At 70.2% G+C, this 108598-nt stretch carries 115 protein-coding genes, 3 tRNA genes and 2 pseudogenes (2 of these 120 cut by a window edge); 62 read left to right on the forward strand and 58 right to left on the reverse strand.

The annotated features are described in order from the left end of the window. The 3 genes from IEX84_RS00275 to IEX84_RS00285 all read right to left on the reverse strand — a co-directional run. Positions 1–539 carry the 5' portion of an inositol monophosphatase family protein gene (locus IEX84_RS00275; protein WP_188868980.1) on the reverse strand. 247 nt of this gene lie to the left of the window's left edge, so 539 of the gene's 786 nt are visible here — the first part of the coding sequence; its start codon is at positions 537–539; the stop codon falls past the left edge of the window. A gap of 244 nt (positions 540–783) precedes the next feature. Then, a tRNA-Leu gene (locus IEX84_RS00280) sits at positions 784–868 on the reverse strand. A 49-nt stretch (positions 869–917) separates the two neighbouring features. Next, positions 918–1412, reverse strand: a complete 495-nt coding sequence (locus tag IEX84_RS00285; protein ID WP_188868981.1) for a DUF309 domain-containing protein — start codon at positions 1410–1412, stop codon at positions 918–920. A 97-nt stretch (positions 1413–1509) separates the two neighbouring features. Here IEX84_RS00285 and IEX84_RS00290 point away from each other — a divergent pair, with 97 nt between their 5' ends. Next, positions 1510–2349 (forward strand): M14 family metallopeptidase, encoded by an 840-nt coding sequence (locus tag IEX84_RS00290; protein WP_188868982.1) that lies wholly within the window; start codon positions 1510–1512, stop codon positions 2347–2349. On the opposite strand, the gene IEX84_RS00295 is transcribed toward IEX84_RS00290, so the two are convergent. From IEX84_RS00295 to IEX84_RS00315, 5 genes are all read right to left on the reverse strand, one after another. Further along, positions 2289–2735, reverse strand: a complete 447-nt coding sequence (locus IEX84_RS00295; RefSeq protein ID WP_188868983.1) for a UPF0179 family protein — start codon at positions 2733–2735, stop codon at positions 2289–2291. The two genes, IEX84_RS00290 and IEX84_RS00295, sit on opposite strands and share 61 nt — an antisense overlap. A 152-nt stretch (positions 2736–2887) precedes the next feature. Beyond that, complete coding sequence (locus IEX84_RS00300; RefSeq protein ID WP_188868984.1) at positions 2888–3271, reverse strand: DUF5820 family protein; 384 nt, start codon at positions 3269–3271, stop codon at positions 2888–2890. A 38-nt stretch (positions 3272–3309) separates the two neighbouring features. After that, positions 3310–3687 (reverse strand): hypothetical protein, encoded by a 378-nt coding sequence (locus IEX84_RS00305; RefSeq protein ID WP_188868985.1) that lies wholly within the window; start codon positions 3685–3687, stop codon positions 3310–3312. A 74-nt stretch (positions 3688–3761) separates the two neighbouring features. Next, positions 3762–3881, reverse strand: a tRNA-Glu gene (locus tag IEX84_RS00310). A 63-nt stretch (positions 3882–3944) separates the two neighbouring features. After that, entirely contained in the window at positions 3945–4616 is a 672-nt protein-coding gene (locus IEX84_RS00315; protein WP_188868986.1) for an HNH endonuclease, read from the reverse strand. Between the two features lie 295 nt (positions 4617–4911). Between IEX84_RS00315 and IEX84_RS00320 the strand changes: the two genes are divergently transcribed. Continuing rightward, positions 4912–6096: an MFS transporter gene (locus IEX84_RS00320; protein WP_188868987.1), complete on the forward strand. Its 1185-nt coding sequence runs from the start codon at positions 4912–4914 to the stop codon at positions 6094–6096. 32 nt (positions 6097–6128) lie between these two features. Here IEX84_RS00320 and IEX84_RS00325 read toward each other — a convergent pair whose 3' ends face one another. Beyond that, a complete protein-coding gene (locus IEX84_RS00325; protein WP_188868988.1) occupies positions 6129–8099 on the reverse strand; it encodes a 3-hydroxyacyl-CoA dehydrogenase/enoyl-CoA hydratase family protein in 1971 nt (656 codons plus the stop codon). 84 nt (positions 8100–8183) lie between these two features. Here IEX84_RS00325 and IEX84_RS00330 point away from each other — a divergent pair, with 84 nt between their 5' ends. Continuing rightward, positions 8184–8765 (forward strand): DNA-3-methyladenine glycosylase family protein, encoded by a 582-nt coding sequence (locus IEX84_RS00330; RefSeq protein ID WP_188868989.1) that lies wholly within the window; start codon positions 8184–8186, stop codon positions 8763–8765. 101 nt (positions 8766–8866) lie between these two features. Next, positions 8867–9025, forward strand: a pseudogene (locus tag IEX84_RS14540) (IS200/IS605 family transposon protein TnpB); the annotation flags it as partial. A gap of 49 nt (positions 9026–9074) precedes the next feature. Here the strand turns inward: IEX84_RS14540 and IEX84_RS00335 are convergent. Beyond that, positions 9075–10427 (reverse strand): ATP-grasp domain-containing protein, encoded by a 1353-nt coding sequence (locus IEX84_RS00335; protein ID WP_188868990.1) that lies wholly within the window; start codon positions 10425–10427, stop codon positions 9075–9077. A gap of 218 nt (positions 10428–10645) precedes the next feature. Between IEX84_RS00335 and IEX84_RS00340 the strand changes: the two genes are divergently transcribed. The 5 genes from IEX84_RS00340 to IEX84_RS00360 all read left to right on the forward strand — a co-directional run bounded on the left by IEX84_RS00340 (position 10646) and on the right by IEX84_RS00360 (position 15209). After that, entirely contained in the window at positions 10646–11683 is a 1038-nt protein-coding gene (locus tag IEX84_RS00340; protein ID WP_188868991.1) for a succinylglutamate desuccinylase/aspartoacylase family protein, read from the forward strand. An 87-nt stretch (positions 11684–11770) separates the two neighbouring features. Next, on the forward strand, positions 11771–12166 hold the full coding sequence (gene sdhC, locus IEX84_RS00345; RefSeq protein WP_188868992.1) for a succinate dehydrogenase, cytochrome b556 subunit: 396 nt from the start codon (positions 11771–11773) through the stop codon (positions 12164–12166). A 2-nt stretch (positions 12167–12168) separates the two neighbouring features. After that, entirely contained in the window at positions 12169–12537 is a 369-nt protein-coding gene (locus IEX84_RS00350; protein ID WP_188868993.1) for a succinate dehydrogenase hydrophobic membrane anchor subunit, read from the forward strand. Positions 12538–12539: 2 nt separating this feature from the next. Continuing rightward, a complete protein-coding gene (locus IEX84_RS00355) occupies positions 12540–13379 on the forward strand; it encodes a succinate dehydrogenase/fumarate reductase iron-sulfur subunit (RefSeq protein WP_188868994.1) in 840 nt (279 codons plus the stop codon). Positions 13380–13382: 3 nt separating this feature from the next. Continuing rightward, positions 13383–15209, forward strand: a complete 1827-nt coding sequence (locus tag IEX84_RS00360) for an FAD-binding protein (RefSeq protein ID WP_188868995.1) — start codon at positions 13383–13385, stop codon at positions 15207–15209. A 275-nt stretch (positions 15210–15484) separates the two neighbouring features. On the opposite strand, the gene IEX84_RS00365 is transcribed toward IEX84_RS00360, so the two are convergent. Then, positions 15485–16516, reverse strand: coding sequence for an MsnO8 family LLM class oxidoreductase (locus IEX84_RS00365; RefSeq protein WP_188868996.1), 1032 nt, complete (start codon positions 16514–16516; stop codon positions 15485–15487). A 124-nt stretch (positions 16517–16640) separates the two neighbouring features. Here IEX84_RS00365 and IEX84_RS00370 point away from each other — a divergent pair, with 124 nt between their 5' ends. Beyond that, complete coding sequence (locus tag IEX84_RS00370; RefSeq protein ID WP_188868997.1) at positions 16641–17954, forward strand: 5'-deoxyadenosine deaminase; 1314 nt, start codon at positions 16641–16643, stop codon at positions 17952–17954. Between the two features lie 95 nt (positions 17955–18049). Here IEX84_RS00370 and IEX84_RS00375 read toward each other — a convergent pair whose 3' ends face one another. Together IEX84_RS00375 and purD are read right to left on the reverse strand one after the other, a co-directional pair. After that, positions 18050–18502, reverse strand: a complete 453-nt coding sequence (locus tag IEX84_RS00375) for a ferritin-like domain-containing protein (protein ID WP_188868998.1) — start codon at positions 18500–18502, stop codon at positions 18050–18052. Positions 18503–18592: 90 nt separating this feature from the next. Further along, positions 18593–19882, reverse strand: coding sequence for a phosphoribosylamine--glycine ligase (gene purD, locus IEX84_RS00380; protein WP_188868999.1), 1290 nt, complete (start codon positions 19880–19882; stop codon positions 18593–18595). 124 nt (positions 19883–20006) lie between these two features. Here purD and IEX84_RS00385 point away from each other — a divergent pair, with 124 nt between their 5' ends. Continuing rightward, the gene (locus IEX84_RS00385) at positions 20007–22097 is read left to right on the forward strand and encodes a thioredoxin domain-containing protein (RefSeq protein WP_188869000.1); all 2091 of its coding nucleotides are present in this window, start codon (positions 20007–20009) and stop codon (positions 22095–22097) included. 1 nt (position 22098) lies between these two features. Here IEX84_RS00385 and IEX84_RS00390 read toward each other — a convergent pair whose 3' ends face one another. After that, on the reverse strand, positions 22099–22494 hold the full coding sequence (locus IEX84_RS00390; RefSeq protein ID WP_188869861.1) for a TlpA family protein disulfide reductase: 396 nt from the start codon (positions 22492–22494) through the stop codon (positions 22099–22101). 109 nt (positions 22495–22603) lie between these two features. Between IEX84_RS00390 and IEX84_RS00395 the strand changes: the two genes are divergently transcribed. Beyond that, entirely contained in the window at positions 22604–23515 is a 912-nt protein-coding gene (locus tag IEX84_RS00395; protein ID WP_188869001.1) for a PLP-dependent cysteine synthase family protein, read from the forward strand. A gap of 33 nt (positions 23516–23548) precedes the next feature. On the opposite strand, the gene IEX84_RS00400 is transcribed toward IEX84_RS00395, so the two are convergent. The 5 genes from IEX84_RS00400 to cyaB all read right to left on the reverse strand — a co-directional run bounded on the left by IEX84_RS00400 (position 23549) and on the right by cyaB (position 27891). Then, positions 23549–24196 (reverse strand): hypothetical protein, encoded by a 648-nt coding sequence (locus IEX84_RS00400; RefSeq protein ID WP_188869002.1) that lies wholly within the window; start codon positions 24194–24196, stop codon positions 23549–23551. A 47-nt stretch (positions 24197–24243) separates the two neighbouring features. After that, entirely contained in the window at positions 24244–24693 is a 450-nt protein-coding gene (locus tag IEX84_RS00405; RefSeq protein WP_188869003.1) for a DUF5804 family protein, read from the reverse strand. After that, positions 24690–25898, reverse strand: a complete 1209-nt coding sequence (locus IEX84_RS00410) for a tRNA sulfurtransferase (RefSeq protein ID WP_188869004.1) — start codon at positions 25896–25898, stop codon at positions 24690–24692. The genes IEX84_RS00405 and IEX84_RS00410 overlap by 4 nt, the downstream gene beginning before the upstream one ends. 154 nt (positions 25899–26052) lie before the next feature. Further along, complete coding sequence (locus tag IEX84_RS00415) at positions 26053–27273, reverse strand: methionine adenosyltransferase (RefSeq protein WP_188869005.1); 1221 nt, start codon at positions 27271–27273, stop codon at positions 26053–26055. Positions 27274–27363: 90 nt separating this feature from the next. After that, on the reverse strand, positions 27364–27891 hold the full coding sequence (gene cyaB, locus IEX84_RS00420; RefSeq protein ID WP_188869006.1) for a class IV adenylate cyclase: 528 nt from the start codon (positions 27889–27891) through the stop codon (positions 27364–27366). A gap of 202 nt (positions 27892–28093) precedes the next feature. Here cyaB and IEX84_RS00425 point away from each other — a divergent pair, with 202 nt between their 5' ends. After that, positions 28094–28297, forward strand: a complete 204-nt coding sequence (locus tag IEX84_RS00425) for a DUF7511 domain-containing protein (RefSeq protein WP_188869007.1) — start codon at positions 28094–28096, stop codon at positions 28295–28297. A 70-nt stretch (positions 28298–28367) separates the two neighbouring features. Further along, positions 28368–29309, forward strand: coding sequence for an FKBP-type peptidyl-prolyl cis-trans isomerase (locus tag IEX84_RS00430; RefSeq protein WP_188869008.1), 942 nt, complete (start codon positions 28368–28370; stop codon positions 29307–29309). Positions 29310–29576: 267 nt separating this feature from the next. Here the strand turns inward: IEX84_RS00430 and IEX84_RS00435 are convergent, their stop codons facing one another. After that, a complete protein-coding gene (locus tag IEX84_RS00435) occupies positions 29577–30203 on the reverse strand; it encodes an RAD55 family ATPase (RefSeq protein ID WP_188869009.1) in 627 nt (208 codons plus the stop codon). 27 nt (positions 30204–30230) lie between these two features. Continuing rightward, a complete protein-coding gene (locus IEX84_RS00440; protein WP_188869010.1) occupies positions 30231–30842 on the reverse strand; it encodes a nucleotide-binding protein in 612 nt (203 codons plus the stop codon). A 73-nt stretch (positions 30843–30915) separates the two neighbouring features. Here IEX84_RS00440 and pyrB point away from each other — a divergent pair, with 73 nt between their 5' ends. The 6 genes from pyrB (at position 30916) to IEX84_RS00470 (ending at position 35183) form a co-directional block, all read left to right on the forward strand. After that, a complete protein-coding gene (gene pyrB / locus IEX84_RS00445; protein ID WP_188869011.1) occupies positions 30916–31839 on the forward strand; it encodes an aspartate carbamoyltransferase in 924 nt (307 codons plus the stop codon). Continuing rightward, positions 31836–32300, forward strand: coding sequence for an aspartate carbamoyltransferase regulatory subunit (gene pyrI, locus IEX84_RS00450; protein ID WP_188869012.1), 465 nt, complete (start codon positions 31836–31838; stop codon positions 32298–32300). The genes pyrB and pyrI overlap by 4 nt, the downstream gene beginning before the upstream one ends. A gap of 231 nt (positions 32301–32531) precedes the next feature. Continuing rightward, positions 32532–33362, forward strand: a complete 831-nt coding sequence (locus IEX84_RS00455; protein WP_188869013.1) for a hypothetical protein — start codon at positions 32532–32534, stop codon at positions 33360–33362. A 253-nt stretch (positions 33363–33615) separates the two neighbouring features. Continuing rightward, complete coding sequence (locus tag IEX84_RS00460) at positions 33616–34476, forward strand: TSUP family transporter (RefSeq protein ID WP_209590302.1); 861 nt, start codon at positions 33616–33618, stop codon at positions 34474–34476. A 45-nt stretch (positions 34477–34521) separates the two neighbouring features. After that, positions 34522–34707: a DUF1918 domain-containing protein gene (locus IEX84_RS00465; RefSeq protein ID WP_188869015.1), complete on the forward strand. Its 186-nt coding sequence runs from the start codon at positions 34522–34524 to the stop codon at positions 34705–34707. 59 nt (positions 34708–34766) lie between these two features. Then, positions 34767–35183: an RNA-binding protein gene (locus IEX84_RS00470; protein WP_188869016.1), complete on the forward strand. Its 417-nt coding sequence runs from the start codon at positions 34767–34769 to the stop codon at positions 35181–35183. An 18-nt stretch (positions 35184–35201) separates the two neighbouring features. On the opposite strand, the gene IEX84_RS00475 is transcribed toward IEX84_RS00470, so the two are convergent. Beyond that, positions 35202–35390 carry a DUF7501 family protein gene (locus tag IEX84_RS00475; protein ID WP_188869017.1) on the reverse strand — a complete coding sequence of 63 codons (189 nt, stop codon included), beginning with the start codon at positions 35388–35390 and terminating at the stop codon, positions 35202–35204. A gap of 93 nt (positions 35391–35483) precedes the next feature. Here IEX84_RS00475 and IEX84_RS00480 point away from each other — a divergent pair, with 93 nt between their 5' ends. The 4 genes from IEX84_RS00480 to IEX84_RS00495 all read left to right on the forward strand — a co-directional run bounded on the left by IEX84_RS00480 (position 35484) and on the right by IEX84_RS00495 (position 38372). Continuing rightward, positions 35484–36188 (forward strand): RNase P subunit p30 family protein, encoded by a 705-nt coding sequence (locus tag IEX84_RS00480; RefSeq protein WP_188869018.1) that lies wholly within the window; start codon positions 35484–35486, stop codon positions 36186–36188. Between the two features lie 18 nt (positions 36189–36206). Then, positions 36207–36686, forward strand: coding sequence for an Rpp14/Pop5 family protein (locus tag IEX84_RS00485; RefSeq protein WP_188869019.1), 480 nt, complete (start codon positions 36207–36209; stop codon positions 36684–36686). A gap of 6 nt (positions 36687–36692) precedes the next feature. Next, positions 36693–37469: an archaeal proteasome endopeptidase complex subunit alpha gene (gene psmA / locus IEX84_RS00490; RefSeq protein WP_188869020.1), complete on the forward strand. Its 777-nt coding sequence runs from the start codon at positions 36693–36695 to the stop codon at positions 37467–37469. Between the two features lie 177 nt (positions 37470–37646). Continuing rightward, entirely contained in the window at positions 37647–38372 is a 726-nt protein-coding gene (locus IEX84_RS00495; protein ID WP_188869021.1) for a ribosome assembly factor SBDS, read from the forward strand. A gap of 30 nt (positions 38373–38402) precedes the next feature. Here IEX84_RS00495 and IEX84_RS00500 read toward each other — a convergent pair whose 3' ends face one another. Continuing rightward, the gene (locus IEX84_RS00500; protein ID WP_188869022.1) at positions 38403–39041 is read right to left on the reverse strand and encodes a helix-turn-helix domain-containing protein; all 639 of its coding nucleotides are present in this window, start codon (positions 39039–39041) and stop codon (positions 38403–38405) included. 48 nt (positions 39042–39089) lie between these two features. After that, positions 39090–39410 carry an FUN14 domain-containing protein gene (locus IEX84_RS00505; RefSeq protein WP_188869023.1) on the reverse strand — a complete coding sequence of 107 codons (321 nt, stop codon included), beginning with the start codon at positions 39408–39410 and terminating at the stop codon, positions 39090–39092. Between the two features lie 96 nt (positions 39411–39506). On the opposite strand from IEX84_RS00505, the gene IEX84_RS00510 reads away from it, so the two are divergent. The 6 genes from IEX84_RS00510 (at position 39507) to IEX84_RS00535 (ending at position 43096) form a co-directional block, all read left to right on the forward strand. After that, positions 39507–39818, forward strand: a complete 312-nt coding sequence (locus tag IEX84_RS00510; RefSeq protein ID WP_188869024.1) for a DUF7116 family protein — start codon at positions 39507–39509, stop codon at positions 39816–39818. Positions 39819–39878: 60 nt separating this feature from the next. After that, complete coding sequence (locus tag IEX84_RS00515; RefSeq protein ID WP_188869025.1) at positions 39879–40433, forward strand: mechanosensitive ion channel domain-containing protein; 555 nt, start codon at positions 39879–39881, stop codon at positions 40431–40433. Positions 40434–40592: 159 nt separating this feature from the next. Next, the gene (locus tag IEX84_RS00520; protein ID WP_188869026.1) at positions 40593–41516 is read left to right on the forward strand and encodes a metal-dependent hydrolase; all 924 of its coding nucleotides are present in this window, start codon (positions 40593–40595) and stop codon (positions 41514–41516) included. 52 nt (positions 41517–41568) lie between these two features. Beyond that, complete coding sequence (locus IEX84_RS00525) at positions 41569–42201, forward strand: hypothetical protein (protein ID WP_188869027.1); 633 nt, start codon at positions 41569–41571, stop codon at positions 42199–42201. Continuing rightward, positions 42198–42854 (forward strand): hypothetical protein, encoded by a 657-nt coding sequence (locus IEX84_RS00530; protein WP_188869028.1) that lies wholly within the window; start codon positions 42198–42200, stop codon positions 42852–42854. Before IEX84_RS00525 ends, IEX84_RS00530 begins: the two co-directional genes overlap by 4 nt. Before the next feature lie 41 nt (positions 42855–42895). After that, positions 42896–43096, forward strand: a complete 201-nt coding sequence (locus tag IEX84_RS00535; protein ID WP_188869029.1) for a dodecin — start codon at positions 42896–42898, stop codon at positions 43094–43096. A gap of 311 nt (positions 43097–43407) precedes the next feature. On the opposite strand, the gene IEX84_RS00540 is transcribed toward IEX84_RS00535, so the two are convergent. From IEX84_RS00540 to hisD, 4 genes are all read right to left on the reverse strand, one after another. Continuing rightward, complete coding sequence (locus IEX84_RS00540) at positions 43408–44046, reverse strand: hypothetical protein (protein WP_188869030.1); 639 nt, start codon at positions 44044–44046, stop codon at positions 43408–43410. A 27-nt stretch (positions 44047–44073) separates the two neighbouring features. Next, positions 44074–44439, reverse strand: coding sequence for a HesB/IscA family protein (locus IEX84_RS00545; RefSeq protein WP_188869031.1), 366 nt, complete (start codon positions 44437–44439; stop codon positions 44074–44076). A gap of 129 nt (positions 44440–44568) precedes the next feature. After that, a complete protein-coding gene (locus tag IEX84_RS00550) occupies positions 44569–46296 on the reverse strand; it encodes a sensor histidine kinase (RefSeq protein ID WP_188869032.1) in 1728 nt (575 codons plus the stop codon). A gap of 178 nt (positions 46297–46474) precedes the next feature. Continuing rightward, on the reverse strand, positions 46475–47752 hold the full coding sequence (gene hisD, locus IEX84_RS00555) for a histidinol dehydrogenase (protein ID WP_407647581.1): 1278 nt from the start codon (positions 47750–47752) through the stop codon (positions 46475–46477). 128 nt (positions 47753–47880) lie between these two features. Between hisD and IEX84_RS00560 the strand changes: the two genes are divergently transcribed. Then, positions 47881–49323, forward strand: coding sequence for an APC family permease (locus IEX84_RS00560; RefSeq protein ID WP_188869034.1), 1443 nt, complete (start codon positions 47881–47883; stop codon positions 49321–49323). Further along, a complete protein-coding gene (locus tag IEX84_RS00565) occupies positions 49324–50070 on the forward strand; it encodes a universal stress protein (protein ID WP_188869035.1) in 747 nt (248 codons plus the stop codon). It begins immediately after the preceding gene. Positions 50071–50465: 395 nt separating this feature from the next. On the opposite strand, the gene IEX84_RS00570 is transcribed toward IEX84_RS00565, so the two are convergent. Continuing rightward, complete coding sequence (locus tag IEX84_RS00570) at positions 50466–50708, reverse strand: hypothetical protein (RefSeq protein ID WP_188869036.1); 243 nt, start codon at positions 50706–50708, stop codon at positions 50466–50468. Positions 50709–50885: 177 nt separating this feature from the next. Here IEX84_RS00570 and IEX84_RS00575 point away from each other — a divergent pair, with 177 nt between their 5' ends. Continuing rightward, a complete protein-coding gene (locus IEX84_RS00575) occupies positions 50886–51128 on the forward strand; it encodes a hypothetical protein (RefSeq protein ID WP_188869037.1) in 243 nt (80 codons plus the stop codon). Here IEX84_RS00575 and asd read toward each other — a convergent pair whose 3' ends face one another. The 5 genes from asd to IEX84_RS00600 all read right to left on the reverse strand — a co-directional run bounded on the left by asd (position 51129) and on the right by IEX84_RS00600 (position 55189). Continuing rightward, positions 51129–52160, reverse strand: coding sequence for an aspartate-semialdehyde dehydrogenase (gene asd / locus IEX84_RS00580; protein WP_188869038.1), 1032 nt, complete (start codon positions 52158–52160; stop codon positions 51129–51131). Positions 52161–52208: 48 nt separating this feature from the next. Further along, complete coding sequence (locus IEX84_RS00585; RefSeq protein ID WP_188869039.1) at positions 52209–52388, reverse strand: 30S ribosomal protein S17e; 180 nt, start codon at positions 52386–52388, stop codon at positions 52209–52211. Positions 52389–52412: 24 nt separating this feature from the next. Beyond that, a complete protein-coding gene (locus IEX84_RS00590; RefSeq protein ID WP_229732276.1) occupies positions 52413–53270 on the reverse strand; it encodes a beta/alpha barrel domain-containing protein in 858 nt (285 codons plus the stop codon). Further along, positions 53263–54288, reverse strand: coding sequence for a 2-phospho-L-lactate transferase (cofD, locus tag IEX84_RS00595; RefSeq protein WP_188869040.1), 1026 nt, complete (start codon positions 54286–54288; stop codon positions 53263–53265). Before cofD ends, IEX84_RS00590 begins: the two co-directional genes overlap by 8 nt. Before the next feature lie 61 nt (positions 54289–54349). Continuing rightward, positions 54350–55189 (reverse strand): DUF7537 family lipoprotein, encoded by an 840-nt coding sequence (locus tag IEX84_RS00600; RefSeq protein ID WP_188869041.1) that lies wholly within the window; start codon positions 55187–55189, stop codon positions 54350–54352. 90 nt (positions 55190–55279) lie between these two features. On the opposite strand from IEX84_RS00600, the gene IEX84_RS00605 reads away from it, so the two are divergent. Beyond that, positions 55280–56524, forward strand: a complete 1245-nt coding sequence (locus IEX84_RS00605) for an HD domain-containing protein (protein WP_188869042.1) — start codon at positions 55280–55282, stop codon at positions 56522–56524. 24 nt (positions 56525–56548) lie between these two features. Then, positions 56549–57565: an amidohydrolase family protein gene (locus tag IEX84_RS00610; RefSeq protein WP_188869043.1), complete on the forward strand. Its 1017-nt coding sequence runs from the start codon at positions 56549–56551 to the stop codon at positions 57563–57565. Between the two features lie 18 nt (positions 57566–57583). Here IEX84_RS00610 and IEX84_RS00615 read toward each other — a convergent pair whose 3' ends face one another. Together IEX84_RS00615 and IEX84_RS00620 are read right to left on the reverse strand one after the other, a co-directional pair. Then, positions 57584–58540, reverse strand: coding sequence for a biotin--[acetyl-CoA-carboxylase] ligase (locus tag IEX84_RS00615; protein ID WP_188869044.1), 957 nt, complete (start codon positions 58538–58540; stop codon positions 57584–57586). A 169-nt stretch (positions 58541–58709) separates the two neighbouring features. Further along, the gene (locus IEX84_RS00620) at positions 58710–60506 is read right to left on the reverse strand and encodes an acetyl-CoA carboxylase biotin carboxylase subunit (RefSeq protein ID WP_188869045.1); all 1797 of its coding nucleotides are present in this window, start codon (positions 60504–60506) and stop codon (positions 58710–58712) included. A gap of 110 nt (positions 60507–60616) precedes the next feature. On the opposite strand from IEX84_RS00620, the gene IEX84_RS00625 reads away from it, so the two are divergent. Then, positions 60617–62005: an NCS2 family permease gene (locus IEX84_RS00625; RefSeq protein ID WP_188869046.1), complete on the forward strand. Its 1389-nt coding sequence runs from the start codon at positions 60617–60619 to the stop codon at positions 62003–62005. Positions 62006–62014: 9 nt separating this feature from the next. Here the strand turns inward: IEX84_RS00625 and IEX84_RS00630 are convergent, their stop codons facing one another. The 5 genes from IEX84_RS00630 to IEX84_RS00650 all read right to left on the reverse strand — a co-directional run bounded on the left by IEX84_RS00630 (position 62015) and on the right by IEX84_RS00650 (position 67781). Then, complete coding sequence (locus IEX84_RS00630) at positions 62015–62284, reverse strand: acc operon protein (RefSeq protein WP_188869047.1); 270 nt, start codon at positions 62282–62284, stop codon at positions 62015–62017. Next, on the reverse strand, positions 62281–63825 hold the full coding sequence (locus IEX84_RS00635; protein WP_188869865.1) for an acyl-CoA carboxylase subunit beta: 1545 nt from the start codon (positions 63823–63825) through the stop codon (positions 62281–62283). The genes IEX84_RS00630 and IEX84_RS00635 overlap by 4 nt, the downstream gene beginning before the upstream one ends. A gap of 64 nt (positions 63826–63889) precedes the next feature. Continuing rightward, on the reverse strand, positions 63890–65329 hold the full coding sequence (locus IEX84_RS00640) for a sodium-dependent transporter (protein WP_188869048.1): 1440 nt from the start codon (positions 65327–65329) through the stop codon (positions 63890–63892). A 101-nt stretch (positions 65330–65430) separates the two neighbouring features. After that, complete coding sequence (locus tag IEX84_RS00645) at positions 65431–66756, reverse strand: sodium-dependent transporter (RefSeq protein ID WP_188869049.1); 1326 nt, start codon at positions 66754–66756, stop codon at positions 65431–65433. 65 nt (positions 66757–66821) lie between these two features. Next, entirely contained in the window at positions 66822–67781 is a 960-nt protein-coding gene (locus IEX84_RS00650; RefSeq protein ID WP_188869050.1) for an NADPH:quinone reductase, read from the reverse strand. A 54-nt stretch (positions 67782–67835) separates the two neighbouring features. Here IEX84_RS00650 and IEX84_RS00655 point away from each other — a divergent pair, with 54 nt between their 5' ends. Next, positions 67836–68021 carry a hypothetical protein gene (locus tag IEX84_RS00655; RefSeq protein WP_188869051.1) on the forward strand — a complete coding sequence of 62 codons (186 nt, stop codon included), beginning with the start codon at positions 67836–67838 and terminating at the stop codon, positions 68019–68021. Here IEX84_RS00655 and IEX84_RS00660 read toward each other — a convergent pair. Further along, entirely contained in the window at positions 68009–68401 is a 393-nt protein-coding gene (locus IEX84_RS00660) for a hypothetical protein (RefSeq protein ID WP_188869052.1), read from the reverse strand. The two genes, IEX84_RS00655 and IEX84_RS00660, sit on opposite strands and share 13 nt — an antisense overlap. Positions 68402–68489: 88 nt before the next feature. Further along, positions 68490–69748, reverse strand: a pseudogene (locus IEX84_RS00665) (RNA-guided endonuclease InsQ/TnpB family protein). 690 nt (positions 69749–70438) lie between these two features. Between IEX84_RS00665 and sucC the strand changes: the two are divergent. The 3 genes from sucC (at position 70439) to IEX84_RS00680 (ending at position 72887) form a co-directional block, all read left to right on the forward strand. After that, positions 70439–71581, forward strand: coding sequence for an ADP-forming succinate--CoA ligase subunit beta (sucC, locus tag IEX84_RS00670; RefSeq protein ID WP_188869054.1), 1143 nt, complete (start codon positions 70439–70441; stop codon positions 71579–71581). Continuing rightward, a complete protein-coding gene (gene sucD / locus IEX84_RS00675) occupies positions 71578–72447 on the forward strand; it encodes a succinate--CoA ligase subunit alpha (protein ID WP_188869055.1) in 870 nt (289 codons plus the stop codon). The genes sucC and sucD overlap by 4 nt, the downstream gene beginning before the upstream one ends. Positions 72448–72524: 77 nt before the next feature. After that, positions 72525–72887, forward strand: coding sequence for a hypothetical protein (locus tag IEX84_RS00680; protein ID WP_188869056.1), 363 nt, complete (start codon positions 72525–72527; stop codon positions 72885–72887). Positions 72888–72933: 46 nt separating this feature from the next. Here IEX84_RS00680 and IEX84_RS00685 read toward each other — a convergent pair whose 3' ends face one another. After that, on the reverse strand, positions 72934–74559 hold the full coding sequence (locus IEX84_RS00685) for a bacterio-opsin activator domain-containing protein (RefSeq protein ID WP_188869057.1): 1626 nt from the start codon (positions 74557–74559) through the stop codon (positions 72934–72936). Between the two features lie 162 nt (positions 74560–74721). Here IEX84_RS00685 and IEX84_RS00690 point away from each other — a divergent pair, with 162 nt between their 5' ends. Then, complete coding sequence (locus IEX84_RS00690; protein WP_188869058.1) at positions 74722–75033, forward strand: hypothetical protein; 312 nt, start codon at positions 74722–74724, stop codon at positions 75031–75033. Between the two features lie 45 nt (positions 75034–75078). Next, on the forward strand, positions 75079–76113 hold the full coding sequence (locus tag IEX84_RS00695; RefSeq protein ID WP_188869059.1) for a DNA-methyltransferase: 1035 nt from the start codon (positions 75079–75081) through the stop codon (positions 76111–76113). A 19-nt stretch (positions 76114–76132) separates the two neighbouring features. On the opposite strand, the gene IEX84_RS00700 is transcribed toward IEX84_RS00695, so the two are convergent. The 3 genes from IEX84_RS00700 to IEX84_RS00710 form a co-directional block, all read right to left on the reverse strand. Then, positions 76133–76207 (reverse strand) — tRNA-Val (locus IEX84_RS00700). A 94-nt stretch (positions 76208–76301) separates the two neighbouring features. Continuing rightward, positions 76302–76835 (reverse strand): cob(I)yrinic acid a,c-diamide adenosyltransferase, encoded by a 534-nt coding sequence (locus IEX84_RS00705; RefSeq protein ID WP_188869060.1) that lies wholly within the window; start codon positions 76833–76835, stop codon positions 76302–76304. Next, positions 76832–77101 carry a glutaredoxin family protein gene (locus IEX84_RS00710; RefSeq protein ID WP_188869061.1) on the reverse strand — a complete coding sequence of 90 codons (270 nt, stop codon included), beginning with the start codon at positions 77099–77101 and terminating at the stop codon, positions 76832–76834. The genes IEX84_RS00705 and IEX84_RS00710 overlap by 4 nt, the downstream gene beginning before the upstream one ends. 123 nt (positions 77102–77224) lie before the next feature. On the opposite strand from IEX84_RS00710, the gene IEX84_RS00715 reads away from it, so the two are divergent. Both IEX84_RS00715 and IEX84_RS00720 read left to right on the forward strand, forming a co-directional pair. Continuing rightward, a complete protein-coding gene (locus tag IEX84_RS00715; protein ID WP_188869062.1) occupies positions 77225–77647 on the forward strand; it encodes a methylated-DNA--[protein]-cysteine S-methyltransferase in 423 nt (140 codons plus the stop codon). A gap of 49 nt (positions 77648–77696) precedes the next feature. Further along, the gene (locus IEX84_RS00720) at positions 77697–77864 is read left to right on the forward strand and encodes a DUF7838 family putative zinc beta-ribbon protein (protein ID WP_188869063.1); all 168 of its coding nucleotides are present in this window, start codon (positions 77697–77699) and stop codon (positions 77862–77864) included. Between the two features lie 42 nt (positions 77865–77906). Here the strand turns inward: IEX84_RS00720 and IEX84_RS00725 are convergent, their stop codons facing one another. Next, positions 77907–78296 (reverse strand): DoxX family protein, encoded by a 390-nt coding sequence (locus IEX84_RS00725; protein WP_188869064.1) that lies wholly within the window; start codon positions 78294–78296, stop codon positions 77907–77909. A 131-nt stretch (positions 78297–78427) separates the two neighbouring features. Then, entirely contained in the window at positions 78428–80092 is a 1665-nt protein-coding gene (locus IEX84_RS00730) for a hypothetical protein (RefSeq protein WP_188869065.1), read from the reverse strand. Between the two features lie 119 nt (positions 80093–80211). Here IEX84_RS00730 and IEX84_RS00735 point away from each other — a divergent pair, with 119 nt between their 5' ends. From IEX84_RS00735 to hmgB, 7 genes are all read left to right on the forward strand, one after another. Continuing rightward, on the forward strand, positions 80212–80952 hold the full coding sequence (locus IEX84_RS00735) for an SDR family oxidoreductase (protein ID WP_188869066.1): 741 nt from the start codon (positions 80212–80214) through the stop codon (positions 80950–80952). Positions 80953–81012: 60 nt separating this feature from the next. Beyond that, a complete protein-coding gene (locus IEX84_RS00740; protein WP_188869067.1) occupies positions 81013–81459 on the forward strand; it encodes an NYN domain-containing protein in 447 nt (148 codons plus the stop codon). Between the two features lie 33 nt (positions 81460–81492). Next, complete coding sequence (locus IEX84_RS00745; protein ID WP_188869068.1) at positions 81493–82338, forward strand: TatD family hydrolase; 846 nt, start codon at positions 81493–81495, stop codon at positions 82336–82338. 120 nt (positions 82339–82458) lie between these two features. Next, positions 82459–83046: a DUF2150 family protein gene (locus IEX84_RS00750; protein ID WP_188869069.1), complete on the forward strand. Its 588-nt coding sequence runs from the start codon at positions 82459–82461 to the stop codon at positions 83044–83046. A 39-nt stretch (positions 83047–83085) separates the two neighbouring features. Beyond that, positions 83086–84909 (forward strand): hypothetical protein, encoded by a 1824-nt coding sequence (locus tag IEX84_RS00755; protein ID WP_188869070.1) that lies wholly within the window; start codon positions 83086–83088, stop codon positions 84907–84909. Positions 84910–84999: 90 nt separating this feature from the next. Beyond that, on the forward strand, positions 85000–86634 hold the full coding sequence (locus IEX84_RS00760) for a hypothetical protein (RefSeq protein ID WP_188869071.1): 1635 nt from the start codon (positions 85000–85002) through the stop codon (positions 86632–86634). A 65-nt stretch (positions 86635–86699) separates the two neighbouring features. Continuing rightward, positions 86700–88037 carry a hydroxymethylglutaryl-CoA synthase gene (gene hmgB / locus IEX84_RS00765; RefSeq protein ID WP_188869072.1) on the forward strand — a complete coding sequence of 446 codons (1338 nt, stop codon included), beginning with the start codon at positions 86700–86702 and terminating at the stop codon, positions 88035–88037. 236 nt (positions 88038–88273) lie between these two features. Here the strand turns inward: hmgB and IEX84_RS00770 are convergent, their stop codons facing one another. The 3 genes from IEX84_RS00770 to IEX84_RS00780 all read right to left on the reverse strand — a co-directional run bounded on the left by IEX84_RS00770 (position 88274) and on the right by IEX84_RS00780 (position 90869). Next, on the reverse strand, positions 88274–89353 hold the full coding sequence (locus IEX84_RS00770; RefSeq protein WP_188869073.1) for a sensor histidine kinase: 1080 nt from the start codon (positions 89351–89353) through the stop codon (positions 88274–88276). Between the two features lie 169 nt (positions 89354–89522). Next, complete coding sequence (locus IEX84_RS00775; RefSeq protein WP_188869074.1) at positions 89523–90233, reverse strand: helix-turn-helix domain-containing protein; 711 nt, start codon at positions 90231–90233, stop codon at positions 89523–89525. A gap of 69 nt (positions 90234–90302) precedes the next feature. After that, positions 90303–90869, reverse strand: coding sequence for a transporter (locus tag IEX84_RS00780; protein ID WP_188869075.1), 567 nt, complete (start codon positions 90867–90869; stop codon positions 90303–90305). Between the two features lie 136 nt (positions 90870–91005). Here IEX84_RS00780 and IEX84_RS00785 point away from each other — a divergent pair, with 136 nt between their 5' ends. The 4 genes from IEX84_RS00785 (at position 91006) to IEX84_RS00800 (ending at position 95831) form a co-directional block, all read left to right on the forward strand. Next, positions 91006–92007: a beta propeller repeat protein gene (locus IEX84_RS00785; RefSeq protein ID WP_188869076.1), complete on the forward strand. Its 1002-nt coding sequence runs from the start codon at positions 91006–91008 to the stop codon at positions 92005–92007. Between the two features lie 57 nt (positions 92008–92064). Continuing rightward, positions 92065–92529: a universal stress protein gene (locus IEX84_RS00790; RefSeq protein WP_188869077.1), complete on the forward strand. Its 465-nt coding sequence runs from the start codon at positions 92065–92067 to the stop codon at positions 92527–92529. A 49-nt stretch (positions 92530–92578) separates the two neighbouring features. Further along, positions 92579–94051, forward strand: a complete 1473-nt coding sequence (locus tag IEX84_RS00795) for a replication factor C large subunit (RefSeq protein ID WP_188869078.1) — start codon at positions 92579–92581, stop codon at positions 94049–94051. A 463-nt stretch (positions 94052–94514) separates the two neighbouring features. Further along, the gene (locus IEX84_RS00800) at positions 94515–95831 is read left to right on the forward strand and encodes an NAD(P)/FAD-dependent oxidoreductase (RefSeq protein ID WP_188869079.1); all 1317 of its coding nucleotides are present in this window, start codon (positions 94515–94517) and stop codon (positions 95829–95831) included. Positions 95832–95844: 13 nt separating this feature from the next. Here the strand turns inward: IEX84_RS00800 and IEX84_RS00805 are convergent, their stop codons facing one another. Continuing rightward, complete coding sequence (locus IEX84_RS00805) at positions 95845–96426, reverse strand: DUF6149 family protein (RefSeq protein ID WP_188869080.1); 582 nt, start codon at positions 96424–96426, stop codon at positions 95845–95847. Between the two features lie 130 nt (positions 96427–96556). Here IEX84_RS00805 and IEX84_RS00810 point away from each other — a divergent pair, with 130 nt between their 5' ends. Then, on the forward strand, positions 96557–97801 hold the full coding sequence (locus tag IEX84_RS00810; protein WP_188869081.1) for an NAD(P)/FAD-dependent oxidoreductase: 1245 nt from the start codon (positions 96557–96559) through the stop codon (positions 97799–97801). 68 nt (positions 97802–97869) lie between these two features. Here IEX84_RS00810 and IEX84_RS00815 read toward each other — a convergent pair whose 3' ends face one another. Continuing rightward, entirely contained in the window at positions 97870–98181 is a 312-nt protein-coding gene (locus IEX84_RS00815; protein ID WP_188869082.1) for a hypothetical protein, read from the reverse strand. A gap of 95 nt (positions 98182–98276) precedes the next feature. Between IEX84_RS00815 and IEX84_RS00820 the strand changes: the two genes are divergently transcribed. The 3 genes from IEX84_RS00820 (at position 98277) to carB (ending at position 102695) form a co-directional block, all read left to right on the forward strand. Continuing rightward, complete coding sequence (locus IEX84_RS00820; RefSeq protein WP_188869867.1) at positions 98277–98690, forward strand: DUF7124 domain-containing protein; 414 nt, start codon at positions 98277–98279, stop codon at positions 98688–98690. Continuing rightward, the gene (locus IEX84_RS00825) at positions 98691–99299 is read left to right on the forward strand and encodes a DUF5815 family protein (RefSeq protein WP_229732277.1); all 609 of its coding nucleotides are present in this window, start codon (positions 98691–98693) and stop codon (positions 99297–99299) included. A gap of 153 nt (positions 99300–99452) precedes the next feature. After that, the gene (carB, locus tag IEX84_RS00830) at positions 99453–102695 is read left to right on the forward strand and encodes a carbamoyl-phosphate synthase large subunit (RefSeq protein WP_188869083.1); all 3243 of its coding nucleotides are present in this window, start codon (positions 99453–99455) and stop codon (positions 102693–102695) included. A 214-nt stretch (positions 102696–102909) separates the two neighbouring features. On the opposite strand, the gene carA is transcribed toward carB, so the two are convergent. Beyond that, entirely contained in the window at positions 102910–103962 is a 1053-nt protein-coding gene (gene carA, locus IEX84_RS00835) for a glutamine-hydrolyzing carbamoyl-phosphate synthase small subunit (protein WP_188869084.1), read from the reverse strand. 97 nt (positions 103963–104059) lie between these two features. Here carA and IEX84_RS00840 point away from each other — a divergent pair, with 97 nt between their 5' ends. From IEX84_RS00840 to IEX84_RS00850, 3 genes are all read left to right on the forward strand, one after another. Continuing rightward, complete coding sequence (locus IEX84_RS00840; RefSeq protein WP_188869085.1) at positions 104060–104470, forward strand: Lrp/AsnC family transcriptional regulator; 411 nt, start codon at positions 104060–104062, stop codon at positions 104468–104470. Between the two features lie 364 nt (positions 104471–104834). Then, positions 104835–105137, forward strand: coding sequence for a hypothetical protein (locus IEX84_RS00845; RefSeq protein WP_188869086.1), 303 nt, complete (start codon positions 104835–104837; stop codon positions 105135–105137). 404 nt (positions 105138–105541) lie between these two features. Beyond that, positions 105542–106423 carry a homoserine kinase gene (locus tag IEX84_RS00850; protein WP_188869087.1) on the forward strand — a complete coding sequence of 294 codons (882 nt, stop codon included), beginning with the start codon at positions 105542–105544 and terminating at the stop codon, positions 106421–106423. 57 nt (positions 106424–106480) lie between these two features. Here the strand turns inward: IEX84_RS00850 and IEX84_RS00855 are convergent, their stop codons facing one another. The 3 genes in view from IEX84_RS00855 to leuC are tightly spaced (each overlapping or abutting the next) and all read right to left on the reverse strand, a layout consistent with a single transcriptional unit that may run on beyond the window. After that, entirely contained in the window at positions 106481–107449 is a 969-nt protein-coding gene (locus IEX84_RS00855; RefSeq protein ID WP_188869088.1) for an isocitrate/isopropylmalate dehydrogenase family protein, read from the reverse strand. Further along, the gene (leuD, locus tag IEX84_RS00860; RefSeq protein ID WP_188869089.1) at positions 107442–108092 is read right to left on the reverse strand and encodes a 3-isopropylmalate dehydratase small subunit; all 651 of its coding nucleotides are present in this window, start codon (positions 108090–108092) and stop codon (positions 107442–107444) included. The genes IEX84_RS00855 and leuD overlap by 8 nt, the downstream gene beginning before the upstream one ends. After that, positions 108089–108598 carry the end of a 3-isopropylmalate dehydratase large subunit gene (leuC, locus tag IEX84_RS00865; RefSeq protein ID WP_188869090.1) on the reverse strand. 912 nt of this gene lie beyond the right edge of the window, so only the last 510 of its 1422 coding nucleotides appear in the window; its start codon lies off the right edge, out of view; the stop codon is at positions 108089–108091. Before leuC ends, leuD begins: the two co-directional genes overlap by 4 nt.

Consider the following 108598-nt stretch of genomic DNA (forward strand, 5'->3'; position numbering starts at 1 on the left):
AGGTCGCCGAAGTCCGCGACGATCTCCGCGCAGACCGCACCGAGGCGCTCCGCCGCCGCGCGCGACCAGCGCAGCGTCGGCGCGACCGTGAAGGCCTCCGGGTCCGTCGTCCCGCTCACCGACACCGGCTCGCCGTTCAGCGTCGTCTCCTCGCCGTCCGTCACGTAGACGTCGTCGAGCGCCGGTAGGACGTTCGCCGCCGCGACCGCCTCGCCGTCCACCGCCGACGCGACGCTCGTCGCCCATATCGGCACCCCGCGCACGAAGTTGTTCGTCCCGTCGATGGGGTCGATGACCCAGCACGGCCCCGACGCCGGAATCTCCTTCAGCTCGTCCTCCTCCTCGCCGACGATCGCCACCGCGGCGTCCGACTCGCGGATCACGTCGATCACCGCGCGCTGGGCGTCCCGGTCGAACGCCGTCACCACGTCCGTCTTCCCGTCCTTCGTCTCGACGTCCATCTGCGTCCGAAAGCCGCCGATGGCCACCTCCGCGCCAGCCGTCGCCGCCGCCTCCGCGACGGCCGTCTGATCGTCCATACCGACGACACCCGCGCGGCCGGCAAAGGGGTTCGGGTCGACTCCGACGAACGGCCGGCGTCGTCACTCTGTGTGGTGCGTTTCGTGAGGAAGGTTGTGCGAGGGAAGTCCGTCCTGGACTTCCGCACGATGGGTGCGTCGCCGCACCGTGACGTGCGAGGGAAGGGATTCGAACCACGGTCGGAGGGGACCTCCTCCCTGATTCGAACCCTCCGCGCACCGTCACAGGGCGACGCCCTGAACGTGCGAGGGAAGGGATTCGAACCCTCGAACCTCTACAGGAACGGATCTTGAGTCCGTCGCCGTTGGCCGAGCTTGGCTACCCTCGCGCGCAGTTCGTGGATGGATTCGGGAGGGTATTAACGCCCCGATTCGCGCTCACTCGACGCGCTCCGCGTACGCGCGGTCCCGGTCGTCCGCGACGGGCTGTTCGCCGTCGAGTGTGACTCGCCACCCGTCGATTTCGGTGGGGTCGTCGAGCGCGGCGTCGAGCGTCTCGCGGACGTCCCGGACGTCCACGCCGTAGTAGTCGACCGGCACGCCCGCGAGGTATTGGCGGGCCGTCCCGAACAGCGAGCGCATCCCCTCGTCGTCCTCGAAGTCGACGCGCTTGTACGCGCCCGCGGCGACCTGCACCAGCCCGTGCAGGTAGGCGCTCTCCATCGTCCCGCGCCCGTAGTTGTACCACTCCGCCTCGAAGCAGTCGTGGGCGGCGTGGTAGTCGCCCGCGTTGTAGAGCCGGACGCCGTGGACGACCGCGCGGCGCAGCGTCCCGTGCGCCCAGCCGTTCGACGCGCGACGCTCGCGCGACCAGCCGGCGGGCGAGGAGCCGATGGGCGGCGCGACGGCGTCGTCGCGTGTGTGGTCGTCCACGGCGGGTTCGCGCGACGCTACCGGCTCGCGCGCCCTAACCGTGTCGGTGGGGCGGCCGCCGAAGGCGACTTGAGCGCGGGCCCCCTATCGCCCCCAAATGCGAGTAGCACAACTGGGCGAGGGCACGCCCGAAGTGGCCGTCGTCGCCGGCATCCACGGCGACGAGCCCTGCGGCGTCCGCGCCGTCGAGCGCCTCGAAGCCGACGACCCGGCGGTCGAACGACCCGTGAAGCTCGTCGTCGCCAACGAGCGCGCGCTCGACCGCGGCGTCCGCTACGTCGACGCCGACCTGAACCGCTCGTTCGGCGAGGACGTCCCCGAAGACGCCCACGAGCGCCGGCTCGCAGAAGCCCTCGCCGACGAGATCGAGGGGACGACCGCGCTCTCGATCCACTCGACGCAGAGCCACGCCGACCCGTTCGCCGTCTCCGACGGCCGACAGGAGCACGTCCAGCGGATCGTCCCGCGCCTCTCCGTCGCCGCCCTCGTCGACGTCGAGGAGTTCGGCGGCGGCCGCCTCTTCGCCGCGGACGCCGACATCGTCGAGGTCGAAGCCGGCCTCCAGGGGTCCGAGACCGCAGCCGAGAACGCCTACACGCTCGCACGCGAATTTCTCACCGTCACGGGCGTCCTCCCCGGCGACACCGTCCCGCGCGAGATTCCGACGTTCCACATGGGCGAGCCGATCCCGAAACCCCCCGCCGACGAGTACGAGGTGTTCGTCGAGAACTTCCAGCGCGTCGAGGAAGGCGAGACCTTCGCGGCCGCGGACGGCGACCCGCTCGTCGCCGACGACCCCTTCTGGCCCGTCCTCCTCTCCCCCTACGGCTACGAGAACCAGTTCGGCTACGAGGGCGAACCCGCCCCCAACATCGGTCAGTCGCCCTCCGAGGGCGCGAACTCCACGAGCGTCAGCTCCCGGTCGAGCGCGCAGTAATCCTGCGGCGGGTCGCCGCGAATCTCGTCGATCTTGTACTCCGCGTCCATCTCGGCACCCTTCGGCACGCAGTACTCGTGGCCCGGACAGTCGACGTGCGGACACGACCCCGCGAGCTTCCCCTTCGACCCCGCGTACGCGCCCTTCGAGGGCACCTGTGCGGTTATCGACGCTGGTTCGACCTCGACGGCGCGCACGCCCCCGTCGTGGACCGCACAGTCGAGCGTCTGCCCGCCGTCTCGGACGTCCGTCACCTCGTAGCGGACGCCCTCCGAGAGCGTGAGACACTGCTTGCGGTACGGGCAGCCCTCGCAGGCGTCCGACTCGCCCCGATAGACGAACTCGGTGCCCTCGTCGGCGAGCGCCGTCCCGAGGAGCGTGATCATACGCGTACGACGTCCCGGGGGCGGTTAAGCCTCCCGTCGCGCCCCTCGCCGACTCCGCACCGCACCCGTCGGCCAGCCGTCCGCCGCGCTCGCCGTCCACCACACTCGTCGTCCACCGCGCTCAGTACGCTCGCCACACTCCACACCCTCACCTATCCGGTCAGCTCCGCGAGCCGCGCCAGATACGCCTCCGGGGGTTGCGTCGCGTACACGTCGTCGAACGCGACCTCGCCCCGCGCGAACCGCTCGGCGGCCGCGACCGCCGCCTCCACCGCCGCCGCGCGCGTCTCGTGACTCGACTCCAGCGCGCGGACGTGCACCTCCGGCTCCAGCGTGCACGCGACGTGCCACCCGTCGCTCGCCGCGCCACCGCGACGCATCGGCACGTCCGGCGACCGCGTCGAGACGTAGAGCGTCGGCAGATGCGCCGCGTCGTACGCCTCCCCCTCGAAGACGTCCGGCCGGAAGACGAGCACCGCCCGCCCACCGTCGTCGTGCCACACCGCCCACCCCTCGGGCAGGTCCTCGAACGACATACCCGAGCGTGCGCCGCGACGCCGGGTAGCCCTGTCGGTCACGTGTCGACGTCCGCGTCCGTCCACGCGATTCCGCGAGACGCCAACACCGCCACGGCGAGGCCGAACGCGACGACCCAGGCGAGGACCGACACCCCGACGGACTCCGGCGCCAAACCGACCCGACCCGCGACCCACCGCCCGACGCCGAACCCGAGGAGCGTCAACAGACCGAGCGTCCACACCGCCTCCGGCCGCACTTCCGGCACCGACACGAGCGCCACCGCCGCGACACCCGCCGACACGACACCGTTCGCTATCGGCGCGTTCAACACCCCGACGACCGGCGACGCCACCGGCATCACCAGACCCGCGAGCACGAGCGACAGCGCGAACCAGAGGCTGACGAACCGACCGAGCGCTCGCAGGGGAGGCATTGACGTCGACCACGCACTGCCACGACAAAAACGCTCAGCCGTCGCTCACCGAATAGCGTCGTGAGGAAGTGGAGTGCTCGGTCAGGGATTTGAACCCTGGTCGTCGGCTGTCTTCGAAACCAAGCCGGTTTATTTCAGGCCGGCTTGGATTTCACGAAAGGCCAACATGATTGGCCGGACTACACCAACCGAGCGCATTCGATTTTTCCCGCGGGGAAATAATAAACCCGTCGAACCGCGGTGTCCCTGCGTGATCTTCACAAGGGTCTCTCGACCCGCTCGACGTCGATGAGGCCGTGCTCGGCCTTGACGTGACAGCGCTGACAGAGGAGCACGAGGTTCCGATGGGCATGGGCGTCCGAGACGTCGGGTCGATCCCACACCCGAAAGAGCCGAACTGGAACGAGATGATGGACTTCGAGGTCGTACTCCGAGCCATCACCACCACAGTGCTGGCACACCTCGTCGCGGTTCCGGACGTACTCACGGGCATCCGCCCATCCCGCACCGTAGAGTGGTGACCCGTCGTTCTCCCACTCCGGATTCGGATGCCCCAAGTGCCCCTCGCTCATCCGGCGCCGCGTCTCCGCGCTCTTCGAACGGCCCGCCAACGAGTCACCGATACGCTCGCGGACATCGTCCGGGACGGTCGTCCCGCGCTTCGCGTCGGCGAGTCTCTCGCGCGTCTCCGCGTCGAACTCGCGGCCCCGCATCGACTCGGAGATGCGCGCTCGCACCTCGTCGTCGCGTTCGCGCCCGTACAGCCCGTGGTTCTCGCCCGCGACGTCGCGGGTCTCGATACCGTGACGGTTCATCCACCGCCGTATCGTGCGCGGCGTGACGTCGCACGCCTCGGCGAGTCCGCGTTGCGTCCGGCCGCGCTCGACGTACTGCTCGCGGAGCCAGTCGGCGTCCCGATAGTCGTTCACGAACTCGACAGGAACGCGATTGTATTGGCCGTATTCGTTGTTTTCTAACGCGTTCGCGGCCGAACTCCCTGACGAATCGTCGACCCGCTTCCGGGTATTTCGTTCACGTCGGCGAGCGAGAGAAGAAGAGCCGCGCGGCACGCGGGTCCGGAGCCAGACGACCCCGGGCGGGCTGAACCGACCAGCTGCGCGGCGATATGGCGAGCGATACCGTGGCGCTCGCTACCACCCCGTTCTCGGCAACGCCGAGCGGTTCCGGGGTTCCTTTACCCCCCGCGTTCGTCCCTTCGACGTAATGTCTCCTCTCTCGACACTACGGCGCTTCCGTCCGGGCGTGTTGGCGGCGGCGTTCGCGACGTACGTCGTCTTCCTCGGAATCGGGGTCGTCGACCCCGTGCTGCCGACGATTGCGGCGGCGATGGGCGCCTCACACACGATGGTCGAACTGCTGTTCACGAGCTACATTCTCGTCATGGCGATTGCCATGCTCTTCTCCGGCCCGATTGCCACGCGACTCGGCGACAAGCGGACGATGACCGTCGGCGTCGGCCTCGTCGTCGTCTTCGCCGGACTCTGCGGGCTCGCGCCGTCCATCGACGCGCTCGCGCTCCTCCGGGGCGGCTGGGGGCTCGGGAACGCGCTCTTCACGACGACCGTCCTCGCCATCATCGTCGGCCTCTCGCGGGGCGACACCGCCTCCTCCATCACGCTCTTCGAGGGCGCGCTCGGGATGGGTATCGCCTCCGGCCCGCTCATCGGCGGCTTCCTCGGGTCGCTCTCGTGGCGCTACCCCTTCTTCGCCGCGTCCGCGCTCGCGGCCGTCGGCCTCCTCATCACTATCTTCACGGTCGAGTCGCCGGAGGGCGAAGAACACGACCAGAGCGTCCGTGACGTCCTCGGCGCGCTTCGTCACCCCGCCGTGCTCGGGAACGCGCTCGTCGGGCTCCTCTACACGTTCGGCTTCTTCGTCGTCCTCGCGTACACCCCGCTGACGCTCGACATCGGGGCCATCGGCCTCGGCCTCGTCTTCTTCGGCTGGGGAGCGATGCTCGCCCTCGGCTCGGTCGCCGTCTCCAGCCGCCTCGTCTCGCGCTACGGTGCCGTGACGACCATCGGGGGGACGCTCGCCGGGTTCATCGTCGTCCTCGCCGCGATGGGCGTCGCCGGTCCGACCGCCCGCCTCGCGCTCGTCGTCGTCTCCGGGCTCTTCTGTGGCATCTCGAACGCCGTGCTCACGACGCTCGCCATCGAGGTCTCGCCCTTCTCGCGCTCGATCTCCTCCGCGTCGTACAACTGTCTGCGCTGGTCGGGCGCCGCGTTCGCCCCGATCATCTCCGGCTACCTCGGCGGCCACTACGGGACGACGGTCCCCTTCTTCCTCGGCGCGCTCGTCGTCGCCCTCGCCGTCGGCGGCCTCCTCGTCAGCGGCGGGACGCTCCGCACCGCCGTCTCCGCACCCGAGAGCGCCGGCACGGACTGACACCGACCGCGGCGCGACCTCCGCTACTTCCGCTACTTCCCCTCGAACGTCGGTTCGTGGTCGCCGAGGTACGCCGCGACGCCCTCGACGAGGTCCTCCGTGTTCAACAGCTGACCGAAGGCGTGCGCCTCGACTTCGAGTCCGGCGGTGCGGCTCTCGCGGCCGGCGCGAATCGCGCGCTTCGTGTAGCGCTGTGCGACCGGCGGGCCGGCGGCGAGGTCGCGCGCGAGTTCGAGCGCCTCGTCCTCGACGGCGTCCGTCTCGACGACCTCGTTCACGAACCCGTAGCGCGCCATCGTCTCCGCGTCGTAGCGGTTCGCGGTGAGGATGACCTCCGTCGCCCGACTCTCGCCTATCAGGTCGGGGAGACGCTGCGTCCCGCCCCAACCCGGGAGGAGCCCGAAGTCGTGCTCGGTCTGCCCGAGCGACGCGTCGTGACCGGCGACGCGGAGGTCCGCCGCCGCCGCGAGCTCCATCCCGCCGCCGAAGCAGTCGCCGTCGATTCCGGCGACCACCGGCATGTCGCACTCCTCCAGGGCCGCGAACGCCTGCTGGCCCTGGCGCGCGAGCTCGACGCCGTCGATGGCGTCCGCGTCGCCCGCGATACGCTGGATGTCCGCACCCACGCAGAACGTCCCCTCGCCCGCACCCGTGAGGAGTATCGCGCGCACCTCCGGGTCGGCCTCCAGGGTCTCGACGGCCTCGACGAGCTCGTCGAGGAGGTCGCGCGTGACGGTGTTCCCCCGATGCGGCCGGTCGAGCGTGACGTGCCCCACCCGGTCCGTGATGTCGAGGGTGAGGTCGCCGAACGAGTCCCCGTCCGTGTCCGATATCTCGTGGTGGAAGTTCTCGCCCGCACCCGCACGCTCGACGAGTTCCTCAGCCGGCTCGTAGCGCGGCGCGTCCGAGCGCGCCTCCGCGAGCGTCTCGTAGAGCGAGGCGAGCCCCGCCCGGTCGGCGAGCTTCCCCGGGCCCTCCGGGAACCCCGCGCCGAGCATCAGCGCCTCGTCGACCTCCGTGGGGTCGGCCGCGTCCGCGCCGACGAGCTTCGCCGTCTCGTTCGCCATCACGGCGAGCAACCGCTCTTCGACGTCGTCACGGACGGCGTCCGACGGTATCTCCGAGACCGGCTGACCGTCCTCGTCGTACTCGTAGAACCCCGCGCCCGTCTTCTCGCCGAGGTCGCCCGCCTCGACGTGTTCGAGGAGGAGCGGACAGGGCTCGTAGGCCGCGCCGAGCTCCTCGTGGAGGTAACCGAGGACGTCCGAGAGCACGTCGAGGCCGATGTCGTCCGCGAGCCGGAGGACGCCGTTCGGCAGGCCGATGCCGTAGCGCGCCGTCGCGTCCACCTCCTCGGCGCTCGCGACGCCCTCGTGGACGAGCCACGCCGCCTCGTTCAACAGCGGTGCGACGACGCGGTTGACCACGAAGCCGGGTTCGTCGCGCGCCACCCGCATCGGCGTCTTCCCCATCGCCCGCGCGAGCCCCATCACCGTCTCCACCGTCTCGTCGTGCGTGTGCGCGCCCGGCGTCACCTCGACGAGCTGCATCCGAACGGGCGGATTGAAGAAGTGCATCCCGCAGAACGACTCCGGGCGGTCGATGACCTCGGAGAGCTCCGTTATCGAGAGCGCGGACGTGTTCGTCGTCAGAATCGCGTCCTCGCCGAGGTACTGGTCGACCTCGCGGTAGACGTTGCGCTTCACGTCGCGTTTCTCCGGGACGGTCTCGATGACGACGTCCGCGTCCGTCACCGCCGCCTCCAACTCGACGACTGGCTCGATGCGCTCCAGCGCCGCGTCCGCCTCCGCCGACGTGAGCTCGTCGCGCTCCGCGAGCCGCGAGAGACTCGTCTCGGCGCGCTCGTAGCCCGCCTGCACGAACTCCTCGCGGATGTCCCGCAACGCGACGTCGAAGCCGGCCAGCGCCGCGACCTCCGCGATGCCGTGGCCCATCGTCCCGGCACCCAACACCGCGACGCGCTCGACCTCCTCTAAGTCCATGTCCGACCCACCGCGGCCGCCACCCTGAACGTTGTGCCTCGCCCCGACCGACACGCATAGCCGGCCGCCGCACGAAACCCGGGTATGGCCGACACAGACGACGACACCGACCCGTACGCCGTCGTCCGCGCCGACGACGCGCTCCGTCCGCTCTACGAGGAACACGGCGAGCTCGGTCCCGAGCGCGCCGACGACCCCTTCGAGCGCCTCGTCGTCGCGGTCACGAACCAATCGGTCTCGCTCGAATCCGCCGCCGCCGTCCGCGAGCGCCTCCGCGAGCGCGTCGACTTCGACCCCGACAGCCTGCGCGCCGCCGACGACGCGACGCTCCGCGACGTCGGCCTCAGCGACACGAAGGTCCGCGCCCTCCGCGAACTCGCCGAGCGCTACCCCGAGGGCATCGCCCACGCCGACTTCGAGGGGCTGACGAACGACGAGGTGCGCGCCGAACTCGGCGACGTCTACGGCGTCGGCGACTGGACCGCGAACATGTTCCTACTCTTCGCCCTCGGCCGCGAGGACGTCTTCCCCGTCGGCGACCTCGGCGTCCGCAAGGGAATGGCGACCCTCTACGGCCACGAGACGCGCGCCGAGATGCGCGCGTACGCCGAGGCGTGGGCGCCGTATCGGAGCTACGCGACGCGCTACGTCTGGAAGGCACAGTAGCGAGGCGTCGCGGGGCGGGACGTCGCGGCCACCCGGAGACGGCTGAGAAAGGACGGCGCGCTACCTGAATCAAGGAGAGAGTCCCGCCGTTCACGGCGTTAACGAGACGCTTCGCGTCTCGTCAACGGCAGACGACGGTATCACGGCCGATGGCACGGCCTGTGCGCCTCAAGTGGAACGACCACGACTGGTCAGAGTCACCACGCTCTTGTTCCAACGAGGAGCGCACGAACCCGCAAGTTGCCTCCGTGGGCCGGTAGTCGATACCCCCAGCGTGAGGAAACCCCGGCGTTCACGCCGGGGAGGATGTCATTCCAGCGACTCCTCCTCTTCCTCGTCCTGGTCGGCGGTCGCGTCGTCCTCGAAGCGCCGCGTGACGTCCACCTGGTAGTGCTTGAGGATGTCCCGACCGAGGAGAAGCGGGTAGTCCATGTGCGAGCGGTCCTCCAAGGAGGCCGCGACGGTGTGGCGGTCGCCGCCGACGCCGACGACGATGTCGACGACGGGACGGGACTTCCCGGACTTCACGCTCCCGGACTTCACCTTCGTCATCGACTTGATCGGGCCCGCGCCGATCTTCGCCGCGAGCTTCGTGTCGATGGACGTCCGCGACGCGCCCGTGTCGGACTTCGAGACGGTGCGCTCGGTCCCGCTCGTCCCCGAGACGAGCACCTCCTCCGTGTAGCCGACGACGCGGCCCGGCTCCGAGGTCTCGATGGCCGTCCGGGGCATCCCGGTCGGCGTCGACGTGTCGAAGTTCGAACGAAGAGCCGCGACGTCCTCGTCGTCCACCGCGCCGCCGGCCTCCTCGATGGCGAGGCGCGCGATGTCCGGGGCGGGGCTGACGCCCGTCGCCTCGAAGAGCCCCTTGAAGCCCGCGGTGGGGTTGACTTCGAGGACGAACCAGCCGTCGTCGCCCTCGACGACGTCGACGCCCGCGTAGTCGAGGCCGACGACCGCCGCGGATTCGGCGGCGATGTCGCGGACCTCGTCGGGGAGGTCGTCGATGCCCTCGACGGCCCCGCCGAGCGCGACGTTCGTCCGCCAGTCGTTCTCGGGGGCGTAGCGCCGCATCGCGGCGACGACCTCGCCGTTCACGACGTAGATACGCAGGTCCGCGTGCGCCTCGGCGTCGCGCTCGATGAGGTCCTGGAGGAACGCGTAGCGCTCGCCGACGACGGGGTTGACCTCCTCGTCGCGGCCGACCTTCCACGTGCCGCCGCCGTGCGTCCCGATGGCGGTCTTGTAGACGGCCTCCTCGCCGAAGCGCCCGCGCGCGTCGTTCATCCGGTCGGCCCCGAGCGCGAGGTAGGCGTCCGGGACGGGGACGCCCGCGTTCGAGAGCGCCGCGGCCGTTGAGAACTTGTGGAACGCCGTCAGGACGTGTTCGGGTTCGTTCAGCGTCGGGCGGAGGCGCGCGAGCGTCCCCGCGATGCCGAGGAGCTCCGCGGGGTGTTCGGTGTTCGAGAGGAGGAGGCGGTTCGCCACGACGTCGACGTCGGGTTCGAGGGTCGCCTCGCCGTCCTCGATGGAGACGCCGAGGTTCTCCTCGCGGAGCCAGACGCCGCGGTGGCCGAGGGCCTCGACGGCGTTGAGGATCGCCTTCGTCTCCTTGCTCGTGTGGAGGCTGAGCACCCCGACGGTCACGGGCTCGTCGGTCATTACCCCGTAGTTCGCCACGCGCCCGGCAAAACGATGCCGGTGCGGTCGGCAGTGCGTCAGGCGGAGGCACGCGTGAGCGAGAAGACACGCGAGCGTGCACGGGCGGGCGTGCCGCGAGACGGGCGTCGACGGCGGACGCGAAATACGGCGACGCGACGGGCGCCGTCGTCTGCCGACGCAGCCACCCACTTTATGCCCGCGCCGACCCGAGGGCGAGTATGCCAGACGGCGACGGCGCGTTCACGTACGCGGACGGGCGGGTCGAACCCGGGGAGACGAAGAACCTCCGGTACGCCATCAGCGAGACGTACCTCGGCGACCCCGTCCGGCTCCCCGTGACGATCCGCAACGGGGCGGAGCCGGGTCCCACCGTCTTCCTCTCCGCCGCCATCCACGGCGACGAGCTCAACGGCATCGAGGTCGTCCGGACCGTCGCGCAGGACTGGCCGGACGCGAACCTCCACGGGACGCTCGTCTGCCTTCCGGTACTCAACGTCCCGGGCTTCATCGCCCAACAGCGCTACCTCCCCGTCTACGACCGCGACCTCAACCGCTCGTTCCCGGGGAGCGAGACGGGGACGAGCGCCGACCGGATGGCCGCCCGCCTCTACGAGGAGTTCGTCGAACCCTGCGACTACGGCCTCGACTTCCACACGTCGACGCGCGGGCGCACCAACATGCTCCACGTTCGGGCGGACATGGACGACCCCGAGGTCGCCCGCCTCGCGCGCGCCTTCGGCTCGAACGTCATCATCGACGGCGCGGGCCCCACGGGGTCGCTCCGCGGCGCGGCCTGCGACGGCGGGACGCCGACGATAACGGTCGAGATGGGCCAAGCGCACCGCTTCGAGCGGGAGTTCATCGACCGCGCGCTCGACGGCGTCGCGTCCGTCCTCGCCGAGTACGACTGCCACCCCGCCGAGCCGGTCCGCTGGCCCGGCTGGCGCACCGTCGTCTCGCGCGACCAGAAGACGTGGCTGCGCGCGGACGCCGGCGGCATCGTCGAGATGCTCCACGACCGGGGCGAGCTCGTCCGCGAGGGCGACGTCGTCTGCACCATCACGAACCCGTTCAAGACGGAGACGGTGCGCGTCACCGCGCCCTTCGACGGCCTGCTCGTCGGCGTCCTGGAGAACCCCGTCGTCTACCCGGGCAATCCGCTCTGCCACCTCGTCGAACTCGACGAGCCGACGATCCGGGCCTACGAGCGCGCACGGAACGGCACGCTCCCGGAACGGCCCCGAGACGACGTCTGAAGGCAGTATCGGCGCGCGTTCGACACACCGTACCATCGTACCGGGTTAGAAACTTCTATGTGCGCCCGGTAAGGAGTTCTCGATGGTATGAGTCAGTCGCACAATCGGGGCCTCGTCGAGGACTTCGGCCGCTGGCGGGAGTTCTCGGCCGGCATGTGGGCCTGGGTGTTCCACAAGTTCACCGGGTGGGTTCTCATCGGGTACCTCTTCACCCACATCGCCGTTCTCAGCTCCGCGCTGAGCGGCGACGCGGCCTACACGAACACGCTCCAAGGCCTCGAACAGCTAGCCGTCGTCCGGGTGCTGGAGGTCGGCCTCCTCGCGGTCGCCGTCTTCCACATCTTCAACGGGATCCGCCTCCTCTTCATCGACCTCGGGGTGGGGTTGGACCTCGACACGCAAGAAAAGAGCTTCTACGCGTCGCTGATCCTCACCGGGATCATCGTCGTGGCGAGCGTCCCCGTCTTCCTGGAGGGTCTCTAGCGATGGCGGAACGCTACTCCTCGTTCAGCGGCGGGAGCACGCGCTGGTTCCTCCAGCGGATCAGCGCCGCGTTCCTCGTCGTCACGCTCGCTTTCCACTTCCTCCTCCTCCACTTCTACCACCACGCCCCGGAGATCACCTTCGGCGGCAGCGCCGCGCGCTACAGCGTCCCCGCCTACTTCATCACGATGGTGCTGTTCCTCGCGGCCGCGACGTTCCACGGCACCAACGGCGTCTACAACGCGCTCGTCAATCAGGGCATCACCGGCACGCCCAAGCGCGTCGCCAAGTGGGTGCTCGTCGTCGCGGGCGTCCTCGTCTTCGTGCAGGGGATTCGCGTCGCTCTCGCCCTCATGGGGGCCAGTGCATAACAATGAGTACTCAGACACCCGACACCGACGAGACGGACCCGCAGGCAGAACGGATGGCTCGCAAGGAAGAACGCGCCGCCGAGCGTGAGGAGGCGTCCTCGACACCGGACGTCGGTGAGGACGCGATCACCCTCAAGGTCTTCCGATACGACCCCGAGGTCGCGGAGAAACAGGAACCGCGCTTCGACACGTTCCACGTCCCGCGCGAACCCGGTATCACCGTCCTCGACGCGCTCATCTACGCCCGCGACACGTACGACTCCAGTCTCACCTTCCGGCACTCCTGCCGGCAGGCCGTCTGCGGGAGCGACGCGCTGTTCATCAACGGCTCGCAGCGCCTCGGCTGTCAGACGCAGGTCGCGGACCTCTCGAACTCCGACACCGTCCGCGTCGAACCGCTCCCCCACCGCGAGGTCGTAAAGGACCTCGTCGTGGACATGGACCACTTCTACGACCAGATGGACGCCGTCGAACCCTACTTCAGCCCCACCGAGGAGCCCGACGGCGAGCAGCTCCAGAGTCGTGAGAACCGCGAGAAGATCAAGATGAGCACGCGCTGTATCTGGTGTGGCGCGTGCATGTCCTCCTGTAACGTCGCCGCCGGGGACAACCAGTACCTCGGCCCCGCAGCGATAAACAAGGCCTACCGCTTCTACTTCGACGAGCGCGAGGACGACGAGCGCCAGGAGGAGCGCCTGAAGATAATCGAGCAGGAGCACGGCGTCTGGCGCTGTCAGACCCAGTTCTCCTGCACGACGGTCTGTCCGAAGGACATCCCGCTCACCGAGCACATTCAGGAACTCAAACGCGAAGCCGTGAAGTCGAACCTCAAATTCTGGTAAGATATGTACGAACACGACGTCATCGTCGTCGGTGGCGGCGGCGCGGGTCTCCGCGCGGCCATCGGCGCACACGAAGCCGGCGCGGACGTGGCAATCGTCACGAAACTCCACCCGGTCCGCTCGCACACGGGCGCGGCCGAGGGCGGCATCAACGCGGCGCTCCGCGAGGGCGACGACTGGGAGCTGCACGCCTACGACACCGTCAAGGGCGGCGACTACATCACGGACGCCCCCGCGGCGGAGACGCTCGCGCAGGACGCCCCGGACAACGTCGTCCAGCTGGAGAACTGGGGGATGCCCTTCTCTCGCGAGGAGGACGGTCGGATGAGCCAGCGCCCCTTCGGCGGGCTCTCCTTCCCACGCACCACCTACGCGGGCGCGGAGACGGGTCACCACCTCCTCCACACGCTCTACGAGCAGGTCGTCAAGCGCGGAATCACGGTCTACGACGAGTGGTACGTCACCCGCGTCGCCGTCACCGACGAGGACGACCCGAACGACCGCGAGTGTTACGGCTGCGTCGCCTGGGACATCCAGACCGGCGAAATCGCGGGCTTCCGCGGGCGCGAGGGCACCATCCTCGCCACCGGCGGCGACGGGCAGGTCTTCGACCACACGACGAACGCCGTCGCCAACACCGCCGACGGCGTCGCCATGGCCTATCGTGCCGGCGTCCCCATCGAGGACATGGAGTTCGTCCAGTTCCACCCCACCACGCTCCCCTCCACGGGCGTCCTCATCTCCGAGGGGACCCGCGGTGAGGGCGGCATCCTCTACAACTCCGAGGGCGAACGCCTCATGTTCGAGTACGGCTACGCGACCAACGACGGCGAACTCGCCTCCCGCGACGTCGTCTCCCGCGGCGAACTCACCGAGATAAACGCGGGCCGCGGCGTCGACGACGAGTACGTCCACCTCGACATGCGCCACCTCGGCGAGGAGCGCATCATGGACCGCCTCGAAAACATCCTCCACCTCGCCGAGGACTTCGAGGGCGTCGACGGCCTCGAAAATCCGATGCCGGTCAAGCCCGGCCACCACTACGAGATGGGCGGCGTCGAGACGAACGAGCACGGCGAGACCTGCATCGACGGCCTCTACGCCGTCGGCGAGGTCGCCTGCGTCTCCGTCCACGGCTCCAACCGCCTCGGGGGGAACGCCCTCCCCGAACTCCTCGTCTTCGGCGCGCGCGCGGGCAAGCACGCCGCCGGCGAGGACCTCGGCGAACCCGAGATTCCCGTCGGCAAGACCGACGACGCCGAGGGCATCGAGGAGAGCGACGTCGACTTCCCCGTCGAACCCGGCGCGCTCGCCGCCTCCTCCGCCGTCGTCTCCGGCGACACCCCCGAGGAGGTCGTCGAGACCGCCCGCGAGGCCGAAACCGAGCGCATCGAGGGGCTCCTCGAAAAGGAGGAGGGCGTCAACCACGCGGAGGTCCGCTCGAAGATTCAGAAGAGCATGACCGCCAACGTCAACGTCTTCCGGGAGGAGAGCGCCATCGAGGACTCCCTCGAAACCATCCGCGAGGCCCGCGAGGAGTATCAGGACGTCTACGTCGCCGACAAGTCCCGGACGTTCAACACCGACCTCCAGCACACCATCGAAACGCGGAACGTCATCGACGCCGCCGAGACCATCGCCATGGGCGCGCTCGCCCGCGAGGAGTTCCGCGGCGCGCACTGGCGCAAGGAGTACCAGGAGCGCCGCGACGACGAGTGGCTCAAGCACACGATGATCTCGTGGAACGACGGCACCCCCGAACTCTGGTACCGCCCCGCGCTCCTCGAAGGCGAGAACCAGACCTACGAGCCGAAAGAGCGCCACTACTAACGGACCTTTTGCCGCGAGCGCCCCGGGGGCGCTCTGGCAAAAGCTCCACCAAAACCGTCCTCACCCCCCTACGGGGGGTTCGTCGGTCCACGCTCGCTTCGCTCGCGTGCTGAACCGCGACCCTCCCGGGTTCTATCGAACCGCTCGGGTCGCGGACGTTCGCAGCTGCGTCGTCTCTCCGCACAGCCCTCGCCCAGTACCGCCTACCGCTGTCCGCTCAGCGTCGCCTTTTCACACCCGCCCAGCGTCGCCTCCCACCGTCCGCCCGGTACCGCCTACGCCCGCTCGTCGAGGCCGACGCCCGCGGCGATGCGCGCGTGGGAGTCGAGCGCCGTCTCGTGGTCGGGGACGACGTGTTGGATCATCAGTTCGTCGACGCCGACGCGCTCCGCGAGCTGGTCGAGGAGGCCCGCGAGGGTGTCGGGGCTCCCGGAGATGGCGCGCGGCCACTCGTCGGCGTCGAGCGTCTCGGGCGTGGGGTCGGGGACGCCGCCGAGTTCGGCGATGGCGTCCTCGACGTCCGGCGTCGTTCCGGCCTCGCCGCGCGCGAGGCGCTGGAACGAGGCTTCGGCGACCGCACGGCGGCGTGCGGCCGCCTCGTCCGTCTCCGCGGCGACGGCGTTCACGGCGACCATCCCCGTCGGTTCGTCGGGGCCGCCGGGGAGCGCGTCGGGCTCGAAGTGCTCGCGGTAGGCGTCGAGCGAGGCGACGGCGTTCGCGGGGCGGATGAACGCCGCGAAGCAGTAGCGGAGGCCGAGTTCGCCCGCGATGGCGGCGCTCGACGGGTCGGAGCCGAGCACCCACGGGGCGGGCGCGGCGGCATCACCACGCGGAATCTCGATGTCCGCGTAGGGGTGGCCGGTCGGGTAGTCGTCGTAGAGGTGGTTGACGACGGCCTCGATCTTCTCGCGGTGGTCCTCGTCGGGGTTCTGCACGCGGCGTTTCGTCCCGAGCGCGCGGTCGACGGCGGGGGAGTTGCTCGCGCGGCCGAGGCCGGCGTCGATCCGCCCGGGCGCGAGGGCGTCGAGCGCGCCGAAGGTCTCGGCGGCCTTGAACGGGTTGTAGTGGTTGAGGAGCATCGCGCCGGTGCCCAGCCGGACCTCGTCGGTCGCGCCGGCGAGGCGGCCGAGCAGGACCTCGGGCGTCGTCCCGGCGAGGCGGTCGGCCATCCCGTGGTGTTCGGCCGCCCAGACGCGTCGATAGCCGAGGCGTTCGGCCTGTCGCGCCGTCTCGACGGTGTTCGCGTAGGCGTCCGCCGCCGTGCCGCCGTCGGGGACGGGCGAGAGGTCGACGATGGAGAGGTCCATGCCGGCGTTCGGGGACCGCGTCCGATAACGGTTCGCCTCGCCGCCGGCGTCGCCGGTGTCGGTGGCGACGAGCGCGGGCGACGAGGGAAAGACAGGTGGTGCTGGGGGTCGGACGGGAACGGGGATGCTACTCACAGGAACCGTCGTGGTCGACGCCGAGACGGTCGTCGAGGACGGCGGCGTCGTCGTCGAGGGCGAGCGAATCGCGGCGGTCGGGGAGCGCGCCGACCTCGTCGAGACCTATCCGGACCACGAGCACCGCGCGTTCGGGGTCGTCGCGCCCGGCCTCGTCGGCGGCCACGTCCACTCCGTCCAGAGCCTCGGGCGCGGAATCGCGGACGACACCGAGTTGCTCGACTGGCTCTTCGAGTCCGTGTTGCCGATGGAGGCAGACCTCGACGCCGACGGGATGGGCGTCGCCGCCCGGTTGGGCTACCTCGAATGCCTGGAGAGCGGGACGACGACCGTGATCGACCACCTCTCCGTGAACCACGCCGGGGCGGCCATCGCGGCCGCGGGCGAGACGGGTATCCGCGCGCGCCTCGGGAAAGTACTGATGGATCAGCGCTCGCCCGAGGCCCTGGAGGAGGAGACGGAGGCCGCGCTCGCGGAGTCCGAGCGCCTCATCGAGCGCTATCACGGCTCGTACGACGACCGGATACGGTACGCGGTGACGCCGCGCTTCGCCGTCTCCTGCACGGAGGCGTGTCTGCGCGGGGCGCGCGACCTCGCGGACCGTCACGACGGCGTCCGCATCCACACGCACGCGAGCGAGAACCGCGGCGAGATCGAGACCGTCGAGGAGGACACGGGGATGCGCAACGTCCACTGGCTCGACGAGGTGGGGGTGACGGGCGAGGACGTCGTGCTCGCCCACTGCGTCTGGACCGACGAGTCCGAGCGCGAACTCCTCGCGGAGACGGGGACGCACGTCACGCACTGCCCCTCCTCGAACATGAAACTCGCCTCCGGGGTCGCGCCGATCCGGGACTACCTGAACCGGGGAATCAACGTCGCGCTCGGGAACGACGGGCCGCCCTGCAACAACACGCTCGACGCGTTCACGGAGATGCGCCAGGCGAGCCTCCTCGGGAAGGTCGAGGACCTCGACCCGACGGCGCTCCCCGCGTCGGCGGTGTTCGAGATGGCGACGCGCAACGGCGCGCGGGCCGCGGGCTTCGAGCGCGTGGGGGCACTCCGCGAGGGGTGGAAGGCCGACGTCGTCGGCATCGACACGGACCTGACGCGCGCGACGCCGATTCACGACGTGCTCTCGCACCTCGTCTACGCGGCCCACGGCGACGACGTCGCCTTCACGATGGTCGACGGCCGCGTCCGCTACGACGACGGCGAGTTCCCGGGCGTGGACGCCGACGCGGTCCGCGAACGGGCCCGCGAGTACGCAGCGACGCTCGACGGCGCGCCGAGTCGGGCGTAGAAAGAGGAGGCGGGTCGAACGCCGCGGTCGAACGGGCGTAGAAAGAGGAGGCGGGTCGAACGCCGCGGTCGAACGGGCGAGTCGAGGCCGGACTCTCAGTCCTTGTACTCCTTGCGGTAGCCGCGGAATTCGGTGCGGTGGGCCTCCTCGTCCCCGAGGAGTTCCGTGGCGAGGTCCTCGGTGACGGGGTCGTCGGCCGCCTCGGCGGCGTCGATGAGCGCGCGATACGTCTCGATGGCGTCGTTCTCGGCGTCGAGGACGCCCTCGATGACGGAGACGACGTCCGTCGTGTCCGCGGGCGGCTGGAGGGTGTCCTGCGTGGCCTCGAACGCACCGGAGCCGGGCGGCGACTCGTCGAGTTGCTTCAGGCGGTTGCCGAGCTGTTCCGCGTGTCCGAGTTCCTCCTGGATGTCCGCCTGGAGGGACTCCTTGATCTCCTCGGCGCGGACGCCGTCGAGGACGATGGAGTTCGTCATGTAGTTCATGACCGTCTCGATCTCGTCCTGATACGCCTTCTTCAGCAGTCGGGTGACTTCGTCGTCTGCCATACGCGTCGCTTCGCCCGGCACCTACGTATAAGTACGGGGCGCTGGCGAGCGTCGCCGCGGGCCCGAGCACTCGGTGCGTCGTGGGGCCGCTCAGCGCAGTTCGTCGATGTGGTCGATGCGCCGCTGGACGAGGGCGGGTTTGCCGACGTCGTGACGGACGCGGAAGCCCGCGCCGAGCCCGTCGAGGGCGGACTCCGCCTGCGACTCGGCGGCCTCGATGGTGTCGCCGCGGCCGACGACGGCGAAGGAGCGCGACGTCGTCGTGTAGACGCCGTCCTCGCGGGCGTCGACGCTCGCGTAGTAGAGGAGGGCGTCGCCGACGCTCGACTCGTCGAGCGTCACCTCCGCACCCGCCTCGGGGTCCGTCGGGTAGCCCTCGGGGACGGCGTACTTGCAGACGGTGGCCTCGCCCGTGAAGTCGAGCGACGGGAGCGTCTCGCCGTCGCGCGCCGCCGTGAGAACGTCGAGAAACGGCGTGTCGAGCACGGGGAGGGTGTTCATCGCCTCGGGGTCGCCGAAGCGCGCGTTGAACTCGACGACCCGTGGGCCCTCGGCGGTGAGCATGAACTGGCCGTAGAGGACGCCCCGATAGCCGTCGAGCGCCGCGACGACGGCCTCGATTATCTCGACGGCGTCCGCGTAGTCCGCCCGGTCCATGAAGGGCAGCGTCGCGTCGACGTCGCTGTAACTCCCCATGCCGCCCGTGTTGGGTCCCTCGTCGCCCTCGTAGGCGCGCTTGTGGTCCTGCACGGCGAGCGTCGGGCGCACCTCGCCGTTGGCGACGAACGCCTGCACGGTGAACTCCTCGCCGACGAGGCGCTCCTCGATCACCCACTCGTCGTGGCCGCTCTCGCGGACGTAGTCGGCGGCCTCGGCGTGCATCACCTGATCACCCGTGACGCGCACGCCCTTCCCGCCCGTGAGCCCCGCGGGCTTGACGGCGGCGTCCTCGCCATCCTCGGCCAGTTCCTCGACGAACGCGGCGGCCGCGTCGGCGTCGTCGAACGTCTCGAACCACGGCGTCCCCGGGACGTCGTGCTCGGCCATGAACTCCCGCTGGAACTGTTTGTCCGTCTCGATGCGGGCCTCGGCGGCCTCCGGACCGAAGGCGTAGACGCCGGCCTCGTCGAGCGCGTCCACGACGCCGGCCGCGAGCGGCCCCTCCGGACCGACGACGGCGAGATCGGCGTCGATTTCCTCGGCGTAGGCGACGACGGCCTCGGGGTCGCTCTCGTCCAGCGTCTCCACCGCGTCGGCGAGCGAGACGATGCCGGGGTTCCGGTTCGACGCGCAGGCGTAGAGGTCGCAGTCGTCGGCGAGCGCGCGCGCGATGGCGTGTTCGCGGCCGCCGCCACCGATCAGCAGGACGGTCTCGGACATGGCCGAACCGAGAGCGCACGGAGGTGTAAACGTTGCTCTTGTAGACGGTGAAAGTGTACACGTACATGGGTACGTCCCGCCGCGACGCACGGCCCTTTACCCGCCTTGGGGTCCACTCACGGGTATGAGCGACCCGACGGCACGCAACCGCCTCGCCGACGAGGCGAGCCCGTACCTCCGACAGCACGCGGACAACCCCGTGAACTGGCAGCCGTGGGACGACGCGGCGTTCGAAGCCGCCGAAGAGCGCGACGTGCCGGTCTTCCTCTCCATCGGCTACTCGGCGTGCCACTGGTGTCACGTGATGGCCGAGGAGTCCTTCGAGGACGAGGACGTCGCCGCGTCCCTCAACGAGCACTTCGTCCCCGTGAAAGTGGACCGGGAGGAACGCCCGGACGTCGACGACCTCTACATGACCGTCGCGCAGTTGGCGACGGGTGGGGGCGGCTGGCCGCTCTCCGTCTGGCTCACCCCGGACAAGCGGCCGTTCTACGTCGGGACGTACTTCCCGCGGGAGGCGAGCGGGAACCAACCGGGCTTCCTCGACGTCCTCCGCTCGCTCCACGAGCGCTGGACGGAGGAGCGCGAGGCCGTCGAATCGCGCGCCGACCAATGGGCGAGCGCCCTGCGGGGCGAAGTCGAGAGCGTCCCGGACGCCCGCGGGGAGCCGCCGGGGAGCGACGCCGTCGAGGCCGCCGCGAGCGCCGCCGTCGAGCGCGCCGACCGCGAACACGGCGGGTGGGGCGGCGGGCAGAAGTTCCCCCAACCCGGTCGGCTCCACGTCCTCCTGCGCGCCGCCGCGCGGGGCGACGACGAGGCCGAGTCGGTCGCCACGGGGACGCTGGACGCGATGGCCGCGGGCGGCCTCTACGACCAGCTCGGCGGGGGGTTCCACCGCTACTGCGTCGACCGCGACTGGACGGTGCCCCACTTCGAGAAGATGCTCTACGACAACGCCGAACTCCCCCGGGCGTACCTCGCCGCGTACCAACACACCGGTACGGAGCGCTACCGGGAGGTCGCGGCGGGCGCGCTCGACTTCGTCGCGGACGAGCTCTCCCACCCCGAGGGTGGCTTTTACAGCACGCTCGACGCCCGCAGCGAGGGCGAGGAAGGGGCGTTCTACGTCTGGACGCTCGACGAGGTCAGCGCCGCGGTCGACGACCCGACGGACGCCACCGTCTTCGGCGCGTACTACGGCGTGACGCAGTCCGGGAGCTTCGAGGGGTCGAGCGTCCTCACCCGCCGGCGCGACCTCGCCGACGTCGCCGAGGAGCTCGGGATGGACGAAGCGGACGCCCGCGAGCGCCTCGACCGCGCGCACGCGGAGGTCTACGAGGCGCGCACCGAGCGCGCGCGGCCGGCCCGCGACGAGAAGGTCATCGGCGCGTGGAACGGGCTGGCGATTCGCGCGTTCGCGGAGGCCGGCCTCGTCCTCGACGCCGACTACGCGGCGCGCGCCGTCGAGGCGCTCGATTTCGTCCGCGAGCACCTCTGGGACGAGGCGGAACGACGGCTCGCGCGGCGCTACGCGGACGGCGACGCGAAAGGGGACGGCTACCTCGAGGACTACGCGTTCCTCGCCGCGGGCGCGCTGGCGACCTACGAGGCGACGGGCGACGTCGAGCACCTCGCGTTCGCGTGCGACCTCGCGGACGCGCTCGTGGCCGAGCACTGGGACGCGGAGGACGGAACGCTCTACTTCACGCCCGCGAGCGGCGAGGACCTCCTCGCGCGCCCGCAGGAGCTCGCCGACAGGTCGACGCCGTCGCCGACCGGCGTCGCCGCGAGCGTCCTCGACGCCCTCGCGGCGTTCCGCCCGGAGAGCGACTATCGGGAGGTCGTCGAGGGCGTGCTCGCCACGCACGCCGAGACCGTCGAGACGCAGGCGCTCACGCACCCGTCGCTCGCGCTCGCGGCCGACACGCGCGAGCGCGGCCACCTCGAAGTGACCGTCGCGGCCGACGCGCTCCCCGGCGAGTGGCGCGACGCGCTCGCCGAACGCTACCTCCCGGACCGGCTCCTCTCGCGGCGGCCGCCGACGGACGCGGGGCTCGCGGCGTGGCTGGACGACCTCGGGCGCGAGGAGGCGCCGCCGATCTGGGCGGGCCGGGCGGCGCGCGACGGCCCGACCGCCTACGTCTGTCGGCGCGCGTGCTCCCCGCCCGTTACTGACACCGACGGACTGGTCGGGTGGCTCGAGGAGTACCGCTGACTCAGGCGGACGCCTCGATCTCGTCGAGGCGCTCGGCGAGCCACACCGCGATGGGGCGGTCCTCCTCCTCGACGAAGCGCGCGAGCTCGTTCCCCTCTTTGTCCTCGACGACGACCGTCGGGATGAGCTCGATGCCGTACTCGTCGACGCCGGGCCCGTACTTCTCGCCGTCCTCGCGCTCGACGGGGTAGTGTTCGACGTCGTCGACCCCGGCGGCCGCCAGGGCGGCCGCGAAGTCCGGAAGCTGGCCGCGGCAGTCGCCACACCAGTCGCCGCCCCACACCTTCACCGTCACGTCGTCGGCCACGCGCTGCCACGTCTCGACGGTCCCCTCGTGGGCGTCGGCGTCCCACGCCGGGTTCGGCTGCATCGTTTCGAGTTGCTCGGACATAGCTATCCGTAGGGTCTCGATTGGCTTAACCGCCGTGCCATCGGCAGGGGTTCGGCCGCGCGTCGCGCCCCGGGGAGCGCCACCGGTTTAACCCCCTCACGCGTACCACGGCGTGATGATCGACAGCATCCTCGACGCCATCGGGACGCCGCTCCTCCGCGTCCCGTCGCCCGAGGGCGCGACAATCGCCGCGAAGGTCGAGTCGTTCAACCCCGGCGGCTCCGCGAAGGACCGCCCCGCCCGCGAGATGGTGCTCGCCGCCGAGGAGGCCGGCGACCTCTCGCCGGGCGACCGCATCGTCGAGGCGACGAGCGGCAACACCGGCATCGGCCTCGCCGTCGTCTCCGCCGCGCGCGGCTACGACCTCACCATCGTCATGCCCGCGGACATGTCCCAGGAGCGCCGCAACCTCCTGCGCGCCTACGGCGCCGACCTCGAACTCGTCGAGGGGTCGATGACGGACGCGAACGACCGCGCCGCCGAGATCGCCGCCGAGACCGACGCCTACCCCATCCGGCAGTTCGAGAACGACGCGAACCCGCGCGCGCACTACCGCACGACTGCGGAGGAGATACTGGCGCAGGTCGACGGCCGCGACATCGACGCCTTCGTCGCCGCCGTCGGGACCGGCGGGACCATCACCGGCACCAGCCACCGCCTCCTGGAGGAGTTCCCCGACATGGAGGTCGTCGCCGTCGAACCCGAGGGGAACGCCGTCCTCTCCGGCGAGGAACCCGGCGAGGACGCCTTCCAGGGGATGGGGCCCGGCTTCGTCTCCGACATCCTCGACATCGAGGTCATCGACACCGTCGAGACCGTCGACATCGACGACGCCGAGGCCGAGTGCCGCAGTCTCGCCCGCGAGCAGGGCGTCCTCGTCGGCCAGTCCTCCGGGGCCGTCTCCATCGTCGCGCGCCGCGTCGCCGAGCGCTACGCCTACGAGGCCGACGACGACGAGGACCCGCTCGTCGTCACGATGTTCTGGGACAGCGGCGAGCGCTACCTCACCGCCGGCGTCTTCGAGTAGCGATAGGTCCCGTGCGACGGTTTCGCCGTCGCGTCAGAGCCCGAAGTGCGCGTCGCGCGCGACGACCTCGTACCCCTGCACCGCGAGCGCCTCGTCGCGGTAGCGTTCGGCCACGAGCTGCTGTGGGACGCGCCGGAGGCCGAAGCGCCGCTCCGCGTCGTACTCGACGTCGACGACCGTCCCCTCGCCGTCGTCGCGGATTGTCGCCGTGTACGTCGCCCACGCGGACCCATTCGCGGTGACGTCGAGTTCGACGCGGCGCGCGCCGTCGTCCGTCTCCGAGACGTGCGTCTCGACGGCCATCTCGATGGAGCGGAGACCGAAGAGGTACGAGACGGGATACGTCGCCCCGTCGTCGGCGGGGACGACGCCGTCGGCGACGCCCCACTGGAGCGCGAGCACGGGCGGCGTCGGCCCGGCGAAGCTCGCGGCGACCGTCTTGGGATCGGCGTCGGTTCGGAGGCGGATCGTGCCGTTCGACGTGAGGATCGGGGCGCGGGCGACGACGAGGAGGACGGCCGCGACGCCGACCGCGGGGAGGAGCGACGTCGCGGCGTACGCGGCGAGGAAGAGCGCGACCGCGAGAACGACGACGAGGGCGCTGAGCGGGCGTTCGCGGCGGAGATAGCGTTCGGCGACGGCGCGCGCTTCCGGGGGCCGGTCGGCGTCGGGGGAGGGCATCGTCCGAGGTGAGCGCGCCCGGACGGGTAGCTCTTCGGGGTCGGCCGCTAGTGGAACTCCTCGCGGGTCACGCGCACGACGACGGTGTCGTCGTACTCGCTGCGCTCGTACGCGCCCTCCTGTGCGTCGCCCCGGAGGACCATCGTGGGGTCGACGAGGCGGCCGTCGTCGACGCCGTAGACGCGGAGGCGGTTCACGGCCTCCTCGGGATCGGCGTCGCCGTCGCGGAGTTCGCGCGCGAGCGGCCGGGAGAGCCACTCGCGTTCGCTGACGCTCGGGTCGCGGACGAAGGCGTCGCGCGAGACGCGCGAGAGGTACCAGTCGAGGTCGTTCAGGAGCGACACCGCGGTCCCCAGGCTCATCGTCTCGACGACGAGCGCGTTCGTCCAGGGGTACGTCGGGTCGTAGGTGGCGAGGGCGCGATAGGCCGTCTCGTAGGCGTAGAGGTCGTCGGGGAGCGCCGCGTCGTCCTCGGCGACGATGCAGACCTCAGTCACGGCGACGCCTCCGGTTCCGGTTCGACGGCCACGGGTTCGACGGAGACGATGTCGCGGTCGGCGGCGGCCGCCGCGGCGAGGTCGAGGAGGTCGTCGGGTTCGGCGGCGACGACGCGCTCGGCGGACGCGGCGGTCGCGGGCTGTGCGGGCGCGAGGCGGTCGCAGCCGACGTTCATCGTCGCGTCGCGGTACGTGCCGAGGTCGCGGGCCCGCGCGATGACGTCCTGTTTGTCCCACGAGAGCAGCGGGCGATGCACCGGGAGGTCGCTCGCGCCCGCGACGGCCGCCATGTTCGCGGTGGTCTGACTCGACTTCTGGCCGATGGCTTCGCCGGTGACGATGCCGACCGCGCCGACGTCGCGGGCGACGTGCTCGGCGACGCGGTACATGAAGCGCCGGAAGGAGAGCATCCGGGTGTTGCCGACCTCGGCGTCGAGGCGCTCGACGGCCTCGCCGGCGGGGACGCGCCGGACATCGAGGTCCTGATCGGGGGCCCAGGTGGCGAGGTGTCGCACCGTCTCGACGGCGCGGGCCTCGTGGTCGGCCCCCCCGTACGGCCCGAGGTCGAGGTAGACGGGCACGACGGGCGCGCCGCGCTTCATCGCCAACCACGCCGCGACGGGCGAGTCGATACCCCCCGAAACGAGCGCGACGAGCGGCTCCTGGGTGCCGAGCGGCATCCCGCCGGGACCGTCCCGCTCTTCGAGGTAGACGAACGCGCGGGCGTCCCGACACTCCACGCCGAAGGTCAGGTCGGGGTCGTCGAGGTCCACCTCGGGGTCGAACTCGTCCTCGACGGCCTCCCAGACGGCCTGCCCGCCCTCGCGGCCGATGTCGTGGCTCCCGAAGTCGTGTTCGCCCGCGCGGCGCGCGTCGACGCCGAACGTCCCGCCGCGGTAGTGCTCGCGGGCGATGCGCGCGAGCGCGTCCGTGATGGCGTCGAGCGAGGCGTCGACGACGCGCGCGGGGCTCGCGGAGACGACGCCGAAGGTGTCCGTCGCGGCGGCGGTCGCGGCCTCGACGTCGGCGGCGTGGACCACGAGGCGGCCGTACTCGCGTTCGACGCGCCCCTCGATGCCGCGCGCGTCGAGGTGCGATTCGAGATTCGCCGCGAGGCGCTCCTCCATGCGCGTCTGGACGGAGCGGCTCTTGATGCCGATGTCGCCGTGGCGAACGAGTACGGCGTCGGCGTCCGGCGGATGCATGGCGCGAGAGACGAGCGGGCGGACCAAAGGCGCGTCGCCTCCGGACGAAGCGGTTCACTCGCGCGGGAGGCGCGAGACGTGAGTGACCCCGCAGTGCGCTTCTGGTGGAGCGTTCGTCGAGCGTACCCGCGGGGCGCGCCCGGCAAGCGGCCCGTTAGAAGGTGCCGAGTTCGCCGTCGATGACGCGCTGGGTGATGGAGGTGACGTCGGCGAGTTCGGCGTCGACGATCTCGCGGACGTCGGCCTCGATGTCGTCGACGGTGACGTCGTCGTCGGTGACGACGTGGACGTCGGCGACGTGGGGTTGGTCGATGGGGCGGCCGATCTGGCTGAGGAGCCGAACGCGCAGGTCGCGGATGCCCTCGACGTCGGCGACGACGCTCTCGGCGATCTGCGTGGAGAGGAGGTTGTATATCTTCCCGATGTGGTTGACGGGATTCTTGCCCGACGTGGCCTCCATGCTCATCGAGCGGTTCGGGGTGATGAGCCCGTTGGCGCGGTTGCCCCTACCCACAGAACCGTCGTCGCCCTGTTCGGCGCTCGTGCCGGTGACGGTGAGGTAGACGGAGCCCTCCTCGTAGTCGTCGGCGGTGTTGACGTGGACGGTGACGTCGCGGTCGGTGTAGTCGGCGGCGAGGGACGCGACGGTCTCGCGGACGCCCTCGACTTCGGCCTCGTAGGCGTCGAGGTCGGGGACGTGGCGGTCGACGAGCGCGACGGCGACGGTGAGGTCGATGTGGTCGCCCTCGCGTTTGCCCATGACCTTGACGTCCTGCCCGATGGCGGGGTTGTCGTCGTGATAGGGGCCGTTGAGGTGGCGTTCGGTTTCGAGGACGAGCTCCTCGGTCTCGGTGAGGGGCGCGTGACCGACGCCGAAGGAGGTGTCGTTGGCCTCGGGGACGTGCTGTTCGTCCTCGCCGAAGACCTCCTGCAGGTCGCCGGAGCCCTCGCCGAGGCGGACGTCGACGACGACGTCGGTTTCGAGGTCGAGGGCGGGGAGGGTCTCGCGGAGGTAGTCACGGGCGGCCTCCAGGGCGATGGCGTCGACGGGAATGTGGTGTTCGTCGCCAGCCTCGTCGACGTAGTGTTTGGTGGCGCGCCCGACGACGAGGAGGTAGACGGGTTCGACGACTTCGCCGCCGCCGAAGGCGGGCGCGGCGGTACCGGCGACGAGTTGGGTCTCGTCGGTGTTGTAGTGGAGGACCTTCCCGACGCGGTCGAGGTAGGCCTGCGCGAGGGCCTCGGAGACGTGCTCGGCGACGCCGTCGCAGATGGAGTCGGGGTGGCCGACACCCTTGCGCTCGACGATTTCGACGGTCTCGTCCTCGACGGCACCGCGCTCGATGGGCTGGACGCGGATGTTCCGCTCGGTCATTACCCACCCTTCGCCGTCGCCGGTTCTATAACTTGCGGAAACGAAAACGACCTCAAATATGCTCCGCGGTTATGTCGACGGTCGCGCGGGCTACTCCAGGAGGAGGCCGAGGTAGGAGGTCCGGACCTGTTCGTTCGGGTCGAGCCCGAGACGGCGCAGGACGTCGAAGGCACCCTCGCGGGCGGACGCGACGTTCTCGCTCTCCCGTTCGACCTCGACGAACTGCCCGAGGCCGGTGACGTCGTCGAGGACGACGGTGTAGTCGTCGTAGGCGTAGTACGTCCGGGTCTTCTCGACGGTCGCGGCGGGCGTGAAGCCGACACCCTCGAAGATCGCGCCCGCGTCCGCGCCGTCCTCGACGCCGGTCTCGACCTCCTCGCGGGTCTTCGACTCGCTGTCGACCTTCGGGCCCTTGTAGGTGATGCGGGCGCGCTCGCCGTCGTCGTCCGTGACGCGCCGGACGCGAAGCGCCTCGTCCGTCTCGGCGAAGTCGCGGTGGGGCGCGTCGTAGTAGGTGTCGACCTGTTCGACCGTCTCGCCCCGCTCCGCGCCGACCGACGCCAGCGCGTCGCGGACGTCGCCGTGGTCCGCGGGCACCTTCACTTCGACCTCGTACATGCGCGAGGCGTCGGACGGTAGGGGCAAAAGCCGTCCGGAACGCCCCGATGTGCCCGCGGCGCGCTCGGGGCGCTCGCGGGACGGCGCGGCGGTGCGACCGGCGCGGCGGTTCGGTGGCGAGACGGCGCGACGAACGACTATTGAGTCCTCCGTACCCCTCTTAGCAGCCTTCTTACCCGATGACGGCCCACCCACGAGTGGGATGTCAGCAGACTCCGCCGCCGGCGACGCGCCGCGTCCGACCGTCCCCGCCCCCGACCACGCGCTCGAATCCGTCGTCGTCCGACAGGAGCGCGGCCCGGACCGCTGTACGTGCTACCCCGCGGACGCCGACGAGGCGACCCGGCTGACGACGTGGCTCTCCGTGAACGCGGACGTGCTCCGGGACCTCGAAACGATGCGCTGACCGGCGCGACCGGCGCGACCGGCGCGGGAGAAACGTGATTCTTAAGGGTCGAACGGGTGTCCGTGTGCGTATGAGCGACCAGCAAGAGGCCGAGGCGGCCGACGACGCAGACGCCGAGGAGCCCGAGGGACTGCAGGCGGGCGACTTCATCGAGCTCGCGTACACCGCGCGCACCGTCGAGGACGGCGACCTCGTCGACACGACCGACCAGGAAGTCGCCGACGAGGAAGGCGTCGACACGGGCGACCAGGAGTTCTCCCCGCGCACCATCGTGCTCGGTGAGGGCCACATCTTCGAGCCGGTCGAGGACGACATCATCGGCAAGGAGGTCGGCGACACGGGCACCGTCGTCGTCCCCGCCGCGGACGCCTTCGGCGAGTACGACGAGAGCGAGGTCCGCACGGTGAGCGCCGAGAAGATTCCGGAGGACGACCGCTACCCCGGCGCGCACGTCGACATCGAGGGCCAGCACGGCCACGTCGAGACGATCATCGGCGGGCGCGCCCGCGTCGACTTCAACCACATGCTCGCCGGTCAGGACATCGAGTACCAGTACGAGGTCCTCGGTGAGGTCACGGACCGCGTCGAGAAGGCCCAGGGCCTCCTCAGCATGTACTTCGACGTCGACCTCGACATGCACATCGAGACGGACGAGGTCGAGGAAGAAGTCGAAGTCGAGAGCGAGGACGAGGACGAGGAGCCCGAGTTCGAGACGGAGACCGTCGAGAAGGAGACGCTGTACATCGAGCAGAGCCCGCAGCTCCAGTTCAATCAGCAGTGGATGATGGGCAAACAGCAGATTCTCCAGCAGGTCATGGACCAGATCGACGTCGATCGCGTCATCGTCCAGGAGATCATCGACGGCGGCGGCATGGGCGGCATGATGGGCGGCATGGGCGGCATGATGGGCGGCATGGGTGGCGGCGAGGAGGACCTCGGCGACATCGAGGACGCCCTCGAAGACGCGGACGTCGACGCCGACGAGATCGTCGACGAACTCGACGAGGAATAGGTCGGCCCGCAGGGGCGACCGAACAGCCGAACGGGGAGCGAATCGGCCCGTGAGGAATAGAGCGGCGCGCGAAGCGGACCGCAGTTTGCGAGCGGGGAGCAGGGCGACCCGCGATGAGTAGGCGACGCCTCGCCGACGCTCGTCGTCGCCACTCACCGAACGGAGGGCGCCGCGGGCGCGATGCGTGAGGAATAGGTCGACCCGAAAGGGCGACCGAATTCGGCTCGCGGTTCTGGTTCTCCCGCTTTTCGACCGCGAAGCCGCGCGTCAGGCGATGTCGCGCGAGGTGTCGATGCCGACGCGGTCGCCGAGGTTGAGCTTGATGGTCTCGTCGAGAGCGTTCCCGCCGCGGAACTTCAGCACGGAGAGCGTGTTCTCGACGTCGCCGCCGGCAATCGTCGTCTGGAGGCGGAAGGCGACGTCGGCGATGTGGACCGTGGTATCGCGGAGGTCGGGGACGTGGTCGCCGCGGAGCCCGTGGAGGACGGCGACGCTGCCCGTGTTGTGCATGTGGTTCTGGAGTTCGGAGAGGAACGTCTCGTAGCGGGTGCGTTCGGTCCGTTCGAGGGTGTCGACGGGGTCGATGATGAGCGTCTCGCCCTCGCCGACGTTCCGGAAGAGCCGGCGGCCGTCGTCGAGGGGCGCGTCGCTCGACAGGTAGCGGACGTCGGGGGTCTCCTGGGGGACGGCGGCGCCATCGAAGGCGTCGACGACGGCGTCCTCGGTCCGGTCGGCGGTGAGGTAGAGGGTGTCGCGGGCGGCGGCGAACTCGTGGAGCAGCAACTCGCCTTGGCTCGCCGGGGGCGACTCGTAGACGAGCAGACTCCCGGCCGGGAGCCCACCGTCGAGCTTCCGGTCGAGAACGTCGATGCCCGTGGGGAGCCGGTCCGCCATGCTACCGAGATAGGGGCGATGCTATTGTTAAGGGTTCGGACCGATTACCCCGGCGACGCGGTCGTAGGCGGCTTCGACGGCCGCGTCGGCGAGCGGGGTCGCGGAGGCTGGCACGGGGACGGCCGGGGCTTCGACGACGCGCTCGATGCCGGTCACGTCGCCCGTGGTGGCGACGACGACGCACGCGGCGACGGGCGTGCCGAGCGCGCGGGCGAGGGCGGCGCTCTTCAGACCGTCGCGGACGGCATCACGGTCGGCGGTCACGACGACGACGGCGCTATCGGCGGCGGCGAGGGCCGCGCCGACGTCCGCGCCCGCGCCCGCGGCGGTGTCGACGAGGACCGGTCGGTCGGTCGGGAGGTCGTCGAGGTACGACTCGGGGGCGGCGTCGCCGCCGGCGAGGACGTCGGTCCCGGGCGGGACGCGGGCGGGTTCGACGCACGCGTCGAGGGGCGTCCCGGAGGCGAGGGCGGCGACGCCGCGTTCGCCGGACGTACCGGCGCACAGGTGGCAGTTCGGCATCCCGCGGTCGGCGTCGGCGACGAGCGGCCGGCGGCGCTGGCGGACGTATGCGTCGGCGAGCGCGAGCGCCGTGGTGGTCTTCCCGACGCCGCCCTTCCCGCCCGCGATGGCAAGCATGGCCGCGGGTGGGACCCCCATCCGGCAAGAAGGTTCGGGACCTTCAAGGCCGCAGCGCGCGCGGATACTGACGATGCGCCACGACCACCTGCTCACCGCGAAACAGCTCTCGCGGGCGGACATCGAGACCGTCCTCGAACGCGCGCGGGAGTTCGCGGGCGACCCCGCCGCGCACGCCGAGCGACACCCGGGCGCGCTGCTCGCGCTCTGCTTTTTCGAGCCGAGCACGCGGACGAAGATGAGCTTCGAGACCGCGGCGAAGCGTCTCGGCGGCGACGTCATCGACATGGGGGCGGTCGAGGACTCCTCGGTGAAGAAGGGCGAGTCGCTCGCGGACACGGCACGCGTCGTCGAGGGGTACGCGGACGGAATCGTACTCCGCCACCCGAGTCAGGGCGCGGCGCGGATGGCGAGCGAGTTCGTGGACGTCCCGCTCGTGAACGCGGGCGACGGCGCGGGCCACCACCCGAGTCAGACGCTGCTCGACCTCTACACGATCGACGAGAACGCGGGTCTCGACGACCTGACCATCGGTATCATGGGCGACCTGAAGTACGGGCGGACGGTCCACTCGCTCGCGCACGCGCTGACGAACTTCGACGTCCGCCAGCACTTCGTCAGCCCGGAGAGCCTGCGCCTCCCGCGCTCGGTGCGGTACGACCTCCACGAGGCGGGCGCGAACGTCCGCGAACACGAGGACCTCGACGCCGTCCTCCCCGAACTCGACGTGCTCTACGTGACCCGAATCCAACGCGAGCGCTTCCCGGACGAGGAGGAGTACGAGGCGGTGGCGGGCGAGTACCGAATCGACGCGGAGACGCTCGAACGCGCGCGCGACGACCTCGCCGTGATGCATCCGCTGCCGCGGATCGACGAGATCGACCCGGAGATAGACGAGTCGCCGAACGCGACGTACTTCGACCAGGCGCACAACGGCGTCCCGGTGCGGATGGCGTTGCTCGACCTCCTGCTCGAAGCGGGGGGTGATGCGGCATGACGGAGAAGGACACAGAACTCCGCATCTCGAAGATTCGAGACGGGACGGTGATCGACCACGTGCCGGCGGGGGAGGCCCTCCACGTCCTCGCCATCCTTGGAATCGACGGCAGCGGCGGCGAGGGCGTCAGCCTCGGGATGAACGTCCCGAGCGAGACGATGGGCCACAAGGACATCGTGAAGGTCGAGGGCCGCGAGATGAGTCAGGCGGAACTCGACGTCCTCTCGCTCATCGCGCCGGACGCGACGGTCAACATCGTCCGGGATTACGCGGTCGCGGAGAAGACCGAAATCGAACCCCCGGAGCAGGTCGCGGGCCTCCTCAGCTGTCCGAACCGCCACTGCATCACGAACGCGGGCGAGCCCGTCGAGACCCGCTTCGACGTCCTCGACGAGGGCGTCCGCTGTGCGTACTGCGAGACCATCGTCCGCGAGGAGATAACGGACCACCTCGCGGTCTGAGGCGGGCGAGACCGGCGTCCCGAAAAGGTATAGTGGCGCGACGTGTAGCCACTGAGTATGCGCACGTCCGTCAAACTCGCCCTCGCACTGGCCCTGATCGTCCTCGTCTACAAGCTCGTCGCCGGCGGCGCGCCCGAGGACGACATCGACCGCATCGACTGATCGGCGACCGCGCCCTCCTCGTTTTCGCGGAGCGAACGCTTTAGGCGGCCGGAACCCCCACCCGCGTACATGTACGGCATCGTCACGCGGAACGCCGAGGAAGTGGAGTGGCCGGAGTTCGACGTCGGGTTCTACGAGGTCAAGCGCGTCACCGGCCAGCACGGCGAACCCGTCGAGGGTGCCGTCAACCTCGTCTCCTGTTTCGCCGATACCGCGAGCGCCGCGACCGAAGAGGACGTCGTCGCCGTCGACGCCGCGGGGCGGCCCGCGACGACCGACCACCCGGCCCTCGACGCGGGGCACGTCTGCCCGAGCGACGAGGGGTACCGGAACGGCCTCTACGAGGTTATCGAGGCCTGCGCGCGCGCGAGCGACGGCGTCCGCCTCGACGAGGTGGGGTTCCCCGGCTCCGAGTTCTGTCACTGCGAGCGCTGCGAGGCGGCGTTCGCCGAGAGCGAGTACGAGGAGCGGGGGACGTGGCGCGCGTCGGTGCTCACGTCGTTCGTCGCGGGGGCGCGCGAGCGCGTCCCGGGCGACCTCTACGTCACGCTCCACCCCGACCCGTACCCGGGCCACCTGCGCGAGCGGTCGGGAATCGACCTGGAGGCGCTCGCCGCGCACGTCGATGAGTTCGTCGTCCCCCTCTACGACACGGCGTACGGGACGACGTACTGGCTGGAGAGCCTCGCCTCGGGGTTCGCGGACCGACTCGCCGACCTCGACGTCCGGCTCGGCGTCGAGCTCTACGCGGTCGACCCCGAGGTGGACGCGCTCGCGGACGCCGCGGAGACCGTCGCCGAGCACGCGGACGGCGTCTACTTCGGCTACCAGTCCGGGAACGCCCGCGCGGTGTTGCGCCGTTGGGACGCCGAGGCGCGCGAGGGCGTCGAGTGGGGGTGACGCGGGCGCGCCACGTCGCAATACTGGCCGGGAGCGACGACGGACGACCGCGTGGTCGTGGGCCGTCGTGCGACGCCGACGAGCGGTGTGACCGGCCCGTCGGGACGTCGACCCGCGTCGTGGGTCCGCGCGGTGGCCGCCCGTTCTGAGGGGGTTTCGTGTCTCGGGCGTTTGTGAGGGGACAGTGAGTTCGTCAACGCGTGCCTCGACGTTCGTCACGAACCTCCGGGAGTTGCGGTACCGCGAGCTCCTGATGGCGTTCGCGGCGCTCGCCGTGCTCGCCGGGAGCGTCGTCCTCTTCCCGGGGACAGAGAGCGTGACGAAGGGTATCCAGAGCGGCGTGACGCCGCTCCTGTTCGCGTTCCTGCTCGTCGTCGCGGTGGTCGCGGGCGCGGTGAAGGGCGCGGTCGGCTTCGGCTACGCGCTCATCACGACGCCGATATTCGCGTCCGTCATCGACCCGACGATGGCCGTCGTCGTGCTGGCGATCCCGCCGTGGATGATAAACGTCTTCCAGATCGGCGAGACGAACACCGGCCTCGCGTACGTCCGACGCGAGTGGCAGCTCGTCGCGCTCGCGCTCGTCGGGAGCGTCGTCGGCGTCTACGTCCTCGCGTCGGTCTCGACCGGCCCGCTCGTCCCGTTCGTCATCGGCGTCATCCTGCTCGGCTACGCGGCCTATCAGGTGACGACGTCGTTCGTCGTCGTGGAGGGCGCACACCACCCGGTGCTGCTCGGGGTCTTCGGGCTCCTGGAGGGCTTTTTCCTCGCGGTGGCGAACCTCGGGCCGCTCCTCCCCGCCTACCTCCACACGTTCGAGCGCGACCGCGAGCGCTACATCGGCGGGCTCTCGATGGTGTTCACGGTCGTCTTCACGGCGCGAATCGTCCAGATGGCGTTCTTCACGGACCTCCTGACGACGTATCGCCTCTGGCTGGGGTGTGCGCTCGCCGTCGTGACGCTCGTCGGCCTGCTCGCGGGGACGGCGCTGCGCCGCGTCGGCTTCGACGAGCGGCGCTTCGACTGGGTCGTGACGGCGATGCTCGTCGTCATCGGGCTGAACATCCTCCGCAAGACCGGCCCGGCGGTCGTCCGCCGGCTCCTCGGGGCCTGAGGGCGAATCGGGGCGCTTTTGCGTGACCCACACCGAACGCGGAGTATGAGCTTCGAAGAAGGCGATTCCGTGGTCCTCAACGACGAGCACAGCGAGTTCGACGGCGAGACCGGCGAGATTACGCAGAAGGTCGAGACGATGTTCGGCGACGCGAACTACACCGTCGCCTTCGAGGACGGCCAGGAGCAGGGGGTCCCCGAGGACAACCTCGAAGCCGCCGACGAGGCGTAAGCCGTCGCGCCGACGCCGAGAGTCGCACCCTTTTGCCGCTCGGGCCCCTCCGGGCGCGTATGAGCGTCCCCTTCCACTACGTCGACCTGCGTACGTTCTGCTACGACACGGAGGACGAAGCGCGCGTCGAGCGCGCGCTACGCTACTTCCTCCCCGAGGAGTTCGAGGTCCAGCGCGCGGAGAGCACCGGCCACAACGGCGACCGAATCGTCGTGCTCTCGGCGCGCGTCGAGAAGGCGGACGACGTGCGTCACGTCCTCGACCGACTCCGCGAGGGCGCGGACGTCGAGCGTCTCCGCGAGGAGCTCGACCAGCGCGTGAACGAGAACTGCGCGTTCATGGCGCACCTCGACAAGCAGGCGGCGTTCGGCGGCGAGGCGCGACTCGGCGAGGGCATCTCCTTTCGCGCGAAGGTCGAGGCCTACCCGGCGAAGCGCGAGGCCGCCGTGGAGAACGCCCGCGACGCGCTCGCCTGAGTCGGGGCATCCCGGCCCTCACGCCATCCACTCGCCGCCGACGTCGTCGGCGACGTTCTCGCGCCACGCCTCGAAGGCCTCCTCGCACTCGGGGTTCGCCTCGATGTGGTCCATGAAGCCCGCGCCGCCGTCCGCGATGTCGGCACCGCACCACGGACACTCCTGCGGGTCGTCCCAATCGACGTCGACGGGGTCAACGTCCGTCATACGCGACGGTTCGCCCCCGCGGTCCAAGAACGTAGTGGCGGACCGGGTGGCGAGACCGCACCGTTTTAGCGCGCGCCGGGCGTGCCCCCACGTATGTACGAGGCGGTCACGGCGACGCCGGACGGGGAGAGCACGGTGCGGCGCTTCGCCGCGACGGCGGCCCGACAGGGGTTCGAGGGCATCGTCGTCCGGAACGCCGACGCGGCCGACCCCGCGCTCGACGCGGCGGCCGTCCGCGAGGCTCACGACGTCGACGCCGTGGACGCCACGGCGGTCGTCGCCGACGACCCAACGGAGGCGAGTGGACCGCTCAGTGAGGCGCGCCGGGCGCACACCCTCCTCTGCGTGCGCGGCGGGACGCCGAAGCTCAACCGCTTCGCCGCCGAGGAGGAGCGCGTCGACGTCCTGACGAAGCCGATGGCGGGACGTGGCGACGTCAACCACGTCATCGCGCGGGCCGCGGCCGACCACGACGTCCGCGTCGAGTTCGACTTCGGGCGGGTGTTGCGCGCCTCGGGCGGGCCGCGAGTGCAGGCGCTGCGCGGCCTCCGGAAGCTCCGCGAGCTCGTCGAGCAGTACGACGTCCCCTACGTCGTCTCGGGGTCGCCGACGTCCCACCTCGAACTCCGCGCGCCGCGCGAGCTCCGCGCGCTCGGAGAGGCGGTCGGCTTCGACGCCGCACAGGTCGAGACGGGCCTCGCGGAGTGGGGCGTCCTCGCCGAGCGGAACCGCCACCGACGCTCCGCCGACTTCATAGCGCCGGGGCTCGAACGCGGACGACATGAACAGGAGCGGTGAGGCACGCGCGAGGCAACCGTGAAACACCTCCCGAAACACCTCCGGCCGCGCTGGCGCTACCTCCTCGTGGGAATCGAGGCGTGGCCGGACGCCGACGTGGGACGTCGGGACTTCCAGCGCAGCGTCTGGTTCGCCGCGCAGAACCTCCTCGGGGACGCGACGAGCGCGGACGCGGACCTCCGCGTCCTCGCCTACGAGTTCGGCGACGGGGAGGGCGAGGCGGTCGTCCGCGCCCGCCGGGGGTACGTCGATGAGGCCCGGGCGGCGCTCGGGTGCGTCGACGCCGTGCGCGACGACCCCGTCGGGATACACGTCAGGGGCGTCTCCGGCACGGTCCGTGCCGGTGAAGAAAGGTATTTAGGACGCGCGCGTGAAAATTCGGCAGAGGAAGCCGTCGTGTTCAGGAACGCCACCGCGCAGGCCGTCAGCCGCGACGGCCTGGTCGACGTCTCGTCCGAGGGTGGGTTCGTGGGCGCGACTCGCGCTGATTTGGAGTGACACATCATGCAGGGACAAGCCCAACAGCAAGCGTACGACCGAGGTATCACTATCTTCTCGCCCGACGGCCGGCTCTATCAGGTCGAGTACGCGCGTGAAGCCGTCAAGCGCGGGTCGGCCTCCATCGGCGTCCGCGCCGACGACGGCGTGGTGCTCGTCGTCGACAAGCGCATCCGCTCGCCCCTGATGGAGGAGACGAGCGTCGAGAAGATTCACAAGGCAGACAACCACATCGGCATCGCGTCCGCCGGGCACGTCGCCGACGCCCGCCAGCTCATCGACTTCGCGCGCCGCGACTCGCAGGTCAACCGCGTGCGCTACGACGAGCCCATCGGCGTCGAGAGCCTCACGAAGGACATCACCGACCACATCCAGCAGTACACGCAGGTCGGCGGCGCGCGGCCGTTCGGTGTCGCGCTCCTCATCGGCGGCATCGAGGACGGCGAGCCCCGCCTCTACGAGACCGACCCCTCCGGCACGCCCAACGAGTGGAAGGCGCTCGCCATCGGCTCCGGGCGCGACGACATCCAGCAGTACCTCGAAGACGAATACAGCGAGGACGTCGCGCTGGAGGACGCCGTCGGCCTCGCCCTCTCCGGTCTCGGCCAGGTCCACGACGAGGGCCTGACGCCGGAGGGCATCGGCGTCGCCACCGTGGACGCCGAATCCGGCTCGTTCATCGAGCTCACCAACGACGAAATCGAGGAGTACCTCGTCGCCAACGACCTCCTCGCCGACGAGGAGGACGAAGAGGACGACGCGGACGACGAGCAGGCCGAATAACGCCACCCCCCTTCCCCGCTTTTTCGAGTCGCGTAGTGGCGACACCGGCCTCGAGGAGAGCCTCGCCGTCGCGTGGTTACCTCACTGCTCACGGTTTCACCGCTCGCCATTCCGTGATTCCCGCGGAACCACGTCTTCCCCGGAAAGGCCTTCAACCGTCCGCCGCAACTGTCGGACATGATTTCGCTCGACGAGGCCGTGACGGCCCGCTTGGAGTCGCACGGCGAGCGCTTCGAAGTGCTCGTCGACCCGGACGCCGCCCTCGCCATCAAGCGCGGGGAGTTCGACGGCGAACTGGAGGACGTCATCGCGGCGCGCGACGTCTTCGAGAACGCCTCGCGGGGCGACCGGCCCGCGGAGGAGGACCTGGAGGAAGTGTTCGGGACGACGGAGCCCATGGAGATCATCCCGGAGGTCATCGAGCGCGGGGAGATTCAAATCACCGCCGAGCAGCGCGAGGAGATGCAGGAGCGAAAGCGCAGGCAGCTCGTCAATACCATCGCGCGCAACGCCGTGAACCCCCAGATGGACAACGCGCCCCACCCGCCCGAGCGCATCGAGTCCGCGCTCGAACAGGCGGGGTTCACGGTGGACCCGATGGAGCCCGTGGAGTCGCAAGTCGACGACGCGCTCGACGCTCTGCGGCCCGTCATCCCCATCCGCTTCGAGGAGGTGACGGTCGCGGTCAGCCTCCCCGCGGACTACGCGGGCTCCGGCCAGGCACAGATACGGGAGTTCGGCGAACTCGAACGCGAGGAGTGGCAGAGCGACGGCTCGTGGGTCGGCGTCCTCACGTTCCCCGCGGGGATGCGCAACGACCTCTACGACCTCGTCGCCGAGGTCACGAGCGGCGAGGGCGAGACGCGCGTCATCAAGGACAAGGACGAGCTGAGCACGCGCTGACGCGCCGCGCGTGTCCAGCATCGCGGCGGCTCACACGCCGTCGAGGTATCGTTTCACGATGCGATTTTCCGCGCGGGTGAGGACGCCGCTGAGCGTCGACTTCGCCACGCCGGCCTCGTCGGCGAGGTCGGTGAGCGTCGTGTCTCGCGGGTCGTCGTAATACCCCGCCTCGGCGGCGAGAGTGAGGAGTTCGCGCTGGCGGTCGGTCAGGGGGTCGGTCTCGGCGTCGCGTTCGGCGTCGTCGCGCACGCGGTCGAGGCGGTAGTCGACGCCGCGGGCGTCGAGTTCGTCGCCGAGGCGGGAGAGGTCGGCGTGCGAGGCGGTGAGCGTCCAGTTGGCGACGCCGTCCTCGACCTCGAAGGGGAGTTCGAGGGGGACGCGGGCGGAGCGGAGCGCGCGCAAGAGGAGAGGCGCGCGCGTCTCGAAGCGGACGAGGAGCCCGTCGTCGTCGTGGTGGAGGACGTCGACGGCGCGGAGGACGTCCGAGGCCGCGACGCGCTCGCGGACGGCGTCGAGGTCGGGGCCGGTAATCTCGACGAGGCCGACGCCGCCGTCGTCGGTGCCGGGGAACGCGGCGAGCACGCGAAATCGTACGTCGGGGTGGCGGCGGGAGATGGGCCGCACCCACATCCCCTCGGGGAGTTCGACGGCGAGTTCGGCGCTGATCACGGCGGCCGTTGGGGCCGCACGGCGTTAACGGCCGCGCTCTCGGGCCGTCTACCCCTTCCGGAAGCCGAGGAGGAAGCCGCCGGTGAAGCCGGCGGAGACGGAGAGCGTCGAGAGAATGGACATCGCCCACGAGGGCGGCGTCGAGGACGCGGCGTCCTGGCCGGCGCTGACGAGGCCGGCGGTGAGGCGGTCCCACTTCACGACGAGGATGCCGCGCGATTCGAGGAAGGCGAAGAGCGCGAGTTCGACGCCGACGAGGACGGCGACGAGTTTCGCTATCTTCTTCGCTGCGAACCCGGTGAGAGCGCCGATGACGGCACCGGAGCCGAGTTGAAGGCCGAGCTGGCCGGGGTCGATACTGAGAGCCATACCGTCGCTCGGTCGCCTCGGCGCATCACTCTTGTGGAGGCTGGACGCGCGGGGCGCAACAACAGTTATTACCCATGCGCCCCAACACCGTGATAGATGGTATCGAGTGCCATACCACCGTCGGACGAAGCGCGCGAGATATTCACCGACCTCGGCTACGAAGTCACCGGGGACGCCGAGAACAGCTTCCGCGCCGCACGTGAGTGGAAGGAGATCGACGTGCTCGCCGTGACCGACGAGGTACGCACGTATGGCGGCGACAGGATGCGCTGTTTCGTGACGTGGAACGACCACGTCGAGCGGCTCGAACGCGCGCTCGCCGCCGAGGAGCACGACGCCGAGTGGGCGGTCATCGGCGTCGCCGAGGACGGCGACTACGAGGTCGCACGCGCCCCGCCGACCGCGTGAGGCACCGGTACCGCCACACCCGACCGTAGCTATTTGTCCAGTCCGCCCGACGGACCGGGCGTGCCATCGCTCACGACCGTCGTCACGGACACCCTCTCGCGGTTCGTCGCGGGAATCGTCGCCGCGCTCCCGCGACTCGTCACCGGACTCGTCTTCCTCGTCATCGCCGCCGTCGGCATCCGAATCGCCGTCTGGGCGGCCGCGAGCGTCGTCTCGCGCACCACCGACCAGCCCATCTACGTCCAGTTCGTCCGCACACTCGTCGGCGTCTTCCTCTGGTTCGGCGCGCTCCTCGCGTTCCTCACGCTCGTCGGCCTCCCCGGAATCGCCGCCGCGCTCGGCACCGCCTCCGGCTTCCTCGCGCTCGGCGTCTCCTACGCCCTCAGCGGGATGCTCGCGGACGCCGTCGCCGGCGTCTACCTTCTGCGCGACCCCGACTTCAATCCCGGCGACCGCGTCGTCGCCGGCGACACCGAGGGGACGGTCCGCGAGATCGAACTCCGCAAGACCCGCTTCGCCGTCGACGGCGACGTCGTCGTGCGCGCGAACGCCGAAATCGAGAAGAAGTGGCGAAAGAAGGGCGAGGGCGACGACGGAGGGGAGACGACGGCGTAGCCGGTCCGCCACCGCGTCCGCGTTCCCTCGGCACGTCCCTCGACCGTCCCATTCCGCAACCGTCCCGTCCCTCCGCCGTCCCGTCCCCAGCTTCGGCCCGCCCCAGAGGGTGTCTCGCACGGCGAACGACCTAAACGCGTCCGTCGCCTTTCAGCGCCTATGTTCGTCGGACACGAGACGGTCGCGTTCGCCCTCGTGGCGCTCGCCGCCGCCCGCTACGGCCTCGGCCGCGAGCGCGCGCTCGCGCTCGGCGTCGCCGCCGGCTGTTTCGCCGCCGTCCCCGACGTCGACATGGCGTACGCGCCCCTCGGGCTCCTCACCGTCCACAGCGCCGACGCGCTCGCCGCCGCGAACGCCTTCTGGGGCGCGAGCACCGAGGTCCATCGCGCCGTCACGCACTCCCTCGTCGTCGCGCCGCTCGCCGCCGCCGTCTTCGCGCTCGCCGCCGCCCGGGACCGCCCCGTCCGCGTCGCCGCCGCCGCGGGCGCGCTCGCGCTCCCCGTCGGCGCGCTCGCCGTCTCCGGCGTCCTCGCAGGGGCCGTGATGGCGCTCTACGTCCTCGCGGGCGTCGCCATCGCGCTCCTCGCGCGCCGGCGTCTCGCCCTCGGCCCGCGTGCGCTGGCCGCGACGGCGCTCGTCGGCCTCCTCACGCACCCCTTCGGCGACCTCCTCACGGGGACGCCGCCGGAGTTCCTCTACCCGCTCCCGTGGCACCTCCTCGCCGCGCGCCCGACGCCGTTCGGCGACCCGACGCTCGACCTCCTCGCGGCGTTCGCGCTCGAACTCGCCTGCCTCTGGGCGGGCGTCTACGCCTACCACCGCGTCACGGCGACGCCGCTGCGCGAGCACCTCCACGGCCGGGCCGCCGCCGGGGCCGCGTACGCGCTCGCCGCGCTCGTCATCACGCCGCCGACGCTCGACGTCTCCTACCACTTCGTCTTCAGCGTCGTCGCCGTCGGCGCGGTCGGCGTCGTCGAACCGACGAAGCGCCGCCTCCCCGACCTCCCGAGCGCCGCCGTCACCGGCCTCGCGGCCGTCACCGTCGCCGGCGTCGGCTACACGCTCGCCTATCTCCTCCTCTGAGCGGGCCCACCCGACACTTTTGTAACACGGCCCCGCGAAGCGTCGCCGAACCATGGACGGGAAGCGACTCGGTCGAGTGTTGGAGACCGAGCGGACGAACGCCGCGCTCTCGTGGGCGCTCGTCGCGCTCGTCGTCGCCGTCGCCGGCGCGAGCGTCTGGGAGGGGGACGTCACGTGGAGCGCGTTCTGCGCGGGCGTCGCGGCGCTTGCCGTCGTCCCGCCGGTCGCCTATCGGAGCCACCGCGTGATGCTCCCCTGGGAGGTGCTCGTCGTCGCGTTCCTCCCCGTCCTCGGGCACGCGCTCGCCACGTGGTGGCTGACGAGCGCCATCGCCACCTACCTCTCCGTGGCCGCGCTCGCGCTCGTCCTCGTCGTCGAACTCGACGTCTTCACCGCCGTCCGCATGACCGACCGCGTCGCCGCGTTCGTCGTCGTCGTCGCCACGATGGCGCTCGCGGGCCTCTGGGCGCTCACACAGTGGCTCAGCGACGTCTACCTCGGGACGACGCTCGTCTACGTCGCCCGCCCCGTCACACCCGCCGTCGACGCCGCCTCACTCAGCGCGCTCATGTGGGACTTCATCGCCGCGACCGCCTGCGGCGTCGTCGGCGCGGGTCTCTTCGTCCTCTACTTCCAGCGCCGCGTCCGCGCCGACGAACGCGTCCCCGCGGAGGTGGCCGAATGAGGGTCCGCGACCGCCTCGGCATCTCGAAGCGCCGGCAGACCCAACTCGCCCGCGTCCTCCAGCTCTGCCTGGTGGGGTTCGTCTTCGTCGGCCTCTACGAGGGGCAAGTCGGCGTCGTCGTCAACGCCGCCGTCGGCCTCGGCGTCTCGTACCTCCCCGCGGTCCTCGAACGCGACTACGGCGTCCCGATGGACCCCGCGCTCGTCCTCTGGGTGACGCTCGCCGTCTTCCTCCACGCCCTCGGTACCGTCGGTATCCCGGGCACCGGCTCGTTCTACAAGAACGTCTGGTGGTGGGACCACCTCACGCACACCCTCTCCTCCTCCGTCGTCGCCGCCGCCGGCTACGCCGCCGTCCGCGCCATCGACGAGCACACGGAGGCCGTCTACTTCCCGCCCGCGTTCCTCTTCGCCCTCCTCTTCGTCATCACGCTCGCCTTCGGCGTCTTCTGGGAGGTCATCGAGTTCGCCATCTCCGAGGTCGCCGCGCTCGCTGGCATGACGAGCATCCTCACCCAGTACGGCGTCACCGACACAATGCTCGACCTCCTCTTCGACACCGCGGGCGCGCTCGTCGTCGCCGTCGGCGGCACGACGTATCTCTCCGGCGTCGTCGACACGCTCGCCGCGCGCCTCGACGCCCGCGAGGAGTGAGCGGCGGCCACGTTTAAGACCGCCGGGGATGAAGAACCGGTATGGTCTACAAGAAGATCGACCTCGTCGGGACCAGCACCGAGAGCTTCGACGACGCCGTCGACGACGCGCTCGACCGAGCCGAGGAGACCCTCGACAACGTCTCGTGGGCCGAAGTCGTCGAACAGCGCGTCGGCATCGAGGGCCGCGACGACCGACAGTACCAGGTCGAAGTCGAAGTCGCGTTCGGCCTCGACGACTGACGCACCAGCGGCCGTTTTTCGCCGCCGACGTGAGCCGACGAGGAGCACGCCCACGGGTCGTGCCTCCCCTTCGTCGTTTCGTAGTTCCTCGCTAGCGCTCAGAACTGCGCTGCTCACGCCGCACTCCGCTCAGCGTTCGCGTCGTTCGTTGGCCCTCACGTCCGTTCGGCCCCACGCATTACTCACGGGTCGTACCTCCCCGCTCGCCCTTCCGTGGTTCCTCGCTGGCGCTCGGAACCACCGCATTACTCACGGGTCGTACCTCCCCGCTCGCCCTTCCGTGGTTCCTCGCTGGCGCTCGGAACCACGCATTACTCGAACCCCCGCCCTCCGCTCACGTAGTCGGGGCGCGTCGGCGGCTCCGCCTCGTCGCCCCCCTCCAAGACCGGGAGGTCGAGGATGCGGTAGTAGGCGCGATAGGCCCGCGCGACCGTCGTCGTGACGGCGCGGACGGCGTCGTCGAAGTCCTCGGCGTCGAAGCGTCCGCCGGGGAAGAGTCGGCGATGGACGTAGAAGTCCGCGAGCGCGCCGTTGCGCGTGTAGTGGGGTTCGTAGACCGCGTCGACCGTCTCGCACTCCGCCTCGATGGTCTCGACGGCCTCGCGCATCCCTTCGGCCTCGTCGACGACAGCGCGCGCCGCGACGTGGCGCTCCGGCTCGTCACCCTCATCGTACGCAACGTCGCGCGACGCGTACTCCTCCACGTCGGCCTCGCCGAGCTCGAAGGCGAGCGCCTGCACGGGCGAGTGGTGCGAGGTGACGTAGAGGTACTCGCCGTTCGGCGGGCCGTAGACCAGGAAGGGCTCGTCGTCGGCGGTCGTGAAGCGATAGCCGCGACACTCCGCGCCGTGGCGGTCCGTGAACGACTCTAAGGTGCCCTCGTGGGTGTGGCGGGCGGCCTCGGCGTAGCCCGCGACGGTCCCCAGGGCGTCCGCGCGCGTGTTGGGCATACCCCCGGAAGGGGGAGCGCGCCTAAATCAGGTACGGAAGGATTCGCCGCAGCCGCACTCGGCCTCGACGTTCGGGTTCGTGACGTCGAAGCCGGCGGCTTGCAGGCCGCTCTCGTAGTCGAGTTCGCTGCCGGCGATGTACTGCTCGCTCGCCGGGTCGACGAAGACGCGCAGCCCGTGGGACTCGACGATGGTGTCGTCCTCCTCGGGGGCGTCGTCGAAGCGCATCCCGTAGGAGAGACCTGCGCAGCCGCCCTGCTGGACGAAGAGGCGGAGGCCCGCGACGTCCGTGTCCAGCCCCTCGCCGTCGAGCAGCGAGAGGGCCTGCTCGGCGGCGTCCTCCGTCACGCGAACCGTCTCGGACGGTGACCCGCTGTCGGCAGTCGTGCTCATACCCGTGGCAACGTCGCCCAGATGGTTAACTGTGGCGTCGGGGTGGGCCATCCGCCGGTACCCCGGACGGGACCCGGAAACCGGCGCGCCACGCGGAAGCCGCGACCCCCGACGGATTGCGCGAGGGCCTCACGACCGCCGGACCCGCCCGGCGTCGCGCGCGTCGACCGGCGTCGTCTCGGGGAGCCAGAGTCTGACGGTCGTCCCGTCGGCCGTCGCGTCGAACGTGACCTCGCCGCCGAGGCGTCGCAGACACCAGAGCACTATCCACAATCCGAGCCCGCTGCCGTGTTCGAGGTCGCTCTCCGTCCCGCTCGTCAGCACCTCGATTTCGGCCTCCGGAATACCCGGTCCCTCGTCGCGCACCGCGACCACGACCGCGTACTCGTCGCCGTCGGCGACCGACGCGTCGATTTCGACGGCCGGGTCCGGTTCGTTCGCGTGCTCGACGGCGTTCTCGACGACGTTTTCGAGCGCGAAGGCGAGGTGTCGGCGGTCGGTCGTGACGTCGAGGCCATCGGGGACGCGGGCCGCGAGCGCCGCGCGCGCGTCGAACTCTTCGACGACGCCCGTGACGACGTCGTCGACGGCGACGGTGCTCACGTCGAGGTCGCTACTCCGGAGACGGTCGAAGCGTCGGGCCTTCTCGCCGATGTCGGCCAGCGCCTCGCTGCTCTCGCGGGCGTTCGCGGCGAGCGTCCGGACCTTGGGGTTCTCGGCCTCGTCCTCGATGACGGCGGTCGAGCCGAGGACGGTCGTCAGCTTGTTCCGGAGGTTGTGCCGGAGGACGCGGTTGAACACCTCCAGGCGCTGTTCGTTCTCGTGTTGGGCCGTGACGTCGCGGAACAACAGCGTGTGGCCGACGACGGTGTCGCCGGAGACGAGCGGGGAGCGGTGAACCGCGAAGACGTATCGGCGGTCGTCGGTCGTGACGTCTATCGAGCAGTCGTCGCCGTCGCGGAGCGCGTCGAGGTCGACGTCGAGGGCGTCCGCGGCGTCGCGGCCGACCGCGTTCGCCCCGTCGTCGAGGAAGACGTCGAGCGCGGCGGCGTTGGCGTCCACTATCCGGCCGGCGTCGTCGACGACCACGACGGGGTCCGGGAGCGCGTCGATGGCCTGCTCGTCCGCGACGCGGCCGGCTTTCGGGCTCGCGTCGAACATCTGCTTGCCGACGAACGCGTACGCGTCGAGCGCCGCGTGCGGGAGCGAGAGCGGGACGGCCCAGATGAGCGTCGAGGCCGGCCCGAGGTCGAGTATCCACACGGCGAAACCGATGCCGACGGGGACCGTGCTGAGCGCGACGGCGACCGCCTCGCTCCGGTAGAGCGGGCCGTAGCTCCGAATCGTCTCGACGAGCAAGTAGACGCCGACGGCCACGTACGCCATGTCGAGCGCGAAGACGGCGAGCGCGCCCGACTGGAGGGTGTAGTCGAGGGCGACGACGCCGAGGACGCGAACGAGGGCGAAGTCGCTCCAGAAGAGCCCGTGGTACGACGACGTGAGGAGGAGGAGGCTCCCGGCGAACGGCGGAACGGCGAGCGCGGCGAACGCGGACCAGCGGTTCGCACCGACGCGGCCGGTGTATTCGAGGGCGAACCCGAGGAAGAAGTAGCCGATCCACACGAACGCGAGGACGCTCATCACCTCGAAGGCGACGCGCCACGCGGGGACGGTGACGAGCATCCCGACGCTGTAGGAGAGACAACCGAGCGACTGCGCGGCGAGCGTCGTGACGAACCAGTCGACGCTCGGCCGACCGCGGTGAGCGAGGAGGTACGCGGTGAGCAACAGGAGGGAGAACGCCGCGGCGAACGACCCGACCGCGACGAGCGGAATCGACAGCGAGAGCGCGTTCATCGCGGACGGCCCGCCGACCGACCGGCCCTGGGTGTTCGCGTGGTCGTGGTCACACGTATCGACGTACGAGAGACCACCGACGAGGCGGGCATAAGCGTTCGGGGCGCGGCGGGACGGGAGCGGGGGGAGAGCCGGACGTCGGGACGCGAGCGGCCGTCCGCGCCGGACGCGTGCCGCGTCACTCCTCGTCCGCGAAGCGCGCGTCGACGCTGTTCGCGTGGCCCTCCAGCCCCTCCGCGTCCGCGAGCGTCGTCACCGTCTCGCGGAGGTCGGCGAGCGCGTCCCGGTCGAGGCGCTGGACGGTGCTCGCGCGGAGGAAGGTGTCGACGCTCAGCCCGCCCTTCACGCGCGCGCCGGCGTTCGTCGGGAGGACGTGGTTCGTCCCGGTCGCGTAGTCGCCCGCCGCGACGGGCGTGTACGGCCCGAGGAAGACGCTCCCGGCGTCGTCGATCCGGTCCAGAATCGCCTCGTCGTCGTCGGCCTGAATCGAGAGGTGTTCGGCCGCGTACTCCTCGGCGAACAACACGGCCTCGCTCATCGAGCGCGCATAGAAGACGCCGCTCGCCTCCGAGTCGAGCGCCGCCTCGATGACGTCCGCGCGCTCCCGGCCGTCGAGGCCGGCTTCGACGGCCTCGCTGACCGCCGCAGCGACGTCCGCGTCGTCCGTCACGGCGACGACGGACGCCTCCGGGTCGTGCTCGGCCTGCGCGAGCAGGTCCGCGGCGACGTACTCGGGCTCGCAGGTGTCGTCCGCGAGGACGCAGACCTCGGAGGGGCCCGCGAGGAAGTCGATTTCGACGTCCCCGCGCACCTCCGCCTTCCCCGCCGTCACCCACTTGTTCCCGGGGCCGACGATGAGCTGCGTGCGATCAACCGTCTCCGTCCCGTACGCGAGCGCGGCGATGGCCTGTGCGCCCCCCGCAGCGTACACCCGGTCCGCGCCCGCCGCGTGGCAGGCCGCGAGCGTCACGGGGTGCATCTCCTCGGCGGGCGGCGTCGCCACCGCCACCTGCTCGACGCCCGCGACCTTCGCTGGCACGACCGTCATGACGACGCTGGAGGGGTAGGTCGCCGCCCCGCCCGGGGCGTACGCGCCGACGCGCTCCACCGGCCGGAACCGTCGCCCAAGTTCGCGACCGTCGACCGTCTCCGTCCAGTCCTCGGGGAGTTGGCGCTCGTGGAACTCCCGGACGTTCTCGATTGCCGTCTCGATTGCCGCGCGGACGTCGTCGTCTATCGACTCGTAGGCGCGCTCGGCCTGGTCCGTCACGTCGATGTTCCCGACCTCGACGCCGTCGAACTCGCTGGCGAACTCGCGCAGCGCGGCGTCGCCCTCCTCGCGGACGCGCGAGACGATTTCCCGGACGTCGTCGCGGACGGCGTCGACTCCGGCGTCGCGCTCGAACAGCGCGCGCCGTCGCGCCGGCCCGATATCCGCGAGCGCCTCGGCTTCGATGGTCATACCGGATACGTCGAGGGGGCGGCGGTAAACCGTTACGCTACCGCCGAACGCGCGCGGCGGCGCGCGGGCTCGGGGTCGGCGGGCCGTCACTTTCTTCGGCTCGGCGGCCGCGCCAGCCCACCATGGGAACGGCTGACGAGAGCGGGGGGACGAACGCCAACCGGGCCGGGGAGTCGCCGGCGCAGGTGGGCCGCCCCGAGACGGTGACGGACGAGACGACGGTGACGGAGGAGGGGACGGAACTCGAACGCTCGATCGGCCTCGCCGGCGGGGTGTCCATCGGCGTCGGGACGATGATCGGCGCCGGCATCTTCGTCTTCCCGGGGCTCGCCGCGGGGCGCGCCGGCCCGGCCGCCGCCGGGTCGTTCGCAATCGGCGCCGTCATCGCCCTGCTGGTCGCGCTCCCCGCCTCCGAGTTGGCGACCGCGATGCCGAAGTCGGGTGGGGGGTACTACTTCGTCTCGCGGGCGCTCGGCGCGCTCCCCGGCGCGGTCGTCGGCATCAGCATCTGGCTCGGCCTCGTCTTCGCCACCGCGTTCTACCTCGTCGGCTTCGGCAACTACGCCGCCGAGATGCTCCAGCAGGCCGGCATCGGCACCACGGTCGCCGGCGTCGGCGTCGTCACGCCGCTCGCGCTCGTCTTCGGCGTGCTCCTCACGCTCCTCAACCTCGTCGGGACGGAGAACGCGGCGAAACTCCAGAACTACGTCGTCGGCCTCCTGCTCTCCATCCTCGTCGCTTTCCTCGGCTACGGCGGCCTCGACGCGCTCGGCGTCTTCGGGGCGCAGACGACGCCCGAGGCGTTCGCGCCGTTCGGCGTCGCGCCCGTCTTCACCACCGCGGCGCTCGTCTTCACGTCCTACCTCGGCTTCGCGCAGGTGGCGACCGTCGCCGGCGACATCAAGAACCCGGGGCGGAACCTCCCGCTGGCGATGGTCGGGAGCGTCCTCGTCGTCGGCGTGCTCTACGTCGCCACCATCTTCGTGGCGACGAGCGCGATGGGGTCCGCGGCGCTCCGGGACGCCGGCGAGACCGCCATCGTCAACGTCGCCGACCAGTTCCTCGGCACGGCCGGCGTCGTCGCCATCCTGCTCGCCGGCCTCCTCGCCACCGTCTCGTCCGCCAACGCCTCCATCCTCTCGACGTCGCGCGCCGTCTTCGCCGTCAGCAAGGACGCGCTCGTCCCGGCGTTCGCCAGCCGCGTGAACCTCGAATACGGGACGCCGCACGTCGCGCTGGCGATGGCGGGCGGGCCCGTGCTCGTCCTCGTCGCCCTCGGCGAGACCGAGGTGCTCGCCGAAGTCGCTTCCTTCCTCCACCTCGTCATGTACGGCCTGATGTGCGTCGCGCTCGTCGCCATGCGCCGGAACGAGCCGGAGTGGTACGACCCGGACTTCCGCGTGCCAGCCTATCGGGTCGTCGCGGGCCTCGGCGCGCTCGCGAGCTTCGGCCTCATCGCCTTCATGCAACCCGCCTCCCAGCTCATCGGCGTCGCCGTCATGCTCGCGGCCGCCGGATGGTACAAGTACTACGCGAGCGACGTGACGCTCAAGGGGGTGCTGTAGATGAGCGACACCGACACCGCGGACGACCTCGCGATTCGCGAACCGCCGACGGTGCTCGTGCCCGTCGAAGTGCTCGAAGGGGAGTCGATCAGCGAGTCGCTCGCGGCGTTCCTCGCGCCCGCGCGCGTCGTCGTCCTCGGCTACCACGTCCTCCCCGAGCAGACGCCGACGGAGCAGGCGAGCATGCAGTTCGAGGACCGCGCGCGGGAGGCCGTCGCGGACCTCGCGGCCGTCTTCGAGGGCGCGGGCGGCGGCGTCGAAACGCGCGTCGCGTTCACCCACGACCGCGAGCAGACCGTTGAGCGCGTCGCGAGCGAGGTCGGCGCGACGGCCGTCCTCCTCCCGAACCCCGTCGGGGCGGTCTCGGACGTCCTCGTTCCGTTCCGCGGCGCAATCGACCGCGACCGTCTCGCGGACCTCGTCGCCACGCTCCTCGCCGAGGGCGACGGGACGGTGACGCTCTGGGGCATCGAGCGCGAGGGGTTCGACGCCGCCGGGACCGTCGAGCACGCCCGCGAGAGCCTCCGCGAGCGCGGCCTCGACGCCGCACGCATCGCGAGCGAGACCAGCGCCGCCGAGTCGCCAATCCACGACATCGCGGTGCGCTCCGCCGACTTCGACGTCATCGTCATGGGCGAGGGCGAGGAGTCGCTCTGGGCCGCACTCCTCGGCGACGACCCCGAGCGCGTCGCCGAGAACGCGGTCGCGCCCGTGCTCGTCGTGCGCGAACGCGAGGACGGCGCGTAGTCGCCGCGAGCGGGCGGGGGACTCCGGCTCCGGAGGGACACGGGCGAATCGACGCCGCTCCGGGGCCGATGGCGATGGCTCGTGGGCGAACAGGTGCGAGTCGGCGAAGCTGACGCTCACGAACGGGAGAGATGTGCTGCCCGGAACACTAACGACCGGCCTCATCCCGGGGCGGCGTGCCGCGTCAGCCGGGAAACCCTCGTGCCGGGCAGGATCGCCGCGGGGTCAGTTGGGCCCCGCGGGGGGCGTGACGTGCCCTACGCGCGCGACTCGCGTCGCGGGTATGCCGCGCGCCCGGGTTCTCCACGCGTCATCGCGCCCGGAGCGGGTGGGCTCGGGTGGGGACTTGAGGCGCGCGAGAGGACGTAGGGGAGGCGTGCGTTTGAGGGCTACGCTTACGCCCGCGCGTCGACGTCGCGCGCGTCCTCGTCGAGCTGGTAGACCTGCTCGCGTGTCTCGCAGACGCCGCAGACGCACTCGGCGTAGCCCGCGTCGGCGAGCTCGGCGAGGGCGTCGCGCGCTTCGTCCTCGTCGATACGGGCCTCGCTCGCCACCTCGGCGGGCGAGAGGGGCCCACGGTTGTCGAGGACCACGCGGGCGAGCTTCGCGTGGCACGAGAGTTGGACGGTGCCGCTCATACCGCGATCTTGCCGATGCCCGCCAAAAACCCTTGCCTTACCGGCGAGGACGGCGTCTGCCGTCGGTACGGGCGGTGCTCGCGGCTATCGTCGCTCGGGCACGTCGCCGGTAGACGTTCGTCCACCGTCACCGGACCGACGCAAAGCTTGATAACGTATGACACGCTATAGTGAGGCATGGAACAGAAGGTGCTCAACGTTGACCGCTACGTCCCGAGCGACTACCTGAAGCGCAAGCTCCTCTCGGGGGAGATCGAGACGCTGACGCTCCACGAGCGCGTCGCGGACCCCGGCGACACCTTCGAGGTACAGGGCGCGACGTTCGAGATAACGCGGGTAGAAGTACGCGACGCGGCGGACCTCGACGTCCCCGACGAGGACGGGAACGCCGTCGTCCACTTCTTCGAGCGCGTCGCCTGACTAGAGCCAGCCGTCGCGTTCGAGCAGCTCGCCGTTGAGCACGGAGGCCCCCGCGGCTCCGCGGAGGGTGTTGTGCGCGAGCGTGTTGTACTGGACGCCCGCGGGCGTCTCCTGCACGCCGCCGGCCGCGACCGCCATCCCGTTCCCGAGGAACCGGTCGAGACGCGGCTGCGGGCGGTCCGGCTCGTCGAAGGACTCGATGAGTGGGTCGGGCGCGCTCGGGAGGTCCTGCGTCGCCGCCTCGTCGAAGGCCTCGTAAATCTCCGCGACCGTCGGGTCGTCGCCGAGCTCCGCCCAGACGTTCTCCAGGTGGCCGTCGAGCGTCGCCACGCGGTTACACGACGCCGACACCTCGACGTCGTGCCACTGGACCTGACTGCCGTCGAACTCGCCGAGGAGTTTCCGGCTCTCGGTCTCCATCTTCTCCTCCTCGCCGCCGATGTACGGGATGACGTTGTCGAGGATTTCCATGGACGTCACGCCGGAGTAGCCCGCACCGGAGACGGCCTGGAGCGTCGAGACGTGGACGCGTTCGAGACCGAAGTCCGTGAGCGCCGCGAGCGTCGGGACCATCGTGATGGTCGAGCAGTTCGGGTTCTTCACGAGCGCGCCGTCCCACCCGCGCTCGTCGCGCTGGACCTCGATGAGGTCGAGATGCTCGGGGTTGACCTCGGGGATGACGAGCGGGACGTCGTCCGCGTTGCGCTCGTTCGAGGAGTTAGAGGAGACGACGTAGCCCGCCTCGCAGAAGTCGGATTCGACGCGCTCGGCGACCGACGACGGCAGCGAGGAGAATATCAGGTCGACGTCGTCCGGGACGGCCTCCGGCGTCGTCTCGACGACCTCGACGTCCGCGACCGCGTCCGGGATGGGCGTGTCCACGCGCCACTTCGCGGCCTCGCGGTAGGAACTCCCGGCCGATTCAGCCGAGGCGGTCAGGGCGGCGATTTCGAACGTCGGGTGGTCGGAGAGCAACTGGATGAACCGCTGTCCGACGGCACCGGTCGCTCCGAGTACGGCAACGCGTGTCATTACCTCACGGAAGACGTGAGGGCGACAAAGTGGCTTCGGTTTGGGCGCTCAGTTACGCTTGTGCGTGATGTAGCCCGCGATTCGGTTGCGGACCTCCTTGGACTCGATGTTCGTGAGCTCGGAGACCGCGTCCTTGTTGTGTTCGAAGTCCTGGCGGCTGAACGCGTCCGGGTATCGTTCGAGGAGGATGTTCCCCGTCTTCTTGACGTAGTCGGGCTTGATGGCCATGCTCGGCCGTTCGACCGGCGAGCGTTAAAACGTTCTGTCTTCGCCTCCCGGCCGCGCGTCCGCGCGTCCCCCGTCCGACCGCGACGTCTCCGCGAACCACTCGACGACGGCGTCGCGCACGCGCTCTCGGACCGCCCGGTTGTCGCTCGGCCGGCCGAGCGAGACCGCGTCCGCCCCGTACGCGAGGTACTCCCGAACCGTCTCGCGGTCCCGGACGCCGTTATTGGCGATGAGGAAGCCGTCGAAGGCCGCCCGAACGCTCGCCACGACCCCCTCAGAATCCATCGCGTCGACGTGCAGGACGGCCGCGCCCGCGTCGTCGAGGGCGCGCGCGAGCGCCGGGAGGTCGACGCCCGGCACCTCCGCGCGGACCTTCACGCTCGTCGTCGCACCCGTCTCGCTCGCGGCCGCGACGACGTCGCACAGCCGGTCGGTGTCCGCGAGCAGCGTCTCGCCCGCGCCCGCCGCGCACATCTCCGATTGGCGACAGTGGGCGTTCACCTCCAGGACCGCGTCGCGCTCGGCGCAGACGCGCGCGACGGGCCGAATCGCGCCGGGCGTCGTCGCGCGGACGTTCGCGCCCGCCGCAATCGGCGCGTCCGCGAGGCGGTCGAGTTCGGCCGCGACGAACGCCACGGGGTCCGCGGGGAGGAACTCCGTGCGGTTCCGGTCCGCAGCCATGCGTTCCGCCGCCGTCCGCGTCGGGTCGTCGACCGCGATGCCGCCGAGGAACGCGAGGCCGGCCTCGCCGCTCGCTTCGCGCGCCCACGCCGCGTCCGCCTCCCCCGAGAGGCTGGCGAGCGCGACCCGGGGGTGGAAGTCCACGTCCGCGTCCGCTCCTCCCTCCGCGTCCGCCCCCGTCCCCACACGTCCGCTACCCATCGACGGCCTCCAGCGCGTCCGCACAGGCCCGCGCGACCCGCGCCGCGTCCGCGTCGTCGTCCATCCGCGTGTCCGTCCGCACGACGTGGCGGTCGAGTTCCGTCCCGTCCTCGGTGTCGAGCACGAACGCGTCCGCGAAGTCGTAGACCGCGGCCACGCCCGCCGTACTCGGCTCGCGCCCCGTCGCGCGCATCAGGTCGTCCGCCGGCCCGCTGAACACCTCGTCCTCCACGAACGGCGACACCGCGACGACCGTCGTCTCGTGGAGGGCCTCGCGCACTCCCTCGAGGGCGAGTAGCGGTCCGAGGCTCGTCACGGGGTTCGACGGCCCGACGACGACGGGCGCACGCAGGGCCTCGCGGACCGCGTCCGTCGGTTCGGCGTGCGCCGCACCGCGGAACTCCACGTCCGCGACGTCCACGTCGCCGCCCCGACCCACCCAGAACTCCTGGAAGTGCATCGGGCCCTCGTCACCGCTCGCTCGTTCCGCCTCGCTACGCGACACGTGGACCAACGTCGCCACCGGGTCGTCGCTCATCGGGAGGAGCGTCACGTCGAGGTCGAAGGCGTCCGCGAGCGTCCGCGTGACCTCGGTGAGGCTCCGACCCTCGTCGAGGAGGCTCGTCCGCAGGACGTGGACGGCGCGGTCCCGGTCCCCGATGGTCATGAACTCGCGCGCGGCCGAGAAGCGCCGCCAGCGCGCGATGTCGCGGCCCGCGGTCTGCGCCGCGGCGTCGAGGTAGCGCGGCCCCGCATCGAGGCCCGCGCGGTCCGCGAGGCGGTCGAGTTCGTCGTGCGTCTCGTGGGTGTCGCCCTCGATACCCCACCAGAACTCGCGGTCGAGGACGCCGCCGCGGTCGAACAGCACCGTGTCGAGGTCCGGCGAGACGAGGAAGCCACCGAGCTCGACGTCGTCGCCCGTGTTGGCGACGACGGTCGTCTCGGCCGGGTCGAAGACGCCCGCCGCGCCGGCGAGGAGCTTGGGGGTCCCTGTCCCCCCGGAGAGGAACGTCGGCATGGGTTCGAAGAAGGAGGGGTGGCTGGTAAACGCTTGCGTCGGCGAGCGGGGACGGGACCGACTACGCCGTCGTCTCGTTCGTCGACGTCGTGGTCGTCGTGGTCGTCTCGTTCGTCGTCGTGGACGTCCCGTTCGTCGTGGTCTCGTTCGACGCCGTCTCGTTGGCGAAGCGCTGTTCGGCCTGGCTCAGCCACGCGGGCGTCGGGTCCGTCGAGCCGATCTCGGTGTAGGTGCGCGTCGAGTCGAGTGTGGCCCGCTCGGTCGCCACGTGGAACTGCTGGCGCTCGACGACCCCGTCGCTCGTGATACCGAGTCGGACGGTGACGTTCGCCTCGCTCGCGTTCCCGAACGCCGAGGTGTTGGCGATGGGGAGCGTCGCGGGGTGGGCGACGTACGTGTGGAGCGTCGAGCCGTCGAACTCGGTCGTCCCCTCGTACGTGAAGTCCGCGCGCTCCGTGAGCGAGGCCACGCCGGGCGAGACGTACGCGCTCGCGTTCGCCGAGCGGAGCGCGCCCTGCGCGAACGCCGTTCGGTTGCCGGTGGTGATTCGGGTGTAGGCCGTCCCGTTCGGACCCACGTACACCTGGCTGTCCTGGGGCCCCTGCACGATACGCAGGGAGTACGCGCCCGTATCGAGGTCCGCGCGGACCGCGGTGAGGCGCGAGGCGGACTGCCCGCTCGCGTAGCTCGCGCTGGACTGGAGCCGGTACGTGAAACTCCCCGCGTCGCGGATCGTCGCGGCGTGCTGCTGGTCTATCTGCGTGCCGTTCAACGGTGTCTCGTAGGGTTGGGCGGTCGTCGCGTCGTCGCTCGCACCCTGCGGGCCTGAGAGCGCGCTACAGCCCGCGAGGGCGACGAGTACGACGAGACAGCAGGCGGCGAGGGCTCTCGTGTGGCGCACGCACCCGACTCGGGACGCGCCCCGGTATAAGCTGTCGGTCCGCGCGGTGCCCCCGGCGGTTTTTGTAGGGCGGCGCGCGAACCACGACTCGTGACGACGATCAAGGACAGCGTCCACGACCACATCGAGGTGCACGGCGTCGCGGACGCCCTCCTCGACACGCCGCCCGTCCAGCGCCTCCGGCGCGTCCACCAGCTCGGCACCGCGAGCCTCGTCTACCCCGCCGCGAACCACACGCGCTTCGAGCACAGCCTCGGCGTCTACCACCTCGCGGGCGAGGCGCTCGACAGCCTCGACGTGGACGGCGTCCGCGCGAAACGCGTCCGCGCCGCCGCGATCCTCCACGACGTCGGTCACGGGCCGTTCAGCCACGCCATCGAGGGGCTGATCCACGACCGCACCGGCAAATATCACGACGACGTCGACGACCTGCTCGCGTCCGGCGACGTCGCCCGCGTCCTCGACGAGCACGGCCTCGACCCCGCCCGCGTCGCGGCGATGGTGCGCGGCGAGGGCGACCTCGCGGGAATCGTCGCGGGCGAACTCGACGTCGACCGGATGGACTACCTCGTGCGCGACGCCCACCACACCGGCGTCCCCTACGGGACCATCGACCACGGCCGGCTCGTCCGCGCGCTCACGCGCCACGAGGGAACGCTCGTCCTCGACGAGGGGAACGTCCAGAGCGCCGAATCGCTCCTCCTCGCGCGCGCCCTGATGAACCCCACCGTCTACAACCACCACGTCGCGCGTATCTCGACGGCGATGCTCCGCCGCGCCGCGGAGCGCCTGCTCGCGACGACCGAGACGACGCCCGCGACCCTCCGCCGGATGGACGACCCCGCGCTCCGGACGGCGCTGCGCGACTGCGAGGCGAGCGCGAGCGTCGCCCGCCGCCTCGACCGACGCGACCTCTACAAGCGCGCCGTCTGGGCGGAGATGGCGGACGTCGCGGACGACCCGTATGCGGACGACCCCGTCCTCGACGCCGAGCGGGGCGAGATACGCGGGTACGAGCGCGAAATCGCCGCGCGAGCCGGCGTCGAACGCGACGCCGTCCTCCTCGACGTCCGCGCGCGCCCGACGATGCGCGAATCCGACTCGCGCGTCCTCGTCAACGGCGAGGTCCGCAGACTCGACGAGCAGTCGACGCTCGTGCGCGCCCTCCAGATGGCCCAGCGCGAACAGTGGCGACTCGGCGTCTACGCGCCCCCGAGCGACGTCGACGCGGTCGGGCGCGCCGCCGTCGACGTCCTCGGTCTCGACATCGACGGCGCGCTCGTCAACGAGACGACGCGCGGGCAGTACAACCTCGGGGACTTCGGGGAGAACTAAGCCCGTCGACCCCACAGGGGACCCATGGAGCTAGAGGGCACGATACTCGCGGGCCGCGACTTCGAGGCCGTGGAGGGTCGCGTGGTCGTCGAGGACGGACGAGTGGCCGCCGTGGAGGAGGCGAACGTCGAGAGCGACGACGTCGTCCTCCCGGCATTCGTGAACGCGCACACGCACATCGGGGACTCGATAGCGAAGGACGCGGGCCGCGGGCTCTCCCTCGAAGAGCTCGTCGCGCCCCCGGACGGGTTGAAACACCGCCTCCTCCGCGAAGCCGACCGGGCGGAGCTCGTCGAGGGGATGCGCCGCTCGCTCTCGTACATGGCCGAGTCGGGGACGGCGGCGACGCTGGAGTTCCGCGAGGGCGGCGCCGCGGGCGTCGAGTCGCTGCGCGAAGCGAGCGAGGGGGTCGGGATAGACGCGCTCGCGTTCGGCCGCGACGACCCCGACGTCCTCGACGTGTCCGACGGATACGGCGCGAGCGGCGCGAACGACGCCGACTTCACCGTCGAGCGCGGGCGGGCGCGCGACGCCGGGAAACCCTTCGCCATCCACGCCGGCGAGGTCGACGAGACGGACATCCACCCCGCGCTCGACCTCAACCCGGACCTGCTCGTCCACATGGTCCACGCCGACGACGACCACCTCGCGCGCGTCGAGGAGACCGACACGCCGGTCGCCGTCTGTCCGCGCTCGAACCTCGTGACGGACGTCGGCCTCCCGGACGTCCCCGAACTCCTCGCCCACACGACGGTCGCGCTCGGGACGGACAACGTGATGTTGAACTCGCCGTCGATGTTCCGCGAGATGGCCTACACGGCGAAACGCTACGACGTGACGGCCGTCGAGGTCCTGCGGATGGCGACGACCGCGGGCGCGGAAATCGCGGGGCGAAACGACGGGCTGATCGAGGCGGGGCGAACCGCGAACCTCCTCGTGCTCGACGGCGACTCGCACAACCTCGCGGGCTACCGCGACCCCGTCCGGGCGGCCGTCCGGCGCGCGAGCGCGAGCGACGTGAAGCGCGTCCTCCACGCCTGAGCGGGCCGGCCCCTACTGCTACTCCGCCGGGCGGAGGTGCTCGCAGTCGCCGGCGTGGACGACGCGGCGCTCCGTCCCGGTGTCGACGACGAGCGCGCCGACCTCCGTGACGTCCACGGCCTCCCCGACGATTGTCTCGGAGGGGAGCGTGACGCGCACGCGCTGGCCGAGCGTCGCCGCGTGGTCGCGCCACGCGTCGCGCGCCGCGTCGGGGTCGTCGCGGAGGTCGTCGAAGCGTTCGAGGAAGCGCTGGACGAGTCGACGCCGGTCGACCGGGTCGCCGCCGCGCTCGACGAGGAGGCTGGTCGCGTCGGCGTCCGCCGGGAGGGCGTCGGCCGGGACGTTCGCGTTCAGCCCGAGGCCGAGCACGACCCACGAGACCCGCCCGGCCTCGCCCTCCATCTCCGTGAGGAGCCCCGCGAGTTTCCGACCGCCGCGCTCGGCGTCGGGGTCGGGGACGAGCAGGTCGTTCGGCCACTTGATTCGCGCGTCGACCCCCGCCTCGCGGACGGCCCCGCAGGCCGCGGCGCTCGCGGCGACCGTGAGCAGGGAGACGCGTGAGGGGGCGAGCGCCGGCCGGCAGACGACGCTCAGCCAGACGCCGCCCGGGGGTGACGACCACGCGCGGTCGAGGCGGCCGCGCCCGCCCGTCTGCTCGTCTGCGAGGACGACGACGTCCGACGCCCCGTCGGCCGCGAGGTCGCGCGCGCGGTCGTTCGTGCTCGGGAGCGTCTCGTGGTACTCCACCTCGAAGGGAGCCTCACAGCCGTACTCGACGGCGAGGCCGCCGAACTCCGGAATCGCGTCGAGGACGTACCCCTCGCCGGTGCTCTCGATTCCGAAGCCGGCGTCGCGCAGCGCCTCGACGTGCTTCCACACCGCGGCGCGCGAGACGCCGAGGCGGTCCGCGAGCGCGGGGCCGGCCACGGGGCCGTCCGCGAGCGCGTCGAGGACCGCGCGGCGCGTGTCGTTCATGTACGGGAGTATGCGGCGCGCGTAAAAGAGTCGTCCGACACGGGTGGAGGTATGCGGGAGAGCGCCGGGTCGGCTCCACGCGGTCGTGTCCCGCTCCGCCCGCGTCTCGCTCCGCCCGTTCACCCGTATCCCGCTCGTCCGCCCGCGTCCCCGCTAGCTCGGTCGTGGCTCAGTCGACGACGACGAGCGTGTCGCCCATGTCGACGCTGTCGCCCTCCGCGACGGCGACCTCGGCGACGGTGCCGCCGTGGGAGGCGACGACGTCGTTCTCCATCTTCATCGCCTCCAGGACGACGAGGACGTCGCCGGGTTCGACGACGTCGCCGGGTTCGACGTCGACGGAGAGTATCGTCCCCTGCATCTCCGCGGCGACGGTCTCGCCGCCGCCCTCGACGACCGTCTCCGCGTCGTCGTCCGTCGCGTAGTCGGGTCGACTCGCCCCGCCGTCGTCGACGGCGTCGAGGTCGACGTCGCCGAGGTCGGGCGCGTCGTGGGCCTCGAGGTTGACCTCGAAGCGCTTCCCGTTCACCTCGACGGTGAACTCGCGCTCGGTCGTCTCGTCGTCGTCCGCGGGGACGCTCGCCTCGCTCCCCCAGCGCTCCTGGGCTTCGAGGAGACGCGTCTCGTCGAAGCGCTCGTCGAGGTACGTCGTCGTGTGCTCGCCGGCGACGAAGCGCTCGTCGTCGAGCATCAGCCGATGGAAGGGGACGACGGTGACGATGCCCTCGATGTCGTACTCGGCGAGCGCGCGCTTCGCCCGCGCGATGCACTCCTCGCGGTCCGCCCCCGAGACTATCAGCTTCGCCACCATCGAGTCGTAGTCGGTGACGAGGTCGTCGCCCTGCCGGAGCGCGTCGTCGACGCGGACGCCGATGCCGCCCGGCGGGTCGTAGGTGTCGAGGGTCCCGCCGGTCGCGGGCGCGAAGTCGTCCGCGGCGTTCTCGGCGTTGATACGGAACTCCATCGCGTGGCCCTCGACGGTGAGGTCGGATTGGGCGAAGTCGATCTCCTCGCCCGCGGCGACGCGCAGCTGCCACTTCACGATGTCGACGCCCGTAATCTCCTCCGTGACGGTGTGCTCGACCTGGATTCGGGTGTTCACTTCGAGGAAGTAGAACTCGCCCTCGGAGACGAGGAACTCGACCGTCCCGGCGTTCACGTAGTCGGCGGCGGCGACGCCGCGGCGGGCGGCCTCGTGAATCTCCGCGCGGAGGTCGTCGTCGAGGGTGGGGCTCGGGCCCTCCTCGATTATCTTCTGGTGGCGGCGCTGCAGCGAGCAGTCGCGCTCGCCGAGGTGTCTGACCGTCCCGCGTTCGTCCGCGAGCACCTGCACCTCGATGTGTTTGGGGTCCGCGAGGTAGCGCTCAAGGTAGACGGAGTCGTTCCCGAAGTACGCCTCGCCCTCGCGCTTGGCGGCGTCGAGTTGCGCCTCGATGTCGCTCGGCTCCTCGACGACCTTCATGCCGCGTCCGCCGCCGCCGCCCTCGGCCTTGATGGCGATGGGGTAGCCGTGCTCCTCGCCGAACGCCCGGACCGCCTCGGGGTCGCTGACGGGGTCGGTCGTCCCGGGAACGATGGGGACGTCCGCGGCGTCCATCACCTCTCGTGCGCCCGTCTTCTCGCCGAGGCGGCGCATCGACTCGGCGGAAGGGCCGACCCACGTCACGCCCTCGGTCCCGTGGACGCGCTCGGCGAAGTCGGCGTTCTCCGCGAGGAAGCCGTAGCCGGGGTGAATCGCGTCCGCGCCCGACTCCTTCGCGGCCGCGACGATGGCCTCGCCGTCGAGGTACGACTCGGCGGCGCGGGCCGGCCCGACGCGGTAGGCCTCGTCCGCGTACCGGACGTGGCCGGCGTGCTTGTCGGCCTCCGAGTAGACCGCGACCGTCTCGACGCCGAGGTCCGCGCACGCCCGCATCACGCGCACGGCGATCTCGCCCCGGTTTGCGACGAGCACCTTCTCGAACATACACCCGCCTTCCGACAGCGGCCACCTTAGCGTGTCGATTCGTCGTGTCGACAATCGTCGGGAGCGAGACGACACCGCTATACCCGCGTGGGCGCTCCCGGCGGAGGGACATGGCTCTCAGCGACAGACTCGCCGCCGCCTTCGACCTGGCGGCCCACGACACCGACCTCCGCACGGAGGTTCTCGCCGGCCTCACGACGTTCCTCACGATGTCGTACATCGTCGTCGTCAACCCCGCCATCCTCGTCGCCGCCATCGACACGGGCGCGGGCGACGCCGCGACGATGCAGATGCTCGCCGTCGTCACCGCGCTCTCCGCCGGCGTCGCCACGCTCGTGATGGCGGTCTACGCGAACCGGCCGTTCGGCCTCGCGCCCGGCATGGGCCTCAACGCCTTCTTCGCGTTCACCGTCGTCGGCGCGATGGGCGTCCCGTGGGAGACGGCGCTCGCCGCCATCGTCGTCGAGGGCGTGCTCTTCGTCCTCCTCACGCTCGTCGGCGCGCGCGAGTACGTCATCCGGCTCTTCCCCGAGCCCGTGAAGTTCGCCGTCGGCGCGGCGCTCGGGCTCTTCCTCGCCATCATCGGCCTCGAAAAGACCTTCATCGTCGTCGCCGACCCCTCCACGCTCCTCACGCTCGGGGCCGTCGCCTCCGACCCCGTGGCGATACTCAGCGTCCTCGGCCTCTTCCTCACCTTCGGTCTCTACGTCCGGGGCGTCACCGGCAGCATCGTCGTCGGCGTCGCCGTCACGAGCGTCCTCGGGTGGGCCGCGGCCGCCCTCGGCGTCGCCAGCCCCCACGAGTCGGTGCCGCTCGCACCCAGCCTGCCCGCGCCCACGTGGGACGTCTCGCCCCTCGTCGGCGCGTTCCTCCGCGGCCTCGCGGACCTCGACGCCCTCGCGTTCACGCTCGTCGTCCTCACGTTCTTCTTCGTCGACTTCCTCGAAACCGCCGGCACGCTCGTCGGCGTCGGGCAGGCCGGCGGCTTCCTCGACGAGAACGGCGACCTCCCCGAGATGGAGAAGCCCCTGATGGCGGACGCGGTCGGCACCACCGTCGGCGGGATGCTCGGCACCTCCACCGTCACCACCTACGTCGAGTCCGCGACCGGCATCGAGGAGGGCGGACGCACCGGTCTGACCGCGCTCGTCGTCGCGCTCTGTTTCTTCGTCGCGGTCGCGTTCGTCCCGTTCGCCGCCGCCATCCCGCAGTACGCGAGCCACATCGCGCTCGTCGTCGTCGCCGTCCTCATGCTCGGCAACGTCGCCGAGGTCGACTGGCACGACCCGACGCACGCCGTCCCCGCCGGCCTCACGGTCATCGTCATGCCGTTCACGTACTCCATCGCCTACGGCATCGCCGCCGGCGTCATCGCCTACCCCGTGATGAAGGCGTTCGCGGGCGAGCGCGGCGACGTCCACCTCGGCCAGTGGGCCCTCGCCGTCCTCTTCGCCGGCTACTTCGTCCTCCGCACGGGCGGCGTGCTCGGGAGCGTCTGAGCCGCAGAATCAGAAGCGGTCCGCGCGCCCCGCCGCGCTCCACGCGTCCGTCGGCGCGCCGTCCGGCACCCGCTCGCCGCGGCCGTCGGCGCCCGTCGCCGCCAGTCGGCCGGCGAAGCGCCACTTCGCGCCGTCCCACGACGGGTCGTCGTCGCTCGCCGCCGCGGCCGCCGCCGCGAGCGCCGCGCGCTCCTCGTCGAGGTACGCGCCCACCGCCGCGAGCGCGGCCGCCGCCTCCGCGTCGCTCGCCGACGGGGGCGCCTCGACGGCCGCGTTCATAGCGGGATGTTGCCGTGTTTCTTGTCCGGGCCGTCCTCGCGCTTCGTCGAGAGCATCTCCAGGTCGCTGATGAGGCGCACGCGGGTCTCCGCGGGCTCGATGACGTCGTCGAGGAATCCCCGGTCCGCCGCGGTGTAGGGGTTGGCGAACTCCTCCCGGTACTCCTCAACGAGCGCGTCGCGGAGTTCGTCCGGGTCGTCGGCCTCCGCGAGCTCCGAGCGGTAGAGGACGTTGACGGCACCGCGCGGGCCCATCACGGCGATCTCCGCGGTGGGCCACGCGTAGTTGACGTCCGCGCCGAGGTGTTTCGACGCCATCACGTCGTACGCGCCGCCGTAGGCCTTGCGCGTGATGACGGTCAGCAGGGGGACCGAGGCCTCCGAGTAGGCGTAGAGGAGTTTCGCGCCGTGGCGGATGATCCCCTCGTGCTCCTGGTCGGTGCCGGGGAGGAAGCCCGGGACGTCCACGAAGGAGACGATGGGGACGTTGAACGAGTCGCAAAAGCGGACGAAGCGACTCGCCTTCTCGGAGGCGTCGATGTCGAGCGTGCCCGCGTTCACGCGGGGCTGGTTCGCCACGATGCCCACGGAGCGACCATCGAGGCGCGCGAACCCCACGACGAGGTTCTTCGCGTAGTCGGGTTGGACCTCGAAGAACGAGCCCTCGTCCATCACCTCATCGACGACGTCCGTCGCGTCGTAGGGTTTGCGGGGCTCGTCCGGGACGATGTCTTCGAGGGCCTCCGGGCGTCGCTCCGGGTCGTCCCACGGCTCCACTCTCGGGGGGTCCTCGACGTTGTTCTGCGGGAGGTAGGAGAGCAGGCGTTTGATGTTGTCGAGGGCCTGTTCTTCGGTCTCCGCGGCGAAGTGCGCGACGCCGGAGGTCGCGGTGTGCGTCGTCGCGCCGCCGAGTTCGTCGAAGCCCACCTCCTCGCCGGTGACGGTCTCGATGACGTCCGGGCCGGTGATGAACATGTGGCTCGTCTCCTTCACCATGAAGACGAAGTCGGTGAGCGCGGGCGAGTAGACCGCGCCGCCGGCGCACGGCCCCATGATGGCGGATATCTGGGGGACGACGCCGCTCGCCTCCTGGTTCTTGCGGAAGATTTCGCCGACGCCGCCGAGGGACTCGACGCCCTCCTGGATGCGCGCGCCCGCGGAGTCGTTGAGACCGACGACGGGCGCACCGACCTCCATCGCCTTGTCCATGACCTTACAGACCTTCTCGCAGAAGACCTCGCCGAGCGACCCGCCGTAGGCCGTGAAGTCGTGGGCGAAGACGAACGTCTTTCGGCCGTTCACCTCGCCGTAGCCCGTGACGACGCCGTCGCCGGGGAGTTTGTTCTCCTCCATCCCGAAGTTGTGCGAGCGGTGCGTCCGCAGGGCGTCGAACTCGCGGAAGGTGCCGTCGTCGAGGAAGTAGTCGATGCGCTCGCGCGCCGTCATCTTGCCCTTCTCGTGTTGGGACTCGATGCGGGCCTCGCCGCCGCCCTTCTCGGCGCGGCGTTTGCGCTCGCGCAACTCCTCGATGCGCTCGTCCATCGTCATCTGTTGAATCCCGTTTCACCGGACGTCGTCAAAAGGACACCGACACCGACCGCGCTCCTCAGAAGACGGAGTCGGGCCGCCGGAGACCGAGGACGGCCACGGCGGTGAGGACGACCGCGACGGCGAGGACGGCCGTCGAGGACGCGACGGTGACGCCGAGGATGGAGAGCGGCGCCATGGAGACGCCGAGCGTGCTGAGCAGGCGGCTGATGACGGTGAACAGGAGGAATATCGGAATCGGGACGCCGACGAAGAGGAGCCACGGCGAACCGAGGGCGCGCCCGAGTCCGCCCGCGCCAGCCTCGTACTCCTCGAGGGCGTTCTTCCCGAGCACCCAGCCGACGAAGAGCAGGAAGCCCGCGAGACCCGTGGGCATCAGGAGGTTCACGAGCGTGTCCGCGAAGAGGCTGAAGACGCTCGCGTCGAGCGCGCAGATCGCGGCCCCGACGGCGACGACGCCCGCCATGACGCCGGTCGCCCGCGCCCGCGAGAAGTCGCGCTCGTCCACGAGGTAGGCGACCGGTATCTCCAGCATGCTAATCGAGGAGGAGAGCGCGGCGAGGAGGACGACCGCGAAGAAGACGACGCCGAGGAGGCGGCCGACGAGGCCGAGCGTCGAGAACGCGCTCGCCACCGAGACGAAGATCGCGCCGGGACCGCCGCTCCCGACGTCGAGGCCGAAGCTGAACAGCAGCGGGAAGACGAGCAGGCCCGCGAGGACGCCGACGGCCGTGTTGAGGACGGCGATGGTCGTGGCGTCGAAGGGGAGCGAACGCTCCTCGCCGAGGTAGGAGGCGTAGGTTATCATCGTCCCCGTCCCGACCGAGAGCGTGAACATCGCCTGCCCGACGGCCGCCGGGAGGATGTCGAGGAAGTGCGTCCGGAGGTAGGCGAGGTCGGGCGAGAGGAAGAAGGTGAGCCCCGCCATCGAGCCGGGGCGGGTGAACGTCCACCCGATGAGCGCGACGAGGAGGACGACGATGGCGGGCATCATCACCTTCGTCGCGCGCTCGATGCCGCGCTCGACGCCGCCGTAGACGATGGCGGCCGTCGCGGCGAGGAAGAGCAGCGCGAAGCCGAACGCCGGGAGCCCGTAGTTCACGGAGCCGAAGTACGCGCCCGGCTGGGCGAAGTAGCCACCCGTCACCGAGGCGGCGGTGTAGCGGACGAACCAGCCGCCGACGACGGTGTAGAAGGAGACGAGCAGGACGGTCGTACAGACCGCGAGGAGCCCGAACGCGCCCCAGAGGCGCGAGCCGCCCGAGAGCGACCGGAGCGCGCCGACGGGGTTGCGTTTCGAGCGTCGCCCGATGACGAACGCGCCGAGGAGCCCGGGGACGCCGACCAGCACGATGATGCAGAGATAGAGGAGGAGGAACGCGCTGCCGCCGTTGTTCGCGGTCATCCACGGGAAGCGCCAGACGTTCCCGAGGCCGACCGCAGAACCGACCGCGGCGAGGATGAACCCCACCTGTGTCTTCCACGTCTCACGTGTCATGGCACGCCGTAGCGTGCAGGTGCTCAAGAGGGTTTCGTATGCCCTGTGGACGAGCGACGAAAGCGAAAAAACCGCGTTCGAAACGCGAGACGCGCGGGCCCTCAGAAGTACGCGCCGGTCGTCAGGCCCGTGTAGAAGTTCGTCACGCCGAGGTAGAGCGTGTAGGCGACGACGATGGGGATGACGACGCGCACCCACCAGAGCCAGAGCGTCGTCGCGCCCTGCCCGAGGGCGGTGCCGCGCCCGAGTTCGTCGATGGACTCGCGGTTGGCGACCCACCCGGCGAAGAGCGCGATGAACAGCACCGCGATGGGGAGGAGGATGTTGAACACGAAGTCGTTGAACAGCCCGACGTAGCCGTAGGCGGGGACGATGCCGATGACGAAGCTGACGAGTCCGACGCCGACGGCGACCTTCGGGCGGGCGACGTCGTAGCGGTCGACGACGTACGACGCCGGCGCCTCCAGGAGGCTGATCGAGGAGGAGAGCGCCGCGAACAGGAGGACGACGAAGAAGACGAGGCCGATGACCTGGCCGGCCGGAAGCTGGCCGAACGCGCCCGCGAGCGCGACGAACGCGGTGCCGGCCCCCGTCGAGCCGGTGAGTGCGTCCGTCGCGGCGAGGATGGGGAAGACCGCGAAGCCGGCGAGCAGCGCGACGACCGTGTTGAGGACGACGATGATCGCGCTGTCCGCCGGGAGGCTGTCGTCGCGGCCGAGGTAGGAGGCGTACGCGATCATCACGCCGAACCCGAGCGAGAGCGTGAAGAACGCCTGGCCCATCGCCGAGGGGACGATGGAGGTGAAGTTACTGGCGATGACGCCGAAGTCCGGCGAGAGGTAGTACGCGTACCCGGCAGCGGAACCGGCGAGCGTCGACCCCCACGCGGCGAGGCCGACGAGGAGGACGAGTATCGCGGGAATCATGAACTTCGTCGCGCGCTCGATGCCGTCCGCGACGCCGCCCGCGACGATGGCGATGGTGACCGCCATGAAGACGGCGTGTGCGCCGATGGCGACCGTCCCGGAGGAGATGGAGCCGAAGAAGGTGCCGGCTTGGCCGAGGTAGCCGCCGGTGACGCTCCCGACGATGTAGCTGATGACCCAGCCGCCGACGACGCTGTAGAACGAGAGGGTGATGAACGACGCGAAGACGCCGATGGCGCCCGCGAACGTCCAGTTACCGTACCCCAACTCGGAGAAGGCCGAGACCGCGTTCTGTTTCGAGCGCCGCCCGATGACGAACTCGATGAGCATCGTCGGGAAGCCGATGAGGAAGACCGCGAGGAGGTAGACGACGAGGAACGCCGCCCCGCCGTTCGACGCCGTCTGGAACGGGAACGACCAGATGTTCCCCAACCCGACCGCGCTACCCACCGCGGCGAAGATGAATCCGACGCGTGACGTCCACGTCTCTCGTTGTGCCATGTCTACTCACGTGATGATGCGGGGAACTTATTAAGCATATGTTTCCGCGAACCGAGAGGGTCGGCTCAGGGCTCGACGACGAGCTTCCCGAAGAAGGAATCGCCGACGACGGCGCGCTGGGCGTCGGCGGCCTCGTCGAGGCCGTACGTGCGCGCGATTTCGGGCGCGAGCCGGCCGTCCGCGAGCAGCCCGGCGAGCCGGTCGAGTACCGCCCCGATGTCGGGGGTGTTGTACATGCTCATCAGCGAGACGGTGAGCTCCTTCGAGCGCGCGCCCGGGACGTCCGGGAGCGTCGCGGCCGGCTCGGTGTTGCCGAGCGCGACGACGCGCGCGCCGTGAGCGGCGATGTCGGCGTCGAGGCCGAAGTAGTCGTTCAGCCGGTGGTCGACGACCACGTCGGGCGCGCCCGCGGCGGTGATGGCGTCCGCGAGGTCGTCGCGCGCGTAGTCAAGAGTCGTGTCCGCGCCGAGCGTCCGCAGACGGTCGTGGTACGCCTCGCTCGCGGTCGTCGTGACCGTCGCGCCCGCGGCGTCCGCGATCTGGACGGCGGCGTGGCCGACGCCGCCCGAGCCGCCGTGTATCAGGCACGTCTCCGCGGGCTCGACGCCGGCGTGATCGACGAGGGCGCGCCACGCGGTGACGCCGACGACGGCGACCGCCGCGCCCTCCGCGAACGAGACGCCGTCCGGGAGCGCCGCGAGGTTCCCCGCGGGCACCGTGGCGTACTCCGCGTACGACCCCCGGCCGCTCGCGCCGATGCCCGTCCCGAAGACGCGATCCCCCTCGGCCCACGCGTCGACCCCCGGGCCGACGGCGTCGATGATGCCCGCGACGTCGTCGCCGGGAATCGCGGGGAGGCCGGGCAGTTCGTAGTCACCCTCCCGATAGTAGGTGTCGACGGGGTTGACGGCCGCGGCCGCGACGTCGAGTCTGACCTCGCCGTGGCCGGGCTCGGGCGTCGGGACGTCGTCCTCGACCTGCAGTACCTCCGGGCCGCCGGTTTCGTGGTAACGGACAGCGCGCATACGGCCCCCATCGTGCGGCCGGCGAATAAGTGTGGTCGGTGCGTCGCGGGGCCTATGCCCGATCCGGTCTGTCCCGACTGCGACGTCGAGATGGCGGAGACGAACGACGACACGACGGGGACGAACGACCGGATTCACCTCCGCGGCGAGGGCCTCCGGGGCGCGCTCGGCGTCGGCCGCCGGGACGTGGTCGCCTACGTCTGTCCCGCGTGTTCGCTCGTCCGGTTCTACGCGGCGTAGCCGCTCGGGGAGTCCGCCCAGGCCTCCATCGCCATCACGACCATCGAGACGAGGAGACAGATGCCCCAGACGAAGGCGAGCATCCCGAGTTGCGGGAGACCGAGCACTGCCTGAGCCACGAGGGTCGCGGGAAGGAGCCACTGCCCGACGACGAACCCCCAGACTGCGACGGTGCGGCGCGTCCCCGACGTCCCGTACTGATCAACGGCGAGTCCCGTAACGACGGCGAGGATACCGAGGACGCCGAAGTGGGCGTGCGCGCCGACGAGTTGTCCCCAGTAGGGCGGGACACCGACGATGTGGCCCGCGACGTTCCCCATTCCCCACACCATCTGCACCGCGAGCCCGACGAATCCGGACACCTTGAGCACTCTCGACATCGGGGAGTAATGGACAGAATGGATATATAACCGTTATGCCGGCGAGTCGCGCGACGGCCGGTGTGTGTCGCTCAGTCACGTTCCGACACTAGTGAACTACCCTACCCTGCTCGCTCACGGCTTGCGCCGTTCCTCCTTGGGGGTAGGGCTTCCTGTTTCCACGACGCGCTTTGCAGATACGGGTGTATCCACGGAGAGCGCAGTCTCCACAGGCATTGATTCGGAATATCCCACTCCTACGTCTTCGAGGCCGCGAAAAAGAATGTTCCACGCCGCGTTCGCGTCCCTGTCCGCCACAAACCCGCAGGCGGGACAGGAGTGTTCACGGACCCACAACGGCTTCTCCGTCGAAACGCCGCATGAAGCGCACTCTTTCGTCGTCCCTCTCGGGTTGACCGCAACGAAGTGCGTTCCTTCACGCTCGCACTTGTATTCAAGCATCCGGAGAAACGCTCCCCACGCCGAGCCTGCCCGGTTCCGTGAGTTACCCGGGAGTTCGACCAAGCCCTTTGCGTCGAGATTTTCGACCGCTACGAGGTCGTACTCGGTAGCGTAATAGTTCGATAGCTTGTGGAGGAAATCCCGTCGCATCCGCTTGAGGTCAGCGTGGCGTTCGGCTACGACACGGCGTTGTTTCTCCCAATTCGCAGACTCGTGTTCTCTCCGCGAGAGGTCGCGCTGTGCGCGTTCCAACCGCTCGCGCTCGTCGGAGAGGTCAAGCGACCCCACGACGGTTCCGTCGGTGTCGTGAGCGTACTTGAGAATCCCCACGTCGATGCCGACGCACTTCTCGGGATTCTCAGGTGGTTCAGGCGGTTCACGGTCCATTTGGACGCCGAAGGTGGCGAACCACTCGCCCGTCGGCTGCTTCTTGACCGAGACCTGCTTGAGCTTCGCGTCGTCGGGGATGGTGCGGTGGAATCGAATCGGGATGTCCGCGAGTTTCGAGAGAGACAGCACAGTCTGACCGCCCTTCTTGTCGAGCTTGAAGCCAGACTGACTGTACGTGAAACTGCGGAACTCGCGTGGCGGCTTCCACTTGAGATTACCGACGTCGTAGCCGTTCTCCTTGAGTGCGGAGAGCGCTTTGAGGTTGTCGAACAGGCGTTCCACGACGGTTTGGAGAACCTTCGAGTACACGTTTGAAAGGTCGTCCCACCACGTTTTGAGGTCGGGTAGCTCCGACCGTAATGTGGTCATAGACGGCAGTTCGCCATGTTCGTCTTGGTACTCGTTGAGGCGGTAGAGCGTGTGGTTGTACAGTTGCCTACAAATGTCTCGGTGGCGGTCCAACTCTTCACGATGGGTGTCGGACGGCTTGAGACGGTATTTGTAGGCGTAGTACATCCGTTACTCTCGTTCCTCGATTAGTTCGTCCAGTTGTTCGCGGACGAACGACGAGAGGTTGAGGTGTTGGTCCTCAATCCAATCGTCTTGGTCCTCCCGAATGGTGATTGTCTTCCGCTTCACCGTGATGCACACTATACACGATACACGCATAATAATTCCGGCGAGACGTTGGCCTGTGGGACGAGCGTCGACCGTGTATGAAAACTGTACGACGTTGATGAGACGCTTCGTGTCTCGTTCACGCACGAGAGCTATGCTCTCGTGAACGCTGTATCCCATCCCTGCTTGTACCCTCCCGTCGGTCGGCGTTCGCTGAGGAAGGGGCTTAGCGCTACTTTCAGCTGACTCACCTACTCGGGAACCCACCGACGAGTCACAGATGAAGCTGTTCGAGTATCTGAGAGCGTCATCGAGGAGGTGCATAACTAGACGGTGCCGACGACAAGGTATTTGTCCCTTCGTCGTCGTGGTCGTTCTCGAACAATTCGTCAATCTGTCCCGGGAAGTTAGGGTACGGAAATGTCCTAACGCCATCTGATAGGGACATCTCCCTTTTGGCTTGATCCCCTCCTCAGATTGGTACTCCTTGTCGGAGCTGATTCCAAACAGATTTTGGTGGTGGGGTTTCGACTCTGGATTGAGTATGAATAACACTCCGGACGAACGCAGTTTCCAAGCAACCCACAAATGAGGCTGCACGAGTACCAGGCGAAGGACGTCTTCGCCGACGCGGGTGTCCCGACGCCCCCGTCCGCGCTCGCCACGACCGTCGACGAGGTCGTCGAGCACGCGGAGGACATCGGGTATCCGGTCGCGGTGAAGGCACAGGTCCACGTCGGCGGACGTGGGAAGGCCGGCGGCATCAAGCTCGTCGAGAACGCCGAGGAGGCCCGCGAGGCCGCCGAGGACATCCTCGGGATGGACCTCAAGGGCTACCACGTGGACAAGGTCCTCGTCGAGGGTGCGGTCGACTTCAAGAACGAGCTCTACGTCGGGGTCACGATGGACCGCGGCGAGGGCAAGCCCGTCGCCATGGTCTCGACGCAGGGCGGCGTGAACATCGAGGAGGTGGCCGCGGAGAACCCCGAGGCCATCGCCCGCGAACACATTGACCCCGCGTTCGGGATGCATCCGTATCAGGCCCGGAAGGCCGTCTACGACGCGGGCGTCCCCAACGCCGTCGCGCGCGACGTCGCGAGCGTCCTCACGACGCTCTACGACCTCTGGGAGAACAACGACGCGAGCGACGCCGAGATAAACCCCCTCATGATAACCGAGGACGACGAGGTCATCGCGGCCGACGCCGTCCTCAACGTCGACGACGACGCGCTCTTCCGTCACCCCGACCTCGCCGAGATGGAGGACGAGGCCGCGGAGGACGACCTCGAAGCGAAGGCCAACGAGTACGGCTTCGACTACGTCCGTCTCGACGGGAACGTCGGCATCATCGGCAACGGCGCGGGCCTCGTGATGACGACGCTCGACCTCGTCGACTACTACGGCGGGAAACCCGCGAACTTCCTCGACATCGGCGGCGGCGCGAAGGCCGAGCGCGTCGTGAACGCGCTCGACATGGTGTTCAGCGACGACAACGTCGACGCGGTCGTCTTCAACATCTTCGGCGGCATCACGCGCGGTGACGAGGTCGCCAAGGGCATCAACGAGGCGCTCGGGCAGTTCGACGAGATTCCCAAACCCGTCGTCGTCCGCCTCGCCGGCACCAACGCCGAGGAGGGCCGCGAGATTCTGAACGACGAGCTCGTCACGGTCGAGGAGACGCTCGAAGGGGCGGTCCAGCGGACCGTCGAATACGCGGAGGACGAACAATGAGCATTCTAGTCGACGAAGACACCCGCGTCGTCGTCCAGGGTATCACGGGCGGCGAGGGCAAGTTCCACACCGAACAGATGATCGAGTACGGGACGAACGTCGTCGCCGGCACGTCGCCCGGCAAGGGCGGCCAGGAGGTCGCCGGCGTCCCCGTCTACGACACCGTCGAGGAGGCGGTGGAAGAGGAGGACGCCGACGCCTCGGTCGTGTTCGTCCCGCCCGCGTTCGCCGCGGACGCCATCTTCGAGGCCCTCGATACGGACCTCGACCTCGTCGTCGCCATCACGGAGGGCATCCCGACGCAGGACATGGCGAAGGTCAACAAGCGCCTCGACGAGGTCGACACGCGCCTCCAGGGCCCCAACTGCCCGGGCATCATCACGCCCGGCGAGTCGAAACTCGGCATCCTCCCGGGGAACATCTTCTCCGAGGGGAACGTCGGGCTCGTCTCCCGCTCCGGCACCCTGACCTACCAGGTCGTCGACAGCCTCACCCAGCGCGGCATCGGCCAGACGACCGCCATCGGCATCGGCGGCGACCCCATCATCGGCACCTCGTTCATCGACGCCCTCGAAGCGTTCGAGAACGACCCCGAGACGGACGCGGTCGTCATGTGCGGTGAAATCGGCGGCGAGGACGAGGAGGAGGCCGCCGCGTACATCGCCGAGCACATGGACACGCCCGTCGCGGGCTTCATCGCCGGGCGCACCGCGCCGCCGGGCAAGCGCATGGGCCACGCCGGCGCCATCGTCTCCGGCTCCGGTACCGGCACCGCCGAGTCGAAGATCGACGCGCTCAACGAGGCGGGCGTCCCCGTCGGCGACACCCCCGAGGAGGTCGCCGACAACGTCGAAGACCTGCTGTAAGCCGCGACTCGCCGACGCGAACGCGGCTTCGTTTTTTCGACCGGTGGTTCTACCCGTCTCACGCGTCACGTCCCCCCATGGTCGAAGAAGACCTCGGTCGCGCGACGCTCGTCTACGAGAACGCGGACGGCGACACCGTGGAGACGACCGTTCGGAACGAACACCTCGTCTACGTGCAGGACCACTGGCTCCTCGACGTGAGCGACGAGGAGGCCGGGACGGACACCGTCCGGCGCATCCCGATACAGCGCGTCTACCACGTCGAGCGGGAGGTCGAGGCGTTCGAGGACGAACTCTCCACGCTCCGCGGGCGGGTCGAATCGGTCGCGGACGACGTGCGCGACCGACTGCTCGGGGGTGACGGGGAGGAGGACGACACGGGTGAGGAGAGCGACGCCGTCCACATCGACGTCGAGGAGGCCGACGACGTGGACCGCTGACGCTCGACGGAGGCGTCGTGTCGTCGGTCGCAGTAGGCGTCGAACGTCAGTCGAAGAACGCGTCGAAGAGTTTGCGCTCGCCCGCGCGGAAGTGCTGGTAGAAGGTGGGCGGCGAGACGTCCATCGTCTCCGCGATTTCCTCGCCGCTCGACTCACGGGGCCACTCCAGATAGCCGGCGTGGTAGGCCGCCCGGAGCGCGGTGCGCTGGCGGTCGGTGAGGTCGTCGCGCACGTCCTCGCGCACGTCCGCGAAGGCCTCGGGGTCGCGTTCGACCTCGCGCTTCGAGACGAGGTCGGCGCGCGGGTGGAGCCGACGGACGTGATCGACGAGGCCGCGGACGTCCGCGTCCGGGGCCGTCTGCACGACGAAGCGCGCCTCGCCGTTCGCGGCGGTCGCGTCGTCGACGCGGGCACCCGCGGCCGCGAGCGTCGAGACGACGCCGTCCTCGGCGAGCGAGAGCTCCACCAGCCCGCCGTCCGCCGTCTCGCGGACGACGCGCGCACGACTCGTCACGTCGTCGAGGGCGTCGAGGGCGCGCTCGGGCGCACACCCGTCGACGTCGACGTAGAGCGCGGAGCGCTCGCCGTCGCCCGGGACGAACCCTTCGAGGGTCAGCGTACAGTCACAGCGCTCCGTCGCCGCGACGAGCGGCGAGCCGTCGGTGACGCGGAGTTCGAGTTCGAGGAGCGTGTCCGCGTGGAGGAGCTTGCGCTGCTCGCTCGACCGGATGGCCTTCGCGACGATTCGCCCGACGTCGCCGAGCGCGTCCGTGATCCCGTCGAACGCGCCCGGTTGGGTCGCGTAGAGGCAGATGACGCCGTACGTCGTACCGTCGAGGGCGACGGGGACGGCCGCGACTGCGCGGAAGCCGTGTTCGCGGGCGGCCTCGCGCCACGGACCGAACTGCGGGGCGTCGCGGACGTCCGCGACCGCCGTGACGTCGGTCGTGTCGAGCGCGCGCCCCGCGGGCCCACAGCCCGTCGCCGTGTCGTCCGTCGTCACCTCCACGACGTCGAGGTACTCCTCCGGCGACCCCGGCCCGGAGCCCGCCCACGCGGACGGCTCGACCATCGCGGACGCGAGGCGCGGCCGACCGAACCACGCGAACGCGTGCGGGTCGTGGTCGGCGATGCGCTCGCAGGCGACGCGCTCGATGTCGCGTCGCTCGTCGGCGTCGACGACGGCACGCGCGAGGTCGCGGACGAGCGCGTCGACGCGCTCGATTCGGTCGCGCTCCTCGCGGAGTCGGTGGCGCTCGCGGGCGGCGACCGACAGCGGGTCGGCGACGCGACAGACCGCCGCGAGGTACCGCGTGCCCTCGCTCGGGACGTCGCGGACGTCGACGAGGAGCGACGTCGTGCCGCGGTCCCCGCGCACGGTGAGCGACGCGTCGCCCCAGGGGAGGGACGCGTCCGGGTCGGCGTGGCGCTCGCGCAGCACCTCGTACCCCGAATCGGGGTCGGCGTCGGGGAGGAGCGTCGCGAGCGCCGCGCCGCGGAGGGCGGCCGCGTCCCGCCCGACGATGCGCTCCACGTCGTCGCTCGCATCGACGATTGTGTCGTCCGGCGCGACGACGACAACGGGGTCGGCCGCGTCGTGGACGAGCGTCTGATAGAGCGGCACGTTCCGGAGGGCGGCCGGCGTCAGGTCGGTCGGCGGGGGTGTCGTCATTGGTCGTGTCTCCGTGTACGGGGGGTACACACGTTCGCGGCCGCCGCGCGGGTCCGCGTCCGAGGAAGGGCGGACGGCCGTCGCCCCGGCCGACCCGGGGCGCGTTACTCCCGACTATGCCGACCCAGGGGGTTAAAGGTGTCCGCGTCCCCACGCTCGCCCATGCCGGCCGACACCGCTCGGGGTCGTCTCCCCGGGTTCTTCTACCGGTTCGCCCACCCGGCGCTCGCCGTCGTCAGCACCGTCGGGAGCCTCCTCTGGCTCGCCGGCTTCGCCCTCGCGGGCGCCGGCGTCGCGCTCCGCGCGAGCGACCCCACGACCGCGTACGCCCTCTTCTACTACGGGTCGCTCGTCAGCCTCGCCGGCATCGCCGGCATCGCCGCCGTCGTCGCCTACCTCGTCGTCCTCTGGCTCCTCCGCGACGTCCTCGACGTGCTCGACTGGGAGAAACCCGAACCCGGCGCGCGCCGATAGCGACGCATCCGAACCGTTAATCCCCCGGGAGTGCCACGCTCTCGCATGGAGACCACCCACCGCGTCGTCGCCGACGACGCGCGGGACCTCACCGCCCTCGACGACGACAGCGTCGACCTCGTCGTCACCTCCCCGCCCTACCCGATGGTCGAGATGTGGGACGACCTCTTCTGCGACCTCGACCCCGCGGTCGGCGACGCGCTCGACGCCGGCGACGGCCAGCGCGCCTACGACGCCATGCATCGCGTCCTCGACGACGTCTGGGACGAGGTCGCGCGCGTCCTCGCGCCCGGCGGCCTCGCCTGCCTCGACGTCGGCGACGCCACCCGGACCGTCGAGAACTACCGCGTCTACCGCAACCACGCCCGAATCGCCGACGCGTTCACGGAACGCGGCTTCCACCCACTCCCGAGCGTCCTCTGGCGCAAACCCACGAACACCGCCGCGAAGTTCATGGGGAGCGGCACCCTCCCGCCGAACGCCTACGTCACCCTCGAACACGAACACGTCCTCGTCCTCCGCAACGGCCCCGAACCCCGCGACTTCCCGCCCCACGACCCCGACCGCTACGCCGCCGCGTACTTCTGGGAGGAACGCAACCGGTGGTTCAGCGACGTCTGGACGGACGTCCGGGGCCGCCGCCAGTCACTCCCGGCCGCGCGCGGCGAGCGCGAACGCTCCGCCGCCTACCCCTTCGAGATACCGTATCGTCTCATCAACATGTTCAGCGTTCGGGGCGACACGGTCCTCGACCCCTTCTGGGGGACCGGCACCACGACGCTCGCCGCGATGGCCGCCGCACGCAACTCCGTCGGCTACGAACTCGACGACGGCCTCGTCGAGGGCTTCGCCGAGCGACTCGACGGCGTCGAAGATTTCAGCGCCGACGTCGCCCGCGACCGCCTGGAGCGCCACCGCGAGTTCGTCCGCGACGCCGACACCGCCTTCGACTACGACGCCACCCACTACGACGTCCCCGTCAAGACCAAACGCGAACGCGACATCCGCCTCTACCGGGTGTCAGAGGTCGAAGCAGAAGGGTGGGGCTACCGGACGACACACGAACAACTCGGGGAGTGAGAGACGTCGGCGAGGAGAGTGGGTCGGGGCGGATTCGAACCGCCGGCCTGCTCCGTGTGAAGGAGCCGTCATAACCGGACTAGACCACCGACCCGCACGACGTGGTAGCGGCAGGGCGGACTTAAGGTTGCTTATTCGACCCCGGCGCCACCCACACGAGCCGAAACCGTATCGCGGAATGCGGTGTATCAGTAGGTGGGTTCGTCCTCCGGGACGCCGTCGCGGGCGTTGAGGAGGCGCGCGAGCGTGAACAGCGCGTCGGAGAGTCGGTTGAGGTAGACGACGACGGTCTCGTTGATGGCCTCGTGCTCGGCGAGCGCGACGGCGCGGCGTTCGGCGCGGCGGGCGACGGAGCGGGCGTGGTGGAGGGACGCACCGGCGTCGCTGCCGCCGGGGAGGACGAAGTGCGTGAGGGGGTCGAGTTCGTCGTCGGCGTCGTCGATCCACCCCTCGACCGTCTCGACGTGCGACTCCGTTATCCGGGGGTCGTCGTCCGCGGGCTCGGGGTTTGCGAGGTCGGCCTGCGCGACGTGGAGGTGGTTCTGGGCGTCCCGGAGGGCGCTATCGACGTCGTCGTAGCCCGTGGGGAGGGCGACGCCGAGGAGGCTGTTCACCTCGTCGACGGTCCCGTAGGCCTCGATTCGGGGGTTCGTCTTGGAGACGCGCTCTGCCCCGCGGAGGTCGGTGCGGCCCTCGTCGCCGCGGCCGGTGTAGATGGTCACGTCTCGCTCCCGCTCTCACTCCCGACGTCGGCGAGCGTGCGCTCGACGTACTCGCAGATGTTCTCGGATTCGGGCATCGTGACGCCGCGTTCGTCGTCGACGAGGACGGGGACGGCGCGCTGCCCGCTGATGCGCTTCACGTCGTCGCGCTCGGAGTGCAGGGCGGCCGTCCACACCGTCTCGTAGTCGACGTCGTGCGCGTCGAGGGCGTCGTGGACCCGCTCGCAGTAGGGACACCCCTCCAGCGCGTAGAGCGTGATACTCACGCCCACGTGTGGGTGGCGCGGGGCAAAGAAGGTCCCGCCTGCGCGACGCGTGACCGACGGCCACGCCCGCGCCCTCTATCGGAGCGAGTGAGCCTTATCCGTCAGCGTGCTCTTTCGGGAGGCGTGCGATACACGGCCTTCGGGGCGACGTTCGAGTTCGACACGGCCCAGCTCGACGCCGACGAGGCGGCGCTCCGCGAGCAGCTCGCGGCGTACGAACGCGGGGAGCGCGAGGGCTTCGACGTCGACGTGGCGTACCCCGAGGGGTTCACGGGCGAGGTGATGGCCGCGATGGCGGCGATCCCGTACGGGGAGACGCGGACGTACGGCGAGCTCGCGGCGACGCTCGACAGCGCGGCGGTCGCGGTGGGGCAGGCCTGCGGGCGGAACACCCTCCCGCTCGTCGTCCCGTGTCACCGCGTCGTCGCGGCGGACGGCCTGGGCGGGTTCTCGCTCGACCACCCGGACGCGCTCGGGGTGAAGCGCCGGCTCCTCGAACACGAGGGCGCGCGGGACGGCCCGCGGCAGGCGACGCTCCCGGTGTAGCGCGCTCGGTCCCGATACGTTAAACACCCTCGCGCGTCGACCCGGAGGCATGGCCACGGAACTCGAACACGACTGTCCGGAGTGCGAGGAGGAGCAGACGTTCTACCGTGCGGCGGCGACGAACCTGCACCTCGGGCTGAAGACGAAGTGGTACTGCCCGGAGTGTGACTACGGCTTCGTCCGCGTGAACGGCGACATCGACTCCTCGACGGCGTAAGCGAAAGAAACAGCTTTTCGGTTTTCGGCTTCTCGCGGTCGTTCAGTCCTGCGTGGCGTGCTCGTAGAACGCGATGGCCGCGCCGAGCAGCGTGAGGTTCTGCAGGAAGGACGTGAGCTCCTCGCCGCGCGACTCCTCGTCGACGTTCCAGAAGTCGTGCATGAGCGGCGTGACGCCGACGAAGAACCCGGCGATGCCGGCGGCGGCGAGCCGCGGGAGCTTCCAGAAGCCGATGCTCGCGCTCCCGCCGAGGAGGAGCGCGCTCGCCGCGGGGACGAGTTTGTCGGCGGCGGGGACGCCCTTCGCGTCCGCGTAGGCGATGCGGCCGTCGAGGTTGGTGAGGTTTCGAACGGCGAGGATGGCGAGACCGCTCGCGAAGAGGAGGCGGCTCAGTCGTGACGGGACGCTGCCCGTCTCGTCGGAATCCGTCATCGCCACGAGTGGACGACAGCGAGGGGTATAGGCGTCTCTCTCTCCGAGAGTACCGCCGGTATCGCTCGACGTCGCCGACGAAGATAAACCGCATGTGGGGATAGAGAATCCGGGGTCCGGCGACGAGACCCCTAGTAGGGTCCCGGGTCGCGCGGTCGGCGGTCGACGACGCCGGGGTCCGCGCTCCCGACGGCGGTCGGGTCGCTCTCGGTGAGGAAGTCGTGGAGGTCGGGGATGTCGGCGAGCGACGGGCCGGTGTCGTCGCTCGGGGGTCTCGGTGCCGGGCCGACGCCGCCCGTCGCGCGCGTCGCGCGCCGCTCGCGGTCGGTCGCGTCCTCGTTCGCGGCGTCGTCGCGTTTCGCGGCGACGCGCTCGCGCGAGCGCTCCAACCCCGCGGCCTCGTAGTGCTCGCGGGCAGCGTCGAGGTGCGTCTCGACGGCACCGGCCTCCTCGCGGCGGGCGAGGAGCGCGAGGCGCTCGTGGCGCTGCCCGCGGAGGTGGTGGCGGACCTCATCGGCGCGCGCGTCGGGAATCGCGTAGTCGTCGAGGGCGTCGAGACCGTCCTCGATGACGTCGACGGCCGCGGCGTGGTCGCCGGCGGCGGAGCGCGCGTTCGACGCCACGACCGTCCGGCTGTAGAGGGGGTCCCACGGCGTCACGTCGTCGTCCGGGCACTCCTCGGCGATTCGGCGGGCGCGCTCGAAGGCGGCGACGGCGAGCGCGTGGTTCGTCGCGCTCCGGTGGCGGTGGCCGACGGCGCGGGCGCGCTCGTAGCGCGCGCGGACACGTATCCAGTCGAGGTCGGCGGGGACGGCGGCGAGCGCGCCGTCGTAGCAGAGTTCGTCCGCGCGGGCGTCCGTGCGGCTCGTCTCGCCCGTCCAGTAGTAGGCGTTGGCGAGCACGTAGCGGAACGTCTCGCGGGAGCGGCGGCTCGCGGGCCCGCAGAGCGCGCGCCACGCCGCACCGCGCTCGGCGTAGTCGGCGTCGAGCGCACGCTCCTTCAGGCGGGCGTAGTCGCCGCCGTCGCCGCCCGCACCCGCGACGTCGCGGGCCGCGTCGATTCCGCTATCACGGGCGAGCGCGGCGAGCCAGTACGCCCGGAAGCGACCGTCGTCGCGGTGCGCGAGGCGGACGAGGTCGTAGCCGAGCGCGCGGACGTCGTCGAGACCGTGGACGGCGACGAGGTCGCCGAGCGCGTCGAGGGCCTCGACGTCGCCGATTCCCTCGACCGAATCGAGCCCGTCGGCGAGCGTCTCGAAGGCGTCGGGCTCGTCGACGGCGAGGCCGTTCGTCCCGCGCGCGGCCGCCCGGCAGAGCGCGTAGCGCCGGGCGTGGAGGTCGTCCGAGGCCGCCCCGCTCGCCGACGCGAGGGCGTCGACGAGCGCGACGACCCCCTCGGTGTCGAGGGCGTGCGCACAGGCGTGAACGGCCGCGGTCGCGGAGCCGTGGTGGTCGGCGAGCGCGCGCGCGGCCGTGTCGTCCCCGCGGAGGGCCGCGGTGAGGTGGCCGCCGAGCGTCGGGTCGGAAAGCGGGAGGGCGGTCCGCCCGTCGTCGGTGGCGAGGCGGAGGCGGGCGACGCCCACGCCGTCGGGGACGACGACCGTGAGCCGGTCGCCGTCGCCCTCGCGCGTCAGGCGCACGCGCTCGTCGGGCGTCGAGGCCGCGACGTCCGCGGGGAGTCGGCAGTCGTAGCGGCGGCGCGGGTCGTCGCCGTCCTCGTGCGCCCCGGCGACGCGCGAGACGGTGGCCTCGCGGCCGTCGGCGAGCGTGTGCGTCCAGCGGAAGCGTTGCGCCATTCGTTCGCCCGGAGGGGCTCGTCGGGTTTCACCGCCACGGTCCGGGGGCGTCGCGGGCGGCCGCGGCGCGACGTGCCGATTCCCCGGAGACCAATGGGGCGAGGTGCATAGAGGGAGGTATGATCGAAGACGACAGCGTCGCGCTCGTCACGGGTGCATCGTCGGGTATCGGTGCCGAGACCGCCGTCCAGCTCGCGGAAGCCGGTGCCGACGTCGCGCTCGCCGCGCGCCGCGAAGACCGCCTGCGCGAGGTCGCAGAACGCGTCGAGGCGACGGGGAGCGAGGCACTCGTCGTCCCCGCGGACGTCAGCGAACGCGACGAGGTCGTCCGGATGGTCGCGGACACCGTCGACGAGCTCGGCGGGCTCGACGTCCTCGTGAACAACGCGGGCGTGATGCTCCTCGAGGCCGTCGCGGACGCCGACCCGGCGAACTGGCGGACGATGATCGAGGTGAACCTCATCGGGCTGATGAACGCGACGAAGGAGGCCCTGCCGCACCTCCGCGATGGGGGCCACGTCATCAACGTCTCCTCGGTCGCGGGCCGCGTCGCCGGCGAGACCTCCAGCGGGTACAGCGCCACGAAGTTCGGCGTCAACGCCTTCACGGAGGGCCTCCGACAGGAGGAGGCCGACGACGGGCTGCGGACGACGCTCATCGAGCCCGGGTTCGTCGAGACGGAGCTCGCCGACCACATCCCGGACGAGGACATCCAGGACCACACGGAGGAGATGCTGCAGGAGATGGACGTCCTCCAGCCGGAAGACATCGCGCGCGCCATCGTCTACGCGACCGACCAGCCCGAGCACGTCAGCGTCAACGAGCTGATGGTGCGCCCGACCGGGCAGGCCCAGCCGTAGCGCGCCGACGCCGGGCCGAGCTTTCGCCACCGCTTTACTCGCGGCCGACGAGTGACAGGTATGGAACGGCTCCGTGACGCCTTGACGGGCGGCGAGAGGGGCGTCGCGCTCTTCGTCGACGGCCCGAACGTCCTGCGCGACGAGTTCGACGTCGACCTCGACGACGTGCTGCACGCGGCCCGCGAGGAGGGACGCCTCGTGGTCTCGCGGCTCTACCTCGACGAGCACGCGACGCCCGGCCTCATCCAGGCGGGCGAGGCGCGCGGCTACGACGTCCGCGTGACGAGCGGCGACGTCGACGTGAAGCTCGCCGTGGACGCGACCGAACTCGTGTTGAGCGAGCACGTCGACCTGCTCGCCGTCGCCTCGCGCGACACCGACTTCAAGCCCGTCCTGGAGAAGGCGTCCGCGAACGGCGTCGGGACGCTCGCCATCGCGCCCGGGGAACACGGCCGCTCGGACGCGCTGCGGAACGCCGCGGACGACGCGCTCGTCCTCGAAGACTGAGCTTTTTCACGGCTGGCGCGCGGACGTCGACGCATGCGCGATTTGGGCACCCCGGTACTCGACGACCACCTACATCTCGACCGCGAGGGCGCGCGCGGCATCGACGCCGTGCGGGAGTTCGCGCGGGCGGGCGGCACGCACCTGCTCGTGGTGAACAAGCCCTCGTGGCACCTCGGCGTCGAGGCGGAGACGGGCGCGGACTTCCGGGCCGTCTTCGAGGAGACTGAGCGTATCGTCGCGGACGCGAGCGAGGAACTCCGCGGGCGTGCGTGGCCGGTGTTGGGCGTGCACCCCGGCCTGATCAGTCGCCTCGTCGACGAGCGCGGCTTCGGGCCCGACGAGGCCGCGGACCTAATGTGCGCGGGCCTCGACGCCGCCGCGGAGTACGCCGCCGAGGGCGACGCGGTCGCGCTGAAGTCGGGTCGGCCCCACTACGAGGTGAGCGACGCGGTGTGGGACGCCTCGAACCGCGTGCTGCGCCACGCGCTCGAACGCGCGGCGGAGACGGGCGTCGCCCTCCAGTTGCACACGGAGGCGACGGAGGACCTGACGGACGTCGCGGCGTGGGCCGAGGACGCCGGCCAGCCGCCCGAGCGCGTCGTGAAACACTACGCGAGCGGGACGCTCGCGGGCGTGACGAAGAGCGTGATGTGTGAAAAGGACTACCTCGATGAGGCCGTCGACTCGGGCGAACCGTTCCTGATGGAGACGGACTACGTGGACGATACCGACCGGCCGGGTGCCGTGATGGGCCCGAAGACGGTGCCCCGGCGGGTCGCGTGGCTCCAGGAGCGCGGCGACGACGAGGCGGTGCGCCGGGCGCACGTCGAGACCCCAGAGGCCGTCTACGGAATCGACACCGAGGCGACGCTCGACTGACGGGGCGAGCGAGCGCGCAGCGACGCGAGCGCCGAAGCGGGCGCGAGGCGGGCGTGCGACGCCGTGGCGCGCCGTCGCGCATAGGAAAGGCATTTGTCCCGCGCTCCGGACGTATGGGGTATGAGCGACACCGAGGAGGAGTTCTACTCCGCCGAACGCTGGCAGAACTGGCTCGACCGCCTCCGCGACGAGGAACTCGACCCCGAGGACGAGGACTCCGCGCGCCTGCTCTACAACCTCCAGGACGACGTCGCCATCGCCGTGGCGAAGATCGTCTCCGCGTATCAGGACGACGAGCTCGGCGACGAGGAGGCGATGGAGGAGCTGGAGTCGATCCGCGAGGTCGTCCTCGCCGAACCCGACTTCGACGACGAGGACAAGCGGATGCTCGTCGAGGGCGTCCAGACGAGCCTCGTCGCCGTCTTCTACTCCGCGGACGTCTACGTCTCGAACGGGCCCGCCGACGAGGCGAGCGCGCAGGAGTACGTCGAGGCGGCCGCGGCCGCAGAGCAGGACGAGGAGTTCGACCGCGCGCTCGACCTCACCGCGGGCGCGGGCTCGCAGCTCTTCGAGGGCGCGGAGGTCGACGTCTCCATCACCGAGGAGCTGGAGTACGGCCCGCTGACGGACTGGCTGAGCGGCCTCGACAGCCTCCAGAGCGCCCTCGCCGACCCCGAGGTCATCGAGGACGACGAGGAGTCGGCGTAGCCGTCGAGTTTACCACCACCCGGGCGCAACTACGAGCACATGAACGACCGGAGGGCCGTCGCCGGACTCGTCGGCGCGGTGTTGCTGTTCGGCATCCTCGTCATCTCCCTCTCACTCTACCAGGCCCAGGTCGTTCCGAGCGAGAACCAGCGCACGGAGTTCGAGCACAGCCAGCACGTCCAGAACCAGATGGAGGACGTCCGTAACGCGCTTTTGCGGACGGCGTGGTCGGGCAACAGCCAACCCACCTCGGTGACGCTCGGTACGCGCTACCCGAGCCGGACCGTCGCGGTGAACCCGCCGCCCGCGACGGGCAGATTGGCGACGGAGGAGTTGGGGACCATCCGGATTACCGACGTCACCGCCGCGAGCGGGCCCGAGGGGTTACGGGAGTACCTCGATAGCCGGAACAACACCCTCACGTACGACACGAGCGCGCTCGTCTACGCGCCGGACTACAACGAGTATCGGAGCGCCCCCCGGACGGTCTACGAGAACACCCTCCTCTACAACAACTTCACGAGCGGCAGCGGTAATCGGTACCTGCCGCTCACGGGTGACTCGCTCGTCTCCGGGGACCGCGTCTCGCTCGTCGTCCTCACGGGCGAGTACAGCGAGAACGGCGTCGGGAGCGCGACGGTCGACCCCGAGGCGGTGAGTACGCCACGGGGCGGCGTCTCCGTGAATGGGTCGCTGAACGTCTCGCTGCCGACGCGGTACGACGGAACGGGTACGACGTGGAGCGACCTGCTCCCGACGGCCGCGAGCGAGAGTGGTGGCCGGGTGAACGTCTCGACGGTCGGCGACACGCGCCTGCGTATCGGGGCCGTGAGCGTCGGGTCCGGGGCGACGAGCGAGCCGGCATACATCACGGCGGTGTCACAGCGGCGCTCGGGTGACGGGGTTTACACCCTCACGGCGCGGGTCAACGACGAGTACCTCAACCCACGGTCGGGTACCGTCGTGAACGCGAGCGCGGCGAGCGGGAGCATCACGCGTCCGTCACGGACGTCCGGTGCGGACGGAGAGGTCGCGTTCGAGTACGAGCCGCCGGATACGCCCGGGACGTACGACGTCGACGTCTGGTTCGGCCCGAACGGAACCGACGGTCCGCGAGCGCAGTGGGAGACGTTCGGCGTGACGGTCCCGGACCAGACCGGTGGTGGTGGCGGTGGAACCGGGAGCGGTGGAACCGGGAGCGGCGACCAGGGCGGCCCGGCTATCAACTGGCGGCTCGACGACTTATCGAACCCGAACCAGGACCGCGTGAACTACGTCGCGTCGTATTCGGTGACGAACACGAACAGCTCGTTCGACCACGTCGAGGTCGCGTTCAACGACAACGATGGGAGCGCGCAGGGGACGGAGCAGAGCACGGCCACGCGAGGGGGCGTCGAGTACACGGCGGGCAACGGTGCGAAGGACAGTTGGGACGTTACGCTCAAGGTCGTCTACGCGTCCGGCGGGTCGGAGTACGTCGCGGCGTCGCGGCAGTTCACGGACACCGCCGACGCGATCAACCCCACCAGCAACGCGAACCTCGGTGACGCCGGGTCGCCGACTATCGGTTCGTTCGACGTTACCGACGACTCCACCGGCAGCGGGCCCGAGTACACCATCTCGTACGGCGTCGCAAACACCGGTCGGTTTAGCCACGTTCGGGGGGCGCTCCTCAGCACCGGGAGCGGCGGCTACGACATAAAGCGGCGGAGCGCGTCGTCCGGTTCCATCGACCTCAGGCCGAACTACGGCGATAGCTTCGTCACGAAACTCCTCGTCTACGACGACGACGGCGTGGTGGTCGCGTACGCCGCGACGGAGCCGGACCAGGCGGACGGGAACGACCCGGCGCGTGCGACGTGAGGGCCCCCGGTTCCGTCGTCCCCCGTCACCGACCGGGTAGCTCCCGTGACCACCGCATCCTTTAGGCTTGTTGGCGTCTAACACACCGTCATGAGGGACGAGCGCGCGGTCGCGGGGCTGGTCGGTGCGATTCTGTTGTTCGGGATGCTCGTCGTCGCGCTGTCGCTCTATCAGGCGCAGGTCGTTCCGTCGGAGAACGCGCGGGTGGAGTTCGACCACAGCCAGCAGGTGGGGAACGACCTCGTCGAGGTGCGAAACGCGCTCCTGCGGACGGCGTGGTCGGGCGACGCGCAACCGACGGCGGTGTCGCTCGGCACGCGCTATCCCGAGCGGGCGTTCGCGCTGAACCCGCCCCCGGCGACCGGGACGCTCGCGACGCGGAACTTCTCGGGCGCGTCGACGGTCATCATCTCGAACCTCACGCGCGCGAACGTCGGCGAGGGCCTCAGCGAGTACGCGGGCGACGACGGGGCGCTCTCCATCCCGACGAAGCGGCTCGTCTACACGCCCCACTACAACGAGTACGGGAGCGCGCCGACGACGACCTACGAGAACACCGTGTTGTACGACCGCTTCGGGCGGGCGGCGGGCGAGCGCACGCTCGCGCGGACCGGCCAGCGGCTCGTGACGCCGGAGCGCGTCTCGGTGGTGGCTCTGACGGGTGAGTACACCGAGAGCGGCGTCGGGAGCGTGGCGCTCGACCCCGAAGCGGTGAGTGCCGGGAGCGGCGCGGGGTCGTCGTTCGCGGGGCCGGTGACGGTCTCGGTGCCCACCGCGCTCCCCTCGGAGGGGGCGAGCGGGACGTCGTGGAACTCGCTGGTCGCGGCGGACACGACACTACGCGGTGACGACGGGCGGCTGAACGTGACGCTCGCGCCGGGAACGCGGCTGCGGGTGGCGGCGGTGAGCGTGGGCGCGACGCCGGAGCGTGCCTCACCGGCGTACCTGTCGCGGGAGTCGAGGGACGCGACGATGGCGGCGGGCGAGCGTCGCCCGTTCACCGTGCGGGTCAACGACGCGTCCCTCAATCCCGTCGAGGGCGTGGCGGTGAGCGCGTCGGTCGCGGGTGACGGCGAACTCGTGGACGGCGACGCGGTCGTGACGGGCGCGGACGGGACGGCGTCGTTCGCGTACCGCGCGGGACCGAGCGACGGCGCGGTGACGGTCTGGGTCGATAGCGCGTCGCCGGGCGACCCCGGCAGTCCGAAGACGACGACGTTCGACGTGAGCGTCCCCGACGGCGGCGGGAGCGACGGCAGCGGGAGCGACGGGAGCGGTGACGGTTCCGGTGACGCGGCGACGCTCACGTACAACGGCGACGCCGGGCCGTACAACGGCGGGAACACCATCCGGTTCTCGATGTCCGCGAACGCGGACGCGACGATAACGGGCGTGAACGTCTCGGTCGAGGGCGCGGCGTGGCTGTGGGACGAGAGCGGTGGGCAACCGGAGGTCAGGGTCGGGAACGGCGCGTACGACGCGAACGTCGACGACGCGCCGAATAGCGCGAACGACTACTACCGGCTCGGGACGGCGGTGGACCTGACGAGCGACGCGACGGTGAGCGCGGGCGAGACCGTCACGGTCGAGATGCAGAACTTCCGGCGGGACGGGAACGACCGACCGGGTGGGAGCGTGGACGTCCAGAACGAACGCGTGCGGATCACGTTCGCGTTCGCCGACGGCTCGACGCAGACGCTCTCGTTCACGAACGGCGCGTACTGAGGTGTTCGTCACCCGTCGAACGGCCTATCGACAGACACATACGCCAGTTTCGTGAATGACGGGCCATGACAGCCGTCGGCATCGACGCGGTCGAGGTCTGGACCGGTAAGTTGTCGCTCGACCTCGCCGAGACGTTCGCCCCGGAGCAGGGCGACGACCCGGCGAAGTACACGAAGGGGCTCGGGCTCCGCGAGAGTTCGTTCCCGGACGCCCACGAGGACATCGTGACGATGGGTGCGAACGCCGCCCACCGGCTGATGGAGCGAAAGAGCCTGACGCCCGAGGACGTCGGGCGCATCGACGTCGCCACGGAGTCGGCGTTCGACAACTCGAAGCCCGTCTCGACGTACATCGCGGGGTGTCTCGAACAGGTGTACGACGGGGACTTCCACCACGCGAACAAGGGCGAGCGGAAGTTCGCCTGTATCGCGGGGACGCAGAGCCTCGACGACGCGTGCAACTGGATACGCGCGGGGCGCAACCGCGGCCGGGGCGCGCTCGTCATCGCGAGCGACACGGCGCTCTACGAGCGCGGCGACGCGGGCGAGGCGACGCAGGGCGCGGGCGCGGTGGCGATGTGGGTCACCGAGGACCCCGCGCTGGTCGAACTCTCCGTCGAGCAGGGGTACGGCTCGGCGGACGAGACGGACTTCCTGAAGCCGAACCAGCAGTTCCCGAGCGTCGACGGGAAGCGCTCGATTCAGGTCTACCTCGCGCGGATGCGCGAGGCGCTGGAGGACTTCGAGAGCGTCGCGGGCGACGTCGGCCCCGACGACTACGCGTACGCGCCGTTCCACACGCCGTATCCGGGGATGGTGCGCAAGGCCGCGCTCCTCGCGTACCGGCACACGACCCGCGGAACGGACGTCGAGGACGCCCTCGCGGAGGACATCGGTCGCCAACCGCGCCGGGAGGCGTTCGACGACGAGAGCGCGTTCGAGGACGCCGTGAGCGACTACACGGACGCGCTGAAGGAGCGCTCCGAGTACCGCGAGTGGTACGACGCGCGCATCGAGCCGACGCTGGCGATAAGCGAGCGCGTCGGGAACTGGTACACGGGGTCGGTCCACCTCGCGCGTCTCTCGGCGCTCCACCACGCCGCGGCGAACGGCCGGGACCTCGCGGGTGAAAAGTTGCTCGTCGCCTCCTACGGGTCGGGCGCGCAGGCGGAGGTCCACGCCGAGACGGTTCGTGACGGGTGGCGCGAGGAGGTCGACGCGCTCTCGATATTCGACCGTGTCGAGTCGCGCTACGACCTCAGTTTCGCGGAGTACGAGCGGGTGCACGACCGACACAACCACGCGAAGCAGGCGGAACTGGACGCCTTCACGACGCCCGAGGACGAGTTCGTCTTCGACGGCTGGGGGCCGATGAACGAGCGGACGTATCGGTACGTGGAGTAACGCGGTTCCGGAGGAACCGCGGAAGGCTGAACGGCGGAGCCGTGAGGAGTGAAGTGGGGCCGAGCGTAGCGAGGGCCCACTACGGACGAGCGGGGAGGCACGACCCGCGAGTAACGCGGTTCCGGAGGAACCGCGGAAGACTGAACGGCGGAGCCGTGAGGAGTGCGTGTCCCCCCGCTCCGCTCGGCCCACGGGCACGCGAACGGAGCCAACTATCGTGAGGGCGAGCGGTCGCCTCAGAGCGGTGTGGGGCGTTCGACGCCGCGGAACTCGAAGCGCGCACCGCCGTCGTCGCTCTCGGTGATGTCGAGGTCCCAGCCGTGGGCGTCGGCTATCTCTGCGACGATGGCGAGCCCGAAGCCGGTGCCGTCGTCGGCGTCGGTGTAGCCGGCGTCGAGGACGTCGTCGCGTCTCGACGGGGGGATGCCGGGGCCGTCGTCGGCCACGTAGAACCCCGCGCCGTCGTCGAGGTCGTCGACGGTGACGGAGACGTCGGTGCCGCCGTGCCGGACGCTGTTGGCGAAGAGGTTCTCGAAGACCTGCCGGAGACGGGCGGGGTCGGCGGCGATCCGCTCGCTGTCGTCGAGGTCGACGGAGAGGTCGACGTCGCACTCGGCGTCGGCGGCGGCACGCCAGCACTCCTCGACGAGCGTCGTGACGTCGACGGGCTCGGGGTCGGTGACGGTCCGGCCGTCGCGGGCGAGGGTGAGGGTGTCCTCGACGATGGTCTCCATGCGTTCGAGGGCGTCCTCGACGACGGCGAGGTGTTCGTCGGCCTCGTCGGGGTGCTCGCGCGCGACGTCGAGGCGCGCTTTGGCGAGCGTGAGCGGGTTACGGAGGTCGTGGGAGACGACGCCCGCGAACTCGTCGAGGCGTTCGGCGCGGCGGGTGAGCTCGGCGGTCTGTTCTTCGAGCTCGCGGCGCTGGGCCTCCTGGGCGACGACCCAGCGGCGGAGCCCGAAGAAGAGACAGAGCGCGCCGAGGGGAGCCGTCACGTCGCCGAAGACGAAGTCGAACCAGAAGGGCTGGCGGACGAGTTCGTCGAGGACCTCGACGAGCGCGAAGACGTGGACGAGGGTCGTCCCGGCCATGAAGGGCCAGTAGAGGTCGAACTCGGTACGGAGGCGTTGGACGATAGTCACGCCCCCAAGGAGGAGGACGGCGAAGACGGCGTCGAGGGCGACGCTGAGCGTCGTCGTCGGGATTCGCGGGAACGCCCGGAGCTGGTAGACGGTGAGGACGACGGAGCAGATCGCGACGGCGGCCGCTGGCCAGTAGGATATCGGGGTGTCGACGGTCAAGCTCCGCGCGGCCATTCGTGTCACGGTAGAGTGAGGAGTCGTCTAAGTGTTATGGCAGCCGAGTCGGGTCGGGCGGACGAGGAATCGACCGCCGCCGGGCGCACGAGCCGCGAACGTGACTGGCTCCGTAAATGACTGGCCGGGAGGGGACGCGTCCCGGAAGGCGGGGGAGCGGCGGCGGCGTTCAGTCGGCGAGCGAGCGGAGCGCGTCGAGCATCTCGTCGACCGGCGTCGTGCAGACGGCGAGGGAGAAGCCGTCGCGCTGGGCGAGGCGGGGTGCGTGCTCCCAGAGGTCGTCCTCGGAGAGACCGTGGAGGAGGACGGCGTTCGGCGTCGGGTTGACGACGCGGAGGGCGACGAGCGGCGACTCGCCGCGCGTGACGCCGGTGAAGCCGAGGACGCGGTTCGTCGACTGCCCGTAGAGCCGGTAGAACTCGTCGCTGGAGAGTCTGGTGATGGCTTTGATGCTGTCGATGATGGTGTGGCCGCTGACGCGCTCACGGTCGCCGGCGACGACCTCCGTGGCGCCGATGGCGTCGTAGACGTCGGCGAGCGGGACGGTCGCCGGGTACTCGCGGAGGTCGAGGACGACGTCGCTCTCGAAGCCCGCGGAGAGGACGCGTGCGTACTGGCGGATGCGGTCGCCACCACGACGTTCGTCGATGTCGAGGAGCGCGACGACGAGCCGCGAGACGAGGCCGATGCCCGGGCTCTCGCGACGACCGCTCTCGTAGTCGGAGATGACGGAGGAGGAAACGTCGAGTTGGTCCGCGAGTTCGGTCTGGGAGACGTCGAAGTCGGTGCGCCACTTACGCAGGGTCGCGCCGGGGTCGTCGCTGAGGGTGATCTCGCCCGCGATGCGTTCCGCGAGGCCGGCGCGCGCGTCCGAATCCATACACCCCACAACCGGGTACGTGACCTAAGGCGTATCGGAGCGGGTTCGACAGGTGCCGATACCGTGCGGTCAGTCGCTCGTGAGCGCGGCGAGCGCGCCGCCGAGCGCCCCGAAGACGACGGGGTAGACGACGCCGGCGAGGACGAGGCCGAGGACGACCGCGGGCCCCATCCACGTGCCGTCGCTCGTGACGCGGACCGCGAAGACGCCGGCCCACGCGGGAATCGCGTAGCCGAGCGAGACGACGGTCCCGCAGAGCGCGCCGTCGCGGGGCGTGTCGAGGCCGACGTAGCGCACGAGGACGACCCCCGCGACGAGTAGGAACAGCGGCGGGAGGACGTAGAGCAACTGGGGGGCGTTGCCGCCCGCGATGAGGTTCGTCGCCGCCCGCCCGCCGCCGAGGGCCGGGCGCGTGACGTCGACGAAGTGGGCGTTGTAGAGGAGCCAGCCGACGACCTTCCACGCGGGGATACCCTGGCCGCCGAGGAGTTCGATGACCGCGTTGAGTCCCTGGAGGTTCTCGCGCACGCGGTTCGCCTGCCAGAGGTAGACCACGAGGTATTCGAGGGCGAAGGCGACGACGCCGGTGACGGCCGCGGGGAGCCACGGGACGGCGCGTGACGTGTCGTGTGCCATGGGACGGGCTTCGACGGGCGACGCAAAAGTCGTTGCGTCGGTTTCGAGCGCCAAGCGTGCGCGGCGACGTCGACGCCCGCGCGAACGCACAGTAGCCACCAACCTGAAACGGGTCGCGGCCGAAGCGTCGCGCACGATGAGTGACGTCTCGCGCCGTCGATTCCTCGGTGCCGCGGCGGGGGCCGCGCTCGCGTGGGGTGCGACCGGGAGCGCGAGCGCCGCGGGCGCGACAGGGACGGGAACCGACGGCGACTGGCGCGTGGTCGACGCGCCCACCAGTCGGGCGCTCCACGACGTCGCGCGGGCGGGCGGTCGCGTGTACGCCGTCGGCGGTGGCGGCGTCGTCCTCGAACGCACCCGCGACGGGGAGTGGCGCGTTCTCGCGGCGAACGGTCCGGACGGGAACGGCTCGAACCTCCACGCGGCCGCGAGCGACGGCGAGCGGGTCTGGGTCGCGGGCGCGAGCGGTGCGCTCGCCGTCCTCGACGCCGCGGCGGGCGACGTCACCACGCATCGCGCGCCCGATGACGTGACGAACCAGTTCACGAGCCTCGCGCTCGTCGAGTCGGGCGACGACGCGACCGTCCACGTGGCCGATAGCTCCGGGCAGGTCCACGTCTCGCGCGGCCGGAGGGGTGATGGACGCGACTGGACGCACGTCACGCCCGGGAGCGGGGCGGCGATTCGCGACGTGACCGCCGACGGGGAGCGCGTCGTCGCGGTCGACGCGAACGCGGCCGTCTTCGAGACGCGCGACGGCGGGGCGTCGTGGGACCGTCTCGGCATCGACGACGCGGACGCGGCGCTGCGCGGCGTCGCGCTCGCGGGCGGGACGGCGCACGTCGTCGGCGGCGCGCTCTACAGCGAGACGGGGGCAGAGGACGGCTGGGACGTCGCCGACCCGTGCGGGGCGACGCTCGCCGACGTCGAAATCGGGCCGTGTGGCTGCGTCCACGCCGTCGGCGCGAACGGCACCGTCCTCCACCGCCCCGGCCACGGTATCCCCGCGGGGGCGACGTTGGCGAAGTGGCTCGGCCGCTGGGAGACGGCACACCCGGTTTCGAGCGGGCTCGACGCGCTCGTCCTCGGCGACCCGCACGTCGCCGTCGGCGCGAACGGCACGGTCGTCGAGCGCTGACGGCGCGCCGTCCACCGGGGGCGTAGTATTATGGCGGTCCGTGATGGACGGGGAGGTATGGATGCGACGCTCGATACGGTACTGGTCGCGCTCAGCCCGGCGGTCACCGACGAGAACGCCGACAGACTGCTCGACGCCGCGATGCGGGTCGCCGGCCCGGCCAAGGCGACGGTCGTCCTGACCTACGTCGTCTCGGGCGAGGAGTTCCTCGACGCCGCCGAGCGCCTCGGCCACGAGGGGGCGGACCGGGACGACGCGAGCGAGGTTCTCGCGGACCACGAAACGATCCAGCGCCTCGGCGCGACGCTCGACGACCACGGAATCGGCTACGAGGTTCGGGGCGCGGTCGGGAAGGTGGCGGAGGAGGTCGTCGCCGCCGCGGGCGAGGTCGACGCCGACCAGGTCTTCGTCTCCGGGCGGCCGCGCTCACCGACCGGGAAGGCCGTCTTCGGGAGCACCGCCCAGGACATCATCCTCGACTCGCCGTGCCCCGTGACGTACGTCGCCGCGCAGTCCGACTAGGGAGCGCGGGTCGGAACACCTAACCGCGGTTCGCGTCTCTTCTCGCGTAATGGTTGACTGGACGGAGAAGTACCGCCCGACGACGCTCTCGGAGGTCCGCGGGAACGACTCGGCCCGCGACGACCTCAAGCAGTGGGCGGAGACGTGGGACGACCACCGCGAGGCCGTCATCGTCCACGGAAGCCCCGGCGTCGGCAAGACGTCCGCGGCGCACGCGCTCGCCAACGACATGGGGTGGGACGCGATCGAGCTGAACGCGAGCGACACGCGCACGAAGGACGTCATCGAGCGCGTCGCGGGCGAAGCCGCGAAATCCGGCACGCTCGGCGGCGGCACCGGCGGGCGCAAACTCGTCGTCATGGACGAGGCCGACAACATCCACGGGAACGCCGACCGGGGCGGCGCGCGCGCCGTCACGCGCCTCGTGAAGGAGGCCACCCAGCCGATGGTGCTCATCGCCAACGACTACTACGACATGTCGAACGCCCTCCGGAACGCCTGCCGGGAGATCGAGTTCCGCGACGTCGGCAAGCGCTCCATCGTCCCCGTCCTCCGCGACGTCTGTCGCCGAGAGGGCATCACGTACGAGGACGCAGCGCTCTCCGCGCTCGCCCAGAAGAACGCCGGCGACCTCCGTTCGGCGATCAACGACCTCCAGGCGCTCGCCGAGGAACACGAGGTGCTCACCGAGGACGACATCGTCACGGGCGAGCGCGACACCACCGAGGGCATCTTCGACTTCCTCGACGACGTCATCAAGGAGAAGGGCGCAGAGGAGTCGCTCTACGCCGCCTACGACGTCGACGAGACGCCAGACGACCTCCTCAACTGGGTCGAGGACAACGTCCCGAAGGACTACTCGGGCGCGGAGTTGGCCGACGCCTACGGCTTCCTCGTGAACGCCGACAAGTGGCTCGGGCGCGTGCGCGCCACCCAGGACTACTCCTACTGGCGCTACGCGACCGACAACGTCGCCGCCGGCGTCGCCGCCGCCCGCCGAGAGCCCAAGGGCGGATGGACGCGCTACGGGCCGCCCTCCTACTGGTCGAAGCTCGGCCGGACGAAGGGCACCCGGAACACCCGCGACTACGTCGCCCGGAAGATAGCGGAGCAATCGGGCTGCTCGATGGCGACCGCCCGCCGCGAGGTCATGCCGTTCCTCGCCGCGATGACGCACCACTGCAAGCCCCGCGAACTCACCGTGGCGATGGCCGCCGCCTACGACCTGGAGGAAGAACACGTCGCCTTCGTCACCGGCAGCGGGAAGGACACGAACAAGGTGCAGGACATCGTCGCCGACGCCGAGGCGTCGAAGGCCGAAGCTGCCGTCGAACACTCCGGGGGCGCGTTCGCCGGTCAGGCCAGCGTCGAGGACGTCGACGCCAGCGAAAGCGGCGACACGGGCGAGGACGAGGGCGACGACACCGACGAGGACGTCTTCGTCGACGACGAGGAAGCCGACACGAAGAGCGACGACGCCGAGGACGACGACATGCAGAGCGGCCTCGACGAGTTCTTCTAAACGACCTTTTGCTGTGCGCGGGCTTCGCCCGCGCTGGCAAACGCTCGGCCATCGGGAGAAGCGTCGTTCCTTCCTGTGCAGCGAGGCGACTCCATCGTCTCGCACGCAAAGGCCGGTCGGACCACCGTCGGTGGTCCTCGGGCCTCGCGCTGACGCGCGAGTGAACCGCGCGATCCACGCGAGGGCTGCGGGCCCGAGTGTGGGTCAGTGAGAACGGTGTTCTCACTCGACTACCGGTCTCTTCGAGCCACTCGTCGCGCGGACGCTAGCCGCGGGGACCGTTACAGATAGCCCGCGTACCTACCGCGAGCGACCGGCAGGAGCGAGCGGACCAAGAGCCGACCAACGGGAGGCTCGCAGGCTTTTGGCCGACCTTTTGCAAGCGCAGGCGCGGCGAAGCCGCGCCAAGCGCTGCAAAAGGTCGTTCCGAAACCCTAACCCCGACTCTCCCTGAATCGGTGGTATGATCGGGATCGTCGGCGGCGGAATCGCGGGGTTGGCGGCGGCGCGGCGGTTACAGGCCGCGGGCCGCGAGGTGACGGTATTCGAGACGTCCGAGGAGGTCGGCGGGCTCGCGGCGACGTACGAGACGCGGGGGGACCGTCTGGAGAAGTTCTACCACCACCTCTCGGGGAGCGAGGAGACCATCGTCGAACTCATCGAGGAGCTCGGGCTCGGCGACGACCTGACGTGGCCCATCGGGAAGAACGCCTACTACATCGACGGGACGATTCACCCGATGGACAAACCCTGGGAGATTCTCGCGTTCCCCCACTGGAACCTCTACGACACCTTCCGGCTGGGGATGCTCGTCCTCGACGTCGACGTTCGCGGGGGGGTCCCCTCGTTCGACTCCTACGAGGACCTGCGGGACTACGAGGACGTCCCCGTGAAGGAGTTCTGCATCGAACACACGACGCGGAACGTCTACGAGACGTTCTTCGAACCCCTCCTGGAGGCGAAGTTCGGCGAGCGCGCGGAGGACGTCTCGGCGGCGTGGCTCCTCGGGCGCATCAAGTTCCGCGGGGAGCGCGACCTCCTGAAGGGCGAACCCCTCGGCTACCTGCGCGGGGGCTTCGGTCGTCTGCTCGACGAACTCCTGCGCGACGTCGGGACGGCGACGGTGGAGACGAACACGCGCGTCACCGACCTCTCGTTCGGCGAGGCCGGCGTGGAGGCGCTCACCGCCGAATCGGGGGACGGGACGACGGAGACGCACGACGTCGATTCGGTCGTCGTCGCGGCGATGCCGACCGTCCTCGAATCGCTCACGGGCTACGAGTGCGACATCGAGTTCCAGGGGACGGTCTGTTCCGTGGTCTCCATGTCGGAGTCGCTCACGGACACCTACTGGCTGAACGTCGCGGACGACGCTCCCTTCGGCGCGCTGATCGAGCACACGAACTTCGTCGACGAGTCGCACTACGGCGGCGAGCACCTCCTCTACGTCCCGAAGTACGTCCAGGGTCCCGAGGACGAGGTCTGGCAGATGGACGACGACGAGGTCGCGGAGACGTGGCTCGCGGGCATCGAGTCGCTCTTCCCCGACTTCGAGCGCTCGCAGGTCAACTGGGTGAAGACGGCGCGCAACCCCCGGACGGCACCGATATACGAGCGGGGCTACCTCGACATGGTGGTGCCCTACGACCTCGCGGACGACGGCGCGCCGGGGGTCTACTACGCGGGGATGGCGAGCGAGGCGCAGTACCCCGAGCGGTCGCTGAACGGCGGTATCGTCGCGGGCTACGAGGTCGCGGACCGCATCACGGGCCGTCGCTAGCGGGCCTCGACGCTCAGCGCTCGGTCGCCCCGGGCGCGTCGTCGACGTCGACGTCCTCGGGGGTCGCTTGGCTGCCGCGTTTCGTCTCGCCGTCGCCGTCCTCGACGTAGACGTCGTCGGCGAACCCGGCTTCGGCGTGCGGGAAGTCGCCCTCCGCCAGGCGTTCGGGCGTCGCGGTGGCCTCCGGGAGCCCGCCCTCGGGGGCGAACTCGCCGAGGAGGTCCTCGACGGTGATGTCGTGGGCCTCGAAGAACTCCCGGTGGCGCTCGTAGTGGGCGTCCACCTCCTCCGGGGGGTACTCCATCATCTCCGCCCACCCGTGGTTGTAGAAGTCGAAGGTGGCGACGACGTGCGTCATCTCGCGGGCCGTCGCCTCGTCGTACCCCGCCTGCAGGGCGGTGAGGTACATCTCGGTGCTGGCGTCGAAGAACGCCTCCAGGTGGGGGATGCGCTCCTCCCGGTACTCCTCGTCGGCCCAGCCGCCGAAGACGGAGACGTGGATGTCCACGAGTTTCTCGTGGACGAGGTCGCCGACGCCGGGCATCTCCAGGGCCTTCTGCGCCGCGAAATGCGTGACGTTCTGCCGCAGCTTCATACGCGACGCGTTGGGGTGCGACCTACAAAGACCCACCCATCGCGGCCGTTCCGTGACACACGGCGGTAACGAGTGCCGGAATCGACAACGGATAGCAATCGACTTTAACCCGGAACGCACAGTGCCGGACATGAGCCAGTCGTTCGTGATCATCGGTGACGGGGTCGCGGGGAGTTCCGCGGCGGAAACGATCCGCGAGCGCGAGCCCGACGCCGACGTCACCATCGTTACAGACGAGGGCGAAGCCCTCTACAACCGTATCCTTATCAAGGAGTACGCCAAGGGGAAACTCCCCGAGGCACCGATCTCCATCCACGACGAGTCGTGGTACGACGAGCGCGACATCGACCTGCGGCTCAACACGCTCGTCACGGGCGTCGACCCCGACGCCCACGTCGTCCACACCCACGAGGGCGACGACCTGGAGTACGACGCGCTGCTCGTCGCCACCGGCGGGACGCCGACGCAGCTCCCGGTCGAGAACAGCGACGCGGAGGGTATCCACCACTTCTGGACGTTCGAGGACGCCCGCCACATCCGCGAGCACGCCGAGACGGCTGACTCCGGCGTCATCGTCGGTGCGGGGCTCCTCGGCATCGACCTCGCGGCTATCTGTGCCGGCCAGGACATCGACGCGAAGTACCTGATGCGTGGCAACCGCTGGTGGCGGTACGCCCTCAGTGAGGACGGCGCGGAGATAATCCACGACGCGCTCGCGGAGAAGGGCATCGAGCCGGTCTTCGAGTCCGGGGCGTCGGGCTTCGAGACGGACGACGACGGCCACGTCGTCGCCACGCTCGGCGGCGACGGCGAGCGCTACGACTCCGAGTTCGTCGGCATCGCCATCGGCCTCAACTTCAACGTCGAGTTCCTGCAGGACACGGACGTCGAGGTCGACGACGGCGTCGTCGTCGACGAGTACATGCGCACCGACGCGGAGGACGTCTACGCGGCGGGCGACATCACGCGCTTCTACGACACGATCCGCGACACGCACGCGCAGAACGGGTCGTGGGGCTCCGCCAAACAGCAGGGTTCCGTCGCGGGCCACGCGATGACCGCGGACGACGTCGAGGACGACGTCGACGAGTTCCGCTGGGTCTCCTCCTACTCCATCACGCACTTCGACTTCCCGTTCCTCTCCTTTGGCTTCCCGACGGACGGCGACGAGCACGCGGAGCGGCGCTACTCGGAGACCGAGTGGCGGCGCCTCGCCTTCGAGGACGGGAAGCTCATCGGCGGCGTCCTCATCGGCGACCTCGCCCCGCAGTCGAAGTACAAACAGCTCATCCGCGCCGAGGCGGACGTCGCCGACCAGTCCGAGGTCCTCCTCCAGCAGAACTTCGAGCTCGAAGAGCTCGACGTCGACCTGTAACACCCGCCGGCAAAACCCGCTTCTTCCTCGTTCGCGTCCAGTTCAGACGCCATCGACCGCGCCGTCCGTCAGACGCCCTCGCTCGCGCCCTCGGCGGCGAGACCGAACCGACCGGCGGCGTAGCGCACCGTGAGACCGAGGCCGACGAAGAGGATTTCGAGCGTCACGCCGCCGATCTCCGTCCACTCGGGGGTAGCGATGCCGAGCATCGGGTCGCCGCCGGCGCTCGTGACCCAGAACACCAGCGTGGCGAGCGTGAAGAGCACGCTCGTCGCGCGCTCGTGCCGGTCGAACCCGGCGTCGAGCCAGATGTAGAGGGCGAACGCCGTCATGAGGACGGCGCCGGTGGTCGAGGTCACGAACAGCAGCGGCCACTCCATACCGGGTACAACGCCTCCGCCCGGGAAGGTGTTGTGGCCCCGTCGCCCCGACCGAAGCCGTTTTCCACGCGAGCGGCCCTTTCGTACCTATGAGCATGAGCGGCGGGAGCACGGATATGACGCTCGCCTTCGAGCTGTCCGCGCTCAAGCGACTCGCCAAGCCCGGGACGGCGTTCGCCGACGCCCGACAGTGGACGGAGTACGTCGGCGTCGTGAGCGACGAACCGACGTACGTCGTTACGAACTTCACGCGGAAGCGCCGCATCCGCCAGGACTTCTTCTCCGGCCCGAAGGACAAACGCGAGAGCCTGGAGAACGTCAAGAGCCAGTTCGAGACCGACCGACACGTCTTCGTCGGCGCGGACGAGGCGGACGAGGCGCTCGCCGAGGAGACGGGGTGGGAGTTCCTGCACGTCGAGGACGCCGCAGAGGCGGCCGGGTGGGAGCTCGGCGACCCCGAGGACGAGGAGGCCGCGAGCGGCGAACCCGAGCGCGACGACTGGCCGTAGATGACCGACACGGGCGCGGGACCGCGCGTGCCGGACGCCGGCGACGACGACGGTGGGGACGGCCGCGGGGGCGGAGGCGGGGGCGAGGCCGGCGCGGACGACGGGACCATCGCGCTCCCCTGCGGGGAGACGGTCCACCGCTCGGCGTTCGACCTCGGGATGCGCGAGTACGAGTGCGCGTGCGGCGAGCGCCACGCGGTCGTGATGGACATGCATCCGCCATCGCGCTTCGTGCCGGAGGCCGTCGTCGACGTTCTGCGCGAGACGGTGAGCGTGGGGGACGACGACGCCTTCGAGGAGTTCGGTACCCCCCACCTGCTGGGGAGCGTGCTGGAGGAGTTCCCCGACGACGTGACGGTCGTGGACGCGACGGACGACGGGCGCGTCGGCTACGCGATGCTGTGGGTGACGGCCTTCGACGCGCGGACGCTCCACGAGCACGTCGTCGAACTCGTCGTCGAGCTGATGGAGCACGCGGTGAGCCACGCGCGCGACGACGCCGCGCAGGGCGACTTCGAAGAGCAGATGCTCGACTTCGACGTCGAGGCGTTCGTCGAGCGCTACCGGCGAGCGCGCGACTGGCAGGACGAGTACGACGCGCCCGCGTGACGCGCCCGCGCGGGCGATTCTGACGCCGCGACAGCGACCTCACTCGCCATGGCCCCCCGGCGCCACCCCGGATTACGAAAATCGTAATCCGGTTACGAGATTTGCACCGTTTCGTTTCGTTTATTACGATGTACGCACTCGTCTCCGATACACATGAGTGACGACCGGACCGTCCTCCTCATCGGAAGCGGCCCGATACAGATCGGCCAGGCGGCAGAGTTCGACTACTCCGGCGCGCAGGCGTGTCGCGCACTGCAGGAGGAGGGTGCCCGAGTCGTCCTCGTCAACTCCAACCCCGCCACCATCATGACGGACCCCGAGATGGCGGACGAGGTCTACATCGAACCCATCACCACCGACGCCATCGCGGAGGTCATCGCCCAGGAGAACCCCGACGGCGTCATCGCGGGACTCGGTGGCCAGACGGGGCTGAACGTGACCGCCGAACTCGCCGAGGAGGGCGTCCTCGACGAGTATGACGTCGACATCATGGGCACGCCCCTCGACACCATCTACGCGACGGAGGACCGCGAACTCTTCCGCCAGCGGATGCACGACCTCGGCCAGCCCGTCGCGCGCTCGACGACCATCAGCCTCGACGACGGCGAGAGCGTGCAAGCCCTGGACGCGGAGGCCCTCGGCGAGCGCGTCGAGGACGCCGTCGAGGAGGTCGGCGGCCTCCCGGTCATCATGCGGACCACGTACACGCTCGGCGGCTCCGGGTCCGGCGTCGTCGAGGACATGGACGTCCTCAAGGAGCGCGTCCGCAAGGGCCTGCGCCTCTCCCGGAACGACGAGGTGCTCATCACCGAGTCCATCGCCGGCTGGGTCGAACTCGAGTACGAGGTGATGCGCGACGCCGGCGACTCCACCGTCATCATCTGTAACATGGAGAACATCGACCCGATGGGCATCCACACCGGGGAGTCCACGGTCGTGACGCCCTCGCAGGTCATCCCGGACGACGGCCACCAGGAGATGCGCGACGCGGCCCTGGAGGTCATCCGCGACCTCGGTATCGAGGGCGGCTGTAACATCCAGTTCGCGTGGCGCGACGACGGCACCCCCGGCGGCGAATACAGAGTCGTGGAGGTCAACCCGCGCGTCTCGCGCTCCTCCGCGCTCGCCTCGAAGGCGACCGGCTACCCCATCGCGCGCGTCACCGCGAAGGTCGCGCTCGGCAAGCGCCTCCACGAAATCACGAACGAAATCACGGGCGAGACGACGGCGGCGTTCGAGCCCGCCATCGACTACGTCGTCACGAAGGTGCCGCGCTGGCCCAAGGACAAGTTCGACAACGTCGATTTCACGCTCGGCACCGCGATGAAGAGCACGGGCGAGGCGATGGCAATCGGCCGGACCTTCGAGGAGTCCCTCCTGAAGGCGATGCGTTCGAGCGAGTACGAACCCGACGTCGACTGGGCGAGCCTCTCCGACGACGAGCTCGCCGAGACGTACGTCGCGCGCCCGAGCCCGGACCGCCCCTACGCCATCTTCGAGGCGTTCGACCGCGGCTTCACGGTCGATGAGGTCGTCGAGCTGACGGGCATCGAGGAGTGGTACGTCGAGCGCTTCGCGCGGATCGCCGACGCCGCCGACGGCGCGAAGGACGGGTCGTTCACCGACGCCGCCATCGAGGGCTTCACCAACCACGAGATAACCGCGCTCGCCGGCGGCGCCTTCGACGACACGCACCCGTCGTGGCTGCCCTCGGACGTCGAGGCCGAGGCCTCGGCGGACGAACCCGAGGCGCGCCCCGACGGCGCGGGCATCACTATCGACGACGTCGAGGCCGACGTCCCGGGTCGCACCTACAAGCAGGTCGACACCTGCGCGGGCGAGTTCGAGGCCCAGACGCCGTACTACTACTCCTCCCGGAAGCCCGAGTGGTTCAGCGGGCCCTTCGAGGGCGAGTCCGCGGGCGGCGAACTCCGCGTCGACCACGACACCGACTCCGTCGTCGTCGTCGGCGGCGGCCCCATCCGCATCGGGCAGGGCGTCGAATTCGACTACTGTTCCGTCCACGCCGTGCGCGCCCTCCGCGAGGAGGGCATCGAGGCCCACGTCGTCAACAACAACCCCGAGACGGTCTCCACGGACTACGACACCAGTGACGGCCTCTTCTTCGAGCCCATCACCGCCGAGGAGGTCGCGGACGTCGTCGAGGCCACCGGCGCGGACGGCGTGATGGTCCAGTTCGGCGGTCAGACCTCGGTGAACGTCGCGGACGAACTCGAGGCCGAGATCGACCGCCGCGGTCTCGATGCAAACATCCTCGGGACGAGCGTCGAGGCGATGGACTTAGCGGAGGACCGCGACCGCTTCAACGTCCTGATGGACGACCTCGGCATCAGCCAGCCCGACGGTGGCACGGCGACGAGCGAGGCCGAGGCGCTCGACCTCGCGCACGACCACGGCTATCCCGTGCTCGTTCGCCCCTCCTACGTCCTCGGCGGGCGCGCGATGGAGGTCGTCCACAGCGACGCCGAGCTTGAGGAGTACATCGAAGAGGCCGTCCGGGTCGCCCCGGACAAACCCATCCTCGTCGATGAGTTCCTCGCGGACGCCGTCGAGCTCGACGTGGACGCCGTCTCGGACGGCGAGGACGTCCTCATCGGCGGCGTGATGGAGCACGTCGAGGCCGCGGGCGTCCACAGCGGGGACTCCGCCTGCGTCATCCCGCCGCGGAACCTCGACGACGAGACGCTCGGTCGCGTCCGCGAGGTCGTCGAGGAGATTGCGCGCGCCCTCGAAACCGTCGGCCTCCTCAACGTCCAGCTCGCCGTGAAGGACGGCGAGGTCTACGTGCTGGAGGCGAACCCGCGCTCCTCGCGCACCGTCCCCTTCGTCTCGAAGGCGACCGGCGTCCCCATCGCCAAGCTCGCCGCGAAGGTCATGGCGGGCGACTCGCTCGCCGACCTCGGCGTCGAGGAGGGCGTCCCCGAGCAGTTCAGTGTCAAGGAGGTCGTCCTGCCGTTCGACCGCTTCGAGGGCGCGGACCCCCGCCTCGGCCCCGAGATGAAGTCCACGGGCGAGGTCATGGGCACCGCCCGCACCTTCGGGAAGGCCTACGAGAAGGCCCAGTCCGCCGCCGGCAATCCGCTCCCCGAGGGCGGCGTCGCCGTCGTCGACTTCGACCTCGACGGATTCGCGGACTACTACGACGTCCGGGCGTTCGACGACGTCCCCGAGGCGATCCGGCAGAACGAACTCGACCTCTACGTCGGCGACGACGTCGACGCCCTCCAGACCGCCATCGAGGAGGAACTCCCCTACATCTCGACGGTCGCCAGCGCCGAGGCGAGCCTCGAAGCCCTCGCCCACCGCGACGAGGACCTCGACGTCGCCTCCGTCAGCTCGCGCCCCATCACGAACACGACGTGGGGCGGCGAGTGACGCGCCGCGCGCGCTAACACCGGCTTCCGGACTCCGGTTCGTCGACGCATCGACCATCCGACGCCACGACGCTTTTTCGCGGTTCGTTTCGAGACGAGACACGGATACGTCGCCCGGAGCTACGGATAGCGCGAGCCGTCGCTCCGACGCGCGCGCGACGCGGGAGAGGTAGAACGAAGGCGGAGAAAAGACGGAACCGAGACAGAGCGTCCGCCTACGCCGTGACCTGCCGACTCTCGGCGAGTTCGAGGACCTCGTCGAAGAAGTCGAGGGTGTCGTGGGGACCGGGGTTCGCCTCGGGGTGGTACTGGCGGGTGAGGATGCCGTACTCCGCGCTGTCGAGGCCCTCGGGGGTGTCGTCGTTGACGTTCACCTGCGTGACGGTGAGGTCCCCGGGCTCGTCGACGGTGTAGCCGTGGTTCTGCGTCGTCATGACGACCCGCCCGGTGTCGTGGTCGAGGACGGGCTGATTGACGCCGCGGTGGCCGAAGTCCATCTTCTCCGTCGTGCCGCCGAGGGCGCGCGCGACGACCTGCTGGCCGAGACAGATGCCCGCGATGGGGAGTTCGTCGGTGAAGTGCTCGACGAGCGCCTGGGCGGCCTCGAAGTTCGCGGGGTCGCCCGGGCCGTTCGAGATGAAGAGGACGTCCGGGTCGAGCGCCTCGACCTCCTCGGGCATCGTGTCGTAGGGGAGGACGTGGACGTCGGCGTTCCGCGCGGTGAGCGAGTCGACGATGGAGCCCTTCGCGCCGCAGTCGACGAGCGCGACGCGCGCGCCCGACCCCTCGTGGTGAATCGGCTCCTCGACGCTGACGTCCGCGCCGATGTCCGTGATGTCGCTCATGTGCGGACAGCTGTCGAGTTGGGCCTTCGCCTCCTCGGGCGAGGCGTCCGGGCCGGCGGAGACGCCGACCTTCATCGCGCCGCGGTCGCGGATGTCCGTCACGAGGTCGCGCGTGTCGACGTGGTCGACCGCGGGCACGCCCTCCGCCTCGAGCCACTCCGCGACGTCGTCCGTCATCTCGCGCGCGACGACGGCGTAGGGGTGGACGCGGTCCGACTCGAAACGCTCCTCTCGGACGCCGTAGTTCCCGATGAGTGGGTAGGAGAAGGTGAGCACTTGGGCCTCGTAGGAGGGGTCGGTGAGACTCTCCTCGTACCCGGTGTAGGCGGTCGTGAACACGAGTTCGCCCTGGGCCGCACCCGGGGCGCGCGCACGCGCTTCGACTACGTCCCCCGTTTCGAGGGCGAGGTAGGCGTCCGACATTACGAGAAACGAACGGACCTCCCGACTATAAGCCTTGCTTTCGTAGCGTCGTTACGAAATTCGTAACTCCTTTCGCCCGCCGCGTCCACCCGTCCGTATGGACGACCTCGACCGGCAGATTCTGGACGTCCTCCGACGCGACGCCAGGACTCCCTACACCGAGATCGGCGACGAGCTCGGCGTCAGCGAGGGCACCATCCGCAACCGCGTCGAGCGCTTACAGGAGGACGGCATCATCGAGCGCTTCACCATCTCGACCAGCACCGGCAACGTCAAGGCCATGATCGAAGTCGACGTCGCCGTCGACGTCGACACCCACGGCGTCGGCGACCAGATCGCCGAGTGGCCCGAGGTCGACTTCGTCTGGCAGGTCTCCGGCGAACTCGACATCGTCGTCGTCGTCGACGCCGACGACACCGGCCGCGTCAACGAACTCATCACCAAGACGCGCGAACTCGACGACGTCACCACCACCAAGACCCGCCTCATCCTCGACGAAACCCTGTAAACCGACCATTTACTGCGCTCGCCTTCGGCTCGCTGGGAAACGCTCGGCTATCGGAAGAAGCTCCGCTTCTTCCTATGCAGCGAGGCGACTCCGTCGTCTCGCCCGCAGGGCGAGAGAACCGCTTCGTTCGGGTTCTTCGAACCGTCATCGGAGATCGGAGATTTCCGATCGGCGAACGAGACGGCACAGCCGTCTCGTTAACGCTCGCTCGCGGACGCTACCTCCGTGGTTCGTTTGGTCCATGTATGAACCTCGCAGTAGATTACCGCCCAGCTCCGGTGGTGAAATCGCGTCGCACGGGAGAACGTTCTACCGGACGTACGCGAAGTCATCATTTTGTGTCTTTAGCGAGGATACACCGACTATGGTCCCCTATATCGGCGACGTTCTGTTCAAGGAGCCACAAGGCCGGCGCAGCTCACTCGTCCAGTTTGGCACGTCGCTCTCCTTCTGCTGTCTACTCGTGTACGCTTGGAGTGTCGGCGAAGCTGGAGCCGTCGTCCCGTGGGTGCTGTTCTTTATCGTCGGAACTGCGCTGTCCGGAATTGCTGAATCGCTTCCGAAAACTCGACGACGGGCGGCTGGCCTACTCCGCCTCACAGCCATCTTCGTATTGACTTGTTTTCTGGCCGGTCTGTTCCTCGCTCCGGAGTACATCGTTGGGTGATGGACGGTCGGTCTTCGCACTCGAAGTGGTGTGTCCGTATGAGGATACACTGGTTCCGTGAGTCACCCGGAGCTATCCCACGGAATCCGCCCTCGATAGCCAGCAGGCGGTTCTTGACGGGATGTGAATAGATTCGGTACAGTTCGACGGACCATTTCCCTATATCGAACGCCGGCGGTCGCGGTGCAGTCCGGCGTACGCGGCGCGGCGCGACGCGCCGCGTTTCACCGAGCGACGAAGTCACTCGGGATTTTTCACCCCTGCGAGACCCGTCGGGCCTCGCTGGTCCCACACTCGCTTCCTCGCGTGGACCATGTTTTTGCGGGGACGGGTGCGCGGAGCGCACCCGACCCGGAAAAAGATGGTTCGCTACGCTTTTCAGCCCCCACACGGTACGCCACGGCATGCTTACGGTCCGTGCGCCCGCGACGAGTGCGAACCTCGGGAGCGGGTTCGACGTCTTCGGCGTCGCGCTCGACCGCCCGGCGGACGTCGTCACGGTCGAACGGGCCGCGGAGACGACCATCGAGGTGTCGGGGGCGGGCGCGCAGTACATCCCGGAGGACCCGGCGAAGAACACGGCGGGCGTCGTCGCCCGCGAACTCGACGCGCCGGCGCACATCCGCATCGACAAGGGCGTCCGTCCCTCCTCGGGACTGGGGTCGAGCGCGGCGTCGGCGGCGGCGGCGGCGGTCGCGCTCGACGCGCTCTACGAGCGCGGCCACACGGGCGAGGAGCTCGTCCGCGTCGCCGCGGAGGGCGAGGCCGCGGTCTCGGGGGAGGCGCACGCGGACAACGTCGCGCCGTCGATACTCGGCGGTTTCACGGTCGTCCGCGACGACGGCGTGCTCAGCATCGACGCGGACGTCCCCCTCGTGGCGTGCCTCCCGGAGATCGTGGTGTCGACGCGCGACGCGCGCGGCGTCGTTCCGCGCTCCGCAGAGATGGACGACGTCGTCCACACGGTCGGAAGCGCGGCGACGCTCACCGCGGGGATGCAGCGCGACGACCCGTCGCTCGTCGGTCGCGGGATGGACGAGCGCGTCGTGACGCCGGCGCGCGCGGCGCTCATCGACGGTTACGACGCGGTCTGCGAGGCCGCGGCGGACGCGGGCGCGACGGGCGTGACGGTCAGCGGCGCGGGACCGGCGCTCATCGCGGCGTGCTATCCGGCGCGTCAGCGCGCCGTCGCGTCGGCGATGGTGGAGGCCTTCGCGGACGCGGGCGTCGACGCGCGCGCCTATCGCTCGTCGGTCGGGGACGGCGCGGAAATCGTCGAGCGCTAGACCGAGCGGGAGGGTCGAGACGTACGAGAAGAAAGCGAGTAGGAGAGCGGGGCGCGCTTAGAGGCGCTCGACGATGGCGTTCGTCACGTCGCTCGTTTCGGCGTCGCCGCCGAGGTCGGGCGTGCGCGGGCCGTGCGCGAGCACGCCCTCGACGGCGTCCCGGACGTCGTCGGCTTCGTCCTCGTAGTCGAGGTAGTCGAGGAGCATCGCGGCCGAGAGGACGGTCGCGCAGGGGTTGGCGACGCCCTGCCCGGCGATGTCGGGCGCGGTGCCGTGGACGGGCTCGAAGAGCGCGCGCTCCTCGCCGATGTTCGCGGAGGGAAGGAGGCCGAGGCCGCCGACGAGGCCGGCGGAGAGGTCGGAGAGGACGTCGCCCGCGAGGTTCGGGCAGACGACGACCCCGTACTCCTCGGGGCGCAGACAGAGGTGCATGGCGAGCGCGTCCATCAGCGCGGTGTCGGTCTCGACGCCGTTCTCCTCGGCGACGTCGACGACCGTGTCGCGGAAGAGGCCGTCCGTCTCGCGCATCACGTTCGCCTTGTGCGCGACCGTGAACCCCTCGGGGGCGAAGTCGCAGGCGTACTCGGCGAGGCGCTCCGAGGCGGACTGCGAGACGACGCGCGTCAGCGTCGAGACGTCGTCGGTGAGCCGGGCCTCGTGGCCGGCGTAGACGCCCTCCGTGTTCTCGCGGAGGAAGACGACGTCCATGCCGGGCTTGAGCGCGTCGACGCCCGGGTAGGTACGCGCGGGCCGGACGTTCACGAAGGAGTCGACGGCGTCGCGCAGCGGGAGGATGACGTCCGCGGCGCTCTCGCCGGCCGCGCCGAACAGCGTCGCGTCGGCGTTCGCGGCGAGTTCGCGCGTCTCGTCGGGCAGCGGGTCGCCGCCGTCCTCGGCGACGTGGTCGCCCGCGGCGGCCTCGACGAACTCGAAGTCGACCCCGGTGGCCTGGAGGACGTCGACCGCGGCGGGAACGACCTCCTGGCCGATGCCGTCGCCGGGAATGACGACGACCTCCTCAGTCATCGGACTCGACCTCGGGGAGCGAACCGGATTCGACGTACGGGAGGGACTCGGCGACGTCGCGCGTCGCGGCCGCGTTCGCCTCCATCAGCGCCGTCGTGTCCCAGACGCCCTCGACGAGCGCCTTGTGCTGGGCCTTATCGACGTTCGCGCCCATCTCGTTGTCGCCGTACTCGACGGTCTCGCGCACGACGTCGACGTGGAGGTCCTCGTCGGGGTGGTCGTCCACCCACTGCTGGAGGGCGTTGATGGACTCGTGGTCCGCGGTGAGCGTCGGGATACCGAGCGCGAGGCAGTTCCCCGCGAAAATCTCCGCGAAGGACTCGCCGACGATGGCGTCGATACCCCAGCGCATCAGCGCCTGCGGGGCGTGCTCGCGCGAGGAGCCACAGCCGAAGTTCGAGTTCACCACGAGGACGTTCGCGCCTTGGAAGCGCTCCTCGTTGAACGGGTGGTCCTTCTCGTTGTCCTCGTCGTCGAAGCGCTGGTCGAAGAAGGCGTACTCACCGAGGCCGTCGAACGTGACGACCTTCATGAAGCGCGCCGGGATTATCTGGTCGGTGTCGATGTCGTTCCCGCGGATCGGGATGCCCGTCCCCGTCACTTCCTCGACGGTGTCGGCGGGCCCGTCCTCGACGTCGCTCACGCCAGGCTCACCCCCTTCATCTCGCGGACGTCAGTCACTTCCCCGGTGATCGCCGCCGCGGCGACCATCCGCGGGTTCATCAGGACGGTCCGACCGTCCTTCGACCCCTGTCGGCCGATGAAGTTCCGGTTCGACGACGACGCGCAGGCCTCGTCGCCCTGCAGTTGGTCGTCGTTCATCCCGAGACACATCGAACAGCCGGCGTCGCGCCAGTCGAAGCCGGCCTCCGTGAAGACCTGATCGAGGCCCTCCTCCTCGGCGGCGGCCTTCACGCGCTGGCTGCCCGGGACGACGAACGCGCGAACGCCGTCGTCGACCTCGCGGCCCTCGACGACGTTCGCGGCCGCGCGGAGGTCCGGGAGGCGGGCGTTCGTACACGAGCCGAGGAAGGCGACGTCGATGTCGTAGCCGTTCATCGTCTCGCCGGGTTCGACGCGCATGTGCTCCTGTGCGCGTCGCGCGACGTCCGCGTCGCCCGACGCCATCTCCTCGGGGTCCGGAATCGG

It is taken from the genome of Halarchaeum rubridurum, from assembly GCF_014647115.1.
GTDB lineage: Archaea > Halobacteriota > Halobacteria > Halobacteriales > Halobacteriaceae > Halarchaeum > Halarchaeum rubridurum.

Coding starts and splice junctions, on each gene's coding strand:
- IEX84_RS00290 (WP_188868982.1), top strand. CDS start 1,510: ATGCGAGTAGCACAACTGGGCGAGGGCACGCCCGAAGTGGCCGTCGTC.
- IEX84_RS00295 (WP_188868983.1), bottom strand. CDS start 2,735: ATGATCACGCTCCTCGGGACGGCGCTCGCCGACGAGGGCACCGAGTTC.
- IEX84_RS00300 (WP_188868984.1), bottom strand. CDS start 3,271: ATGTCGTTCGAGGACCTGCCCGAGGGGTGGGCGGTGTGGCACGACGAC.
- IEX84_RS00305 (WP_188868985.1), bottom strand. CDS start 3,687: ATGCCTCCCCTGCGAGCGCTCGGTCGGTTCGTCAGCCTCTGGTTCGCG.
- IEX84_RS00320 (WP_188868987.1), top strand. CDS start 4,912: ATGTCTCCTCTCTCGACACTACGGCGCTTCCGTCCGGGCGTGTTGGCG.
- IEX84_RS00325 (WP_188868988.1), bottom strand. CDS start 8,099: ATGGACTTAGAGGAGGTCGAGCGCGTCGCGGTGTTGGGTGCCGGGACG.
- IEX84_RS00330 (WP_188868989.1), top strand. CDS start 8,184: ATGGCCGACACAGACGACGACACCGACCCGTACGCCGTCGTCCGCGCC.
- IEX84_RS00335 (WP_188868990.1), bottom strand. CDS start 10,427: ATGACCGACGAGCCCGTGACCGTCGGGGTGCTCAGCCTCCACACGAGC.
- IEX84_RS00340 (WP_188868991.1), top strand. CDS start 10,646: ATGCCAGACGGCGACGGCGCGTTCACGTACGCGGACGGGCGGGTCGAA.
- sdhC (WP_188868992.1), top strand. CDS start 11,771: ATGAGTCAGTCGCACAATCGGGGCCTCGTCGAGGACTTCGGCCGCTGG.
- IEX84_RS00350 (WP_188868993.1), top strand. CDS start 12,169: ATGGCGGAACGCTACTCCTCGTTCAGCGGCGGGAGCACGCGCTGGTTC.
- IEX84_RS00355 (WP_188868994.1), top strand. CDS start 12,540: ATGAGTACTCAGACACCCGACACCGACGAGACGGACCCGCAGGCAGAA.
- IEX84_RS00360 (WP_188868995.1), top strand. CDS start 13,383: ATGTACGAACACGACGTCATCGTCGTCGGTGGCGGCGGCGCGGGTCTC.
- IEX84_RS00365 (WP_188868996.1), bottom strand. CDS start 16,516: ATGGACCTCTCCATCGTCGACCTCTCGCCCGTCCCCGACGGCGGCACG.
- IEX84_RS00370 (WP_188868997.1), top strand. CDS start 16,641: ATGCTACTCACAGGAACCGTCGTGGTCGACGCCGAGACGGTCGTCGAG.
- IEX84_RS00375 (WP_188868998.1), bottom strand. CDS start 18,502: ATGGCAGACGACGAAGTCACCCGACTGCTGAAGAAGGCGTATCAGGAC.
- purD (WP_188868999.1), bottom strand. CDS start 19,882: ATGTCCGAGACCGTCCTGCTGATCGGTGGCGGCGGCCGCGAACACGCC.
- IEX84_RS00385 (WP_188869000.1), top strand. CDS start 20,007: ATGAGCGACCCGACGGCACGCAACCGCCTCGCCGACGAGGCGAGCCCG.
- IEX84_RS00395 (WP_188869001.1), top strand. CDS start 22,604: ATGATCGACAGCATCCTCGACGCCATCGGGACGCCGCTCCTCCGCGTC.
- IEX84_RS00400 (WP_188869002.1), bottom strand. CDS start 24,196: ATGCCCTCCCCCGACGCCGACCGGCCCCCGGAAGCGCGCGCCGTCGCC.
- IEX84_RS00410 (WP_188869004.1), bottom strand. CDS start 25,898: ATGCATCCGCCGGACGCCGACGCCGTACTCGTTCGCCACGGCGACATC.
- IEX84_RS00415 (WP_188869005.1), bottom strand. CDS start 27,273: ATGACCGAGCGGAACATCCGCGTCCAGCCCATCGAGCGCGGTGCCGTC.
- cyaB (WP_188869006.1), bottom strand. CDS start 27,891: ATGTACGAGGTCGAAGTGAAGGTGCCCGCGGACCACGGCGACGTCCGC.
- IEX84_RS00425 (WP_188869007.1), top strand. CDS start 28,094: ATGTCAGCAGACTCCGCCGCCGGCGACGCGCCGCGTCCGACCGTCCCC.
- IEX84_RS00430 (WP_188869008.1), top strand. CDS start 28,368: ATGAGCGACCAGCAAGAGGCCGAGGCGGCCGACGACGCAGACGCCGAG.
- IEX84_RS00435 (WP_188869009.1), bottom strand. CDS start 30,203: ATGGCGGACCGGCTCCCCACGGGCATCGACGTTCTCGACCGGAAGCTC.
- IEX84_RS00440 (WP_188869010.1), bottom strand. CDS start 30,842: ATGCTTGCCATCGCGGGCGGGAAGGGCGGCGTCGGGAAGACCACCACG.
- pyrB (WP_188869011.1), top strand. CDS start 30,916: ATGCGCCACGACCACCTGCTCACCGCGAAACAGCTCTCGCGGGCGGAC.
- pyrI (WP_188869012.1), top strand. CDS start 31,836: ATGACGGAGAAGGACACAGAACTCCGCATCTCGAAGATTCGAGACGGG.
- IEX84_RS00455 (WP_188869013.1), top strand. CDS start 32,532: ATGTACGGCATCGTCACGCGGAACGCCGAGGAAGTGGAGTGGCCGGAG.
- IEX84_RS00460 (WP_209590302.1), top strand. CDS start 33,616: ATGGCGTTCGCGGCGCTCGCCGTGCTCGCCGGGAGCGTCGTCCTCTTC.
- IEX84_RS00465 (WP_188869015.1), top strand. CDS start 34,522: ATGAGCTTCGAAGAAGGCGATTCCGTGGTCCTCAACGACGAGCACAGC.
- IEX84_RS00470 (WP_188869016.1), top strand. CDS start 34,767: ATGAGCGTCCCCTTCCACTACGTCGACCTGCGTACGTTCTGCTACGAC.
- IEX84_RS00475 (WP_188869017.1), bottom strand. CDS start 35,390: ATGACGGACGTTGACCCCGTCGACGTCGATTGGGACGACCCGCAGGAG.
- IEX84_RS00480 (WP_188869018.1), top strand. CDS start 35,484: ATGTACGAGGCGGTCACGGCGACGCCGGACGGGGAGAGCACGGTGCGG.
- psmA (WP_188869020.1), top strand. CDS start 36,693: ATGCAGGGACAAGCCCAACAGCAAGCGTACGACCGAGGTATCACTATC.
- IEX84_RS00495 (WP_188869021.1), top strand. CDS start 37,647: ATGATTTCGCTCGACGAGGCCGTGACGGCCCGCTTGGAGTCGCACGGC.
- IEX84_RS00505 (WP_188869023.1), bottom strand. CDS start 39,410: ATGGCTCTCAGTATCGACCCCGGCCAGCTCGGCCTTCAACTCGGCTCC.
- IEX84_RS00510 (WP_188869024.1), top strand. CDS start 39,507: ATGGTATCGAGTGCCATACCACCGTCGGACGAAGCGCGCGAGATATTC.
- IEX84_RS00520 (WP_188869026.1), top strand. CDS start 40,593: ATGTTCGTCGGACACGAGACGGTCGCGTTCGCCCTCGTGGCGCTCGCC.
- IEX84_RS00525 (WP_188869027.1), top strand. CDS start 41,569: ATGGACGGGAAGCGACTCGGTCGAGTGTTGGAGACCGAGCGGACGAAC.
- IEX84_RS00530 (WP_188869028.1), top strand. CDS start 42,198: ATGAGGGTCCGCGACCGCCTCGGCATCTCGAAGCGCCGGCAGACCCAA.
- IEX84_RS00535 (WP_188869029.1), top strand. CDS start 42,896: ATGGTCTACAAGAAGATCGACCTCGTCGGGACCAGCACCGAGAGCTTC.
- IEX84_RS00540 (WP_188869030.1), bottom strand. CDS start 44,046: ATGCCCAACACGCGCGCGGACGCCCTGGGGACCGTCGCGGGCTACGCC.
- IEX84_RS00545 (WP_188869031.1), bottom strand. CDS start 44,439: ATGAGCACGACTGCCGACAGCGGGTCACCGTCCGAGACGGTTCGCGTG.
- IEX84_RS00550 (WP_188869032.1), bottom strand. CDS start 46,296: ATGAACGCGCTCTCGCTGTCGATTCCGCTCGTCGCGGTCGGGTCGTTC.
- IEX84_RS00560 (WP_188869034.1), top strand. CDS start 47,881: ATGGGAACGGCTGACGAGAGCGGGGGGACGAACGCCAACCGGGCCGGG.
- IEX84_RS00565 (WP_188869035.1), top strand. CDS start 49,324: ATGAGCGACACCGACACCGCGGACGACCTCGCGATTCGCGAACCGCCG.
- IEX84_RS00570 (WP_188869036.1), bottom strand. CDS start 50,708: ATGAGCGGCACCGTCCAACTCTCGTGCCACGCGAAGCTCGCCCGCGTG.
- IEX84_RS00575 (WP_188869037.1), top strand. CDS start 50,886: ATGGAACAGAAGGTGCTCAACGTTGACCGCTACGTCCCGAGCGACTAC.
- asd (WP_188869038.1), bottom strand. CDS start 52,160: ATGACACGCGTTGCCGTACTCGGAGCGACCGGTGCCGTCGGACAGCGG.
- IEX84_RS00585 (WP_188869039.1), bottom strand. CDS start 52,388: ATGGCCATCAAGCCCGACTACGTCAAGAAGACGGGGAACATCCTCCTC.
- IEX84_RS00590 (WP_229732276.1), bottom strand. CDS start 53,270: ATGGGTAGCGGACGTGTGGGGACGGGGGCGGACGCGGAGGGAGGAGCG.
- cofD (WP_188869040.1), bottom strand. CDS start 54,288: ATGCCGACGTTCCTCTCCGGGGGGACAGGGACCCCCAAGCTCCTCGCC.
- IEX84_RS00610 (WP_188869043.1), top strand. CDS start 56,549: ATGGAGCTAGAGGGCACGATACTCGCGGGCCGCGACTTCGAGGCCGTG.
- IEX84_RS00615 (WP_188869044.1), bottom strand. CDS start 58,540: ATGAACGACACGCGCCGCGCGGTCCTCGACGCGCTCGCGGACGGCCCC.
- IEX84_RS00620 (WP_188869045.1), bottom strand. CDS start 60,506: ATGTTCGAGAAGGTGCTCGTCGCAAACCGGGGCGAGATCGCCGTGCGC.
- IEX84_RS00625 (WP_188869046.1), top strand. CDS start 60,617: ATGGCTCTCAGCGACAGACTCGCCGCCGCCTTCGACCTGGCGGCCCAC.
- IEX84_RS00630 (WP_188869047.1), bottom strand. CDS start 62,284: ATGAACGCGGCCGTCGAGGCGCCCCCGTCGGCGAGCGACGCGGAGGCG.
- IEX84_RS00635 (WP_188869865.1), bottom strand. CDS start 63,825: ATGGACGAGCGCATCGAGGAGTTGCGCGAGCGCAAACGCCGCGCCGAG.
- IEX84_RS00640 (WP_188869048.1), bottom strand. CDS start 65,329: ATGACACGTGAGACGTGGAAGACACAGGTGGGGTTCATCCTCGCCGCG.
- IEX84_RS00645 (WP_188869049.1), bottom strand. CDS start 66,756: ATGGCACAACGAGAGACGTGGACGTCACGCGTCGGATTCATCTTCGCC.
- IEX84_RS00650 (WP_188869050.1), bottom strand. CDS start 67,781: ATGCGCGCTGTCCGTTACCACGAAACCGGCGGCCCGGAGGTACTGCAG.
- IEX84_RS00655 (WP_188869051.1), top strand. CDS start 67,836: ATGCCCGATCCGGTCTGTCCCGACTGCGACGTCGAGATGGCGGAGACG.
- IEX84_RS00660 (WP_188869052.1), bottom strand. CDS start 68,401: ATGTCGAGAGTGCTCAAGGTGTCCGGATTCGTCGGGCTCGCGGTGCAG.
- sucC (WP_188869054.1), top strand. CDS start 70,439: ATGAGGCTGCACGAGTACCAGGCGAAGGACGTCTTCGCCGACGCGGGT.
- sucD (WP_188869055.1), top strand. CDS start 71,578: ATGAGCATTCTAGTCGACGAAGACACCCGCGTCGTCGTCCAGGGTATC.
- IEX84_RS00680 (WP_188869056.1), top strand. CDS start 72,525: ATGGTCGAAGAAGACCTCGGTCGCGCGACGCTCGTCTACGAGAACGCG.
- IEX84_RS00685 (WP_188869057.1), bottom strand. CDS start 74,559: ATGACGACACCCCCGCCGACCGACCTGACGCCGGCCGCCCTCCGGAAC.
- IEX84_RS00690 (WP_188869058.1), top strand. CDS start 74,722: ATGCCGGCCGACACCGCTCGGGGTCGTCTCCCCGGGTTCTTCTACCGG.
- IEX84_RS00695 (WP_188869059.1), top strand. CDS start 75,079: ATGGAGACCACCCACCGCGTCGTCGCCGACGACGCGCGGGACCTCACC.
- IEX84_RS00720 (WP_188869063.1), top strand. CDS start 77,697: ATGGCCACGGAACTCGAACACGACTGTCCGGAGTGCGAGGAGGAGCAG.
- IEX84_RS00725 (WP_188869064.1), bottom strand. CDS start 78,296: ATGACGGATTCCGACGAGACGGGCAGCGTCCCGTCACGACTGAGCCGC.
- IEX84_RS00730 (WP_188869065.1), bottom strand. CDS start 80,092: ATGGCGCAACGCTTCCGCTGGACGCACACGCTCGCCGACGGCCGCGAG.
- IEX84_RS00735 (WP_188869066.1), top strand. CDS start 80,212: ATGATCGAAGACGACAGCGTCGCGCTCGTCACGGGTGCATCGTCGGGT.
- IEX84_RS00740 (WP_188869067.1), top strand. CDS start 81,013: ATGGAACGGCTCCGTGACGCCTTGACGGGCGGCGAGAGGGGCGTCGCG.
- IEX84_RS00745 (WP_188869068.1), top strand. CDS start 81,493: ATGCGCGATTTGGGCACCCCGGTACTCGACGACCACCTACATCTCGAC.
- IEX84_RS00750 (WP_188869069.1), top strand. CDS start 82,459: ATGAGCGACACCGAGGAGGAGTTCTACTCCGCCGAACGCTGGCAGAAC.
- IEX84_RS00755 (WP_188869070.1), top strand. CDS start 83,086: ATGAACGACCGGAGGGCCGTCGCCGGACTCGTCGGCGCGGTGTTGCTG.
- IEX84_RS00760 (WP_188869071.1), top strand. CDS start 85,000: ATGAGGGACGAGCGCGCGGTCGCGGGGCTGGTCGGTGCGATTCTGTTG.
- hmgB (WP_188869072.1), top strand. CDS start 86,700: ATGACAGCCGTCGGCATCGACGCGGTCGAGGTCTGGACCGGTAAGTTG.
- IEX84_RS00770 (WP_188869073.1), bottom strand. CDS start 89,353: ATGGCCGCGCGGAGCTTGACCGTCGACACCCCGATATCCTACTGGCCA.
- IEX84_RS00775 (WP_188869074.1), bottom strand. CDS start 90,233: ATGGATTCGGACGCGCGCGCCGGCCTCGCGGAACGCATCGCGGGCGAG.
- IEX84_RS00780 (WP_188869075.1), bottom strand. CDS start 90,869: ATGGCACACGACACGTCACGCGCCGTCCCGTGGCTCCCCGCGGCCGTC.
- IEX84_RS00785 (WP_188869076.1), top strand. CDS start 91,006: ATGAGTGACGTCTCGCGCCGTCGATTCCTCGGTGCCGCGGCGGGGGCC.
- IEX84_RS00790 (WP_188869077.1), top strand. CDS start 92,065: ATGGATGCGACGCTCGATACGGTACTGGTCGCGCTCAGCCCGGCGGTC.
- IEX84_RS00795 (WP_188869078.1), top strand. CDS start 92,579: ATGGTTGACTGGACGGAGAAGTACCGCCCGACGACGCTCTCGGAGGTC.
- IEX84_RS00800 (WP_188869079.1), top strand. CDS start 94,515: ATGATCGGGATCGTCGGCGGCGGAATCGCGGGGTTGGCGGCGGCGCGG.
- IEX84_RS00805 (WP_188869080.1), bottom strand. CDS start 96,426: ATGAAGCTGCGGCAGAACGTCACGCATTTCGCGGCGCAGAAGGCCCTG.
- IEX84_RS00810 (WP_188869081.1), top strand. CDS start 96,557: ATGAGCCAGTCGTTCGTGATCATCGGTGACGGGGTCGCGGGGAGTTCC.
- IEX84_RS00815 (WP_188869082.1), bottom strand. CDS start 98,181: ATGGAGTGGCCGCTGCTGTTCGTGACCTCGACCACCGGCGCCGTCCTC.
- IEX84_RS00820 (WP_188869867.1), top strand. CDS start 98,277: ATGAGCGGCGGGAGCACGGATATGACGCTCGCCTTCGAGCTGTCCGCG.
- IEX84_RS00825 (WP_229732277.1), top strand. CDS start 98,691: ATGACCGACACGGGCGCGGGACCGCGCGTGCCGGACGCCGGCGACGAC.
- carB (WP_188869083.1), top strand. CDS start 99,453: ATGAGTGACGACCGGACCGTCCTCCTCATCGGAAGCGGCCCGATACAG.
- carA (WP_188869084.1), bottom strand. CDS start 103,962: ATGTCGGACGCCTACCTCGCCCTCGAAACGGGGGACGTAGTCGAAGCG.
- IEX84_RS00840 (WP_188869085.1), top strand. CDS start 104,060: ATGGACGACCTCGACCGGCAGATTCTGGACGTCCTCCGACGCGACGCC.
- IEX84_RS00845 (WP_188869086.1), top strand. CDS start 104,835: ATGGTCCCCTATATCGGCGACGTTCTGTTCAAGGAGCCACAAGGCCGG.
- IEX84_RS00850 (WP_188869087.1), top strand. CDS start 105,542: ATGCTTACGGTCCGTGCGCCCGCGACGAGTGCGAACCTCGGGAGCGGG.
- IEX84_RS00855 (WP_188869088.1), bottom strand. CDS start 107,449: ATGACTGAGGAGGTCGTCGTCATTCCCGGCGACGGCATCGGCCAGGAG.